The organism is Chryseobacterium sp. PET-29 (genome assembly GCF_025736815.1).
Classification (GTDB): Bacteria; Bacteroidota; Bacteroidia; order Flavobacteriales; family Weeksellaceae; genus Chryseobacterium; species Chryseobacterium nepalense.
In genome coordinates this window covers 2,537,545-2,652,887 of the sequence record NZ_CP107053.1, presented here as the reverse complement: position 1 = coordinate 2,652,887, position 115,343 = coordinate 2,537,545, and the positions used below count along the sequence as shown (strand labels likewise).

Below are 115,343 nucleotides of genomic sequence, written 5' to 3'. Positions count from 1 at the left end.
ACTCTTATGGTCTGAAATCTGATGTCTGAAATCATACAAATGAAAACCGAATTAAATCAAAAATATATATAGAATATGAACTTAAACCAATATACTGTAAAATCGCAGGAAGCCATCCAGGCTGCTCAACAGGTAGCCATGGAATTCGGCAACCAGAGTATTGAGCCTCAACATCTTCTTGAAGGTATTTTTCAGGTGGATGAAAATATTTCGTCTTTTTTATTAAAAAAATCAGAAGCTGATGCTGTTTTGGTAAGAGAGCGCAACCGTGAAAATTTAGAGAAACTTCCGAAAGTACAAGGTGGAAATATCTACCTTTCACAATCGGCGAATAAAGTTTTGCTTGATGCACCCAACATCGCAAAAAAAATGGGTGATGAATATGTGACGATAGAACATCTTTGGCTTTCGCTGTTAGAAACGAATTCAGAAGTTTCAAAAATGCTGAAAGATATGGGCGTTACAAAAAGCCTTCTGGAAGGCGGGATTAAAGAATTAAGGAAAGGAAGCAAGGCAACTTCTGCAAGTTCGGAAGAAACCTACCAATCTTTAAACAAATATGCTAAAAACTTCAACGAATTAGCGGCAGAAGGTAAACTGGATCCCGTAATCGGACGTGATGAAGAGATCAGAAGAGTCTTACAGATTCTTTCAAGAAGGACAAAAAACAACCCAATTCTTATCGGGGAACCCGGTGTAGGTAAAACAGCCATCGCTGAAGGAATTGCCCATAGAATTATCAGCGGCGACGTTCCTGAAAACCTAATGGACAAAACTTTGTATTCTTTGGATATGGGGGCCTTGATTGCCGGTGCAAAATATAAAGGTGAGTTTGAAGAGCGTTTAAAATCCGTTGTAAATGAAGTCATTAAATCAGACGGACAGATTATTCTTTTTATTGATGAGATCCATACTTTGGTGGGAGCCGGAGGCGGTGAAGGCGCAATGGATGCTGCCAATATTCTGAAACCGGCACTGGCAAGAGGAGAATTAAGAGCTATCGGCGCAACAACCCTCAATGAATATCAGAAATATTTTGAAAAAGATAAAGCGTTGGAAAGACGTTTCCAGAAAGTAATGGTGGAAGAACCTGATACGGAATCGGCTATTTCTATTCTTCGGGGAATTAAAGATAAATATGAAGCACACCATAAAGTAAGAATTAAAGATGAAGCGATTATCGCGGCGGTGGAAATGTCGCAGAGATATATTTCAGATCGTTTTTTACCGGATAAGGCGATTGACCTTATTGATGAAGCTTCTGCCAAATTGAGAATGGAGATCAATTCTAAGCCCGAAGAACTTGACGTTTTAGACAGAAAGCTGATGCAGCTGGAAATTGAATTGGCTGCGATCTCAAGAGAAGGAAACCAAACGAAAATCGATCACTTAAAAGAAGATATTTCAAAAATTTCCGAGCAGAGAAATGAAATTAATGCCAAATGGTTGAAAGAAAAACAAAAATCTGAGGATTTAACCCAGATTAAAAAAGATATAGAGTCTCTGAAACTGGAAGCCGAAAGAGCTTCAAGAGCCGGAGATTACGCAAAAGTAGCAGAGATCCAATATGGAAAACTCCGCGAAAAAGAGGAAGAGCTTTCCAAGCTTGAACTGGAGATGCAAAATCATCAGAATGAATTGATTAAGGAGGAAGTGACTGCTGAAAATATTTCTGAAGTCATCGCCAAATGGACAGGAATTCCTGTAACCAAGCTTCTCCAGTCTGAAAGAGAAAAATTATTGAGTCTGGAAACAGAACTTCATCACAGAGTTGTAGGACAAGACGAAGCGATTACCGCCGTTGCGGACGCCATCAGAAGAAACAGAGCGGGATTAAGCGATGATAAAAAACCGATCGGTTCGTTCTTATTCCTGGGAACAACCGGAGTCGGGAAAACCGAGCTGGCAAAAGCTTTGGCGGAGTTTTTATTTGATGATGAAAACAATATGACGAGAATTGATATGAGTGAATATCAGGAGCGTCATTCCGTTTCGAGATTGGTGGGTGCGCCTCCGGGATATGTAGGATATGATGAAGGCGGACAATTAACGGAAGCGGTTCGCAGAAGACCTTATTCTGTGGTTCTTTTAGACGAAATTGAAAAAGCGCATCCGGATGTTTTCAATACATTGTTACAGGTTTTAGATGATGGTCGTTTAACAGATAATAAAGGAAGAGTGGTGAATTTTAAAAATTCAATCATCATCATGACTTCGAATTTAGGTTCGCACTTAATTCAGGAACGCTTTGACTCCGCTCAGCGCGACAAAGATGATAACATCAGTCCTGAGACCTTGGAAGAAGCAAAAGATGAGGTTTTCGATTTGCTGAAACAAACCTTACGCCCGGAATTCCTGAACAGAATTGATGAGGTGGTGTTATTCCAGCCGTTAAGAAAAAAAGAGATTGGAAAAATTGTTACCTATCAGCTGAGAGGTTTCAATGATATGCTTTCAAAACGGAATATCATTATGACGGCCACTCAGGACGCTGTAGATTATCTGATGAACAAAGGCTATGATCCTGCATTTGGAGCAAGACCTTTAAAAAGAGTAATTCAGCAAGAAGTGCTTAACAAATTATCAAGGGAAATTCTCGCCGGAAATGTAAATGACGGAGACCGGATTACACTGGATTATTTCGAGGAAACGGGTCTTGTTTTCAGACCTGCGGAATTATAAGTAGTTTTTTTTCATATATATTATTTTGTAAGTAAGTGCTGTAGATTGTTTTCTGCAGCACTTATTTTATTATAGTACTTTTCATAAGATTTGGCCCTGAATATACAATCCGTAAAATCCCTGAAAATAAACAGGAAAAAAACCATGTCGCAGCAATGTGTTTTTTTGCGAACTTTGCATCATCAACTAACATTATAAAACTAGCTTATGAAAACACAACCTACCTCCGAAACTGAAACACTGGATCTTAACCTGCCGCCAAACACGATGGCTCAGAATTTTATCCAGATCCTGGTGAATAATTACAGAAATAATCAACTGAAATCTGTAAAGGATAAAATGGGCATTGATGATGCACATTCCATTCATTTTGACCTTAACACGCTGAAAAAATTTATTGCTGATATTGAAACATTAGCCTCCGCAAATAATCCGGAAACCAATCCGCAAGATTTAGGAATTCGTTTTTATTATGCTGCATATCCGAACCTTGAAAACTGGGATGTTATGAACAATACTCCAATAGGAAGAGAATATGCTGAAAAACATACATTGGTAATGATTCCTACCATAAAAAGACAGGATGAAAACGGAGAAATGCTGAGTTACGATTTCAATCCACTGGCATTGAGCGGGGACGGAAAAGTGCTTGCAATGGCTTCCGCAAAAAATGCAAATTCCGATTGTGAAGTAATTTGCCAGAATCATGGAGCTTTAATACCACCAGACAGTACAAAAACTGAATTATTTTAATATTCTTATCAAAAAAGAAATTTTAACAGTAAGCACGATGAGTGATTTCCAAAGAATAGCATTCGAATTTATGTATTGGGCAGAAGGGATTTCAGCTGCTGTCTCTCTTATATTTTATAGCAGAATAAAAGATAAATACTGGAAATACTTTGTGTTTTATCTCATTTTTATTTTCTTAAGTGAAAGCATCGGAAGATGGGGCGGACTTTTTTTTGAGTATAATAAACAGGCTTTTTACAATTATTTTGTAATTCCTGTACAGTTCATTTTTTTCTATTGGCTGTATGCTGCAAGGTCTTTCGGGAAAATGAATCTTTTTCTTATTCTCTCTTCCGTTTACCTTCTTTCATTTATCCCAAGTGAATTTTTATATTCCGAAAATAAAGTAATGTTTTCTCTTAACTATACACTTGGATGCCTGATTTTAATGATTCTTGTAGTTATGGAATATTATAAACAGATTAACGATTCTGATATTTTGAATTTTGATAAAAACAGAATGTTTTATATCAATCTCGGGGTAACCTTGTTTTATATTGGAACGTTGCCGTTCTGGACTTTCCTGGAACTTATTAAGCAGTATCGTGAAATATTCAACATTTATTTTGCGTATTTTCTTATTTCAGGAATTATTATGTACATGTTATTTTCAATTTCATTCATATGGGGAAAACAGAGCTCCTGATAACAATTATCTTATTCAACATGTTTTTTGTGTTGTTTGTTGCAGCAGTGATGATGTACATCCGCAAATACAGGCAGCGTAAAAAAGAATACCTGCATGAAATTGAAGTGAAAAATGAGATTCACAAGCGTGAACTTCTGGCTACACAACTCGAGATACAACAGGCTACCATGCAGCAGATCGGCCGTGAACTGCATGATAATATCGGGCAGAAACTTACCCTCGTAAGTCTTTACACCCAGCAGCTTCTGTATGAAAATAAAGTTCCTGAAGTCAGTGAAAGAATTGATCAGGTTTCGCAGATTATCAACCAGTCTTTGCAGGATCTCAGAAGCCTTTCAAAAACACTCACTGATGATAAAATCAATCAAAAGGAAATTGTAACTTTAATACAGGAAGAAGTAGACAATACCAATGCTTTTAAAAAATGCAAGGTGTCATTCAAATGCAATTTCAGGCAGCTTGATTTAGGATTTGCTCATAAGAATGTGCTGCTGAGAATTACTCAGGAATTTATTCAGAACAGTATAAAACATTCAAGTTGCAAAAATATACGGATTACCCTGAACACTTCTGAAGAAGCACTTTGGGAACTGAATATTCAGGACGATGGCATCGGTTTCGACCAGTCAAAAATCAAATCAAACGGCATCGGTCTCACCAATATGAAGAACAGAGCCGAAATTATTGGAGCTGATTTCTGCCTTGAAAGCCGCGAAAATTTTGGGACTACACTCAATATTATTTTAAAGAAACAGTCATGAAAAAGACAATAGTGATCGTTGATGATCACATACTTATCGCAAAAGCATTAGAAGGAATCATCGACAATTTTGCTGAATTTGAAGTAGTTTATGTGGCAGAGAATGGTAAAGATCTTATTCAGAAATTTGAAAACAACAGCAGAATTCCGGATATTATTTTGTTGGATATCAGCATGCCGATCATGGACGGATTTGAAACTGTATTATGGCTTAGGGAAAATCATCCGGGTGTTAAGGTAATGGCGCTGAGCATGCAGGGTGACGACAAAAGCGTCATTAAAATGATAAAAAACGGGGCAAAGGGCTACTTGCTGAAAAATACACATCCGAAAGAGCTTGAAAATGCACTCGTAAGATTGAACACAGACGGGTTCTTCTACCCCGACTGGGCTTCAAAAATTATTTTCTCCAATATGAATAACGACGAGTCGGCAAACAGTATTAAAATTTCCGAACGCGAAAAAGAGTTTCTTAAATACACAGTTACTGAGCTTAGCTATAAAGAAATTGCCGATAAGATGTGCTGCAGTCCGAGAACGGTTGAAAGCTACAGGGATCAGCTTTGTGATAAGCTTGATCTCAAAACCCGTGTTGGACTGGCTGTATTTGCTATTAAAAATGGATTCGCAGGCTAAAGTTAGGATGTATTAAAATTTTGATTAATGTGATATTTATGCAATAAATTATTGTATGAATTAATGTTTTCTCATAGTAATATTAAAAATGTTATTGATTGAATAATAAAATTAAGTAACATATTGGTGAAATAATTGTGTAGTAATTCTGAATTTTTTAATTTCATTTTCTGTAACAAAATATATTTATATGAAAAAACTACTATTCGGAGTTCTTATGCTGAGCTTCCTGTCGTGTAACAGTGACAACATTAACAACCAGACTGAAGAGTCCTCAAACAACACAGAAAATTTAGGTGGATCTGCCTTTAAAAGAGGATGTCCGTCTGAAGACATCAGGAAAACTGCCCTTCAGAGCAGTGCTGAACTCAGACAAAAATATTCTGAGCTTGAAGCCAATACAGAAAAATTTACCAATGATCTTAAATTGGGGAAAGTACTTTCCGATGGAACAGTTGAAATTCCTGTGGTGGTAAATGTCTTATACAGAACCTCAGCAGAAAATATTTCCGCTGCCCGTATTGCAGAGCAGATTGCTGTTCTGAATGCAGATTACGGAGGGACAAACACGGATGTCTCTAAAATCCCGACTGCTTTTCAGGGGGTAAAAGCCGGAGATGTTAAAGTAAGATTCAGGCTGGCAAATACCGTGAGAAAATCTACTACCAAAACGAGCTGGAGCACAAATGACGCCATGAAAAGATCTTCAAGCGGCGGAATTGATGCTACAAGTCCTGCCAATTATCTTAATATCTGGGTTGTAGGAAATATGGGACAGATCCTTGGATATGCTACATTTCCGGAATCTTCAGGGCTGTGGAATGACGGAGTGGTAATCGCTGCTTCTTATTTCGGGAAAACAGGGGCTTCAGCGCCATTTAACCAAGGAAGAACCGCTACGCATGAGGTAGGACATTATTTAAATCTCAGACATATCTGGGGAGATGCTAACTGCGGAAATGATCTTGTTACGGATACTCCTACCCAAACGGGTCCAAACTATGGAAAGCCAAGCTATCCGTTATATAATACCTGCGGAGGTGTACAAAGATCTGTAATGTTCATGAATTATATGGACTATGTGGATGATGCTGCCATGTTTATGTTCTCATCAGGACAGAAAACAAGAATGCAGTCTGTGGTAGCTTCATCAGGAGCAAGGTCAGGATTAAGACTGTATTAATTGCGTAATACCTTTTCATAAATACGAAAGTCCGGCTGTTTCAGAATGAAACAGCCGGACTTGTTCTATAGCTTTTTATAAAGTTTTCTTATTGTCATCTGGCGTATAATCCATGAAAATTCCGCCATTGAGATTTATCGATTGTACCTTTTTGGTAATTGGAATGGTCAGCATGGTCTGTCTTTGGTCTTTTTCCCAGACGGAAGGCGAGAAATGAAGCTTTTCCGCTGTTCCGTCTTCATAGGTGATTTCTGCTGAAAAAGGAATAACAAAACCGCCTACATTATCTATGTTTACCGTTAAAAGATCATTCATCTGGCTGGCTCCGGCTACTTTAAGATCAATATAATTATTGGTGTAGAACCAGTTGTTGAAAAACCAGTTGAGGTTTTTTCCGGAACCCGTGTTCATGGAATAGAAATAATCCCATGGAATAGGATGTTTGCCATTCCAGTTATTCATGTAGTGATGCAATGCTTTTTTAAAAAGGTCATCTCCAAGATAATCCTTTAAGGCAAGATAAGATAATGAAGCTTTTACATACGAATTGTTTCCGTATCCTGCACCGCTTACCTGTGTGCTCATGGTGATAATGGGCTGGTCCTGTTCTGCTGAAGGATCATCGATCCATCGTTTCACCCTGAAATTTTTATAAAATTCTTTGGCTTTAGCCTCACCATTTTCATCGATTCCGATCAGATATTCCAATGTGGTTGCCCAGCCTTCATCCATAAAAGCATATCTCGTTTCGTTGATTCCCATATAGAAGGGAAAATACGTATGCGCAATTTCATGATCGGCCGTTAATCTGGCATCCTGGAAATCATCAGGAATGCTGGTATCGTTGATCATCATTGGGTATTCCATATCGGCATATCCTTGTACGGCAGTCATAACATTGTAGGGATATTCTACGCCGGGCCAGTTTTTGGAAAACCAGTCCAGGTTGTAGCGCATCCATTCAACATAATGTTCAAAATCTTTAGCTTCAGGTCCATATGCAGCCTGAACACTGGCTCTTTTTGTTTTCAGCTGAACGCTTGATGCATCCCAGGCATAGTGGCTGCTTAGTGCAAAACAGAAATCTGTAATATGGCTGGCTTTAAATTTCCACACATTCCATTTATTCTGCCTCGTAACTTTTCCGGATTTCATTTCGTGTGGAGTAGCCACATGAATCACCTTGTCACTTTTTAAAGAGGTTTTATATCTTTTTAAATACTCAGACTGAAGAACGGCTTCGGGATTAAGAAAATCTCCCGTGGCCCAGACTACATAATTTTTTGGAGCGCTAATAGCAAAGCTGTAATCGTTAAAATCATTATAAAATTCCTGCCTGTCGGAATGTGGGAGCATATCCCATCCGTTATAATCATCATACACAGATATTCTCGGGAAAGAATAGGCAACATAAAAAGTTTCAGGATCGATCTGACCTTCTCTTCCGCTCTCTACAGATAGCGGGTATTCCCATTCAATCTTTATTTCAGCTTTGGACTTAGATTTTAAAGCGGAATTCAATTTTATCTTTTCAACGGTTCCCCAATTTTCACTGTTAACAGCATATTTTTCGCCATTTACAATAAATGATTTAATATGCAGTCCCGAGGTTAAAAAATCTTTGGAAACCATACCCGATCTTGGAGCCTGCGGTTTATGTAAATTATTTACGAACCGGATAGCAAGTTCCGTAAGGTTGTCCGGGCTGTTGTTGCTGTAAAGAATCGTTTCTTTTCCGGAAACGATTTTCGAATTAGCATCCACTTTTACCTCTACATTATAAACCCCTTTGTTTTGCCAGTAATTTTTTCCAGGTGCTCCGGATAAATCGCGCGTACCATTGGCGTATGCTTTCTTGATATTTCTTGGCATATACAACTCCTGAGCAGAAAATTGCCATGAAGCCAGAAGCAATAATCCCCAAACTAATCTTCTCATTAAAATTTTTTTATAATCAATTAATTTAACATAAAAGTAATGAAAAACAGTAATAAAAATATTACTCATCTTATTATTTATCAGCTGTTAACAAGTAAAATTCAAGACAGCCTCTTTCCAGTATTGTTTTTACTTTAAATAATATATTATACAGCTTTAATCGGACGTACAAAGATACATCAATTTAGCACGGATGTTATAAAAAGTATATTAAAAAGAAGTCATATTTATAGCGTATTTAAACCAATTATTTTATGAAATGTTGTATTATTTTAATTAGTGATATGATGAAAGAATAAATATTTGGCAGAAACAAAAAATCTTTTTACATTTACACCTAACAAGTGTTAGTTAGTTATATGGATTTTTCAGTTGAATATTTAAAGCTCAACCAGTTGAGACAGCTTCAGTCTGAGCGGTTGGCTAAATTGGTAGGCTATCTTGGAGAGAAGTCGGAGTTTTATAGAAGAAGGTTTAATGAAGAAGGAATAGTTCCACAAGATATCAGGTCTATTGAAGATATTACGAAACTTCCTATTACTTACAAGCAGGATTTGAGAGACAATTATCCGTTCGGATTGTTTACCGTTCCTAAAAATGAACTGCAGAGAATTCACTGTTCAAGCGGAACAACAGGTAAGCCGACGGTTGTTGGATACACCAAAGAAGATGTTGATTTATTCAGCGAAGTCGTAGCGAGATCTTTGAATGCGGCAGGGGCAAAACCCGGAATGCAGTTGCACAATGCCTATGGTTACGGGATTTTTACTGGTGGGTTGGGACTTCATTATGGCGCTGAAAAATTAGGAATGAGCGTTCTTCCTATTTCCGGAGGGATGACAGCGAGGCAGGTAGATTTAATTATAGATTTTAAGCCGGAAGTTCTTTGCTGTTCACCTTCTTACTCTTTAACGCTGGCGGATGAATTTGCAAAAAGAGGAATTTCTGCGGATGAAATCAGCTTGAAATATGCCGTTTTAGGTTCTGAACCCTGGACGGAATTGATCAGGCATCATATTGAAGAAAAACTGGGCGTTCATGCGACCAATATTTATGGTTTAAGTGAAATTATCGGTCCCGGCGTTTCTATGGAGGATTTTGAGGAAAAAGGAGGAGCTTACATTTGGGAAGATCACTTTTATCCTGAAATTTTAGATCCGATTACGAAAGAACCGGTACCATTTGGAGAAGAAGGCGTTTTGGTGATCACGACTTTAACGAAAAAAGCAATGCCGCTGTTACGTTACTGGACAAATGATATTACCAGTCTTTACTATGATGAAAATGGTAAAAGAACCATGGTAAAGATGAAACCAATTCTTGGAAGAGCAGATGATATGCTGATCGTAAGAGGAGTAAATGTTTATCCAAGCCAGATCGAGGAAGCGTTTTCTCATATAAAAGGGGTTGTTCCGAATTATTATTTAACACCGGTTGAAAAAGAACAAATGTGTGTGGCACTGGATATTGATGTGGAAGTAGATGATGAATTGGTAAAGGCGCAAAATTTAAGTTTAAATACCGACGATTATGCTATTTTTGTTGGAAATTTCGGAAAAAATATAGAAAACGAAATTAAAAAGCGGGTAGGAATCACCACGAAAGTAAAAATTCATGCTCAGGACAGTCTTCCGAAATGCGAAGGCGGAAAAATTAACAGAATACTTAAAAAATAAATGAATTCATTTTATAAACTAAAAACAGTTAAGGTTCAGAAAGATACCAACGATGCAGTAAATGTAGCCGTTGAAATTCCTGAGGAACTGAAGGATAAATTCAGATTCAAGCAGGGGCAGTATCTTAATTTCAGAATGATGATCAACGGAAATGAAGAGAGACGGTCTTATTCTATCTGTAACGCACCAAGTGAGAAAAGTAACACACTGGAAGTACTGGTAAAATTATTGGAAGGCGGAAAGGTTTCCGGATACTTCAACGAGCATCTTCACATGGATGAAATGCTTGAAGTGATGCCTCCAATGGGCGGTTTCAACACATCTTATCATCCAACGAACGTTAAAACGTATATCGGCCTTGCTGCAGGAAGCGGAATTTCCCCGGTATTGTCCAATATTAAAGAAAGTCTTTACCAGGAACCGAATTCAAACGCTTATCTGTTCTACAGCAACAGAAGTATGAATCATGTAATGAAAAAGGCTGAGATCGATAAATTGGTTGAGCACTTCAACGGAAGACTGAAAGTTATCTATTTGGTTAGCCGTGAAAAGCATGAAGACCAATTATTTGAAGGACGAATCTGTCCGGATAAACTGGAACAGCTTTTTGAAAGACATCCTCAAATTGATGTGAAAGAATCTACATATTTTATCTGTGGCCCTTCAGAGATGATTAAGAGTGTTGCCGATTATTTAAAGAAAGATAAAAAAGTACCGGCCATTCAGGTTTTATTTGAATATTTCACCGCTCCGGATGAAGAAAACACGGAGGAGATGAGTGATGAATTTAAAGCGATTGCCAATATCGAAAGTATGGTAACAGTAATCATTGATGATGATGAATATTCGTTCCACCTGAATTCTAAAAAAGAAAGTATCTTAGATAAAGCATTGAAAGACAATCTTCCTGTGCCTTTTGCGTGTAAAGGAGGAGTGTGCTGTACGTGTAAAGCCGAAGTTTTAGAAGGTGAAGTTTTCATGGAGAAAAACTACGCGCTTACCGAAGAAGAAGTAGCCAGAGGTTACGTTCTTACCTGCCAGTGTCATCCTACAACGAATGTGGTGATGCTTAATTATGACGTGTGATTAATATAACAATGTAAAAGTTTACCAATGTAACAATTATTGCTAGACTGTTAAATTGATACATTGTTACATTTTAAAATTTGAAAAATTTTAATTATGGATTTAGAAAAATTTGTACAATACGTACACGACGAAAATAAAGTAGAACCAAAAGATGTAATGCCTGACGATTACAGGAAATTATTGGTTCGTCAGATCTCCCAGCACGCCCATTCCGAAATTGTAGGAATGTTACCTGAAGCCAACTGGATTTCCAGAGCGCCTTCGTTGAGAAGAAAAATGGCGCTTTTGGCGAAAGTTCAGGATGAGGCAGGTCATGGTTTATACCTTTATTCTGCAACCGAAACTTTAGGTGACGGAACGGTGAGAGCCGACAGAGACGCCACTTATGATGATATGCTTTCAGGAAAAGCAAAATATTCCAGCATCTTCAATTATCCGACGTTAAGTTGGGCGGATATCGGCGCCATCGGCTGGCTGGTAGACGGAGCGGCAATTATGAATCAGGTAATGCTCATGGGAAATTCTTACGGGCCTTATTCCAGAGCGATGGTGAAAATCTGTAAGGAAGAATCTTTCCACCAAAGACAGGGTTATGAGATTTTGATGGCGCTTTGCCGTGGTACAAAACAGCAGAAAGAAATGGCTCAGGCTTCATTAAACCGTTTCTGGTGGCCGGCGTTAATGATGTTTGGTCCGAATGATGATAGTTCGCCAAATTCTAAGATCTCTATGAATTACAGGGTGAAAAGAGAAAGTAACGACAGCCTTCGTCAGAGATTTGTTGACGTTACTGTTGCTCAGGCTGAGTTTTTAGGATTAACCATTCCGGATAAAGATTTAAAATGGAATGAAGAAAGACAGCACTATGATTTCGGGGAACTTCCTTGGGATGAATTCATGGAAATCCTGAAAGGGAACGGACCGTGCAATAAAAAACGTATCGAAACCAAAAGAAAAGCTCAAAGAGAGAATTCTTGGGTAAAAGAAGCTGCAGCGGCTTTCGCAGAAAAACAACAAAAAGAAGTAATATAATTTGAAAATGTGCTAATTTGAAAATTTGGAAATGACCTTAACCAAGTTAATTATTCTCAAATTTTCAATTAAACTGATCAATCAATTTTCAAATTAACCAATTTTCAAATTTTCAAATTAATTATGGCAAATTTAGATATGTGGGAAGTGTTTATTCAGACTAAACCGGGATTATCTCACAAACACGTTGGGGTAGTACAGGCACCAACAGCAGAAATGGCTTTGCAGAACGCAAGAGACGTTTATACAAGAAGAAAAGAAGGAACTTCTGTTTGGGTTGTTCCAAGTAAATATATCGTGACTTCGGAAGGAATTGATAAAGAAGCATTCTTCGATCCGGCTGATGACAAGTTGTACCGTCACCCGACCTTCTACGAAATTCCGAATGATGTAAAAAATATGTAGATTAATAATTTGAAAATGTGCTAATTTGAAAATTTGGGAATGACCTTAATCATGTTAATTTTCTCAAACTTTCAATTAAAACAAACAATCAATTTTCAAATAACTAATTCTCAAATTTTCAAATTAAAAAATAATGAACCCATTATACAATTATTTATTAAAACTGGCAGACGACAGCTTCATCATGGGACAACGTTTGTCTGAATGGTGTGGTGAAGGTCCTTATCTGGAGGAAGATATTGCTTTGACGAATATCGCACTAGATGAACTTGGACAGGCCAACAACTTTTACGTGTACGCTTCAAGAGTTATTGATGACGGTAAAAGCGAAGATGATCTTGCCTTTTTAAGATACGAACATGAATACGTAAATGCCCATTGGACAGAGCTTCCCAACGAAGATTATGCACAGACGATTTTAAAAGTATACGTTTTTGCAGTCTATCAGAAATTAATGTACGAAGCATTGTCAAATTCTGCAAATGAAGAACTTTCTGCGATTGCTCAGAAATCTTTAAAAGAAGTAAGATATCACTATACACACGCCGCTTCCTGGATGAAGATTTTCGCTCAGGGAACGGAAGAAAGTAGAACCCGGCTGGTAAAGGCCGTTGAGAATATCTGGGAATATACAAAAGGTTTATTTGCAAAAACAGAAGGTGAAGATGATTTGATAGCTTTAAATATTGCTCCAAATACAGATGTTCTTTACGAAGAATTTTTAGCGATCACCCAGAAAGATTTTGCAGATTTCGGGTTGGAATATCCAACAAATCCTTTTATGCAGCCAAAATCAAGAACAGGTTATCACACGGAATATTTTGGATATATTCTTTGTGAATTACAATATATGCAGAGAGCGTATCCTGGTTGTACTTGGTAAAAAAATCAATGAGTTAATTTGAAAATGTGCTAATTTGAAAATTGAGGAGTGCCATAAATTTTCAAATTACCCAAATTTTCAAATTTTCAAATTAATTATGAAAAATCCTTTAGACATATTAGAACTCGTTCCTGATCCGGAAATTCCGGTAATCAATATCGTGGAATTGGGCATTGTAAGAGAAGTAAAAGTTACCGGCGAAAATTCTTGTGAAGTAACGATTACGCCTACTTATTCAGCCTGTCCCGCTATGTTTAACATTGAGGAAGATATCATCAAGATCATGAAACAAAACGGGTGGGAGGCAAAAGTAGTGACCAAGATGTTTCCGATTTGGACAACGGACTGGCTTACTGATGAAGCGAGAGAAAAACTTCGCGTTTATGGAATCACGCCTCCCGAAAAAGGAGCCGACGAACACCATATCGGAAAACCAAAAAAATGCCCTCGCTGCGGTTCTATGAACTCAAAACAGATCAGCAGATTTGGGTCTACTTTGTGTAAGGCTTCTTATCAATGCTTAGACTGTTTAGAGCCTTTTGATTATTTTAAATGCCATTAATCAACTTGAAAATGTGTAAATTTGAGAATGAGTTAATTAATAGAAATTGCTTAAAAAATATCTTCAAATTATATAATTTTCAAATTAAAAAATTAATACTATGTACACACAACTCGATATTGAGAGCCACTTCGAAGGAAAGCTTAAGATCGCTTACCTCAACCAGCCTGACACCATGAATGCGCTTACAAAGCCATCATTATCAGATCTGAAAGATTTTGTAAAAGAATGTAGTGAAGATCCTCAGGTACGATGTGTCGCTATTTCAGGAAGAGGAAGAGCTTTTTGTTCCGGTCAGAATTTGGATGATGCTTTTGTTCAGGGAAATGAGCATCATGATAATGATATTATCAGAAAAATTGTGGAAGATTACTACAATCCTCTGGTTATGGAAATTACGCGCTGCAGAAAGCCTGTAGTGGCTTTGGTAAATGGTCCCGCAGTAGGAGCAGGAGCAATGTTGGCGTTAATTTCTGATTTCGTTTTAGCGGTTGATAAATCGTACTTTGCACAGGCATTTTCTAATATAGGTCTTATACCGGATACGGGAGGAACTTATTTCTTACCAAAATTAATGGGTAGACAGCTTGCAAATTATTTAGCATTTACAGGAAAAAAATTATCGGCTGAAGAAGCAAAATCATACGGATTGGTGGCTGAAGTTTTTAATGAAGAAGAATTTCTATCAAGATCCATGGAAATTCTTGAAAAAATGGCAAATATGCCGACGGCAGCCATTAAACTTACCAAAAAAGCTTTCGCCAATTCTTATAACAATACACTGAAAGAACAGCTGGAACTGGAAGCAGATCTACAGCAGGAAGCAGCAGGTACAGAAGATTTCGTGGAGGGAGTAAGTGCCTTTTTACAAAAAAGAAAACCTGATTATAAAGGAAAATAAGAATTAATATAACAATGTAGTAATCTAGCAATGTAACAATGACCAAAATTTTTTACATTGGTAAACTGCTACATTGTTAAATTGTTACATTAAAAACATGAAAAATGTAGGAATTATCGGTGCCGGAACAATGGGAATCGGCATTGCACAAGTAGCCGCAACGAACGGATGCAAAGTCTGGATTTATGACGCGAATGCAAAACAAGTAGAAACGGCAACCGTAGGTTTGGAAAAAACATTGACTAAACTGGTCGACAAAGAAAAAATTTCAGCAGAGAAAATGACTGAAATTTTAAATAATATTTCCATCGCTACTGAACTGAAAGACTTCAAAGATTGCGAATTAATCATTGAAGCCATCATCGAAAACAAAGAAATCAAAACCAAAGTTTTCACAGAATTGGAGAAACACGTTTCAGAAAGCTGTGTTATTGGTTCCAATACTTCATCCATTTCCATCACCTCTCTCGGTGCGGAATTACAGAAACCGGAGCGTTTCATTGGGATTCATTTCTTCAACCCGGCTCCGTTGATGCCTTTGGTTGAGGTCATCCCATCTTTATTAACAGAAAAATCTTTAGCGGGAAAAATCTATAATCTTATGAAAGATTGGGGAAAGATACCGGTTATTGCTAAAGATATTCCAGGATTTATCGTAAACAGAATTGCCCGTCCTTATTATGGAGAAGCATTAAGAATTGTGGAAGAGAACATCGCAACGGTAGAACAGGTAGATGAAGCCATGAAAACATTAGGAAATTTCAGAATGGGACCTTTTGAATTAATGGATCTTATTGGTGTTGACGTCAATTTCTCCGTAACCAAAACCGTGTACAACGAATATTTTTACGATCCGAAATACAAACCGTCTCTCCTTCAGCAAAGAATGTCTGAAGCCAAACTTCACGGCAGAAAAACAGGAAAAGGATTCTATGATTATTCTGAAGGTGCACAAAATCCTGTTCCTCAAAAGGATGAAGTATTGTACGATGATATTTTTCACAGAATTCTTTCCATGCTTATCAATGAAGCTGTTGAAGCAAAAAGATTGGGAATTGCCAGTGATGAAGATCTTGAATTAGCCATGCAGAAAGGTGTAAATTATCCAAAAGGTCTTTTACAATGGGGAAAAGAAATTGGATACGATCTGGTAACTGAGGTCCTTGAAAATCTTTATGATGAGTATCAGGAAGACAGATACAGACAAAGTCCATTGTTGCGTAGAATGTAACCTGTTTATTTATAGATTGTTGCTGTAACAAATAATAAATTATGATTAAAAAGAAATTGATCTCATCTTTTATAGTTGCATTTTTTTCAACGATTTTTATCGGAGGTATATTTTACTTAACTGATACTCGTTTTAAACCGATTGACGGTGATAAAATGTTTAGTTGGGGATTCGTAATCATTTATTTTTTAGCAATGTTCATAAGTAATTTCTTTATGGATAAACTGATAATTTTTTTTAAAAGACTAATCCAAAAGATTTGATAAAATAAATGTTTTAATGGATATAAATGCATTCAGAGCCGAATTGGAAACAAGATTGAGCATTGAAAAACAATATATTGTTCAAGAGCTTTCTTCGATAAATGATTATCAGGAAAAACTTGAATCATTGGGAAAATTCAATGAAAAATATCGTGAAATAATTAAAAGGTTATCCAATGAATTTGGAATTGATTTAAATGAGCCTTTTCAAACAGAAAATCCATCAAAATCGGAAAGTCTTACTTATGAACAGATCATTTTAGGTAGAACTATGAGTATTTATGACAAATTGGTTGATGAATTATATGAAGAAATAACAAGTACAAATTAAAGATGAATCCGAGACAGGTTGCAGAATATATGTTCGATCAGGATTTTTTTTCCCAATGGATGAATATCAAACTGATTGATGTTAAAGAAAATTATTGTTTAATAGAAATGCCCATTAAAAAAGAAATGATTAACGGGCTAAAAACCGTTCACGGGGGTGTTACGTTTGCTTTTGCAGATTCGGCACTGGCGTTTTCATCCAACAACTCCGGAGATGCTGCCGTAGCCCTGAACTGTATCATCAATTTTACCAAGGCCGGAAAAGAAGGCGATGTTTTCAGAGCAGAAAGCATTTTGGTAAACGACACCAGAAAAACTGCTGTTTACGATATAAAAATTACAAATCAAAATAAAGAATTGATTGCAAAATTTGTCGGAACAGTATATAAAATTGGAAAGAAAGTAACGGAGCTGTAACTCAATGTAACAATTTATCAGTATAACAATTTAACAATGATGAAATAAAATTCAATGAACACAAATGATAAATTTCGAGAATAATCCATTAATTGAGAAAACAGTTCAATTTTCTTTAGATATTATTGAATTTTGTGAACTGTTAGATGAAAAAAGAAAATTTGTTATTGCTAAACAATTGTTACGCTCTGGGACAAGCATAGGAGCCAACTCATTTGAAGCACAAAACCCACATAGCAAGAGTGATTTTATCAATAAAATAAAAATCGCAGCAAAAGAATTAGAAGAAACAAAATATTGGCTCTATCTCTGTAAGCATTCAAAAACTTATCCTTTTAATGAAAAGTTAGAACTTCAGGTTGCCGAGATTGGGAAAATTATATATAAAATATTAAGTACAAGTTTAAAAAATTAATCTAGCAATGTACCAGTTTATCAATATATCAATAATTGTTACACTGTTACACTACTAGATTGTTATATTAAAAACATTATGAACAACGTATACATCATAGATTACATCAGAACACCCATTTCAAAATTAAGCGGTGGTCTTTCAGAAGTTAGAGCCGATGATTTGGCTGCCATTGTTATTAAAGAAATTATAGCAAGAAATCCTGAAGTTCCGGTTGAAGAAATTGAAGATGTTATTTTCGGATGTGCCAATCAGGCAGGTGAAGACAACAGAAATGTAGCCAGAATGGGACTTTTATTGGCGGGGCTTCCGTATAAAATCGGCGGGGAAACCGTAAACAGATTATGTGCTTCGGGAATGTCTGCGGTGGCCAATGCATTTCGTTCTATTGCAGCTGGAGAAGGTGAAATTTATATTGCCGGTGGAGTGGAGCATATGACACGTTCGCCTTACGTAATGTCAAAACCCAGCACAGCTTTCGGAAGAGACAGCCAGATGTTTGACACCACTTTCGGATGGAGATTCATCAACCCGAAAATGAAAGAAATGTACGGAGTAGACGGAATGGGCGAAACCGCAGAAAATTTAGCGGATATTCATAGCATCAGCCGTGAAGATCAGGATAAATTTGCCCTTTGGTCACAGCAAAAAGCAACCAAAGCTCAGCAAAACGGAAGACTGGCAGAAGAAATCGTAAAAGTTGAAATTCCTCAGAAAAAAGGCGAACCGAAGATCTTTGATAAAGACGAATTCATTAAGCCGGCTTCTTCAATGGAAGGTTTAGGGAAGCTTCGTCCTGCTTTCAGAAAAGAAGGAACGGTAACGGCTGGAAATGCTTCCGGCATGAATGACGGTGCAGCAGCATTGATCTTAGCCAGTGAAGAAGCCGTACAAAAATACGGACTTCATCCTATTGCAAAAATTTTAGGTTCAGCCGTTGCTGGTGTGGAACCAAGAATCATGGGAATCGGTCCTGTAGAAGCAACTCAGAAAGTATTAAAAAGAGTCAGTCTATCGTTAGACGATATGGATATTATCGAACTAAATGAAGCATTCGCAGCGCAGGCTTTGGCAGTAACCAGAACATTGGGATTAAAGGATGATGATTCAAGAGTGAATCCAAACGGAGGAGCGATTGCTATTGGTCATCCACTTGGTGTTTCGGGAGCAAGAATTGTTGGTTCTGCCGCAATGGAATTGCAAAAACAAAATAAAAAATATGCCTTGTGTACTCTTTGTATCGGTGTCGGACAAGGGTATGCGATGGTGATTGAACGGGTTTAATGTGAAAATGTGCTAATTTGAGAATTTGAAAATGATTATAACAATTTTAAGTTCTCAGATTGTAGTACTCAAAAATTTTCAAATTAACTCATTCTCAAATTTTCAAATTAAAATTATGAATATCTACTCATACCACGGGATCAAACCAATCATTAAGCCTTCCGCTTACGTTCATCCGCAGGCGGTAATTATCGGCAATGTGGAAATCGGCGAAGAAGTTTATGTCGGTCCCAACGCGGTGATCCGTGGGGACTGGGGTAAAATTATCGTCAAAGACGGCGCTAATGTTCAGGAAAACTGTACGCTTCACGTTTTTCCCGGGATTGAAACCATTTTGGAAGAATCTGCACATATCGGTCACGGCGCTATTATTCATTCCGGGCATATCGGAAAAAACTGCTTAGTCGGAATGAATGCTGTCGTGATGGATAAAGCTGTTATTGGTGACGAATGTATTATTGGCGCTTTGGCTTTTGTACCTGCCAATTTTACATGTGAACCAAGAAAACTGATCGTTGGAAGCCCAGCAAAAATTATCCGTGATGTTTCCGATGAAATGATTAAATGGAAAACAGAAGGGACAAAACTATATCAGGAATTGGCGAGAGAAGGAAAAGATGCTATTTTGCCCTGCGAACCATTTACAGAATACGTTCAGCAGATTCCTACAAAAGTTGTTGATTACAGCATTTGGGACGATATTAAATAACAAGAATCGCAAAGAAAAGAATTTTTAGTTTATAAAAAATGTTAAAAAAAATTCTCATTTTCTGTAGTATTTTGTTTGTATCTCACAATGTGATTTTAGCCCAAAACGGGAATATAAAACCACTTACTATCGGAGAAATCAGAACGATTAAGTCTAAGATTTTAAATGAAGATAGAACGTTAAACATCTATCTTCCGCAAAATTTTGATAGAGCAAAATCTTATCCGGTTATTTACCTTTTGGATGGAAGCATGAATGAAGATTTTATTCATGTTACAGGGTTGATCCAATTCTTTAATCAAATGTATTCCATGTCGGAGACAATTGTGGTGGGAATTGCTAATGTTGACAGAAAAAGAGACTTTACTTTTCATACAGATTTAAAGGATCTGCAAAAAGATTATCCCACAACTGGACATTCTGATAAGTTCATCAGTTTTCTTGAAAAAGAATTAAAACCTTATATCGAAAATCAATTTAAAACGACTGATAAGTATTTATTTGGTCAATCACTAGGTGGACTTTTAGCCACAGAAATTTTGTTGAAAAAACCTGAAATGTTTACTCATTATTTTATCATCAGTCCGAGTTTATGGTGGGATGATGAGAGTCTTTTAAAGCAAGCGGGTCAGCTATTAAACAAAATTCCTCATACGAAGAAATTTATTTATATTTCTGTGGGAAAAGGTGAACATCCCGTGATGGTAAAAGATGCTGAAGATTTATTTGATGTATTGAAAAAAGCCAACAAGAAAAACTGGACGGTAGAATATAAAATGATGGAAACGGACAATCACGCAACTATTCTTCACAGAAGTTTGTATGAAGGTTTGGTGAAATTGTTTCCGTATCAGGAACCGAAATAATTTTTTGTTTCATGAAAAATGATGAAATTAAAAATATCAAAAGTTTAGAAAATATTCAGGATCTTATTAGTGAGCTTCCTGAATTTAAATATCAAAAAGGATTAACAGAGAAACTAGATAATAAAAAAGACGATTTCACATATGAAACTATGTTAGAAATTGTCCTTTGGAAAACTAATCGATTTCCTGAAATTGATGATGATTTAATTATAAAAATTAATGAATTAAGAAAAGGATATGATGAGGATTTATCAGATAATATTTTAACTAAATTATTAGATTCGAAAGGCTTTGATTTGCCGATGGCTTCGACTTTTTTAAGATTTATTGATTCAGATTATTTTCAAATTATTGATCAAAGGGTTTACAGGATCTTATATGGAGAAAATTTAAAAATTCCATTTAGTAAACCCAAGAAAGCTGAATTATATAAACAATATCTTATTGATTTAAAAGAGGCTTGTATTGCTCATGATATTCCTTTTTCTAAATCTGACAGAATTTTTTATTTGTTGGATAAACATCCTCAAGTTAATAAAGATATAAAAATAAAGTATTAGTAAAAAGTAAAAAACTATATGGAAAAGTTAAAAAACTATATTCACGGCGAATGGGTCGAAGGAACCGGAAACGGGATTCCTTTGTACAATGCTGTGACAGGAGAACAGGTTGCTGTTTCTGATACGGAAGGATTGAATTTTGAACAGGCTCTGGACTATGGAAGAACAGTCGGCTACAAAAACCTCTCGTCCATGACATTTTATGACCGTGGAGAAATGCTGAAAAAAGTAGCGCTTTACCTTTTAGAAAGAAAGAAAAAATATTACGATTTATCTTATAAAACAGGAGCAACTCATGTAGATTCGTGGGTAGATATTGAAGGAGGGTTCGGTACTTTCTTTACCTACTCAGGTTTGGCAAAAAGAATGCTTCCGAACACACCGTTTTGGGTAGATGGGGAAACTCAGAAGATTTCTGCCAACGGAACTTTTCTGGGAACGCATATTTTAACACCAAGCGAAGGCGTTTCTATTCAGATCAATGCATATAATTTCCCGGTTTGGGGAATGTTGGAAAAACTATCTACCTCTTTATTGGCAGGTGTTCCGTCTATTGTAAAGCCTTCACCTTATGGTTCATATTTAACGAATGCCGTTTTCCACGATATGATCGAAAGCGGATTGCTTCCGGAAGGAGCCGTACAATTAGTTTGCGGTGAGCCTGGAAATATTCTGGATTACGTTCAGGATGGAGATTCTGTGTTGTTCACAGGTTCTGCCAATACAGGAAGAAAATTAAAATCGTTACCTTCGGTTGCCGGAAATGCGGTCCGTTTCAATATGGAAGCAGATTCTCTGAACTGTTCAATCCTTGGTTTGGATGCAAAGCCGGGAACTCCGGAATTTGATCTGTTCATCAAAGAAGTTCGTAACGAAATGACCACTAAAGCCGGGCAAAAATGTACGGCGATCCGAAGAATTGTTGTACCTGAGAATTTGATAGGCGATGTTCAGTATGCTTTATCTAAAGCTTTAGATCAAACCAAAATCGGAAATCCATTAAGTAGGGAAACAAGAATGGGATCTTTGGTAGGAAAGCAGCAGTATGATGAAGTCGTTAGAAAAATCAATTTGCTGAAAGCAGAAACCGAGCTTATTTATGACGGAAAACATGAACTGGTAGATGCCGATTACGAAAACGGAGCCTTCATGAGCCCGAAACTGTTTTTAAATGATAAACCGTTCGAGAAAAATATTTCTCACGATGTCGAAGCTTTTGGTCCTGTTTCTACGTTAATGCCTTACAAAGATGCCGAAGAAGCTGCGGCGTTGGCAAAAAGAGGAAAAGGAAGTCTGGTTGGTTCCATTGTTTCTTATGATAATAACTTCGTTGCAGAAACCTCATGGAAAATGGCATCTCAGCACGGAAGAATTTTTGTGTTGAACAGAGACAGTGCGAAAGAAAGTACAGGTCACGGTTCGCCGCTTCCGACTTTAATGCATGGCGGCCCGGGAAGAGCAGGCGGCGGTGAGGAAATGGGCGGACTGAACGGTCTTCATTTTTTCCTTCAGAAAACGGCAATTCAGGGTTCTCCGGATATTTTAACGGCAATTACGAAAATTTATCAGCAGGGTGCTGAGAAAAAATATTCAGACAAACATCCTTTCAGGAAATATTTTGAAGAAGTTGAAGTTGGAGATTCTTTAGAAACCGCAGGAAGAACCGTAACGGATGCGGATATCGTAAATTTCTCCAATGTTTCATGGGATCATTTTTATGCGCACACCGATGCTACAAGTTTAACGGGAACTATTTTCGATAAAACGGTTGCTCACGGATATTTTATCCTTTCTGCGGCGGCAGGATTGTTTGTTTCCGGGAAAAAAGGGCCGGTTATTGCGAATTACGGACTGGAAAACTGTTCTTTCTTCAAGCCTGTTTATGCCGGAGATACAATTACGGTGTATTTAACAGCGAAAGAAAAGATCAACCGGGGCGTAAAAGGAAGAAATATTCCATCTGGTGTTGTAAAATGGCTGGTTGAGGTTGTTAATCAAAGAGATGAAATTGTTTGTGTAGCTACAATTTTAACATTAGTAGCAAAACAATCTCCTTTTATTGAGTTAAACCTGAAAAATATTCAGAAAGCATTAAATGGTTTAACGGAATCTACTCAGCCGAAATGGGGGAAAATGTCGCCTCAGCAAATGATCGAACATTTGGAGCACGGTATTCTGGTAAGTTTAGGCGAGCCTGAAGCTGACAAATGCTTCACTCCGGAAGAGCAGTTGGAAAAATGGCAGGATTCTCTGTACAACCACAGAAAAATGCCAAAAGATTTCCCTGCACCATTTTTAGCAGAAGATGAAAAGCTTTTGGAACCAAGACATAAAAATCTAGAAGCCGCGAAGCAATCATTTATGGATAATCTGAAAAGGTTCATCATTTATTATAAAGAAAATCCACAGGCTGAGCATATGAATTTCGTGTTCGGAAAACTGAATAAAGAAATGTGGGAATTAATGCACAGAAAACATTTTACCCATCATTTTGAGCAGTTTGGATTGATTTAATTGAAAATAATTAATAAATTTATAATCCCTTTCAGTCATTGTTCTGGAAGGGATTTTTAGTATGAAACTTCTAAGACTTATTTTTTTAGCATTACTTGCTTGTATTGTTTTTAATTCTTGTTTAAAAGAAAAAAAATCTGATGTCTATTTTTCTTGCGAAAAATTTATTGATAGTTTGAACATAGGAGGGAAAAGAATAACTAAAATTGGTGTTGAAAACTTCCGGAATGATAAAAGAGAAGATAATTTTGTAATTGTTAGTTTTTATCAGCGAGACAGTATTTGGGACCATAAAAAACAGAAGAATGTAGGAGAGATTTGGAAATCTATGCAAAGGTTTTATTTCGATAAAGATGGTCTTACAGGAATAAATGCCGAAATTTCAGATTTCAACAATGATGGGTTTAAGGATTTTACTTTTCAAAGCGGAATAGCAGCCAGAGGCGGGAATGTTATCAGGACATTATTTATCTATAATCCCGAAAGTAAAAATTTTACTCTTATTAAAAACTCAGATTCTTTTCCAAATTTAAGCTACAATTCAACATTAAACTGCATTAATTCTCTTATTTTAACGGGATCTACAACTACCAGTTTTCTTAAAATTAAGGGAGATTCTTTAGATGAGTTTGCAAGAGTAGATGTGTCGGACAAAATTTTAGTTGAAGAAAAAGATTCTTCAGGGAAATTTAGAATTATCGAAGAAAAAATATTTACTGGTAATGACGAAGATTTTTACAGAACATATAAAAACTATAAACCTTTGGAATTTTGATATCTATGAAGAACTTCGGAGAAAAAGTCATAGAATTTAATAAAAAATTAAGCTATAACGGAAATCTTCCCGATGATTTTCATGTATTGAATCCCTATCTTGATAATCCCGAAACGTTACAGGTGATGGAACAGTTTTATCATAAATATTATAGTGACAATCATCAAAGGAAATTTTTAGTTGGAATCAATCCCAGTCGCCATGGAGCCGGAGTTACCGGTGTGCCCTTCACGGATACCAAACGTCTGGAAAGTGTTTGCGGCATAAAAATGATTTCTGCTTATACGCATGAAGTTTCATCCGTTTTTGTGTATGATATGATTTCTGAATATGGTGGTGCAGAAGAATTTTATAAAGAAATTTACATTAATTCACCATTTCCGTTAGCCATTGTCAGAAAATCGAAAGGTAGCTGGATTAATGCCAAGTACTACGATGATAAAGCTCTATTTAATGATATTAAAGATTTTATGATTGATTCTTTAAAAAAACACATCAGCCTTAACCTGGATACGTCCGAAGTTTTTATCATGGGTAAAAAAAATGCAGACTTTATTTCGAAACTTAATCAGGAAGCTCAACTTTTTGGAAAAATGACCGTGCTGGAACATCCCAGGTATATTCAGCAATATAAATCAAAAGAGAAACAACTGTATATTGATAAATATATTTTAGCTTTAAAATAATAAATCCCCTGAAAAATTCAGGGGATTAATCACACTTATGCATTAGAACCGTCACACAAACAATAAGTTATTTAACAGTTGGTTATGGTTATTAGTTTAGATAATAAATATCTTATTGTTTAATGATTTTGTAAGCTTCTAAAGCAGATTTTACCATATAAACTCCTCTTGGTAGTTCTGTGATATCTGCCTGGTTTGTGCCTTTTTTCGCTTCGATTGTTTTTACCAGTTGTCCGGCTTCGCTGTAAATATCAAACTTTGTATTCTCAGCAGCTTTAATTGTTAGGGGACCGCTTGTTGGATTTGGATAGATGTTTGTTTCTTTTTTAGAAGATTTTACTTCATTAGCAGCCAACACAATTCCGCTGTCTTTCACCCATGTAAAGGCATCAAATTTAAGATACTGGAAGTTTCCTCCGGCAGTAATTTGAAGTTGGTCAATTACAATATTGCTGTAATTTTGGCCGTTAAGGTTGGTCATGTCAATTAATGTGTAACCATTGGTAACAGCCGTTGTTCCGTTAAAACCAGTGGTTTTAGTCTGTGTAAATTTCGTTACTCCAGACAATTTTCCTGTAACGGTAATTGTACCGGCTACACCCAATGTGCCGTTTGCAGCTGCTGCAGAAACCCAGAATCTGTTTACCTTAAAAAGGTTTGAAGTTGTTTTGATACTGAATGCTGTTCCCGCCGACTGGTTTCCCGTTCCGGAATTATCAATAAACCTGTTGTCTATAGAAGTTCCGTTCCATCCTGCAGTAGGATTAGCGCCAGATACCTTATAGCTGTTTACAACAGACAGGATATTGAAGATTACTCCATTATCCGTGAAGCTTGAGCTCCCATTGGATTCTGTTTCAAATTGTTCTGTACTGGTTTGCCCAAATGTAAGCATTGAAACAAACAGACCGCAAAGGGTAGAAAGTAAAGTACTTTTCATAATTTTAAATTTAAGGTTGATATGTATTTTTTAGTTGGTAAATGATTATATTGATATATAATTGGAAAATAAGAGCATTATCAAAAAGCAAATTCGGTCGCTGGGCTTCCTAATGATACTAATTCCGGACAGGAATTGGTATGACTTCCTTGATTGATTAATGCACGATATTTCACATTATCGGGAAGTTGAAGTCGTGTGATTTCGAAATTCCCATGAATTTTCGTTTATGATTATTAATTTTTTTAATTAATTCCTACTCTATTCAGGCTTTTCGGTTTCCGCCTTTAATTTAAATATTATACTTTATTTAGAGTTCAAATTAACAACAATCGCATCTTTTCCTATAGAGTAAAAAATACCAAATTGTACATTACGTATTTCTACGGATAATAGAGAAGTGTTAAATTTTCGGCAAAAATAAATAATTTATTGATTGCTTTTCATAATATGGTACCTGTATTATCTCATCTTTATTTTGTCAATAAATATTATATGATTGATAATTAGCTATAATCAATTCGTTTATAAAAATGTCCTTAGAGTTTTATAAAAATTTATTTTCCCAAAACACTTTGTATTAGTATTTTTGCTTTTATCCAATTAAATTTAAAAATGAGCGAATTTGTAGTATCTGAACTTAAAAACCATATTGCTGAAATTACTTTCGGGACCCCGAAAAGCAACTCCCTTCCGGGGGCAATTCTTGAAAAACTGGCACAAACCATTCTTGAGGAAGGAAAAAAAGAGGAAGTAAAAGCCATCCTTATTAAAAGTGAAGGCAGCAAAGCATTCTGTGCAGGAGCAAGTTTTGATGAATTGCTGGAAATTGAAGAACTGGAAAAATCCACCAGGTTTTTCGGAGGTTTTGCAAAAGTTCTGAATGCAATGCGAAACTGCGGAAAAATCGTAGTAGTAAGAGTACAGGGTAAAACTACAGGAGGAGGAGTGGGTATTGCCTGCGGAGCCGATTATTGTTTTGCTGTAAAGGATGCTGCCTTGGCTCTAACGGAAATCAATTTAGGGATCGGACCTTTCGTAATCGGACCTTATGTAGAAAGAAAAATAGGAAAGTCGCAATTTTCGGCAATGGCTATTGATGCAGATTTCAGATCGGCAGAATGGGCAGTACAGCATAATATTTATCATTCCGTTTCAGAAACCATTGAAGAAATGGATGCTAAACTGGAGAGCTTCCTCCAGACTCTTGCTTCAAGAAGCAGTGATGCATTAGCTTTGATTAAAAAAGTTTCGTGGGAAGGAACCGATCATTTTAATGAGCTGATGCCGGCAAGAATTCACATGAGTGCTAGTTTGATCCTGGAAGATTCTGCAAAGAAAAATATTGAATCTATTAAGGAAAGGCTGAGAGCGAAATAGCTGTCCTTCTATACAACAATATATGCCGCCGGATTCCCCAGCGGTTTTTTTACGCCGTAATCTGTCTGCAAATAATTTCAAAAAATATTTTGCAGATTGAAAATAAATAATAACTTTGTAATTCAAAGTTCTTTTTATGGAATCAAAAAACTATCACGAAGACTTATCACACATTCGCACCATGATGGAGCGTTCTTCCCGCTTTATTTCTTTGAGCGGTTTGTCCGGAGTAGTTGCAGGATTGGCTGCAATTGCAGGAGCGGTATATGTTTATTTTGTATTTCAGAGAGAAGGGATTGATTATTTTGATGGCGAAAGGAATGTTTTTTCACCCTCTCTTGTTAAAGAACTGGTAACAATCGGAATTGCGATTCTGGTAGTTGCTATTCTCAGCGGATATATTTTTACGGCCAACAAAAGTAAAAGAAAAGGCTTGAAAATATGGGATGCTACCACAAGAAGACTTTTGGTTACCTTTGCAATTCCTTTGGTAACGGGAGGCTTCTTTTGTCTGGCGCTGCTTTATCATCATCTTTTTGTATTGATTGCTCCGGCAACATTGCTTTTCTACGGACTGGCTCTGGTAAGTGCAGAACGATATACGTTAACGGATATAAAATATTTAGGATATTGCCAGATTATTTTAGGATTGATTTCTTTGTTCTTTTTAGGTTGGGGACTGCTGTTCTGGACCGTTGGTTTTGGGGCTTTGCATATTGTGTACGGATTGATTATGCATAAGAAGTATAAATGATCGTATTGGTTATATACCTTTTCAGCTTTGATGAGAGAAATGTATACATAATCTGAGGAAAGCTGTATTTTAATGATAATTTAAAATGATAAAAATAAATCAACTCAATAAAGAATTTGAAAGCCGGGTAAGATTGGGCATAATGTCTGTTCTTATGGTTAATGACTGGGTTGATTTCTCTGAAATGAAAAGTCTTCTTGAAATAACGGATGGTAATTTGGCGAGCCATAGCAATGCGCTTGAAAAATCCGGTTATATAGAAGTGAAAAAAGAGTTTGTAGGAAAGAAACCGAAAACTTCATACCGCGTTACCCAGAGCGGAAGGGAAGCATTTACCCAACATATTAATGCTCTGGAGAAATTATTAGGAAAATAAGATAAAATTTTTTTGAATTTTTACTTTGAAATACAAAGTACTTTTAAATAATTAAAATAACGATCATGACATTAGAAAAACAAAAAACAACAATCATCTTTGCTGTGCCCACATTATTAATGATCACGGCTTTTTTCGGAAATCTATTTGTAGAAGGCTGGAGCTGGTCGCCTTCCGATTTTGTGGTTGCCGCAGTCTTACTGTTCGGAACCGCTTTCTTTGTTAATCTGGTTATCAGATCAAAAAAGCCATTGCTTACCAAGCTGATGATCTGCTTCATTATTTTACTGCTGATGGCATTGGTGTGGATTGAGCTGGCTGTAGGAATTTTCGGAACTCCATTCGCTGGAAGCTAAACTAAAATATTAATAGAACCTTAAGTATTATGAAAAACGAAAATATTATCAATACAGGTAAATTCTTCTTCTGGCTTTCATTCATCTTGAGAAATATTGATCTGTTCGGTTATATTTTTACCAGAAATACATTCTTTGTAAATGGTGGATTCTTAGTGCTTCAATGGGGACTCTTAATTAATCTTGGAGCGATATTTATTCTCATTACATACGGCATTTTTCGTAACAGTAAACTTGATTCCTGTCTTAAATCTTCTGCAATCATGTTAATGAATGTGCCGATCGCTATCATCTATATTTTTATTGGAATTCAACTGGTTTCAACAAATTTTTAAAAATGAATTATGAAAAAAATACGCGTACAATTTCTTCTGTTCGTTTACAACAAAACCCAGAAACTCTACAGGAAATATTTTAAGAAAAAGAAAAGGCAGTGGCAGTTTACCCAAAAGCAGCTGCTGGAATTTGAGGAAGATTCTTTAGGCAGGAAACTGGGTGAGTTTTATAAAAAGCACGGTTTCACAATGATCCCGAAAATGGAAAACCACGACGTTCATCACCTGATCACAGGCTGCGGAACCCATTTCGAGGATGAAATCGCCATGCAGTTCCTGCTGTTGGGAAACGGAAAACTGAATGCGCATCTCTTAGCAGCGATTATTCTCGGAAGCATTATTTTACCGGAATATTACAAAATCTATATTAAAGCGTACAAAAAAGGACAGAACATGCGGCCTTTCCATCAGTGGGATTTTGAAGAATTACTCTGGCAAAATTTTGAACACCTGAAAGATTTTATTCAGCAGAAAAACACAACAGTATTATACTAAAACTAAACTATGAAAACACATCATTATATATTTCTCACGACTTTACTTTTTGTCATTGTATTTTATGACCAGAATGTGGGCCTTAATCTTGGAATTATCGGAATTATTTATGCCGTCCTCACTTTTTTTAAGACACCGAAAACAAACAGAACCCCAACATTTATTTTCCTTTTTATAACAAGCGTTCTTTCAAGTATTGCTTTTGCCTGGTACGGAGATTTTCCTTCTTTTTTAGCGGTGGCAACTTCGCTTTTATTATTAGGTTACCGCTCAAGAAACCGCAGGATGAAAATTCTTTTGCTTGTTCCGGTATTTGTAACGAATTGTTTTACCGAATTTTTCAGGATTTTAAATTTTGATGGCTGGCTTCCGAAAAGAAATGTTTCCGGATTGTGGCAGAAAACACTGGCTTTTGTAATAATTCCTTTAATTCTGATCTCTGTTTTCTTTGGAATTTATTCCGCAGGAAGCGATCATTTTGCCGGCCTGTTTACAAATATTGAGCTTGATATCAATTTCTGGCAACTTTTGGCAATGATTGTTTTGGGATTTTTTATTGCCTTCAATTACTGGAATTTCGCTGTTGAACGATTTATCTACAAAAGCAACAGATTGCTGGATAATAATTTTGGAGAAAAAGATAAAATTCAGAAAGCGACTTATTCCTTTCTTGATCTGGATGCAGAGAGAATGAGCGGAGTTATTTCTTTATTCGCGCTGAATATTTTGCTGGTGTTTTTTATCGTTACTTACAATTATGAACAATTTTACGAATTCACAAAAACACCGGTTAAACTTTCCGAGGAAACGCATGAAAGAGTCAATGCCGTAATTATATCCATCATCATGTCGATTCTGGTTATTATGTTTTACTTCAAGTCCAGCTTCAATTTTGATCCGAAAGCCGGACTTATGAAAATTTTAGCCAAAATCTGGATTTTTCTGAATGCTGTTCTCGTCATATCTGCTATGCTGAAGAATTCTGAATATATTATGAATTATGGTTTTACCTATAAAAGGTTGGGCGTTTATGCATTTTTAATTTTAGCGTTGATCGGGTTATTTACCACATTTATCAAAATTCAGAAACAAAAAAGAAATATTTTCCTTTTCAACACCATGGCCTGGTATATTTACGGGGTGATCCTCGTTTGCAGTTACATTAATTGGGGCGGAATAATTACTTCCGAAAATATGAAACGTAAGGATTTCAATGCAGAATACCATTTGAGGGAAATAAACTTCAGCGAAAAACCTCTCTTGAAATATGCCGGAGAAAAAAGGAATTACCTTTTGAAATCTGAAATTTTGGAACTGGAAAGAGTAAAATTCCAGCAGAATGAAAAATTCCTTTCTAAAGTTCTGTATTACCAGAGTTTAAAATAAATTTTGAAACAATTCTAAATGACAGATGATGTATTACAAATTAAATCAAATTTAAAATGATCAGAAAATTAAAAGAAATCGAAAGATTTGAAATCACTTTTTTGTTGGCTTTAATGACATTGTTTTGTTTTAGTCTTTCAGTTTTCAGATATTATATCGGTGACACGAAAGTGTTTTTGTTTCTCAACTGGAATTTGTTTCTTGCGTGGATCCCGTTCGTTATCAGCAGTTTTCTAATGCTTTTTAAGATCAGAAGTAAGCTGTCTGTTTTTGCAGCAATAGCGGTGTGGATTCTTTTCTTTCCGAATTCACCATATATTCTGACAGACCTTTTTGATCTGAAAAGCAGAAATTCCATACCGATATGGTACGATTTGGTAGTTATTCTTTCTTATGCATGGACAGGATTGTTTTGTGGTTTTATAAGTCTTTTCGATATTGAAAAATTACTTTTAGCTTATTTTAAACAATCAACCATCAGGATCATCATCATTTCATTTTTATTCCTTACCGGGTTTGGTGTTTATCTGGGGAGATTTTTGCGATGGAACAGTTGGGATGTTATCAATAATCCTTTTGGTCTTTTTAACGACATTTTGGTTAGAATTGTTTATCCTATGAACCATGCACAAACCTGGGGCGTCACTGTATTCATGGGGGTAATGCTTAATTTTATGTATTTCATGATGAAATCTGTAAAAAGTATTGACAGGCAAACTGTTGCTGCCAAAAATCAATAAAGCATGATTTTTCTCTTTTAAAATAATGTATCAATGGAACAATTTTCGCTTCTCAATAAACTTTAAAAAGCCGCTGGCTTATTACATTCAAAAAAATAGTTGTTATGAAAAAATTATTTTTGCTTATTCCTCTTGTTATATTTTCATGTAAAAAAGAGTCATCCGTTACTGAAACACAGAATACAGATTCATTGGCTGCTGTTCAGCAACCGGTTACAACAGAAAAAACTGATTCTGCAGTATTGAAAATGAAAGATTCTGTGATCAACAATGCTCCGAAAACGAAAGAAGTTTTGCGTACCGGTGTTATGAGAGAAGTTAAGGACGGACAGATTATAAGAACAGTTGATGGAGAACGGTTTCCACTTACTTTGGGAGAAGAATTCACAAAAGACGGGCAGGAATTTGTTCTTAAAATCATCAACTTCAATCAGCCAAAAATAAAAGCGAAAATTTCTACAAAAGAAAAGGATTTTAATATCAGATTTAACCAGATAAAATTACCGAATGGCGATTATGACGGGCCTTTCGGGCGTGACCTTACGTACGATATTAAAGAAAAAGGTGAAGTCTGGCTCATTATCGGAAAAAGCAATATGGCTTCAGGAAATACAAAAGGAAGCTTTACAGTAAGCTTAGAATAATTTAAACAATTTGGTATAGTTTCTGCTTCAACTTTTAAAATTTATCATTATGAAAAATATCGTTTTGACAGCGGCAGTAGCCTCAATTGCTTTGGTAAGCTGCGGCACCGTGCAGTCGTTGGTTCAGAATACATTTCCTTATACAGCTAATGTTTTGATTTCAACTGGCGTTCCTGCAGATAAAGAAGTTTCTTCTACCGCCACGGCATCTAATGTTCAGACCTGGTTCGGGGGAAATAACAATGCCAAAATAAAAGACGTACGAATTTCTGATGCTAAGGTTTCTGTTGTGACACCTTCAGGAGGAAATCTAAGTGCCTTTAAATCAATTAAAGTATATATTTCATCCAGCGGAACGGGCGAGAGATTGGTTGCTTCAAGAACCAATATTTCCACGGATGCTTCAAACCTTACGCTTGATCTGGAAAATTCTGGTTTTCTGGATGAAGTGGTAAAAAGCACTGGCGTTACGGTAAGAACAGTGTATGAGCTAAAAAATCAGACAAGTTCAGACATGAATCTCAGAATCGCACTTAACTTCAGCAGTATTCCTGCGAATTAGTTTTTATAAAAGTTTATTTGAAAAACGTCTTTCAGTAATGAAAGACGTTTTTATTTTGTAAATGTTACTTAATAACTATTTGAAGTCAACCAGCTCGACATCAAAAATAAGCGTTGCACCCGGAGGGATCACACCACCGGCTCCGTTATCTCCGTAAGCAAGGTCAGACGGAATATAAAACCTGTATTTTGCTCCCTTTGACATCAGCTGAATTCCTTCTGTCCAACCTTTAATTACTCCGGAAAGATTCAGTTCGATGGGTTGTCCGCCGTTTTTATCCGTAGAATCGAATACGGTTCCGTCCATCAGCTTCCCGGTGTATGTTACTTTTGCTGTACTGGTAGCAGCGGGTTTTGTCTTTCCGTCGCCTTCTTTCAACACTTCATACTGCAAACCGCTTGCTGTGGTTTTGATATTCTTGTTCAGCTTGTTTTTTGCTAAAAAATCTGCGCCTTTCTTTTTATTTTCTTCTGCTTTTAATTTAGCTTCAGCCTGCTTTTTTTCATTCTGCTTCTGCATGAAATTCTGCATGAAAGTAGCCATTTCTTCCTTAGGAAATAAACTCGCTTTGTCTCCGAATGCATCTTTGAAGCCTTGAGCCAATAACTCAGGATCTGCCGGAAAGCCTTGTTTTTTCATGTTTTCAGCGATGTCAAGACCGATATAATAAGAAGCTTTTTGCTCATCTGTATAAGATTTCTGAGCAGATGCAAGATGTACTCCTGCTAAAAGAACTAACGTAAATAATGTTTTTTTCATTGTTTTAAATATATTTTTCTGCGAATTTAAGCTTTTATAATGGAATCCATCACAATTGTTACCGGCCCGTCATTGATTAATGAAACTTTCATATCGGCACCGAAGATTCCGCTCTCTGTTTTCAGTCCGGATTTTGAGAGCTCTTGTTTAAAATAATCGAAAAGCGGAATCGCTCTATCAGGCTTTGCAGCTTTAATGAAAGATGGGCGGTTTCCTTTCTTGTAATCGGCAATTAGGGTGAACTGGCTGATGCAGAGAATTTCACCTTTAATATCCTGTACTGAAAGATTGAGCTTCCCATCCTCATCCCCGAAAACCCGTAAATTAAGAATCTTCTGAACGAGCCAGTCTGCATCGGTTTTTGTATCATTTTCATCAATTCCGACAAGAAGCATAAGTCCTTTTCCGATTTCTCCCACAATATTCCCGTCAACTTTTACATGAGATTCCGAAACTCTTTGAATGACTGTTTTCATTAGTATGTAACACTTAAAATTTTCCCCGAAGGATCATAATTATAAAGATACGTTTTAGGCTGTACATTGGCTACTGCGGTAGGCTGTCCGGTTAATAAAATCCATTGGGCATTATCTTTCGGGCAAACGATTCTGATATTATCTTGTACTTCTAAGGTTGTATTGCTGTCGGGACAAATGTGCGGAGCATTACGGTCGTACACTTTAAATGTGGTATCGGAAGCTCTTACAATAATCAGTCCTCTTGTACCGGATTGTTGCTCGTTGATATATACCCATCCGCCAACCTGGTTCAGCGGGTAATAAGCAGGAAGATTAAGATTAAGCGTAACATTAATGGGGTTATTCGGGAAGCAACTTACGGTATCTTCTGTGCTTCCACAGGATTTTATTGCTAAATTGCTGAAAATCAACAACGTGATTATAGATAATATTGAAAAAGTTTTTTTCATTTCAATTTAAATTTTTATATATTTGTAGAAATTAAACGATTACAACTCGAAAACATTGTCCGGCAAATGTCGGATTATTTTTTTATACTAAAACTAAATTTTGAAAATTATGGCAAGCTATGTTACAAAGGAGGGATTAGACAAAATGAAAGCTGAGCTGGAACAGTTGGAAACTGTGGAAAGACCAAAAATCACCCAGCAGATTGCAGAGGCAAGAGATAAGGGAGATCTGTCTGAAAATGCAGAGTATGATGCCGCGAAAGAAGCCCAGGGAATGCTTGAAATGAGAATTTCTAAGCTCAAAGATATTATTGCTACTTCCAAGATCATAGATGAAAGTCAGCTGGATACTTCAAAAGTTTCTATTCTTACCACAGTAAGATTGATGAATAATGCCACTAAAAAAGAACAGGTATTTACTTTGGTTCCTGATAATGAAAGTGATCTTAAGGCCGGAAAAATTTCTGTGAATACCCCGATTGCAAAAGGGCTTTTAGGTAAGGCTGTTGGTGAAACCGCAGACATTACACTTCCTAACGGCAATAAACTTTCTTTTGAAGTATTAGAAATTACCCTTTAATTCAGTAAAAAAATCAATCTCAACACAAAGAAAATGAGTACAATATTCACAAAGATCATCAATGGCGAAATTCCCTCATATACAATTGCCGAGGATGAAAACTTTATCGCTTTTCTGGATGCAATGCCTTTGGTAAAAGGACATACTTTAGTAGTTCCCAAAAAAGAAGTGGACCTTATCTTTGATCTTGAAAGTGAAGAATATAAAAACCTTTGGGGTTTTACTCAAGAAGTTGCCAAAAAAATAAAAACGGCAATACCTTGTGTACGGGTAGGAGTGGCAGTAGTAGGGCTTGAAGTTCCCCATGCCCATATTCATTTGATTCCTCTAAATCAGGTGGAAGATATGAATTTCAAAAATGAAAGACTTAAATTAACAAACGAAGAATACGTTGAGATTCAGAACTCGATCATTAATTCCTAAAAAAAACAATAAACTCGTAACTTTTTACGGGTTTATTTAATCTATACATATATTTATATATACTAATGAATTCAAACCAGTGTTCTTTCTGCGGAAGAAAGAGAAATGAAGTGCAGATGCTGATTTCCGGTCAGAATGGTTTTATTTGTGAAAACTGTATCGAGCAGGCACATGCTATTGTGAAGGACAGTTCGGTAAAAACAGGATTTTCCCCGGCTGAAAATATAGAAGAATTAAAGAAACCTAAAGAAATCAAAGAATTTCTTGATCAATATGTGATCGGACAGGATCAGGCAAAAAAACAACTGTCAATCGCTGTTTATAATCATTATAAAAGATTGCTTCATGCTCAGGACGAAAACCGCGAAGTTGAGCTTGAAAAGTCCAACATCATCATGATTGGTGAAACCGGAACCGGAAAAACTTTATTGGCTAAAACCATAGCACGCGAACTGAATGTTCCTTTCTGTATTGTAGATGCTACTATTTTAACTGAAGCAGGATATGTAGGAGAAGATGTTGAAAGTATTCTGTCAAGATTACTGATGGTCGCAGATTATGATGTGGAAAAAGCAGAGAGAGGTATTGTTTTTATTGATGAAATAGATAAAATTGCAAGAAAATCTGACAATCCGAGCATTACAAGAGATGTTTCCGGAGAAGGGGTACAGCAGGGCTTGCTTAAACTTTTGGAGGGAAATATTGTAAACGTACCGCCGCAGGGAGGAAGAAAACATCCGGACCAGAAATATATTCAGGTAAATACACAAAATATTTTGTTCATTGCAGGAGGCGCGTTCGATGGGATTAAGGAAATTATTGAGCGCAGAATGAATAAACAGGCTATTGGTTTCAGTGCAGAGAAAATCAATAATACCAATGAAGATGAATACATTTTAACAAATATAAATGCTATTGATCTCCGTTCTTTCGGATTAATTCCTGAACTTCTGGGAAGATTCCCGATTATCACCTACCTTGATAAATTGACAAAAGAAACAATGGTAAGGATTATGAAAGAACCTAAAAACTCAATTGTTAACCAGTTTATAGAGCTTTTCAAAATGGATGGTACCAAGCTTGTTTTTACAGACGGTGCTATTGAAAAAATCGTAGAGGAAACTATTGAAAAAGGTTTAGGGGCAAGAGGATTGAGAGGAACTACTGAAAAAGTTCTTGAAGATTATATGTTTTCGATTGGTGAAGAAAAAGAAATAATCCTGTCTGAGGACAATATTTTTGTAAAAAATTAAAATATTTTTGTTTTTAATTAAAAAAAATATACCTTTGCAGGTATATTAACACACAAATAACTACATACAGTGAGAAAAAATTTATTTGCTATTGGTCTATTAGCAGCTACTTATTCTGTTCAGGCGCAGAATATTCTAGTACACATAGATGATACAGCTATTACCTATGTTAGTGACGGTACTTTATTATATTCCGGAGGCGGGTTCCAAACAAGAGGCTCCGGTATAATCGATGTTCACGGCAACATCATGATTGACGGCGTATCCGGTGATGGTTTCAAAACCATTACTACCGGAGGAGCCAATAAAACAAACGGCGGAAATATTGTATTACGTCTTAATGATCCTAATACATACGCATCTTCTACTTACGGCCAGCTTTACATCAACGGACTATCTCAATCCAATATTACGGGTGTTGTTACCAAAGAATTTCGCACAGGTAGACATGGAAACAGCAATAGTTATTTTCAGCAGATTGCTATGCCGTTTAACGGTAAAACAGTCAGCAGCTTATCTACGGAATTCGGAAAGACGTTTAATACAAGCAGGTACGATAACCCAGTTTTAAAGTGGGATAATACGAATGTGGTCTCTGTTCATTTTACAAGTTTAGCATCCGCAACAAGTGATCCTACAGGATATTACATGCTGAAATCCAAAAATAATGATTTGGATGCAAGTACTCCACCTGTTTCACTCACTACTATTGCACCAACTGCAACAGGATCCGTATTTACGCTCCATGGTCAGCCTTATACCAATCTTTCAGCTCCATTAACACTACAGAATGGAGGGAATGTGAACTTTGGCCCTAGCGGCAGTAATAAAAATGTGTACAATGAAAAGTATAATACTTATCTTGATGACAGCTTTGAATTTACAACCACACCTTGGTCCGGAACATTTGGGAAGAATTTCTACCAATTTGGTAATCCGTTTCTTACGAATATAGACTTATCCAGAATAGGCTATAATGAAAGTGCGGGTGTAACAGACGGAAACGCTGTGTCCAATATATGGGGTATTGAATATAATCCAGGCACAGTCATTACCCTTGCGAATGGCTCAACTTATGCAACAGGCTCTATAGTACAGACTTTTGATACAAACGGAATCCCGGTAGGGGATACTGGTCTTATTATAAAACCAATGCAAACTTTTAAAATTAAGCTGAGAGATAATTCACCTCAAACATTAAATTTTAACACCTTGAGAAGGTTTAGCGGAACTGTAAGAGCGGCGTCAACTGACTATAGCGTTGTTGCTGCAAAAACAACTTCTACAGGAACAGTGAAGCAGTTAGGTGTGATTGGTCTTGATGTCAACGGAAAAGAATTATCTAGGACTTATTATGTGGTTTCCCCGACTTTCACTACTGGACATCAAACTTCTGCGGCAACATCCGTTCAGGCTTCTGCCGGTAAAAATATGATCGGTACTTTTGAAGAAGCTTTAAATGGAGGGTATGATAATAATTATCTTAACTACTGGCTATACATTAATGAAGCCAACGAGCTTAATTTTAAAGGTAAAAATGTAAAACTTGTTAATTATTATACAGATCAGGTTACATCTTATAAGTTTGAAATTAAAGAAAATGCAGAACCTATTGCAAATGGGGCTCATGCACTTTCTTCCGGAATAGGATTTTATTATAAGGCGCCAAATGGAACAGTACAAGAAGCAAAACAAGGTCAGATAATACCTGTAACAGGTGCTGAATATGATCTGTATTACGGAGAACCTAGCAATATTGTTTTAGCGACTACTGAAACGGCAGGAGCTTCTCCAAGAACACTTGTAATATATGATCCGTCGATAGCAAACTATTTTGTAAGATTTGATCCCAACTGGAAAAAAGCTGATATTGAAGTTTATGATATGAGTGGAAAATTAGTTATCTCTAGAAAAGCTGTAGATACATCACGTGATTTTGTTATAGAATTAGATGGTAAGATTAAAAATGCTTATGTAGTGAAAGTAGTATCTGACAAAGGAGAGATTGTTAATGCAAAAATTTTAAAATAGAATATATGAAAACTATAAATAAACTAGTCATAGCTTTCTTTCTCTTACCTGTCTTATGGATTAGTGCGCAGCCGCCAATTCCCGGAGGTGGCGGTAATGGGGGGAACGGGACAGGATCAGAATCTGCTCCAGTGGCTATGTATGTATATTTACTTGCCATTATTGCGATCTTATTGATACTAATTTTCGGCAAAAAATATATGCTTAAGAAAATATAAATTTTATTAAAATAATATTAAACTCCCTGATTACTCAGGGAGTTTTTCTATTTTTACATTATGAAAAAGATTTTTACGTTATCGGCTATTACAGCCGCATTTTCATTGCAGGCTCAGTTTACAGTTACCATACAGGCTCCTTCAGATTTTACAGATCAAGACGCTATTTTATATACCTTAAACGGTTCCAAAGACATCATTTTTTCAAAAGAAAAAAGTAAAAATAATACATGGGTCTTTAAGTATCCTAAAAATTATATGGGGATGATGAAGGCTTATTTTCCGGGGTCTAACAATACATTTAATTTTATTTCGGAAAATAAAAATGTAAATATAAAACTCGAAACGCAGGCTAATAAAATTAAAGATATCGTATATCTTGATGAAGCAAATGACCTTATGAGTAAACAGCAGGAGGGTTCCCAGAAAAAAGAGCTTATACTTCCTGCATTGTCACAAATTAAAGAATACTATAAAGACAATACAGAATTTGGAAAGGCACTTAAAGCCGAAATCAGCAGACTTAGCGGAGGTTCTGAAGGTATTGATCAGGCTCAGCATCCTTTTATTTATTATTACAATACCAATTACAGCAAATTTCTTTCTAATGATGCTTCTAAAAAAGTGAGTCAGGATGATATCATTAATTTCATCGATAAATCAAACGACATGCTCGAAACCTCGTCTTTACTGAGACCGGTTTTGGTTTCGTATCTCAATACAGGTGGAAATACTAATGTGAGTACGTCTGTAGATAAGCTCCTTGACAGGTTAAAAGTAGAAACTCCCAGAGGGCAGACTGTTCTTTCTGAGCTGATTGATATTTTTGATGTTTACGACATGCAGGATTTTAAAACCAAATATCTTGGGCTGGCTAAAAATCTTAAATGTACAATCACGGACCGATTGGCGTCTACCATAAAATCTAATGCCAACGTCGAAATTGGAGCGGTTTTCCCTAATTACACTTTTCAGGCACCGGTTAATACTAATGCCAAAACACTTCATGATATAAAAGCGGATAAAAAGGTAGTGATATTCTGGTCATCAACATGTTCTCATTGTGAAAGTGAGCTACCGCAATTATTGGCAAAATATAATGATTTGAAAGCAAGAAATATTCAGATCGTCGGTTTATCATTGGATGTTGATAAAGATTCATATACTAAAAAAATCAGCGCATTTCCGTGGGTGAATGATTCAGAATTGAGAGGATGGAACAGCAGTTATGCAGATACCTATAATGTTCATGCTACACCAACGTATTTTATTTTGGATGCTAACAATAAGATAATCAATAAACCAGAGCATGTAGGCGATGTTTTGGAATATTTTAAATTAAAATAATTTTGGTTACTTGTAAATATTTTCTATATTTGCACCACCAAAACGGCGAGGTAGCTCAGTTGGTTAGAGCGCAGGATTCATAACCCTGAGGTCACGGGTTCAATTCCCGTCTTCGCTACAAAAAAACCGAAACAGTAATGTTTCGGTTTTTATTTTTTTATACTTTTTCAATTTACCTTTGATATCCCAATAATTTTCTGATTTGGTAGAAGAACCTTTCGATGAGCCTGAGGTCTTGTGTTACGATTTCGGCATTTCCTTTTAATTCTTTATCGAAGGGAAGCGTTTTATTGTAGGAAGTTTTCAGACCTTTAGGGAGTGCTACATCTACATAGTAGTTTCCTTCTTTGTCTGGAGAGAGGGAGATGTTCTGGACTTTTCCTTCCACGATGCCATATTCCTGGTATCGGTAATTATCGAGCTTGATGAGCACTTTCTCCCCGGTAATGATTTTCCCTGAATTCGTTGCAGGAACAGACATTCTTCCCACCAGTTTTTCTCTTTTGTCCGGGAGGATGGATAAAATTGCGTCTCCCGCCTTTACAAACTGGTTTTCCCCGAAGAACTGCTGAAAGCTGGCCTCACCATCGGTATTGGAGATGATCAGGTAATTTTGTTCCCACTGTTTGAGGGATTTCCTGAGTCGCTCAAAAAGCTGTAATGTCTGTGAAGAATAGGTAATTTTGTCTTTTTCGGTATTGATTACCGTTCCGCTTTTTGTTTTATTGACATTAGAGATTCCTTCTTCGATCTGGGACAAGGAAATATTGATGTTTTCCAGGTTCTGCTGCGCCTGGAGGAATTTAATTTTCTCATTTTCCAGTTCTACGGCGACAATAACCCCCTGGTTAAACAATTCCTGTGAGCGCTGGTAATTTTTTCTGGTGATTTCATACTTTGCCTGTTCGAGGCTTTTCTGTTGTTTAAGGGTTGCGATTCTTACTCTGTATTCGGATAGGCTCTGGTTGGCGGCAATATTTTCAGGGGCATAAGGCTGTAACCTTGTAAACAAAGCTTCATCCTGAAACGCCTTTGCAAAACTGTTGTAATCGCCCTGCAGTTCCCCGAGTTTAAAATGGGAAGTTTCGCTGAGTGGAAATCGGGCCAGCTGATCCGGTGTAATAGAGTCTACCAGCTTTTTCAGCTGTAGGATGTCTTTATAATTGGCCGTTGACTGCATCACCATCAGGACTTCATTTTTTTTAACATGCTGATGGTCTTTGATGAATATTTTTTCGATTTTCGAATTGGTACGTGCCTCGAGCTTTTCGGGCGGATTCTGTGAGGTAACCACGATAGGGGCGGGAATAAATTCCGGATAGCGTATGATATAGCTCATGATGAGAATCATCACCAGGATTAAAAAAATAATGGTGTTTCCCCAGCGGATCATCCAGTGAGGCGGCTGGGTAAGGATATCCTGAACGCTTTCAGAACGGAGTTCTATATTGTCTAAAATGTCTTTCTTCGTTTCCAAAATATGTTGTATTGTAAAACTTTGTCAAAGCTTGAGAACTTTAACAAAGTCCATTAATTTCCAAGTTCCAATTGATTTTTTACCAGACGGTAATATTCTCCTTTTAAAGCCACGAGCTGAGCATGGTTTCCTTCTTCCACCACTTTTCCTTTGTCTAAAACAATGATTTTATCGGCATGTTTTACAGTGGAAAGCCTGTGGGCAATTACCACGGCCGTTTTACCTTTAAAAAACTGCTCTAGGTTTTCCATAATTACCTTTTCATTATTGGCGTCCAGTGCGGAGGTGGCTTCATCGAAGAAAATATATTCCGGGGATTTGTATACGGCCCTTGCGATGAAAAGCCTTTGCTTTTGTCCGCCGCTTACTCCCAGGCCTTCATTTCCGATCTTGGTGTTGTAGCTTAAAGGAAGTTCTTCGATAAAATCTTTAATATGGGCTATTTCTACTGCTTTACGCAGTTTTTTCTTATCAGGATAATCTTCACCCACCGCAATATTGTTGGCAATGGTATCATTAAAAATATAGCCCTCCTGCATCACCACTCCGCAATGATCCCTCCAGAAACGGGGAGAAATATTCTTAAGCTTGGTGTTACCCAGCCTTATTTCCCCTTCATTGGGTTCATAAAACTTCATCAGGAGCTTGAGCAGGGTTGTTTTCCCGCTTCCGCTGGCCCCAACAATGGCGGTAGTTTTCTGATAAGGAATATTTAAATTTAAATTTTCAAAAACATGCACTTCTGAACCGATATAGCGGAAAGAGAGATTTTCAACTTCAATATCCTTTTGGGGAAGATCATGGGTATATTGCTCGTCCGGATTTTCCTCATCGTCTTTATCATGAATTTCGCCCAGTCTTTCGAGTGAAATTTTGGCATCCTGGGATTGTTTGATAAAATCGATAAGCTGCAGCAAAGGGCTGTTGAGCTGTCCGATGATGTACTGCACGGAGAGCATCATTCCCAGCGTTAAATTTCCGCTTAACACCAGTTTTGCAGAAAGAAAGCTTACCAGGATATCCTTCATCTGGTTGATGAAATTCCCTCCCACGGACTGCCACTGCTCCAGGGATAGAGATTTGATCCGGATTTTAAAAAGCTTTACCTGGAGAAACTCCCAGTCCCAGCGTTTTTGTTTTTCGGCATTGTGCATTTTAATTTCCTGCATGCCGTTGATAAGTTCAATCACCTTGCTCTGTTCCTGGGAAACCTGGGAAAATCTTTTATAATCGAGTTCTTTTCTTTTTTTCAGGAAAAAGCTGATCCACCCGATATAAGCTGCCGCACCCACCAGGTATACAACAAACAGTCTGTAATCATAAAACAGAAGGACGATGCTGAATATAATGAGGTTCACCAGGGAAAAGAGCGTGTTAAGCGAAGAGCTGGTTAAGAGCTGCTCGATCCTGTGATGATCATTAATCCTCTGCATGATATCTCCCGTCATTCGGGTATCAAAAAAGCTGATGGGCAGCTTCATGAGCTTGATAAAGAAATCGGAGATAATGGAAATATTGATCCTTGCGGAAAGGTGCAGTAAAATCCAGCTCCGGATCACCTCGATTCCCATTCTTCCGATGAAGAGCATGATTTGGGCGAGAAGGACCAGGTAAATGAAATTCAGGTCCTGGTTCTGGATGCCTACGTCTACGATGCTCTGGGTAAGGAAAGGGAAAATCAGGGACAATAAACTTCCTGCCAGAAGTCCTATGGCCAGCTGGATGACCAGGGATTTATATTTTAAGAGATATTTTGAAAGAAAGGAAAAGCTGGCTTTGCTTTCTTTATCGTCAAATTCGGTCTGGAAGAACGCAGGGGTTGTTTCTAAAATCAGGGCAATGCCTTCTTCTGTTTTTTCATTGGCGTTTTCACCAATCCAGAGCTTGATGAATTCCTGCGGAGCGTAGGTAATGAGCCCATAGCTTGGATCGGAAATATATACTTTTCTGTTTTTGTCAATTTTATAAATGACCACAAAATGGTTTTTGTTCCAGTGCACAATGCAGGGAAGGGGTACTTCTTCGGCCAGGGTATTGAAGTCGATCTGAACGCCCATGGAACGGAATCCCAAATCTTCGGCAGCATCACTCAGCCCCAGAAGGCTGCTTCCTTCGCGGGTGGTCTCCGAGAGGTTGCGGATCTGCTGCAGGGAAATGGTTTTACCATAGTATTTGCTGACGATACGAAGGCACGTAGGTCCGCAGTCTTTGGAATCAGGCTGAAGGTAAAAGGGAAAGGATTTCAAGGATGTATTTTTTATTTAGAAGTTGTCGCTTTACCAGCGACAACTATAATTTTTTAAAAGATTAACTTTTAATAGCAGTATCTGTTGCAATAATGCATGCAAAATGAAGTTCCGAAAGTAGGATCATAGGAATTCGGGTCAGCCTGGCAGGCTGCAAGGGTAGAATAGCATGCTACGGCCGCTTGTTGTGCAGCAACGCATTCCGGAGTTATTCCTCCTTTTACTGATTTTAAGTTTTCTCGTGAAAGTTTTTTTAGATTTTTCATAGTATTATAAATTAACTTGTTGTTTTATGTATTCTCTATTCCTGTTTAATTTTTTCCTAATTTAGTGAATTTTATAGTGTGAAAAGTATTTTTATTAGATATCATCATCTTCCATAAGTTCATCCATAAAATAATATATATCTTCACGGTCATACTTATCGGGAAACTGATATCCATTGATCAGAATAATCGGTGTGAAATTGAGTCCTGAATTTCTGTTTTCGGCCGACATGCTGATAAGCGGAGAAAGATCTTCATTGCCTGAAGTAATCCCTGCTTTCAGTCTTGTTTTGTTTTCATCCTTTGTTTCAAACCAATATTCAACAAGGTTTAAAAAATCTTCGGAAGTTTTATTTTTATAGGTATACATAAAATCAGAGATGAGATTGGTGAATTTTTCATTCTGCTTATCCGGGGAATAATTAAACCTCATCTGAACGGAGATGTCCGGATATTTTTGAAGAAGATTCCCCATGATTTTATGTGCATCTTTACAAAAGCCGCAGTAAGGATTTGAAATAACCGACAGATGAATTTTCGCATCTTTGTTTCCTAGAAGGAATGTTTCATTGTCAGTAAATATTACTTTTTGATTTTCGAGAAGTTCTCTTTTAAACAGATCATAATTTCTTTTGAATCTTAAATTTTTAGCATTTGACTTTTGAAGGTTTTCCTTTTCTCCGAGAATTGTATTAAGATATACGACAGAAAGAATCAGGACAGCCCATAAAATGATGCTCAGTATTACAGTCTTTACATCAAAATAAATATTTTCAAAAAGAAAAATACTAATAATAAGCTGAGCCACTAAAACAGAAATAATCAAAAGGCAAACCCGGCAGAATGTTTTCTCTACAAATCCCTGGATATATAGCGAATAACCGATAGCAAGCAATGATGTGACAGCAAAGCCTTTCAAGACCAAAGAAGTGACAGGTAAAAAAAGTCCTAAAACTGCAATTCCTATAAAATAAATCAATGAGAAATCCGAGAACTTTAGCCCCAAAATGCTGGTTTTATCCTGATTAATAATTTTATTACAGGCATTAACGGTTTGGTTTCCTGCCGTATCACCACAGATGCTTCCTATCACGGCAGATGTAGTTCCGAATTTCTGATTGAAGATTTCAAGAGAAATATAAACTCCGGCCAGTGAGAGAATATTAAATAAGGCTCCGTACCAGGTAAATGTTAAAACTGAATACAAGACAATGATAGCAAAAATCACATACAAAAATGGCTTGTAAGTAATAGCTGATTTATTTACTAGTGGATCTTTTTCAAAGAGCAGCACGAAATCAGTAGATTTCCTGTAAAGTTCATCCTTACTTAATGTAATCGTTTTATCAGAATAAATTGAATACTGGTTTCCTGATTTCTTAACGAGTGAAAAATTATTATCTACAATAGCAATAAATTCTTCAGGAAGCTCATCCCAGTATTCTTTGTCGAGTTCATATGCATCGTTTCTCACTCCCATAAAGTTCAGGGTGTCGCTGAATGCTAATGCTGAGGGATAATTGGGGTGAGAATTAAACTGAAACATAAACTCCTGTTTCTCAAGCTTAAGATAATTAATAAGTTTATTTAATGGCATATTAATATTTTTCACTAAAATAAGCAGATGTTTGAGAAAAACAAAAAATTTTCTCATATTAACGTGATTTATGTTTATTTTATTGCTACTAAGTAGTTTATATAAAAATAAATGTTTGGGAATTATTACTTATTATTAATAAATCAAATAATTGTACTCCCAGTAAATCCAGTACTATAATTTAAAATGTAATAATGTTTTTAATAAATAATTCCAAAAAAAAATATTTGATATAATCACCTTTTAATGAGTAATGATAGTAAGTTTGAAAGTGAAACTAAGATTATTAGAAATGTTAACAGAAATTATAATTTTTAAAATGTCCTAAATTTGTGAAAAAAAATATTAAAATATTTTTTTATTTATAAAATATATTGTAATTTTACAACGCCTTGAATGAGGGAACAAGTCAAGGTAATAAATTTTTTTTCATCATTTGTGTTTTTAGAATCGTATCGCCTGATACGATTCTTTTGTTTTTTTATGCTTTTTCGTAATTAAGAAGAAGGTTTATGAAATAAGAATAAGTAACAGATCCTTCCTGCTGATTGGATTTCAGAAACAGGTTGTTGGTAAATCCGAAAAAATCATCCAGTAAACCCTGATGTTTTAAGATGAATGCTTTCTCGTATGCTCTGTCTTTTTTCATTTCGGGAGAGTAATTTTTTAAAATAGATTTTACAAAAGCAGGATCCTTATCCAAGATATAATTTAATAAGCTTTTTAGTGTAAAATATTCCGTACTGTAGCGGAGTTCTACATTAGTAGAATTAATCCCGATCAGATAGCCTACAAAATTGGCTTCCTGCTCTCTTGCAAAACCGAGCTGATGGGAACTTTCATGCGCTGATGTAAAAGGTATTAATGTATTTGGAAGCTGAGAGTTGAATTGAGCTTCGGCAGTAAATGGATTATAGTATCCCAGAATTCCGGTATAGCTCATCACATTTTTAAAAATACTGGGCTTAAAAGAATTAATTTCAGGAGCCGTTTTTCCGGAAATATTTTCAGGAAGCATCGTCTGGCGTTTAAGGATTTCCTGCTGTACTGCATGGAGATCTTTAATGATGAAAATCCCATTTGCATCTTCCTGGGCCCGTTTTCTTGTTTCTTTACATTTCTGAAGATATTGTAAGGCTAAGATTTTAGCTTTCTCAACTGTTGGCTTCTCCTGTGAATTTAATTTTTTGATGATCGGGGTCTGGAAGTATAACATTCCCCAGAATATTTGGTAAAGAAAATAAAATATATTGATACAAATAAGAATTTGTACCAAAGCTCTTTTTCTTCTGGTTTTCCTGAAGCATGTGGTAATGCTATATATAAGAAAGATTCCCGTAAAAATATAAAGCACATCTCCGAAGGAGAAAGGAATCCATGAAAAAATGAACTGATGGAATTTCTTCTGAACTTCAAAGAAACTTTCAAAAAAAGAAACAATTACAGAAGATCTGGAGAATAAATAGAACAAAACAAATTGGGCAAGTAATAAACCTGCCCAAAATCTTTTCTTATATACTATTTTTGATGTATTAGTGGCCACTGCCTTTTGTGATTTTGTCAAGATCAATTCCCTGGGATTTCAGGATTCCGCTTACCCTTATCGCATAGAAAGCAAGATAAGCAAAACAGATTACCCCCACAATATAACTGAAATGGATGTTGGTCATGTCAGCAACATATCCCTGGATAAGACTTACAATTCCACCTCCCATAATCATCATGATCAGAAGTCCGGAACCTTCATTGGTGTGCTTTCCAAGACCGTTAATTGCCAGAGCAAAAATACAAGGCCAAAGCGTAGAGCAGAATAAGCCCACACTTGTGAAAGCATATACGGAAACCATTCCTTTGGTAAACATTCCTATTAATAAAGCTGCAATACCTGCTACGGAAAAAATCAGAAGCATTCTTGCCGGATTACCTTTACTCATAATATCGCAGATGATCATTGCAATAATAATCAATCCATATATATAGAAATGTGACAGGTCATGTTTTGCAATAGCATTCACCAGTAAGAAAACCCCGAATGCAAGGTAAGGCGCTAGGAATCGTAAGATCTTTTTAGCTCCTGCGCTTATGTCAAATGCTTCTACTGCGCCGGTCCAACGTCCGATCATTAGTGATGCCCAATACAAAGAGATGTACGGTGCTATATCTTTAGTTTCAAAACCTAAACTTTTTTCCATGTAGGCGGGAAGGTTACTTGCTGTAGAAACTTCCACCCCAACATATACAAATATGGCAATCATTCCCATGAAAAGCTGCGGATATTGGAAGGCCGACTTTCTGTGTTCTCCGGGAACAATATCTTCCGTATCTTCTGTAATGGTTGGAGTGATAGCCGGAAGAGAAGAAAATTTAAGCATGATGGCTACCAGAACAAAGGCTGCTCCTAAAATGAGATAAGGAACTTTTACACTTTCAACACTCACGTCCTGGGTTGCAGCTGCTGCGGAACCAAAAATCGCGAAAGATACAATAAGCGGACCTATCGTTGTTCCGAGGTTATTGATTCCTCCTGCCATTGTAAGCCTCTGAGAGCCTGTTTCTGCGGGGCCAACTTCAATAGCTAAAGGGTTTGCCACAATCTGCTGAAGTGAAAATCCAAGCCCTACAATAAAAAGCCCTGAAATCATTAGTGGGAAAGAATGCAGGTTGGCTGCAGGATAAAACAAAAGAGTTCCCGCTGCAGAAATAAGAAGACCTACAATAAGGCCGTTTTTATACCCGATTTTGTTGACCAAATCCTGTTTTATACCTTTGGAAACAGCCATATAAATCAATGAACCTACGGTGTATGCAACATAGAAGCATATTTGCACCAGCATACTTTCGGTTTGTGATAATTTAAAAGCTTTTTGGAAAACAGGGATCAAAATGTCATTACTTGCCGCCACAAATCCCCAGAAGAAAAATACAGTAACCAATGGGATGAATTGTCCCCAATTGGTTTGTTTAGAATAATTTGACATATTTGTTGAAAATTTCTGAAAACAAATATATATTATTTCTTTTAATTATAGTGTTTTAGCAATACTTTTTTTATTGTCTCAAAAGAAGACAATTTGAGCTCTTTAGGAGGTGCGGAAGGATATAAAATTCCGTTAAAATATACTTTTGCTTTACCCGGATAACCCTTTGAATTGTCAAACGGGAAAATTTCCTTTAATCCTACGAATGTATAGATTACGATTGGTGAATTGTGTTTTGATGAAAGGGTAAAAGCGCCGTCTTTAAATTCATCCAGAATGATGGTAGTGTCATCCGGAACACCGCCTTCGGGGAATATAACAATGCTGTTTCCTTCCTCCATTTTTTCGGCACATCTTCTGTAAACATCGGCACGGCTTCTTGCGCTTCCACGGTCTACCATCACGCATATTCTTTTATAAATTGTTCCGAAAATCGGGATTTTTACCAGTTCTTTTTTACCTACAAAACAGATGGGATGATCGGCACATAAAATACACATCAGCATAATGTCCATAATAGAAGTATGGTTGGAGATAAATACATACTGCTGGTTTTTGTCCAGCGTCTCTCCGGAAAGTCTGGTCAGCTCGTAACGAAGGCCCATACCGTAAAAGATACAGTAGCTCCAGTATCTTACAAACCGATATGCATATTTATAATGTTTTTTGTTGAATGATAACAAATACACCGGAAGTCCGAAAATCAGGGTGAAAACAAAGGCCAATATCAGAAGCCAGGCTCGCCAGAGATAATTTAAAATTTTTCCAGCCATCTTATCCGTTAAAAATTATTTTTTTCTTGATGGAATAATTAAGCACGGAAACCAGAAGGATTGCAGCAATCTTGCTGATAATCTCAGGACTTAAAGAATAGATAATAAGATTAAATGTATCCTTAAAAATATAGCTGTAAAAAATCTGGAAAAACCCGAGGCTCAAAAAAGTTGAGATGAAAGATACTGCCATAAAATAAGCAAATTCTTTTCTTTTGGAATGTTTTCCTCTTTCAAAGACAAACCATATGCTCAGGAAATAATTGGTAATAATCCCGCAGCTTGTGGAAAAAATATTACTCAGAGGATAATGTATTCCGTGAAAATCAGTTTCACGGGGAAAGAAATGGGGGATTGCCGTACTGAAAAGTTTAAAACTCCCGATTTCAACAACGGCGCTGAGCCCTCCTGCGATTATGAAGAATAAAACCTGTTTCTGCCGTAATAGTAAATCTCTCATCCCGATGATATAATGTGCAAATTTATAACTATATGTTAAACACTGAAAAAAGATGTTAAAAATTTTTTTAGATACAAAATAATTTCTAATTTTAATTTTCCGGAACGATATAGGCTTCACCTGATAATAAATTCATTTTCAACTATTTGTGTTGATGGTTTTTTCTATCTTGTAATATGATTCAATCATACTATCAAAAAAAATTTACGCTCACTTTTAATAATATTTGTATGAAAAGTCAAAACAAATACAGGAAATTCCAGCTTCAGCAAAAAAATATTGAAGCGCTAGAACGGGAAAATTCACGCTTCAAACGTGTATATTCTGAGTATGAAAATATGTCCGAAGAGCTCTGGAACCTTGAAAACTCCAATAATGAACCTCTTCCCGACGATTTTATCAACGCGATGATCCTTCAGACATCCTATCTTGAAGATGAGATCGAAGACTGGCTGGTTCGGTTTAATGATAAAAAAGCGGAAATAAATTAACAATGATGCAATACAGAAGACTTTGAAGGGAGCCGAACAGAATTTTGTCCGGCTCTCTTTATTATTTTAGTTATTATTAACAATGTCATGCGCAACATTTCAAAATATCACGCAAGCCTATTTGCTTTTCAATTCTTCGATCTCAGCTTTTAGTTCTTTAATTTGTTGCTCGTAAACTTCAATGAGTTTTTTCGAAACCTCAGAATACTCGTAATAAATATTTTCATTATCAACAGCTTGATATCCTGTTCCGTTTTGTTAAAGAAAAATTTTTTCTAAATTTACTTCGATAATCCAAAAAACACCTAGATGTTAAAAAATGAAACCGGGCATGCAAAAAACATTGCAAATGCCAACCTATTGTGCTCATACATTGCCAATTTAGGATCAAAATACAATCCTACTAACTCAAAATTATTACTCGCCAATCTTCAAAGCATTTACAATTCCGCATTTGCAAGTCAGCAAGCTGTAAACAACGCTGTGGCTCCCTATTCTTTGGCAGTAGACCAACGCGAAAAACTTTTTGCTCCCATCAGCAAAAAGATCACCAGGCTTCGCAAAATGTATAAAGTAACTGAAGATGTAACAGATGCTCAACTTGAAGATTTCATGACTATTGCAAGAAAGCTGAAAGGGGTGAGGAAAGTAAAACCCTCATCGACAACTGATCCGGAAGAAGTACAGAAACAAAACTCTGTTTCGCAGATGAGCTACGATCTTAGAACCGATAATTACGATCAGTTGATAGCGCTTCTTCAGAATACACCCAATTATAATCCCAATGAAACAGAATATCAAATAGCTACTTTACAGCAGGAAAAAAATAAAATGCTTCAGGCAACACAAGCAGTTACAAGTGCATTTATTCCTTTAAACGAAGCCAGAAGTTTAAGAAACCAAAAAGTTTACAATGCTGAAGATAACCTCGTGGATATCTTCAACAAAGCAAAAGACTATCTGTTCACAATTCTTGATAGCGATTCTCCGGAATATAAAGCAGTTTCGAAAATAAAATTCAAGAAACGTTAAAAACAAAAGAGCTTACATAATTGTGTAAGCTCTTTCATTTAAAATTTAGACCAGTTTTATGAGGTATTTAAATCTTTTCCAATTTTTAAACATGGTTTGTCATCCTGTAAGGATCTAAGCGCAGTATTAGAAACTTGCCACTTACAAATACCGTTGATATTTCTTAATAGTTAAAAAGCTATCCGGAGTATTAAGACTCTTTACAAAATAAATAAAGCTCTGTTCCAAATAGATAAGCCATTTTCTAAAATATTTATTGCCTTGTCCAAAGTATTTAAAGCTTTGTCTCAAACCAATACAGCATGGTCTGGAATGCTTATGGTATCTTCCGAAATAGATTATAGTTCCATCAGAATAAAATACATATCTTCCCAGTTACCTACTTTATGATCCAAAATACATCCTCATTGAGAAATCACAAATAACACATATGTCATGTTCATAATCTCTCATCTTACAAGATAAATTCATAATTTAGCATCCTTAAACTAAAATGGAAAATATGGTTGCTATTGTTGATAGTGGTTCTACAAAATCAGACTGGATCATTCTGGACGAATTTAAAAACGTCTTTCTGAAAGCAGAGACTATTGGCTTCAATCCGAATTTTATCAGCAAAGAACTTATCGTTCCTGAAATTGAAAAAAATACAAGCTTAAATTCCGTAAAAAATTCAATCACCAAAATATATTTTTACGGCTCAGGATGTGGGGTTCAGCAGAACTGTGATATCATTATAGAAGAAGTAGGAAAAGTCTTTACCAATGCCGAAATCATTGTGAAAGAAGATCTCACGGCAGCAGCCTATGCAGCCTACAGAGGAAAACCAGCCATTGTTTGTATTCTTGGTACAGGTTCAAACTCATGCTATTTTGACGGTCAAAATATAAAAATCCAGTTGCCTTCCTTAGGATTCCTGGTAGGAGATGAAGGAAGCGGAAGCGCAATTGGCAAACAGCTTGTCAGAAGATTCTTTATGCAGAAACTTCCCGAAGATCTTTCTGTAGAATTTGAACAAACGTATAAGCTGACAGTGGATGAAGTGCTGAAGAACATGTATCACAGCACACGGCCCAATGCATACCTTGCCGATTTCAATAAATTTGTAGTAGAAAGAAAAGAACATCCCTACTTACGGAAAATGGTGCACGATGAAATGCTCAATTTCTTCGATTATCAGGTGCTTCCATACAAAGAATCAAAAGACGCCGAGATCAATTTTATCGGTTCTATTGCCTATTACTATGAAGATGTTTTGCGCGCAGCGGCGGCAGAACTTAATTTAAATGTAGGACAGATCGTACAGAAACCTATCGAGAGTTTAGTCGATTACCACATTCATTATATATTATAACTAAAAACAAAATTCATCATATGTCAAGTAAAACCCACCGCGACGAAAAGAACTTTAATCAGGCCGCGTTAGATTATCATAAAGCCGAACCTAAAGGAAAAATCGAAGTGATTCCTTCAAAACCGCACTCCTCACAGAGAGATCTGTCACTGGCGTATTCGCCGGGGGTTGCAGTTCCCTGTATGGAAATCCACGATAAGCCGGAAACTGTTTACGACTACACTGGAAAAGGAAACCTCGTAGCGGTTATTTCCAATGGTACAGCGGTTCTCGGATTGGGCGATATCGGTGCGGAGGCTTCAAAGCCGGTAATGGAAGGAAAGGGACTTTTGTTCAAAATTTTTGCAGACATCAACGTCTTCGATATAGAAATCAATGAAAAAGATCCCGACAAGTTTATAGAAATCGTGAAAGGGATTGCTCCTACTTTCGGAGGCATTAACCTTGAAGATATCAAAGCTCCGGAAGCATTTTATATTGAACAGAAATTAAAAGAAGAACTGGATATTCCTTTGATGCACGACGATCAGCACGGGACAGCCATCATCTCTGCTGCAGCTTTGATAAACTCTTTAAAAATCGCCAATAAAAAAATCGAAGAAGTAAAAATGGTGGTAAACGGAGCCGGAGCGGCTGCCATTGCATGTACCAATCTTTATATTTCTTTAGGGTTAAAGAGAGAAAATGTTCTGATGTGCGACAGCAAAGGTGTGATCAACCATAAACGGGAAAACCTTACTCCTGAAAAATTGGACTTTGTCGCTCAGACAGATATCGATACGCTGGAAGATGCGGTGAAAGGCTCGGATGTTTTCGTAGGATTGTCTAAAGGAAATGTAATGACACCGGAAATGTTATTAAGCATGAATGAAAATCCTATCGTATTCGCATTAGCCAATCCAGATCCTGAAATTGCCTATAATCTTGCTATTGAAACCCGGAAAGATGTGATTATGGCAACCGGAAGAAGCGATTATCCTAACCAGGTAAACAATGTGCTGGGATTCCCTTATATTTTCCGTGGAGCACTGGATGTGCAGGCAAAAACAATCAATGAAGCCATGAAGCTGGCTGCTGTTCATGCCATCGCAGATCTTGCCAAAGAACCGGTGCCTGAAGCGGTAATTCTTGCTTATAACCTTCAGAATCTTCATTTCGGAAGAGAATATTTTATCCCGAAACCATTTGACAACAGATTAATTACCAAAGTTTCGAGTGCGGTAGCGAAAGCTGCTGTGGAAAGCGGGGTAGCCCGAAAAACCATTACGGATTTCGATGAGTATGAAAACAGCCTTCTCGACAGAATGGGAAGAGATGAAAAGCTGGTGAGAATGATGCAGAACAGGGCAAAAGCAAATCCTAAGAGAATCACTTTAGGCAATGCCGAAGAGTATAATGTGCTGAAAGCCGCACAGATTCTCTATGAAGAAGGAATTGCTTATCCTATCCTTTTAGGAAGCAAAAAATACATTAAAGAACAAATGGAGCGTTTCGGAATTGACCTTGATGTTCCGATTATTGATCCAAGTGACGACGACCAGAAGGAAAACAGAAAAAGATACAGGGAAACCCTTTGGAAGCTTCGCCAGAGAAAAGGGATGAATGAATATAAGGCTAAAAGATTCGTTCGTCAGAGAGATTATTTCGGACCTTTGATGCTAAAACACGGCGATACCGACGGACTGATTGTTGGATTCTCAAAAAATTATGCTTCGACCCTGAGACCGGTTCTGGAAGTTATTGAAAAAGATAAAGGCGTTGATAAAGTATCGGCCATGATGATGATCCTTTCGGAGAAAAAACCGATTTTCTTTGCAGATACTTCCATCAATCAGAATCCTACCGCTGAAGATCTGGTAAATATTGCCAAAATGGCGGAACTTACCGTAAAATCTTTTGCGATTGAACCAAGAATTGCCATGTTGGGATTTGAAAACTTCGCCGCGATTTCTGAAACTTCAAAAAAAGTGGCAAAAGCAGTAAGCATCCTTCACGAAAAATATCCGAAAATGGTTGTAGACGGTGAAATCCAGCCGGATTTTGCCATGAACTCTGATCATTTGAGTGATTACCCGTTCTCAAAATTAGGAACAACACCTGCCAATACATTCATTTTCCCAAATCTTGAGAGTGCCAATCTATCCTATAAAATTATCAGGGGGATGAAGGTTGCACAAGTGATAGGACCAATTTTGATGGGGTTAAAACAGCCGGTTCACGTACTTCAGATGCGCTCTAGTGTTGATGAAATCGTGAATCTTGCCACGATCGCTGTTTTGGATGCCCAGAGAAGAGAAAAAAAAGGATAAAATAATACGGATAATGTAAAAATTACCGATCTTTAAAAATTATGATAAAGACTTCATTCATGGAGTCTTTATTTTTTTATTTTGAAGGTAAAAAATTATCCATATAAATCTCCACGTTGATCTGCATAAATCTTTCAATTTATCTGGATGATTTTCTGAAGTTATCCGTATAATTTGAAAACTCACCCTTGTAAAACATACAATACATTACCGGAAAATAATTTTCAAGTCTTTCATTTTTGTCCCCGATCTTTAAAATTCAAATTAAAAATTAAGTTAAAAAGCATTCGTCTCTGAAATGAAAACATTAATTACTTTAATTTGCTATATTTGGGAGTTTTAAAAATTAATAATGATATTTTCACTACAAGGCATGGTTCAGGAACTTACGCCTACCTACGCAGTGATCAACGTCCAGGGCGTTGGTTACTATGTAGGGATAAGTTTAATGACCTCACAAACCCTTACCACAAATAAGGAAACCTTTCTTTATATCCAGCAGATTATCAGGGAAGACGCTCATTTGCTGTTCGGCTTCAAAACCAGATCAGAAAAAGAGATGTTTAACCTGTTAATAAGTGTTAACGGAGTGGGCGCCGTATCTGCCCTTATTTTACTGTCTACTTTAAGCCTTGATGAGATTGCTTCAGCCATCCTGTCAAGAAACAGCGCACTGATCCAGAAAGCGAAAGGAATTGGTGCTAAAACAGCCGAAAGAATTATTGTGGATCTTAAAGATAAAGTCCAGAAATTCAGCAATCCGGAGGAAAATATTTCTACTCTTGCAAATAATAAAGTGAAGGAAGAATCGTTATCTGCATTAGAAGTTTTGGGCATTCCTAAAAGGATGAGCGAAAAGCTTGCAGACAAAATTATCAAACAGAATCCGGAGATTTCAACCGAAGAACTGGTAAAACAAATTTTAAAAAACATTTAACATTTGGTGGCAAATATTAAGTATTTCAATATATTCCTTTTCCTGTCGTTCATGTGTATGTCAGTAATGACATTTGCACAGCAAAGACCGGCGGTAGGGGATACAGCTATAATAAAAAAAGACTATCAGCTAGCGGATCCTACGCAGTATGAAGCTTATTACGATATAAAAACCGGAATGTATTATGTATATCCGAAAATCGGAAATACCATTACAGGTCCTCCTACGGCAATGTCTCCCGAAGATTATAAAGAATTTATGATGGCGGAGCAGACAAGGGCTTACTATAAAGAAAAATCAGACCGCTACAGCCTGATGTTCCGAAAGGATAAAAGTGATGCTGCCAGAAAAGGATTGATTCCTTCTTTAACGATCAATAACCGTCTTTTTGAAACCCTTTTCGGAAGCAATAAAATAGAGATTATTCCCTCAGGATATGTTTCTTTTGACTTCGCAGGGCTTTATCAGAAGATTGATAATCCTTTGATTTTACCCCAGAACAGAACCAGTTTTACTTTCGATATTGATCAGAGAATCCAGCTTGGTTTACTAGGAAAAGTAGGAGAGAACCTTCAGTTGAAAGCCAATTATGACACCCAGAGCGGTTTCGCCTTTGAAAACAGAATGAATCTCGTGTGGCAGGCGAAAGGAAGCTGGAAAGATCTTCAGCAGAAAGGACTTCAGGATGTGGATAAACCAAGTTCGGGAGGTGAGGATAAAATTATTAAAAGAGTAGAATTCGGTAATGTAAATATGCCGTTGTCAACCAGTCTGATACGCGGTTCTCAATCGTTATTCGGGGTAAAGACAGAGTTTCAGCTGGGAAAAACGTATGGTACGGTAGTGCTTTCCCAGCAACAGGGAGAAGCGAGAAATATTACCGTTCAGGGTGGAGGTGTTATGAATACCTTTAAACTCAACGCCATTGATTATGAGGATAACCAGCACTACTTTATCGGGCATTATTTCCTGGATAATTATGACAATTCTTTATTAAACTACCCACAGATCAATTCTAAAATCAGCATTACAAGAATGGAAGTTTGGGTGCTTGATCAGGGAAACAGCAATCTGCAGTACCAGAAAAGTATCGTGGGAATCAGGGATCTGGGTGATGCTCCCGGCGTGCTTCCAAATAATGATCAGCCTGGGTTTAATTTGTATTCTACCGTAAATGCTTTACCGGGACTAAGGGATGCAAGTACCGCGTATAATGCCATAAAAGGAGCCAATCTTCCGGTTGCTACCGGTGGTACGGAACCTTACGTGGACGGAGAACACTTTATATTTAATAAAAAAGCAAGAAGATTAAATACCAATGAATATATACTTCAGCCGCAGCTGGGATACATTTCATTAAATCAAAAGTTAAATGATAATCAGCTTTTGGCGGTATCGTTCTCATATACGGTAAATGGAAGCAACCAAGTGTACAAAGTCGGAGAATTCTCCGAAGAAAGTACAGTGTTGATGGCGAAATTGTTGAAGCCTAACACCACAGTAAAAACTTCCTCTCCTATGTGGGACCTGATGATGAAAAACATCTATTCGCTGGATGCAGGACAGGTAAATCAGGACGGATTTATCCTGAATGTTTTATACAGAGATCCGCAGTCCGGAGGTAAATTAAACTATCTTCCGGTAGCCAATAACCCGCAGGTAAACAATGTTCCTTTAATCAAATTGCTAAACTGGGACCGACTCAATGCCAATGGCGACTTACAGACCAACGGAAATACAACCGGTGACGGTATTTTCGATTTTGTTAATGGCATTACCATCAGGCCGGAAACGGGAAGAGTAATCTTTACAAAAGTGCAGCCGTTCGGGAGTTATATTCAAAATGTAATCGGAAGTAATGATCCTCAGTATGTATTTGCAGACCTGTATGATCAGCAGAAACAGGTGGCAACTTCTAGCAACCTCGCGCTGAGGTATACTATTGAAGGTCGTTATAAAGGAACACAGGGGCAGGGAATTTCTCTTGGCGCCGTAAATGTTCCTCAGGGTTCCGTGAAAGTTTCTGCGAACGGAGTTCAGCTTACCGAGGGTATTGATTATACCGTAGATTATATGCTGGGTACGGTGACCATCATCAACGAACAGGTGAAACAATCCGGACAGGCTATCAACATTTCCTTAGAAAATCAGCTTACTTTTAATACTCAGCGAAAACGTTTCTTAGGATTAAACCTTGAAAGAAGATTTAATGAAAACTTTATCTTAGGGGGAACCGTTGTTAATTATTCCGAATCCCCGCTTACCCAAAAAGTAAATTACGGACAGGAAGCCGTCAACAACACAATGGCAGGAATCAATCTGATGTACAACAGCCAGCTTCCTTTCCTGACAAGATTAACAGATAAAATACCATTTGTAAACACAGAAGCACCTTCAAATCTGAATTTCAAAATGGAGACGGCGTATTTACTTCCTGGTTTAAATAAAGGAATTAATGACCAGTCTTACATTGACGATTTTGAACAGACGACTTCCAAAATTACGTTAAAAGAACCAACAGCTTGGAGCCTTGCTTCAAAACCTGAAAAGAACCAGTCTGACCCTCTTTTTGCAGGAGCCGGTAAAAATAATGACATTACAGAAGGGTACGGAAGAGGTTTGCTGTCATGGTATAATATTGACCCGCGATTCTGGGGTGTAGGAGGAAGAGCCCCGAACGGTATTACGCCGCAGTCGGTTTCCAACCACGCTTCAAGAAGGGTTCAGTTTTCAGAAATTTTTAACAACAGGGATTTTGTTGCAGGTGAGCAGACGTATACTAATACATTCGATATTTCGTATTATCCTGCTGAAAAAGGGCCTTACAATTCCAATCCTGCTGCAGAAAGTACGGCACAGCGATGGGCGGGTATTATGAGACCAATCTCAGTATCCAACTTTGTAAGCTCAAATATTGAATATGTGGAATTCTGGATGATGGATCCTTATGCAGATGGAAATCCCATAGGTACTAATCCAAAGCTTTTACTGCAGCTGGGTAATGTTTCAGAAGATATCCTGAAAGACGGACAAATGCAATATGAAAACGGATTGCCAACTCCTGCGGCGCCATCCACTACTACAAGCTCCAATTGGGGAATTCAACCTAAACAGCCGCCTATCTTATATGCTTTTTCAAGTGAAGGCGCAGACAGAACGGCTCAGGACTTGGGGTATGATGGTTTAAGTTCAGACCAGGAAGCTGCTATATTCGGAAATACATTTGTTAATCCGGTTACCAATATTTCAGACCCTGCTGTAGATGATTTCGTATTCTATATGTCAAACAGCTTCACCGGAAATCAGGCCTCATCATTGGTACAGCGCTACAAATACTTCAGAGGTCCTGAAGGGAATTCCCAGAGCAACTCGCTGGAAGTTGCCACACAGACTCCGGACTCTGAAGATATTAATAAAGATTACAATCTTGATCAGAGTGAAAGCTATAATCAGTATGAAGTAAGACTTGATCAGGGAAGTTTGGCTTTAGGACAAAACAACATTGTTGATGTTAAAACAGTTCAGGCACAGTTCCAAAACGGACAGACTTCTCAGGTAAAGTGGTATTTGTTCAGAATTCCGGTTTCACAATATGTAGCAACTGCCGGAGATGCGGATCCTTCAATCCTGAATAATGTAAGATTTGCGAGATTATTATTAACAGGCTTCGATCAGACTTCAACATTAAGATTCGGAACAATGGATCTTGTAAGATCAGACTGGAGAAAATATCCTAAAAATATTGCACAGTACGGTTCTACACTTCCTGATCCTGCAACCAATGAAGGAAGCCAGATCACAGATACCAGCAATCTTGATGTAGGAAGCGTGAACATTGAGGAAAATGCTTTAAATCAGCCGCCTTACGTACTTCCTCCGGGAATCGACAGACAAATCCTTAGCGGAAATGCAGGAGCACAGAGGCAAAATGAAGCTTCATTATACATGAACATTAAAAATCTTCCAAATGCACAGGCGAGAGGAGTATTTAAAAATACTTCACTGGATATGAGAAGATATAAGAAATTAAAACTTTTTGTTCATACACATGATCCTCTTAACAGGGATGCCAATATCGGACAGATTGACCCTAAAACCAAATTCTTCATCCGTTTTGGAAGTGATGCCACGGATAACTATTATGAATATGAGGCATCATTGAAAATAACTTCCAATTCATCTACAACACCAATGGAGATCTGGCCAATGGAGAATGATGTCGATCTGAATATACAGGATTTTGTGGATGCTAAATTAAGAAGAGATAAAAACAGCCCGAACAATATTTCCGAAAGAATAAAAGATAATGTGTTCGATGAAGGAATCAACAATAAAAGAATTTACATTAAAGGGCGTCCGAGTTTAGGAAATATTACGACCATTATGATCGGTGTGCGAAATGGTGTGGACAGAGCAGATCCTGGATTTAATCTTGAAAGAGTTCTTTGGGTTAATGAAATCCGACTTTCTGAGATTGAAAATGATGGCGGTTATGCGGGAAATGCAAGTCTTAATTTTAATCTTGGAGACTTTGCTACAGTAAATACAAGTGCATCTTATACATCGGTAGGATTTGGAAATATAGATTCTAAACCTGCGGAAAGAACACAGTCTACACAGTCTGCTTTCAGTATTAATACGGCTGTAAATGTTGATAAATTCCTTCCTGAGAAAACAGGAGTGAAAATCCCTTTAAATTATTCATATTCTCAGACTATCGAGGATCCTAAATATAATCCCCTGGATACTGATGTTGAATTTAAAAAAGCAGCCAATAGAGAAGAGCTTAAAAAAGTAGCAAGAACATATACCCAGCAAAGAAGTATCGGTGTTGTAAACATGCACAAAGAAAGAATGAACCAAAATAGAAAGCCAAAATTCTATGATGTGGAAAACCTTTCGGTAACTGCCGTTTATAATGATGATTTTTACAGGGATATTTATACCAAGAGAAATTACAGGCAATATCTGAGAGGATATATTGATTACAATTATACTTTTAAGCCATGGGTAATCCGTCCTTTCAATAAAATGATCAGTGACACGGCGAAATCTACAAAATACCTGAAGTGGGTGAAAGAATTTAATCTCAACCCAATACCAACCAGATTCTCTTTCAGAACGGAAGTAGACAGGAATTACAATGAATTGGAGTTCCGTAATATTGATGCCATTTTAAGCGGAAACTATGCAGATGATTTCGGAGCCATCAGAAACAGAAACTTCTATTTCGGTTGGCAGTATGGTTTAGGATTTAATTTTACAAAATCTTTAAAACTTGAAATTAATTCTGCTACCAGAACATTAAATGATAATGTGGATGTAAATACGATGGACAACAATTCCATTTTTGGAAATGTATTCAGAGCCGGAAGACCGGTGTTGTATAACCACAGAGTTCAGTTGACTTATAAGCTTCCGTTTCAATATCTGCCGTATCTCGACTTTATTGATGCGGAAATGCAATACGGATTCACTTATAACTGGAACGCGAGATCTACCGTGCTTCTGTCGAGTCCGGATGGAAGTCTTGGATCAATCGGGCAGAATACCAATGTAATTCAGGCTACCGCTTCCGCAGACTTCACGAAGTTCTTCGGGCAGTTTGGCTATTTTAAAAATATTTCTGCAAAACTTCAGAAACGCAAACAGGAAATTGATTCCTTAAATAATGCTTACACTCAGGCATGGGAGAAAAACAGATATGCGTATAAAAAATATAAGTTTAAAAACAGACTTACGCCGCTGCAGAGTATGGCCTATTTATTAACATCAATCAAACAGCTGGATGTTAATTACTCCGAAAATAATGGTACTGTTTTACCGGGATTATTGTCGGCTCCTAACTGGTACGGTTACGGACAGACCTTAGGTGGTCCTACCATTGGGTTCCTTTTCGGTTCTCAGGCGGATATCAGAAGAACTGTAATGGAAAACGGATGGGTAAGTGATTCCGAATTTATGACAGATCCATACGTCCGGATGTCCACAAGAGAACTTCGGGCCAATTTGCAGGTAATGCCGATGAATGATCTCAGAATTGATATCAGTGCACTGCACAATTACAACAGAAACTTTACACATACCGGATTTAATTACAGAGATCCGAATACAGGAATCGCCAATCCGAATTATACTTTCGCCAATGATATGGTAACCTATTCGAATTCTGTGATATTGCTAAAAACTGCTTTCAAAGATGGTACGGCAATTTATCAGGCAATCAGGGAAAATGCAAGAACGTTATCTCAGCAAATGCCGGGAGCATTAGAACCAAACGGATTTAAAGACGGATATGGAATATCAAATGCCTATATTCTTATTCCGGCATTCAGGGCAGCAGTAGAAGGTAAAAACCCGAAAATGATGACCAATCCTAAAAAAGCAGGACTTCCGATTCCGAACTGGAAGATTACCTATTCAGGATTAAGGAATATCCCGATCATCAACGGGCAGTTCTCCAAATTTGATGTTCTGCATGCTTACCAGGCAACGTACACGGCAACCGGAGTGCAGTCAAGTATAGATTATTTCAATACCCTCAATAATCTCGGTGCTACTCAGAGAGATATCAATGATGATTACATCAATCCATTTACATTCGCTCAGGTAGGCTACGTAGAAAACTTCTCGCCATTGATCGGTGTCGATATGACGATGAGAAATAACATACAGTTTGGTCTCCAGTACAACCGATTGAGAACACTTCTATTGGGATTGGTGAATCATACATTGACAGAGGATTCAAACAGTGAGTATGTAGTGAGAGTTGGATATATTATCAGGAACTTCAGGCTGGGAATGGCTAATACGGGCGGTAGAGGAAAAGCCAAGGGAAGCGACCTGAATATCAGAGGTGATTTCTCCCTGAGAGACAGCAGAACCAGCATCACCAATATTCTTTTGGATGATTCGCAGATTACCGGTGGACAGCGGTTAATGAACATTAAGATTTCTGCAGACTATAATGTTTCGGAAAATCTGAACCTGAGAGTATTCTACGAACAGATGACTTCTAAATATAAAATCTCAACAGCATTCCCGCTGTCAACCATAAGAGCCGGGATTTCTGCAACATTTACCTTCGGAGATTCAGGAGGTTTCTAATTAGAAAGAAAATAAATTTAAATGTCCTTCAATTTTGAAGGACATTTTTTATCTCCGATATTTGAAGCTTCTGGAATTTTGAATACATTTGTACAAAATAAAAAATTAAAAATGAACACACCATCAGAATTAAAGTACACTAAAGATCACGAATGGATTAAGATCGAAGGTAATGTTGCTACAATCGGTATTACAGACTTCGCGCAGGGAGAGCTTGGCGATATCGTTTATGTAGATGTAGATACGGTAGATGATGATCTTAACGGAGGAGACGTTTTCGGAAGTGTGGAAGCTGTAAAAACAGTTTCAGACTTATTCTTGCCGATTTCAGGAAAAGTGATTGAGTTCAATTCAGAACTTGAGGACCAACCTGAATTATTGAACTCAGACCCTTACGGAAACGGATGGATCATAAAATTAGAAGTAGCTGAAGGTGCAGATCACTCAGAATTACTTTCTGCTGAAGATTATCAGGCAATCATTGGATAAAATTTCAAAAATATTGAGTAAGATACTGCCCATTTATTGGGCATTTCTTACTTATATGCTCCTCAAGCCCGGCGAAGAAAATCACGAATACTGGTTTATGTTCCAAGGTATCGACAAACTTTTGCATCTTAGCATCTTCGCAGCATTGGGTTTCTTTTTCATGGCTGCATTTCCGAAGATCAAATTTTATTATTTCATTCAGATTATCCTTATTTACGCTTTTCTCACAGAAATCCTTCAGGAAGAAATGGGACTTGGCAGATCTATGGAAACCTTAGACGTTATTGCAGATACCATTGGCTGTCTCATCGGTTACTTTGCATATAAGCTTGTTGTCAAAAGATTTTTCTAATCTTATTCACGAACCTTCACTCGTTTCCACAGAGCTTACATACTCTCACACAAACACACTTTCACACGCTCCAACCTGCCTCTTATTTCAGGAGCTTAATCCGGCTCTCGCTACTCGCTTTTCCTGTTGTATTGGTAGCGGCGGCGGAGCCGCCGCTACCAATACAACAGGAAAGAGCTCAGACAGGCCGCTCGATCCGGGCTAGAGTGGGGTGAAAGTAAGAAGTGAGAAGTGAGAAGTTAGAGGAGAAAGTTTAGAAATGGAATATTCAAAGTTTTGGTTTAGGATTTATGATTTACGTTCATCCTTTCAAATTTCCAACCTTCATAATTCAAAACTGCGGTAGGTAACTTAGAGAACATCCCCTTATAGCCTGCCTATACTTCATCCATCACTCCCCACCTCTTACTTCTCACTTCTAACCTCTCACTTTTCACTTTTTACTTTTTCCAGCTTATAAGTTAGCTTATCTTCTCTTTGACCAACCCCTGCTCCTTTTACGGGCACCCAACACCCATATACATATATATAGACCCACCCACTCTCTGTCCTTCGCAGCCTCCCCGTCTCACTTCTCCCTTCTTACTTCTTACTTCTTACTTTCTCCCCTTATAGGCTTAAAATTATTCATGCATACAACCAAAGAGTTAAGGGCAAAAATTGCGTAAACTTAAATTTTATGTTAAATAGATTTGGAATATAGGATAAAGTGTTGTTATCTTTGCCCCACTGAAAACGGAAGGAAGTAGGTAGCGCAGGAGGGGCCTTTCGGGGTTTAAAAAATAGAAGCTCTGAAAAGGGGATACAAAAAAAACTTTTACAAAATTTAATTAAAAAAATCTTGTAGGAATAAAAAAGATTTGTATCTTTGCAATCCGGTAAAACGGGGAGCAGGAGTTGAGTTGAGGGATTGTTTAAGGAGGCTTAAGGTTACTAAAAAAACTTTAAAATTTTCTTCAAAAACATTTGGTCAATTCAGAAATATTTTTTACTTTTGCACTCGCAAATACGAAACGAAAACTGACAGAAGAAGTAGTTTGTAGGAAGCGAAAGAAATGAAGATCATTGACATACAATATAACAACCAAGTAAGGAAAAACTAAAGCGTTAAAAAACTTTGAGTGAGTCAAGACAAACATACAATGGAGAGTTTGATCCTGGCTCAGGATGAACGCTAGCGGGAGGCCTAACACATGCAAGCTGAGCGGTAGAGTTTCTTCGGAGACTTGAGAGCGGCTGTACGGGTGCGGAACACGTGTGCAACCTGCCTTTATCAGGGGGATAGCCTTTCGAAAGGAAGATTAATACCCCATAATATATAGAGTGGCATCACTTTATATTGAAAACTGAGGTGGATAAAGATGGGCACGCGCAAGATTAGATAGTTGGTGAGGTAACGGCTCACCAAGTCGATGATCTTTAGGGGGCCTGAGAGGGTGATCCCCCACACTGGTACTGAGACACGGACCAGACTCCTACGGGAGGCAGCAGTGAGGAATATTGGACAATGGGTTAGCGCCTGATCCAGCCATCCCGCGTGAAGGACGACGGCCCTATGGGTTGTAAACTTCTTTTGTACAGGGATAAACCTATTTACGTGTAAATAGCTGAAGGTACTGTACGAATAAGCACCGGCTAACTCCGTGCCAGCAGCCGCGGTAATACGGAGGGTGCAAGCGTTATCCGGATTTATTGGGTTTAAAGGGTCCGTAGGCGGATCTGTAAGTCAGTGGTGAAATCTCACAGCTTAACTGTGAAACTGCCATTGATACTGCAGGTCTTGAGTAAGGTAGAAGTGGCTGGAATAAGTAGTGTAGCGGTGAAATGCATAGATATTACTTAGAACACCAATTGCGAAGGCAGGTCACTATGTCTTAACTGACGCTGATGGACGAAAGCGTGGGGAGCGAACAGGATTAGATACCCTGGTAGTCCACGCTGTAAACGATGCTAACTCGTTTTTGGGTTTTCGGATTCAGAGACTAAGCGAAAGTGATAAGTTAGCCACCTGGGGAGTACGAACGCAAGTTTGAAACTCAAAGGAATTGACGGGGGCCCGCACAAGCGGTGGATTATGTGGTTTAATTCGATGATACGCGAGGAACCTTACCAAGGCTTAAATGGGAATTGATCGGTTTAGAAATAGACCTTCCTTCGGGCAATTTTCAAGGTGTCGCATGGTTGTCGTCAGCTCGTGCCGTGAGGTGTTAGGTTAAGTCCTGCAACGAGCGCAACCCCTGTTACTAGTTGCTACCATTAAGTTGAGGACTCTAGTAAGACTGCCTACGCAAGTAGAGAGGAAGGTGGGGATGACGTCAAATCATCACGGCCCTTACGCCTTGGGCCACACACGTAATACAATGGCCGGTACAGAGGGCAGCTACACAGCGATGTGATGCAAATCTCGAAAGCCGGTCTCAGTTCGGATTGGAGTCTGCAACTCGACTCTATGAAGCTGGAATCGCTAGTAATCGCGCATCAGCCATGGCGCGGTGAATACGTTCCCGGGCCTTGTACACACCGCCCGTCAAGCCATGGAAGTCTGGGGTACCTGAAGTCGGTGACCGTAAAAGGAGCTGCCTAGGGTAAAACAGGTAACTAGGGCTAAGTCGTAACAAGGTAGCCGTACCGGAAGGTGCGACTGGAACATCTCATTTTAGAGCGTCTTAAAGACGATAAACAAAATTAGTACCGTAAGGTACATGTACTTACTTCAAAGTAAAGCTTTAGTTTTTTTATTGGTTGATTTATAAGGAAGGTAAAAAGTTAAAAGTAAAAAGATCCAAGTGTAAAATCAGGGAATATAAAAATTACTCATTACCGATTACTTATTACTTATAAATATATTAAAAATACAAACCCACTAGAAATTAGTAACGGGAAAGAGATTGAGAAATGAATGAAGGTAATGCAGTATGAAAATATTACTTATTACTGATCACTTATTACTCATAACAGAGTCTCGTAGCTCAGCTGGTTAGAGCGCTACACTGATAATGTAGAGGTCGGCAGTTCGAGCCTGCCCGAGACTACTAATTAAAGTTTAAGGTTTAGAGTTTAAAGTTCAGGGTTTAAAACCCGGAACAAAAAACATAAAACCCGGAACACCTAGAGGGGAATTAGCTCAGCTGGCTAGAGCGCCTGCCTTGCACGCAGGAGGTCAAGGGTTCGACTCCCTTATTCTCCACAGTTTTGGAAGATTGATTTAAAAGTTACGGATGGAGCCAAAAACAACATCTGTTCATCAGTCGGAAAAGAAGACATTAAGATCATTGACATTAACGGTAAAGACATCACAAAGAGAAAACCGAGCACTTATAAGTGCTTGAGTAACCTAAAAATAGGAAAGAAATCGTTAAGGGCGTATGGCGGATGCCTAGGCTTTCAGAGGCGAAGAAGGACGTGGTAAGTCATGCGAAAAGCTCGGGGGATTGGCACACACGAATTGATCCCGAGATGTCCGAATGGGGCAACCCAATACATTGAAGATGTATTACTCTAAATTTATTTAGAGAGCAAACCCGGAGAACTGAAACATCTAAGTACCCGGAGGAAAAGAAATCGAAGAGATTCCGTAAGTAGTGGCGAGCGAAAGCGGATTAGCCCAAAAGTCTTTATATATTTAGAAGAACGTACTGGAAAGTGCGGCCATAGACGGTGATAGCCCGGTATTCGAAAGGTATATTAAGATGATAAATGAGTAGGGCGGGACACGTGAAATCCTGTCTGAATATGGGGGGACCATCCTCCAAGGCTAAATACTCCTGAAAGACCGATAGTGAACAAGTACTGTGAAGGAAAGGTGAAAAGCACTTCGAATAGAAGGGTGAAATAGAACCTGAAACCGTACGCCTACAAGCGGTCGGAGCAGATTAATTCTGTGACGGCGTGCCTTTTGCATAATGAGCCTACGAGTTAATTTTACTAGCGAGGTTAAGGACTTAAGGTCCGGAGCCGGAGCGAAAGCGAGTCTGAATAGGGCGCATAGTTAGTAGGATTAGACGCGAAACCTTGTGATCTACCCATGGGCAGGTTGAAGCTTTGGTAACACAAAGTGGAGGACCGAACCGGTTGACGTTGAAAAGTCTTCGGATGACCTGTGGGTAGGGGTGAAAGGCCAATCAAACTGGGAGATAGCTCGTACTCTCCGAAATGCATTTAGGTGCGACTGTCGTATATAAGTTTATTAGAGGTAGAGCTACTGATTGGATGCGGGGGTTTCATCGCCTACCAATTCCTGACAAACTCCGAATGCTAATAAATGTTCTACGGCAGTGAGGGCATGGGTGCTAAGGTCCATGTCCGAGAGGGAAAGAACCCAGACCAACAGCTAAGGTCCCCAAATATATGTTAAGTTGAAGCAACGCGGTTGGACTGCATTGACAGCTAGGATGTTGGCTTGGAAGCAGCCATTCATTTAAAGAGTGCGTAACAGCTCACTAGTCGAGCGGTCCGGCATGGATAATAATCGGGCATAAACATATTACCGAAGCTATGGATTTATAATTTATTATATCTGGTAGGAGAGCATTCTGTTTGCGCCGAAGCAGTATCGTGAGGTATTGTGGAGCGGACAGAAAAGAAAATGTAGGCATAAGTAACGATAAAGGGGGCGAGAAACCCCCTCACCGAAAGACTAAGGTTTCCTCAGCCATGCTAATCAGCTGAGGGTTAGTCGGGACCTAACGCGAACCCGAAAGGGGTAGTGGATGGACAATGGGTTAATATTCCCATACTTGCTCACACTAAAAAGGGGACGGTTCGATGTAGCTACTAAAGACGGACGGAAGTGTCAAGGCCTAGCCTTCGGGCGAAGTCGCTGTAGTGTAATCGGATCCAAGAAAAGCCGAAGTGAAGCAACCCGTACCAAAACCGACACAGGTGGTCGAGGAGAGAATCCTAAGGTGCTCGAGTGAGTCGTGGCTAAGGAACTAGGCAAAATAGTCTCGTAACTTCGGAAGAAGAGACGCCATCAGCAATGGTGGCCGCAGTGAAGAGGCCCAGGCGACTGTTTATCAAAAACACAGGACTCTGCTAAATCGAAAGATGCTGTATAGGGTCTGACACCTGCCCGGTGCTGGAAGGTTAAGGAAGGGCGTTAGCGTAAGCGAAGCGTTTGACTGAAGCCCCAGTAAACGGCGGCCGTAACTATAACGGTCCTAAGGTAGCGAAATTCCTTGTCGGGTAAGTTCCGACCTGCACGAATGGTGTAACGATCTGGGCACTGTCTCAGCCACGAGCTCGGTGAAATTGTAGTATCGGTGAAGATGCCGATTACCCGCAATGGGACGAAAAGACCCTGTGAACCTTTACTATAACTTCGTATTGACTTTGAGTAAGTAATGTGTAGGATAGGTGGGAGGCTTTGAAGCAGGCACGCTAGTGTTTGTGGAGCCAACGTTGAAATACCACCCTTTACTTACTTGGAGCCTAACTTCTTTAAAGAAGGACATTGCGTGGTGGGTAGTTTGACTGGGGTGGTCGCCTCCAAAAGAGTAACGGAGGCTTTCAAAGGTACCCTCAGCACGCTTGGTAACCGTGCGTAGAGTGTAATGGCATAAGGGTGCTTGACTGTGAGACCAACAAGTCGATCAGGTGCGAAAGCAGGACATAGTGATCCGGTGGTTCCGTATGGAAGGGCCATCGCTCATAGGATAAAAGGTACTCCGGGGATAACAGGCTAGTCTCCCCCAAGAGCTCACATCGACGGGGAGGTTCGGCACCTCGATGTCGGCTCGTCACATCCTGGGGCTGGAGAAGGTCCCAAGGGTTGGGCTGTTCGCCCATTAAAGTGGCACGCGAGCTGGGTTCAGAACGTCGTGAGACAGTTCGGTCTCTATCTATTGCGGGCGTTAGATGTTTGAGAGGGCTTGATTCTAGTACGAGAGGACCGAATTGAACAAACCTCTGGTGTATCAGTTGTACCGCCAGGTGCACCGCTGAGTAGCTATGTTTGGAAGAGATAAACACTGAAAGCATATAAGTGTGAAACTCGCCTCAAGATGAGACATCTTTTAAGGGTCGTGGGAGATGACCACGTTGATAGGCTACAGGTGTAAAGTTGGTAACAGCATAGCCGAGTAGTACTAATTACCCGTAGATTTATAGCCTATTCATAAGTAATGAGTAATAGGTAATGAGCAATCATGCTTATCATAACTTAGCTTAAGTATTTATAAGTGCAATACTGGTTTTGCCTTTGTGATGAAATTTACCGATAAAAACGGTTCAAGGTTCAATGTTTAAGATTCAAGGTTAAAAACTTTGAACATTAAACTAAAAAAACCTTACACCTATATACAACCTTTAGGGTGGTTTTAGCGGTGGGGCTCACCTGTTCCCATTCCGAACACAGAAGTTAAGCCCACCAGCGCCGATGGTACTGCGAAAGCGGGAGAGTAGGTCGCCGCCAGTTTTTTTACAAACCTCATACAGCAATGTGTGAGGTTTTTTTGTTTTTATATCATAAGGTGTTGATAATTATAAATTCTTTTTTGAATAATAATAATAATTATTATTATTATTCAAAAAACTTGTTTATTATCCTTATCTATACTCCTTATCCTTATTGTATTACTTAAATGAGCGTTTGAAAGCTATATAGTAAAATAAGGCTAATATATAGTGGTCCTATCATACTTTAAGGCCTTAATTGATTTCTACACAGCGACAATAGAAGATGTTTTAATAAAATTTTCTTTATCTTTTTCAAAATAAGCTATATAAAATCTACTTAAAAACTTTACATCAATGAGTTTCTCAACTTACTTTATTATTTTTGTCTGATACTGCTCATATCCTTCCGGAATAATAAACTTTTGAAAATCTGGAATAAGGAATTTGAAATTAATGATTGAAGATCCTATTGTTCTCGTTAGTACTCCAGAGATTGATTAATGGTCTGGAAGCCTACTTAATTGTCTGGTTACTTCCGGGGCTTCATTTCTCTATCTGTTTTTGTTTGTTTGACATCTTAAAAGGATTTAATTGGTAATCATAGAGTAATAATTATGACATACTATTTTCCAATCAATAATAGATATTACCATTATTTTACTTCTTATAACCATTAATTTAGAATAATATAATAAGATAATTCTAATTTTTTTTTAGCATTAAATATAATCTTATTTTTGCTAAATGCTAAATGCTAAATGCTAAATGCTAAATGCTAAATGCTAAATGCTAAATGCTAAATGCTAAATGCTTCCATCATTTTTTCACTTTAAAAAATGTATTAAAAATTGATTCCAGAATATTGATCAATGTGGATAAATGTAATTTTGGATCTAAGTAAAATAATATCAGTGTTTTAAATACCTAACTTTCCCACAATCAGTATTCAATGTAAATTTTATGTTAAATAGATTTGGAATATAGGATAAAGTGTTGTTATCTTTGCCCCACTGAAAACGGAAGGAAGTAGGTAGCGCAGGAGGGGCCTTTCGGGGTTTAAAAAATAGAAGCTCTGAAAAGGGGATACAAAAAAAACTTTTACAAAATTTAATTAAAAAAATCTTGTAGGAATAAAAAAGATTTGTATCTTTGCAATCCGGTAAAACGGGGAGCAGGAGTTGAGTTGAGGGATTGTTTAAGGAGGCTTAAGGTTACTAAAAAAACTTTAAAATTTTCTTCAAAAACATTTGGTCAATTCAGAAATATTTTTTACTTTTGCACTCGCAAATACGAAACGAAAACTGACAGAAGAAGTAGTTTGTAGGAAGCGAAAGAAATGAAGATCATTGACATACAATATAACAACCAAGTAAGGAAAAACTAAAGCGTTAAAAAACTTTGAGTGAGTCAAGACAAACATACAATGGAGAGTTTGATCCTGGCTCAGGATGAACGCTAGCGGGAGGCCTAACACATGCAAGCTGAGCGGTAGAGTTTCTTCGGAGACTTGAGAGCGGCGTACGGGTGCGGAACACGTGTGCAACCTGCCTTTATCAGGGGGATAGCCTTTCGAAAGGAAGATTAATACCCCATAATATATAGAGTGGCATCACTTTATATTGAAAACTGAGGTGGATAAAGATGGGCACGCGCAAGATTAGATAGTTGGTGAGGTAACGGCTCACCAAGTCGATGATCTTTAGGGGGCCTGAGAGGGTGATCCCCCACACTGGTACTGAGACACGGACCAGACTCCTACGGGAGGCGACGAGTGAGGAATATTGGACAATGGGTTAGCGCCTGATCCAGCCATCCCGCGTGAAGGACGACGGCCCTATGGGTTGTAAACTTCTTTTGTACAGGGATAAACCTATTTACGTGTAAATAGCTGAAGGTACTGTACGAATAAGCACCGGCTAACTCCGTGCCAGCGTACCGCGGTAATACGGAGGGTGCAAGCGTTATCCGGATTTATTGGGTTTAAAGGGTCCGTAGGCGGATCTGTAAGTCAGTGGTGAAATCTCACAGCTTAACTGTGAAACTGCCATTGATACTGCAGGTCTTGAGTAAGGTAGAAGTGGCTGGAATAAGTAGTGTAGCGGTGAAATGCATAGATATTACTTAGAACACCAATTGCGAAGGCAGGTCACTATGTCTTAACTGACGCTGATGGACGAAAGCGTGGGGAGCGAACAGGATTAGATACCCTGGTAGTCCACGCTGTAAACGATGCTAACTCGTTTTTGGGTTTTCGGATTCAGAGACTAAGCGAAAGTGATAAGTTAGCCACCTGGGGAGTACGAACGCAAGTTTGAAACTCAAAGGAATTGACGGGGGCCCGCACAAGCGGTGGATTATGTGGTTTAATTCGATGATACGCGAGGAACCTTACCAAGGCTTAAATGGGAATTGATCGGTTTAGAAATAGACCTTCCTTCGGGCAATTTTCAAGGTGCTGCATGGTTGTCGTCAGCTCGTGCCGTGAGGTGTTAGGTTAAGTCCTGCAACGAGCGCAACCCCTGTTACTAGTTGCTACCATTAAGTTGAGGACTCTAGTAAGACTGCCTACGCAAGTAGAGAGGAAGGTGGGGATGACGTCAAATCATCACGGCCCTTACGCCTTGGGCCACACACGTAATACAATGGCCGGTACAGAGGGCAGCTACACAGCGATGTGATGCAAATCTCGAAAGCCGGTCTCAGTTCGGATTGGAGTCTGCAACTCGACTCTATGAAGCTGGAATCGCTAGTAATCGCGCATCAGCCATGGCGCGGTGAATACGTTCCCGGGCCTTGTACACACCGCCCGTCAAGCCATGGAAGTCTGGGGTACCTGAAGTCGGTGACCGTAAAAGGAGCTGCCTAGGGTAAAACAGGTAACTAGGGCTAAGTCGTAACAAGGTAGCCGTACCGGAAGGTGCGACTGGAACATCTCATTTTAGAGCGTCTTAAAGACGATAAACAAAATTAGTACCGTAAGGTACATGTACTTACTTCAAAGTAAAGCTTTAGTTTTTTTATTGGTTGATTTATAAGGAAGGTAAAAAGTTAAAAGTAAAAAGATCCAAGTGTAAAATCAGGGAATATAAAAATTACTCATTACCGATTACTTATTACTTATAAATATATTAAAAATACAAACCCACTAGAAATTAGTAACGGGAAAGAGATTGAGAAATGAATGAAGGTAATGCAGTATGAAAATATTACTTATTACTGATCACTTATTACTCATAACAGAGTCTCGTAGCTCAGCTGGTTAGAGCGCTACACTGATAATGTAGAGGTCGGCAGTTCGAGCCTGCCCGAGACTACTAATTAAAGTTTAAGGTTTAGAGTTTAAAGTTCAGGGTTTAAAACCCGGAACAAAAAACATAAAACCCGGAACACCTAGAGGGGAATTAGCTCAGCTGGCTAGAGCGCCTGCCTTGCACGCAGGAGGTCAAGGGTTCGACTCCCTTATTCTCCACAGTTTTGGAAGATTGATTTAAAAGTTACGGATGGAGCCAAAAACAACATCTGTTCATCAGTCGGAAAAGAAGACATTAAGATCATTGACATTAACGGTAAAGACATCACAAAGAGAAAACCGAGCACTTATAAGTGCTTGAGTAACCTAAAAATAGGAAAGAAATCGTTAAGGGCGTATGGCGGATGCCTAGGCTTTCAGAGGCGAAGAAGGACGTGGTAAGCTGCGAAAAGCTCGGGGGATTGGCACACACGAATTGATCCCGAGATGTCCGAATGGGGCAACCCAATACATTGAAGATGTATTACTCTAAATTTATTTAGAGAGCAAACCCGGAGAACTGAAACATCTAAGTACCCGGAGGAAAAGAAATCGAAGAGATTCCGTAAGTAGTGGCGAGCGAAAGCGGATTAGCCCAAAAGTCTTTATATATTTAGAAGAACGTACTGGAAAGTGCGGCCATAGACGGTGATAGCCCGGTATTCGAAAGGTATATTAAGATGATAAATGAGTAGGGCGGGACACGTGAAATCCTGTCTGAATATGGGGGGACCATCCTCCAAGGCTAAATACTCCTGAAAGACCGATAGTGAACAAGTACTGTGAAGGAAAGGTGAAAAGCACTTCGAATAGAAGGGTGAAATAGAACCTGAAACCGTACGCCTACAAGCGGTCGGAGCAGATTAATTCTGTGACGGCGTGCCTTTTGCATAATGAGCCTACGAGTTAATTTTACTAGCGAGGTTAAGGACTTAAGGTCCGGAGCCGGAGCGAAAGCGAGTCTGAATAGGGCGCATAGTTAGTAGGATTAGACGCGAAACCTTGTGATCTACCCATGGGCAGGTTGAAGCTTTGGTAACACAAAGTGGAGGACCGAACCGGTTGACGTTGAAAAGTCTTCGGATGACCTGTGGGTAGGGGTGAAAGGCCAATCAAACTGGGAGATAGCTCGTACTCTCCGAAATGCATTTAGGTGCAGCGTCGTATATAAGTTTATTAGAGGTAGAGCTACTGATTGGATGCGGGGGTTTCATCGCCTACCAATTCCTGACAAACTCCGAATGCTAATAAATGTTCTACGGCAGTGAGGGCATGGGTGCTAAGGTCCATGTCCGAGAGGGAAAGAACCCAGACCAACAGCTAAGGTCCCCAAATATATGTTAAGTTGAAGCAACGCGGTTGGACTGCATTGACAGCTAGGATGTTGGCTTGGAAGCAGCCATTCATTTAAAGAGTGCGTAACAGCTCACTAGTCGAGCGGTCCGGCATGGATAATAATCGGGCATAAACATATTACCGAAGCTATGGATTTATAATTTATTATATCTGGTAGGAGAGCATTCTGTTTGCGCCGAAGCAGTATCGTGAGGTATTGTGGAGCGGACAGAAAAGAAAATGTAGGCATAAGTAACGATAAAGGGGGCGAGAAACCCCCTCACCGAAAGACTAAGGTTTCCTCAGCCATGCTAATCAGCTGAGGGTTAGTCGGGACCTAACGCGAACCCGAAAGGGGTAGTGGATGGACAATGGGTTAATATTCCCATACTTGCTCACACTAAAAAGGGGACGGTTCGATGTAGCTACTAAAGACGGACGGAAGTGTCAAGGCCTAGCCTTCGGGCGAAGCTGCTGTAGTGTAATCGGATCCAAGAAAAGCCGAAGTGAAGCAACCCGTACCAAAACCGACACAGGTGGTCGAGGAGAGAATCCTAAGGTGCTCGAGTGAGTCGTGGCTAAGGAACTAGGCAAAATAGTCTCGTAACTTCGGAAGAAGAGACGCCATCAGCAATGGTGGCCGCAGTGAAGAGGCCCAGGCGACTGTTTATCAAAAACACAGGACTCTGCTAAATCGAAAGATGCTGTATAGGGTCTGACACCTGCCCGGTGCTGGAAGGTTAAGGAAGGGCGTTAGCGTAAGCGAAGCGTTTGACTGAAGCCCCAGTAAACGGCGGCCGTAACTATAACGGTCCTAAGGTAGCGAAATTCCTTGTCGGGTAAGTTCCGACCTGCACGAATGGTGTAACGATCTGGGCACTGTCTCAGCCACGAGCTCGGTGAAATTGTAGTATCGGTGAAGATGCCGATTACCCGCAATGGGACGAAAAGACCCTGTGAACCTTTACTATAACTTCGTATTGACTTTGAGTAAGTAATGTGTAGGATAGGTGGGAGGCTTTGAAGCAGGCACGCTAGTGTTTGTGGAGCCAACGTTGAAATACCACCCTTTACTTACTTGGAGCCTAACTTCTTTAAAGAAGGACATTGCGTGGTGGGTAGTTTGACTGGGGTGGTCGCCTCCAAAAGAGTAACGGAGGCTTTCAAAGGTACCCTCAGCACGCTTGGTAACCGTGCGTAGAGTGTAATGGCATAAGGGTGCTTGACTGTGAGACCAACAAGTCGATCAGGTGCGAAAGCAGGACATAGTGATCCGGTGGTTCCGTATGGAAGGGCCATCGCTCATAGGATAAAAGGTACTCCGGGGATAACAGGCTAGTCTCCCCCAAGAGCTCACATCGACGGGGAGGTTCGGCACCTCGATGTCGGCTCGTCACATCCTGGGGCTGGAGAAGGTCCCAAGGGTTGGGCTGTTCGCCCATTAAAGTGGCACGCGAGCTGGGTTCAGAACGTCGTGAGACAGTTCGGTCTCTATCTATTGCGGGCGTTAGATGTTTGAGAGGGCTTGATTCTAGTACGAGAGGACCGAATTGAACAAACCTCTGGTGTATCAGTTGTACCGCCAGGTGCACCGCTGAGTAGCTATGTTTGGAAGAGATAAACACTGAAAGCATATAAGTGTGAAACTCGCCTCAAGATGAGACATCTTTTAAGGGTCGTGGGAGATGACCACGTTGATAGGCTACAGGTGTAAAGTTGGTAACAGCATAGCCGAGTAGTACTAATTACCCGTAGATTTATAGCCTATTCATAAGTAATGAGTAATAGGTAATGAGCAATCATGCTTATCATAACTTAGCTTAAGTATTTATAAGTGCAATACTGGTTTTGCCTTTGTGATGAAATTTACCGATAAAAACGGTTCAAGGTTCAATGTTTAAGATTCAAGGTTAAAAACTTTGAACATTAAACTAAAAAAACCTTACACCTATATACAACCTTTAGGGTGGTTTTAGCGGTGGGGCTCACCTGTTCCCATTCCGAACACAGAAGTTAAGCCCACCAGCGCCGATGGTACTGCGAAAGCGGGAGAGTAGGTCGCCGCCAGTTTTTTTACAAACCTCATACAGCAATGTGTGAGGTTTTTTTGTTTTTATATCATAAGGAATGAGTGAGAAGTGGACAGTAAGAAGTAAGATGTAAGAAGTGAGATGTAAGATGTGTTCAGGGTTTAATGTTCAGCGTTTAGAATTTAAAGTTTAAAGTTTAGGATTTGTTAAGGTTTAAGTTAAGATTCAGGTATCAAGCTTAAGCCGTACTTAAAATACCAATCATGAATTTTATCCATGCTCTTATTACTCATTACTCATTACTCATTACTCATATAAAGACAGGCAACTGCCCTAGCCTCGATAGCAGCGGCTACCCCACAGCCGGGATGGAAGGAAGGGCTTTAAGCCCCGGAAAGCTCAGGTGCGAGGAGTAAGAGCGGAGAGCGAGAGAAAGCTCCTGAAAAAGATATTATTTTTAAACATGAAAATTAAAATAGATTAAATCTTTTACGGGTCGGTAATTTATGTTGTAACTTTATAATATGAAAGAGCATATTGTAAGAGGTTTTAGATTTGGCAATTACCAGCCACCGGAAATGCCGGTATTTGATAGATTGCTTGAGATTTTCACGGATCTGCTAACCCATACTTCGGGAGATTTTGATGAAGCCATCGACTGGCTGCGTATGCTGGACGAAGAGTATGAGTTAACAACTCCGGATTACACGATAGATGATTTTATAGAAGATTTGAAGAAAAAAGGATATATCCGCGAACAAGTGGATCCTAATGGAAATGGAAGCGGAATTCGTCTAAGTGCAAAAATGGAACAGAACATTCGCAAACAGGCACTCAATCAGATTTTTGGAAATCTACAAAAAAGTGGTAACGGAAATCATAAAACCAGTAAAAGTGGAACGGGAGAAGATGCTACAGGGGAGTTTCGAAACTATAATTTTGGGGATTCTGTAGAACAGATTTCTATTACTGAAAGTATCAGGAATGCCCAGATCAATAATGGAATTGGGGAGTTTCAAATTACAGAAAATGACCTGATTGTTGAAGATAGTATTCACCAATCTCAAATGAGTACGGTTCTGATGATTGATATAAGCCACAGTATGATTTTATATGGTGAAGATCGTATCACTCCTGCAAAAAAAGTTGCGATGGCGCTTGCCGAATTAATTACTACAAGATATCCGAAGGATACGTTGGATATTATTGTTTTCGGAGACGACGCGTGGCCGGTTAAAATTCAGGAACTGCCTTATCTGCAGGTCGGTCCCTATCATACCAATACCGTAGCAGGACTTCAGCTCGCTATGGACATTCTAAGACGTAAACGAAATACCAATAAACAGATTTTTATGATTACTGACGGCAAACCCAGCTGTGTGCGGGAGCCAGATGGTACTTATTATATGAATTCTTACGGCCTGGATGAATATGTTGTTCAGAAATGTTATAATATGGCTGCTCAGGCGCGCCGGCTTCATATTCCCATTACTACTTTTATGATCGCGCAAGACTCTTATCTACAGCAATTTGTGCGGGAATTCACTGAGGCCAACCAAGGCAAAGCCTTTTATACCGGACTTAACGGTCTTGGACAAATGATCTTTGAAGATTATGAAGCAAACCGTAAAAAAAGAATACGTTAAATAATATATTGTTTCAAAAAAGCAATACTACAATTAATATTGAATACAATGACTGTAAAGCCAAATATAACCACATTAGGTTCATTAAAAGAATCAGGATATACAATTAAAAGCATAAAAGACGAATTAAGGGATAATCTAATCATTAAGATTCGAAATAAAGAGAATGTATTTGAAGGAATTTTCGGTTACGAAACCACTGTCATTCCACAATTTGAACACGCTATTCTCAGTCGCCACAATATCAACTTATTAGGTTTGCGCGGGCAGGCAAAAACAAGGCTGGCAAGAATGATGACAACGTTGCTTGATGAATGGATTCCCTATGTAAGCGGAAGTGAAATTAATGACGATCCTTTCAATCCAATTTCAAGATACGCCAAAGAACTTATTGAAAAAGAAGGCGATCATACGCCTATCGAATGGCTTCACCGGGACGAAAGATTTTTTGAAAAACTGGCAACACCAGATGTAACGGTTGCTGATCTCATTGGTGACGTAGATCCCATCAAGGCAGCCAATCTCAAACTCTCTTATGCGGACGACAGGGTTATACACTTTGGAATGATTCCCCGGGCCAACAGAAGTATTTTTGTAATTAACGAATTACCAGATCTTCAGGCAAGAATTCAGGTTTCCTTATTTAATATTTTGCAGGAAGGGGATGTTCAGATCCGTGGATTTAAAGTAAGGATGCCACTGGATATACAATTTGTTTTCACAGCCAATCCGGAAGATTATACCAACAGAGGAAGCATTGTTACGCCTTTAAAAGACAGAATAGGATCACAAATCCTTACCCACTATCCAGAAAATATACATGTTGCGAAAGAAATTACAAAATATGAATCCAGCTTAGACAGCCGACAGAATAGCGGAATATATGTTCCGGAACTGGCAAAAGATCTTTTGGAGCAGATTGGATTTGAAGCCCGCGACAGTGAGTTTGTCGATTACAAAAGTGGCGTAAGTGCGCGTATGAGTATTACAGCGTTTGAAAATCTATTGAGTACGGCAGAAAGGAGATCTCTTTTAAGGGGAGATGAAAAAACTTCTGTAAGGCTAAGTGATTTCATGGGGGTTATTCCAGCTATTACCGGAAAGGTGGAACTTGTTTACGAAGGCGAGCAGGAAGGTGCGGAAGCAGTAGCACAGATGCTTATTGACAATGCCATTAAAACCTTGTTCACTTTGTATTTTCCAAAAGTTGAGAAACTGGAAAAGAAAGATGTGGCGGGACCTTTTCAGCAGATCACAGACTGGTTCTTAGAGGATGATGGTTTTATAGAAATTACTGATGAATCATCGGATGAAATTTATGCCAAAACACTTAGCCGCATCAGTGCACTCGACAAGATTATTGAAAAATATCAGCCGGATACCCGTAAAGAAGATCTTCTATTCATGAAAGAATTTATTCTTTGGGGATTGTCTGCGAACAAAAAACTGAATAAAGAAAGATTCCGAAGCGGAGTGTTCTTTTCCTGATAAAAAGAATTCATTCAATGATGTTGACTTTGTAAATTTATTGTTTAGAGCTTTTTATCTCCGTCGAATTGTATTTATTAACTTTTAAAGAGCAATTTGATTACATGGAAAGCAGTGTCGGTTTTTTTTGGGGAGCTTTTTCCCGCTTTCCGCACTCGCTATTTTCTGGTTTCGGGGTGCATAGCAAAGCCGCACTCCCGAAACCAGAAAATGAGCTCAAACAATCGCTTCAATCGGGGCTAGGCCGAGGACACAAATAGTAATTAAAAAAAATATGCGGAATTTTTCCGCATATTTTTTTATTATCGATCATCAATCATCAATCATCAATTAAACCTGTATCACTCCCAAATTAAACTTCTCAGTAATGGGAGAATGATTGGCTGCTTCAATTCCCATGGAAATCCATTTTCTTGTATCTGCCGGATTAATGATAGCATCCGTCCAGAGTCTGGCTGCTGCATAAGTGGCTTCTGTTTGTTTTTGATATTTTTTTGAAATGCTGTTTAGAATTTCATTATGTTCTTCCTCTGTAATTTCTTTCCCCTGCTTTTTCAAAGTAGATTCCTGAATCTGGGCCAGCACTTTTGCCGCCTGGGCTCCACCCATAACTGCAAGATCTGCCCATGGCCAGGCTACAATAAGCCTTGGATCATACGCTTTACCGCACATCGCGTAATTTCCGGCACCATAAGAATTTCCTGTAATAATGGTAAATTTAGGTACTACAGAATTGGAAACGGCATTCACCATTTTAGCGCCATCTTTGATGATTCCCCCATGTTCGGACTTTGAACCAACCATAAAACCTGTTACATCCTGTAAAAATACCAACGGAATCTTTCTTTGATTACAGTTGGCAATAAACCTTGTTGCTTTATCTGCAGAATCAGAATAAATCACACCACCAAACTGCATTTCGCCCTTTCCGCTTTTTACAAGTTTTCTCTGGTTGGCAACAATTCCCACCGACCATCCATCTATTCTGGCGGTAGCACAGATAATGCTTTTACCATAGTCAGGTTTATACTCTTCATATTCAGAATTATCCACTAAACATTTAATAATTTCATACGTATCATATTGTTCTGCCCTTGAAACCGGCATGATTCCGAAAATATTTTCCGGTTTTTCTTTCGGTTGGGCACTTTCAATCCTGTCAAAACCTGCTTTGTCCGTACTTCCCAGAGACTTCATGATATTTTTGATCCTGTTCAGGGCATCTTTATCATCTTTTGCTTTATAGTCGGTAACTCCGGAGATTGAGCAGTGTGTTGTTGCGCCTCCCAATGTTTCATTGTCAATACTTTCACCAATCGCTGCCTTTACCAAATAACTTCCTGCAAGGAAAATAGAACCTGTTTTATCAACTATCATCGCTTCATCACTCATAATCGGAAGATAAGCTCCACCCGCAACACAACTTCCCATCACCGCAGAAATCTGGATAATCCCTGCAGCACTCATTTTCGCATTATTTCTGAAAATTCTCCCGAACATTTCCTTATCAGGAAAAATTTCGTCTTGCATCGGAAGATATACACCCGCTGAATCTACGAGGTAAATAATAGGGAGTCTGTTTTCCATTGCAATTTCCTGTGCTCTCAGGTTTTTTTTACCTGTAATCGGGAACCAGGCACCTGCTTTTACGGAAGCATCATTGGCAACAATGATACATTGTCTTCCGGATACATACCCCATAACCACCACAACACCGCCGCTTGGACAGCCACCGTGCTCTTCATACATTTCATACCCGGCAAAAGCACCGATTTCTATGGAATCAGAATCTTTATCAAGAAGATATTCAATTCGTTCTCTTGCTGTCATTTTACCTTCATCACGAAGTTTCTGAAGCCTTTTTTCTCCGCCTCCTTTTTTGATTTCAGCGAGCAGACGATTTATTTCTGATAACTTTAATCTGTTTTGATCTTCTCTTTTATTGAATTCAATGTCCATAAAATCACAATTTTTTCGTTTTAAAGATACTATTTTTTGAATGGAATAAAAATTGATGTAAACATTTGTTTAATAAATTGGTTTTCAGAAATTTATGAAATTTTTAACAAAAAAAGTATTTTTTCTGGTGCGTAATTTGCTAACTTTACAATAGAGAAAGTGAGAGTGAAATCTTACACTTTTCTCTAGTTCCTAGTTTATTTTTTTAATAGTTTATTATTTGAAGGCCCTGAAAGTTGAATAAATTTTCAGGGTTTTTTGTTTGTCCTATCAATTCTCATTTTACCATTAGTTATTTCTGTAATTTTCTGCAAAAGAGACTTTATACTTTTTCAATTTTAAAAAACTAATTATATGAAAGTTCAAAACATTCATTTTATAGAAATAAAAACTTTAGAAACAATATAATTTAGTTGTAAATATGTTACAGCAATGTAAATCCGATTTGTAAATTTGCAAAAAATAAAAAAGAAGTAGAATATGCATAGACTGGCTCTTTTCAGATTGCATTTGATTGTGTTTTTATGGGGATTTACAGCAATTCTGGGAAAATTGATTCATGCCAATGCGGAGATTCTCGTATTCTACAGAATGTTGTTTGCTGCTGTCTTCTTATATCTTTACATCAGAATTTTTAAAAAAGAAAGCATTAAAGTTTCAAAAAAGATCTTTTTCCAGCTTGCGGCAATAGGTTTTTCCATGGCTTTGCACTGGTACTGTTTTTTTTATTCTATTAAAATTTCCAATGTTTCCATTGCTTTAAGCTGTCTTTCATTATCAACCTTATTTGCTTCCATTATGGAACCTATTATTTTTAAACGTAAGATTGATATCTCGGAAGTCATTATGGGTGTTGTGATTGTCGCCTGTATTCTTTTGATATTCAAAACGGAATTCAGATTCAAGGAGGGTATTTTTTACGGAGTATTATGTGCCATTTTCGGAACTGTTTTTTCAGTGTTCAACGGTAAAATGTTTGGAAAGACAAGCTCAGGAAACATTATTTTTTACGAAATATTCTGCGGATGGTCTATTTTAATGATTATTTATCTGTTTACAGGACAAATTTTTCACATGAATGAAATAAGTTACCGTGATATTGCGTTAATATGCTTGTTAGCAAGTGTTTTCACTGCCTTTCCGATGCTGGAATCAGTGAACCTGATGAAATATATTTCGCCTTTTACATTAATTTTAACAGTTAATTTAGAACCGGTTTACGGAATTATACTAGCTTTTTTTATCTTTGGAGAATCAGAACATATGAGTCCTATTTTTTATGTGGCTTCAGGAGTTATGATACTGGCAATCATTGCCAACGGATTAATAAAAGCTAAGAAACAAAAAACTTTAAATTAAGCATCAAATTATATGATGAAAAAATATCTTTTACTTGTATTATCCCTGATGTATGGCATCTCGCAATCGCAGATCATCAGAAAGTATTCCAATGAGTTCCTGAATATCGGAGCTGGAGCCAGAGGTCTGGCCATGGGAGGAGCCGTAGTTTCCAATCAGGATGATGTATATTCTCCGATGTGGAATCCTGCAGGACTTATGGCAATAGAAAGAGACTGGCAGGGCGCAGCAATGCACGCAGAATATTTTGAATCTATTGCCAAATATGATTATCTCGCGTATGCTAAAGTTCTGGAAACAGGGGTTTTCGGAGTTTCTGTAGTGAGACTGGGTGTTGATAACATCCTCAATACTACACAGCTTATCGACACTGAAGGAAATATTGATTACGATAAAATTACAAAATTTTCACAGTCAGATTATGCAGCCATACTTTCCTATGCATTCAATCCGGGAGGGAATACCAAATTGGATGTAGGTGTTAATGCTAAAATCGTATACCGAAATGTGGGCAAATTTGCCAACGGCTACGGATTTGGATTCGATGTGGGGGCTATCTATAAAATGGATAATGGCTGGAAGCTGGGAGGTATGCTGAGAGATGCAACAACTACGGTCAACTTCTGGAGTGTTAATCAGAAAGAACTTTCCACGGTGGTTAATGGGGAAGAATTCAACCCGGCGCCAAAAGATAAAATGGAACTTACCATGCCGAAACTCAATGTGGGAGCAAGTAAAATCTTCGAGATTAACAGCAGTGTATATATTTTACCGGAAGCCGGGTTAAATATCGATTTTGCTAAAACAGCCGCTCTTATTTCCTCAGACATTGCAAGTATCACTCCTTATGCAGGAGCAGAACTTGGGTATCAGAAAATGATTTTTGTGAGACTTGGGGTCAACAGATTTCAGTCGATCACAGATATTGAAGATCTCAGAAGAAAAGTTTCCTTCCAGCCGAGTGCGGGAATCGGGATCAGATACAGAGGCCTTACGTTAGATTATGCCATTACCAATTCCGGGATCGGAGGATCCAATTTTTATTCCAACTTCTTTTCCCTGAAACTGGATATGGGACAATTCAGAAATGATTAATTTATTTAAAATGAAAAAAATTTCACTGGTTATATTTACAGCATATTCGATGTTTGCTTTCGGACAGAAGGTTTCCGATTACAAATACATCTCACTTCCGCTACATTTCGAAACCTTTAAGGAAGATTTCGGTCTGGCAGATATGTTGACAAAAACGCTAAAAAGTAAAAATTACACTATAGTACCATACGACAAATTGCAGTGGCCGTCTGAAGCACAGGCTAATCCATGCAGTGTACTGATGGCAGATGTGGTAAATGACAGCGGTCTCCTTCGAAATAAAGTATTGCTCCAGTTCCGCGACTGTAATAATAAAGTAATATCCTCAACCAAAGGCAGTTCTAATATTAAAGAATTTAAAGAAGGTTTTCAGGATGCACTTAAGCAGACTTTTGTGTCAGTTTCTCCTTCAAGTCCTGTAGTTCAGACTACGGCTGACGCTTCAACTATTAACAACACAACATCTTCTGTTACAGAGACAAGAGAAACTGAGATTTCAGGCTCGGCTTCATCTGATAATAATGCCGTAAAATTCAGTAACGGCAAAGTTGATGTCATGAAAGTACAGCTTGATAACAATCAGTTTATTCTGGTAAACTCTAACAGCGCTTCGCCGTATGCAACTTTTAAGACAACAACCAAGGCAGATGTTTTCAGAGTGAAATTACAGAACGGAGAGGCGACTTTAGGATATTATGAAAACGGAAATATTGTTATTGAAATGCCTAAAGCGAATGGCGAGTATGGCAAAGAAATCTTTGTAAAGAAATATTTCAAATAATAAAAGGTTGGAAAATTTTCCAACCTTTTTTATTCATTATTAAAAAAATCATACACAATTTTAGCCTTACTTTTCCCAAGAATCTCTTCCAGAGTTTCCAGGCTTGATTCTTTAATTCTTTTCACAGATTTTAACCGCGACAAGAGTAGTTCAATTGTTTTTCCGCCCACGCCGGGAATTTCTTCCAGTTCAGATTTTATCGTTGAATTCTTTCTTCTGGTTCTGTGGTGCTTTACGCCAAAACGGTGCGCTTCGTCCCGTACTCTCTGTAAAATTTTAAGGGTCTCAGATTTTTTATCAAGGTACAATGGGATGGAGTCTTCCGGAAAGAAAAGCTCTTCCAGTCTTTTGGCGATGCCGATGATGGTAATTTTACCGTATAATCCCAACAAACGTAAGCTTTTCACTGCAGAAGAGAGCTGGCCTTTGCCTCCGTCGATCAGGATCAGCTGTGGTAAGTCTTCACCTTCATCCAGCATTCTTTTATAACGCCGGTAAATGACCTCTTCCATCGTTGCAAAATCGTTCGGACCTTCTACAGTTTTAGGATGAAAAATTCTATAGTCTGCTTTGCTGGGTTTTCCGTCTTTGAAAACAACACAGGCGGAAACAGGATTGGTCCCCTGAATATTGGAATTATCAAAACCTTCGATGTGGCGGGGTTCCACAGGCATCCTGAGGAGCTTCTGCATTTCTGCCATAATGCGGTTGGTGTGTCTTTCCGGATCTACAATCTGTACCTGCTTCAGTTTTTCAAGACGATATTCTTTTGCGTTTTTTTCAGAAAGTTCTACAATACGTTTTTTATCGCCTACTTTCGGGACGATCAGTTTTACGTTCGGAATTTCAATAGCCAGATGAAAAGGCAGCAGCACTTCCTTAGAATCAGAATCAAATTTCTGACGGATTTCAACTAAAGCCTGCTCCATAATTTCTTCATCGGTTTCCTCAAGAATTTTCTTAATTTCGGTCGTGAAACTCTGAATAATATTTCCGTTTCTGATCTTAAAAAAGTTCACATAAGCGGCCGTTTCATCGCTGGTCATACCAAAAACATCCACATCATCGATGCTCGGATTTACGACTGTATTTTTAGCCTGGTAATCTTCAAGAGCATCCAGTCTTTCCTTTACGATTTGTGCGCTTTCAAACTGAAGGTTCGTGGCATATTTCATCATCTGGTTTACCAGATATTCTTTTGCTTTGCGGAAATCTCCTTTGATGATACCACGGATGGCGTCGATCTTTTCATCATAATCTTGTTTGCTTTCCAGGCCTTCACAGGGTCCTTCGCAGTTTTTAATATGATATTCCAGGCAGACTTTGTATTTACCTTCCTCAATCTTTGCAGGAGCCAGATTAAGATTACAGGTTCTCAGCTTGTAAATATGTTTGATGGTATCCAGTAAAATTTTTGCCGGTCGCACTTTCGCATAAGGTCCGTAATATTCAGATCCGTCTTTTATTTTGGTTCTTGTTAAAAATATTCTCGGAAAATCTTCATTTTTGATACAAATCCAGGGATAGGTTTTGTCATCCTTCAGCATGACGTTATAAAACGGCTGATGTTCTTTGATGAGATTATTTTCTAATAAAAGTGCATCGTATTCACTATTAACAATAGTAGTTTCCAGGCGGTTTATCTTCCCGACCATTATTCTTGTACGGTAGCCGGAAAGGGTTTTATTGAAATAGGATAGTACTCTTTTCTTCAGATTTTTGGCCTTACCCACGTACAGCAGCTGATCGTTTTTATCATAATAACGATAAACGCCGGGTTCAGATGGTAAAGTTTTCAGCTGTAATTCTAAGGAAGGATTCATATAACAAATTTAAGGAATTTAAAGGCATAAAAAAAGCCGAATAGCTACCTGGGTTTCAGATTCATTTCCTATATCTATTAAATTGTAATAGGCTTGTGCTAATTTTGTTTAAACAGCGTCGTAATAGGATCAGGTTAAAATGTTATTATTTATAAAGCCATGTTAATCGGTTATACTTAAAATACAGGTGGTATAATGTGTTGATTTTCAGTGCTGATTATCATTGTTTGGAAACGTGCTGATGTTTCGGTCAAAACCTGCTCAGGTTTTTGATAAAAGGTGCTTAGGTTTCAGGTGAAAGGTGCTTAGATTTTATAAGAAACCTGCGTGGCTTTTAGAATGCATAAAAAATGCTGCCTCTGATAAAGGCAGCATACTTTAATATAGATTTAAAATTATCCGTTGCTCATTGACGTATACTCATTCACCAAAAAGCTGAAGTAATCCCATTCCACAGAATTTTTAGGATATTTTTTCATGAATTCTACATTATCCCCGAAAAGAAAATCATAATTGTCCTCAAAATCATCCTTATGAAGCCACATCACTTTATCACCTTTTTTAACATAATAAGACTTAATAACACCGCCGCCCAGCTGAGGTCCGTACCCGAATGAAACACCTCCTGTTTCTTTTGCTCTCGGGTCATGGTAAACAGAAATAATATCATCAAATCCCGGATTGATCACCTGCATCAGGAATTCTTTATCGTCTTTTTTGTTTTTTAGAGAAACCGTTTGGTTTACAAAATATATTCTGTCGCTGTTGGTAGTCTTGATAAGTTTTCGGGTACTGTAATTTCTGATATTCCCCATGTATTTGGCCACTTTTGCAATTTTCTCAGCATTACTTGGGTAGATATACATTTCAGCAATATGATCAGCACCAAAAGTCTCGGTTTTTTTCGTAATGCTGTCTTTTAAGGATACTTCAAAGATCTGTCCTTTTTTGGAGTCTGTTTTGCTGCAGAAACCTTTGTGAACGCTTCCGTCTTTTAAAATAACAGTTGAGGTTTTCTTTGGTGACGGCATATTGAACCCTTCATTGAAAAGGTATTGTTCCATCTTTTTAATTTCTTCTTTGGAGTATTTCACTTTTTGCGCGAAAGATGCAGTGCTGGCCAGAACCAGTGCAAGCAGTAATGTTTTAAGTTTCATAAGGATATTAATTTTATTCAGCAGCAAAAATAGGAAATTAATCTGCTCATCCTCAGAAAATTTTCATCATATAAAATAAGCTTTCCCAATTATCGCTAAATGTGTAATTTTAGGACAAAATTTAGAGAATGATATACGGTGTAGATGTTTTCAGTTTCCATGATGTCCTGGAGATCTGTAAAACTCCCAATAAAGCTAAACTTAATAAAGCAGCCAGAGAGCAGATTTTAAAATCGCAGAAAAATGTTCAGAAAATTGTAGAGTCAGACCGTTGTGTTTATGGGATCAACACAGGTTTCGGACCTCTTTGCGATACGAAAATTTCAGCTGATGAAACGGCGCTTTTACAATACAATCTGATCATTTCCCATGCAGTAGGTGTGGGGAAGCCTATTGATAAAGAACTTTCAAAAATCATGATGATTGCCAAAGTTCATGCGTTGTCAAAAGGATTTTCGGGAGTTTCCCTGGAGGTCATCGAAAGAATGGTTCTCATGCTGGAAAAAGATATCATCCCAGTTGTTCCGGAGCAGGGATCTGTTGGCGCTTCCGGTGATCTTGCTCCACTGGCGCATTTGGTATTGCCGCTTTTAGGCCTAGGAAAAGTATGGGTTGGAAACGAGATGTTTCCTACGGCAGAAATTTTAGAGAAAAACGATCTTCTTCCGTTGTCATTAGGTCCGAAAGAAGGACTGGGACTGATTAACGGAACACAGTTTATCTTAGCCCACGCGATCAAAGGACTGGAAAAGTTTGAATATTTACTGGATCTTGCTGATATGACGGCAGCCATGAGCCTTGAAGCGTACAGAGGTTCTGCAAGTCCCTTCAAAAAAGAACTTCATGAGATCAGACCTTTTGAAGGCAGTAAAAAAGTGGCCGCAAGAATGCTGAAGTTTCTGAAAGGCTCGGAAAATCTGCAGGCTCATGAAGACTGTGAGCGTGTTCAGGATCCGTATTCCATGCGATGCGTTCCACAGGTTCACGGGGCAAGCAGAAATGCATTTGAACATCTTAAAATGATGGCAGAAACAGAATTGAATTCCGTGACAGATAATCCGATTGTTTTAAGTGCTGAAGAGTCGATCTCAGGCGGTAATTTCCACGGTCAGCTCATGGCTTTACCACTGGATTACGCTACTTTGGCGGCGGCCGAACTGGGAAATATTTCTGACAGAAGAAGTTATTTATTGCTGGAAGGAAAATACGGTTTACCAAGATTATTAACGGAAAGTTCAGGGCTAAACTCCGGATTTATGATCCCTCAGTATACCTCAGCAGCGTTGGTTACAGAGAATAAAACATTATGTTTCCCGGCTTCTGCGGATTCCATCCCTACAAGTCTTGGGCAGGAAGATCACGTTTCCATGGGAAGCATTTCAGGAAGGAAGTTTAATCAGGTTCTGGGAAATCTTGTAAATATTTTAGCTGTCGAACTGATGTTTGCAGCACAGGGCTTAGAATTCAGGAGACCGGCAAAATGCTCTAAAATCATTGAAGAAAACTTCGCAATCTTGCGATCAAAAGTTACTAAACTTGAAGACGACCGATTGATTGGTGAAGATATGCTGGCTATCGCAGAATTGATTAATGAAAGGAAATTCGTGGTAAATTAATAGTATGATAAAAAATATAATTTTTCTCTTCACGCTGTTTTGCTTTACATTTTCATATGCCCAAACAAAGCACGAGAAAATCAAAGAATTAATTTCTCTGAGCGGAGCTTTTACCATTTCCAGAGGAATTCCGAAAGAAGTGATTGCAAATTATAAGAAGAAATATAATAATGTCCCTGAATCTGAATGGGCCGGCCTTGAACAGAAAATCAGTGTTGAAGAACTTATAAACAATGTGATTGAAATGTATTCAAGCAGATTTACAGAACCAGAGATTAATGAGTTGCTTGTTTTCTACAAATCAGATCTGGGAAGAAAAATGATTCGTCATTCACAGGATATGATACAAGAAATTCAGACGGCAACGAGTAATTGGGCAATGAAAGTAACTGAAATAATTAATAACGATCTCACGAAGAAGGGATATTTGACTTCTCCGCCGCCGCCCGTATCGGATGGTCCGCCACCTCCAATGATGCCTAAAAAATGATATTCCTAAAGCTCCTTCGTCCGGAGCTTTTGGTTTTTAATCCAATAAAAATTTAGTTATGAAAATTCAGAGAACAGATTCTTCCGGCAGAGATTTTCGGGATTTGGTACAGCTTTTAGATGCTGACCTGGCAGTTCGGAATGGTGAAGATCAGGCGTTTTATAATCAGTTTAATAATATTGATGTGATTAAAAACTGTATCGTAGTTTACGTTGATGAAACTCCTGCGGCGTGTGGCGCATTTAAAATGTTTGCGGATGATACGGTTGAAATTAAAAGAATGTACACCCATCCGGATTTCAGAAAAAGAGGTTTGGCAACAGCTATTGTGAAAGAGCTTGAAAAGTGGGCAAAAGAATTAAACTATAAAAAAGCGGTTCTGGAAACCTCACTGGAACAGAACGAGGCGCTCTCGGTTTATGAAAAAAGCGGCTATATAAGAATTCCCAATTATGGTCAGTACATTGGTGTTGAGAAGAGTGTATGTTACGAAAAAATCCTGTAAACTTTCAGTAAATATTATTTTCAGCATAATAAAAATATAATAAAATTTTATCTTTAAGGTTCTGTAATTCAATGTAAAGTGATATCTTGGTTTACCAATCAAATATTATTTTATATGAAGAAACATGTATTTTTAGTACTTATGCTGTTTTTCGTTTTTACAGCATGTAACAGAGATGATCTGCAGAATACAACGGCAGATATGGAAATCACCCAGAAAGATCCGCTTTCTGCAAAACAGATCAATGAAAAGATTAACGAGACCATCAGAACTAAGGGCAGATTTTCCTGGAAAGAATCATCCGATCATTTTGTATGGAGTGCTATTTTTCAGGGAAATAAAATTGCTTCGATAGGCTTCGGATCTTCTTTCGACAGAAGCCAGACTCCAGACAGTAAATCTATTGAAACAGCTATTTTACAAGTCATTGAAAAATATGAAGGAAAAAGCGACAGGATGGTATTATCATCGGATCCTTACCTTAATCAGATGGATGTTGTTGTAGAAAAACAGGAAACGGTTATTGCTCTGCGAAAAATGAAGGATATCCGGTATGTAGAGCCAGCGGATTACCGCTATTTTGAAAATGAAAGAAAACTGAACGGCACTGCCAAGTCCAGCAGCTCGTCATCAGGATGCGGATTTGAATCAACTGCCTTGAGCACATCAGATTATACAACCGTAACCCCTAATGCAAAGGCTCCCTGGTCTTTTTCAAAACATAATATTATCAATGCCTGGAGTTACAGTACCGGAGCAGGAGTTACCATTGGCGTGATTGACAGCGGCGTTTCTTCTGAACAGTCATTGTTAGGTTCAAGTTTTAACAACGGATTGTCTTTGGGCAGAAGCATCAGTAAAAACGGAGTCTATGTAGATTCCATATGGCCGTGGAGCAGTGGCTATGATGGTTCGGCGGATCAATGCGGACACGGAACAAGCATGGCTTCTGCAATGGCAGCACCGCGAAATAATATGGGACAGCCGGTGGGAGTTGCCTATAATGCCAATCTGGTAACGTATAGAGCTGCATCCAATGTTGTTCTGGATGGATATCATGAACAGAACGGAGTGAAAATCGCATTTACAGAACTGGGAAATAATAACAGTGTAAAAATTATATCGATGTCGATGGGACATATTTTCTCGGTCGGTAAAATAGAAGACGGGGTGAAATATGCCTATTCAAAAGGGAAATTAATCTTCTGTGCGGGTGGAACTTCTACCAGTTTTACCAATTTCGTAGGCGTTATCTTTCCGGCGTGGATGTCTGAAACACAAGCGGTGACGGGAGTGAAAGAAAATACATCTAATCAGAAATGCGATGTGTGTCACTCCGGTGCCGAGATTGATTTTACTTACCAGATGGAAAGAGCTTCGGGAAACAGTATTCCGGTGCTGAGTTACTATAACGGACAAACCGACTACGTGGGCGGATCTTCCGTAGCGACTGCTTCCACTGCAGGAATTGCCGCCTTGGTATGGTCTAAAAATCCTTCCTGGACAAGAGATCAGGTGCTGAACAAAATGCGGCAGTCGGCCACCTATTATCCTAATCCGAACTCTGATTATGGATATGGTAATATCAATGTTCTGCAGGCAGTACAGTAATTCATGATTGATAATTAATAATTCATAATTAATATAGAGACAGCGATAATAATTGCTGTCTTTTTTAATTTTTATAATTGATAACTAGGTACTTTTACGTAATCTAAAATTGAGTATATCTACTCTATCATTTATCTGTTTTCTGAAGTAGCTTTGTCATGTGATCACAACAAAACATTTCGACTTTTACAATTGATAATTTTACCATTATTGATGTATTTGGAGAATTTAAAAACTAAAACTATGGAGCCAGAAACCATTCAAACGGGGCGTATCCGAAAGGCCATAAGAGTAGGAAAACAAAAATATTAATCATGACAGAACAACAAGAAACATTAGTAGGAGGCTGGACAGCATTTCACCCTCTTACTCCGGAAGATCAAAAAGTATTTGACGAAGCAATGAAAGGATTTGTGGGAGTAAAATATTCACCTTACGAAGTATCAACACAAGTGGTAAATGGCACCAATTACCGTTTCAAATGCGACGCTTCAATGCCACCAGCAGATGTTGTTTGGCAGGCAATCGTGGAAATCTATCAGCCGATTAATGGTCAGCCACACGTTGTTGGTATCACAAGAATCTAAAAAGCTTTATGCATATTCTAAGGTCGGGGAATTTTATTCCTCGATTTTTTATTGTTTAAATATCAGCCAATTCTTACACTCGTCATACTAAGCGAACCGCCGATCAGTTCATCATTGAACAAAGACAGCTCATCTGAAGAAATTTTCAATCCCAGTGTATAAATTAGGGGAAGATAATGATCAGGAGTCGGAACGGCATACTGCAGGGAAATTCCCTGGTTTTGATATTCAATAATATTTTTAAAATTTCCGTCCAATAGCCAGTTGTTGGTTTTTTCGTGTGCTTCAATGGCCCAGTCCCATCCAGCTCCCACAGTATTGATATTTCTCCAGTCAATAAGCCTTAAATTGTGAATGATATTTCCGCTCCCGATAATCAGAATTCCTTTTTCGCGAAGTTTGTTCAGTTTTTGGGCTAAATCAAAATGATATTGCGGAGGTTTTGAATAATCAATGCTCATCTGAATTACCGGAATATCCGCTTCGGGATACATATGTTTAATAACAGACCATGCACCATGGTCCAGCCCCCAGCTGTGGTCTTCTTCTACAAAAACGGGCTCCAATAATTTAGCGGTCTCTTTAGCCAGTTCCGGAGATCCCGGAGCAGGATATTGTACATCAAAAAGCGCCTGTGGAAAACCACCGAAATCATGAATGGTTCTCGGCATCGACATGGCGGTCACTTTAGTTCCGGCTGTGAACCAGTGTGCCGAAATACATAAAATGGCATTCGGTTTCGGAATCTCAGAAGCGGCCTTGCGGAATCCCTGTACAAACTGGTTTTCTTCAATGGCATTCATTGGAGAGCCGTGCCCCAGAAACAAAACCGGCATTTTTGCGGTATTGCTGAAAAGATCACTTATGTTTTGAAGATCGTTGAGGTTCATTTTATCTCATATTTCATTAAAAAGGTTCAAGGCTTTTAATCCCTGAACCTTTTATGTTTAATTGTATTTTGTTATGGAACAGGATTGACATCCTGTTCTGAAATAAGTCCCTTCGGGACTTCTGTATTTTTGTTTTTTTAATAAACCGGATTAACATCCGATTCTGTTATAGATCGTCCCTTCGGGACTCCTCAAATTCTGTTGAATGAATTATGCCTGTTTTACAAACTGTAATTCCCCGGCGATTTTCACTTCTTCACTTACCATTACACCTCCTGCTTCAAGAGCTGCATTCCAGTTCAGTCCGAAATCTTTTCTGTTAATTTTCCCTTCAAAAGAAAAACCAGCTTTTGTATTTCCCCACGGATCTACATTGATTCCGTTAAAATCAACGTCTAATGTTACAGGCTTTGTAATTCCGTTGATGGTAAGATTTCCTGTTACTTCGTTGTTTAGGGCTGAAGATTCAAAAGTGATCGTAGGATTTGCTTCTGCGTTAAAGAACTCAGCAGATCTTAAGTGGTTATCTCTGTCTATATTGTGTGTAGAGATAGAAGCCGTCTGAATGGTAGCTGTTGTTTTAGCGTTGGAGAAACTATCGTCATCAGCATCGATCTCTGCTGTAAAATCGGTAAAGTTTCCTTTGATGTTAGAGATCATCATGTGTTTTACTTTAAAAGTAAGTTCACTATGTGCCGGGTCTAATGTCCATTTTGTTGCCATTGTTTTGTAATTTTGATTGTTATTAATGATGCAAATTTATATCAGAATACAGGTTCATTTCATTGACGTAGGATAAGAAATGATTTTTGTTTGATTTAAATATGGAAATTGAATTATGTTCTTATTATTTTAATTAACAAGAAGGTACGCAATATTTAGCCATAAATGCCACAATTCCAATCCTGGTGTTTTATTTTAACATTTTCTTAACGGCTCGTATTTATTTCTTATTTTTGGAGGATTCAATTTTTACCAAATGAAATTATATAAATTTTCTTTACTGATGCTGTTTCTGGGGAATTGTGCATTCGCCCAGACTCAGAAATTTACGATGGCAGAGGCTGTTAATGGGTTGAGAAGTAATCTTGCAGTGAAAAATATTTCCCAGTTTTCATGGTCCGGTGACGGAAAATCCTATATTCAGGCAGTGAAAGGCGGTTATCTCATTACCGATCTGAAAACAACTAAACAGGACACTCTCTTATCTTTAACACAGTTAAACAGAAATCTTGCCGATAATAAATTAAAAGCTGTTCCGCAGATCAAGTTCATCAGCAATTCCAAAGGCTATTTTAATGCTGAAGGGAAAATAACTTGGATTGAAAAATCCGGGAGCGACTGGAAAATAAAAAATCAGTTCGCGATGGATCAGAATGCCTCAGATCTGAAACTTTTCGGGGACAACCAGACTTTTGCCTTTACGGTAAAGAATAATTTATTTATCAATAAAAATGGTAAAACCATCGCCGTAACAAATGATACGGATGAAAATATCCTGAACGGGGCATCTAATGTTCACCGTAATGAATTCGGGATTGATACCGGAATTTTTCCGGCACCGAATTCTGAAAGTGTAGCTTTCTACAGAATGGATCAGACCATGGTTGCAGATTACCCCATCATCGACTGGTCTGTAACACCTGCTGTCAATCACAATATCAAATATCCGATGGCAGGACAGACTTCCCATCAGGTGACTTTGGGAGTATTTAATATCAAAAATCAGTCAACCACATTTTTGAAAATTGAAGGTGAAAAAGATCAATATCTAACGGCGATTACCTGGAGCCCGGATTCTAAATATATTTTTGTAGGCGTGCTAAACAGAGGGCAGAATCACCTTACAATGAATCAGTATGATGCGGCAACAGGAAATTTTGTGAAAACATTATTTGAAGAAACCAGCGATAAATACGTAGAACCTCAGCATCCGCTTATCTTCTTCCCGAATTCCAACACGGATTTTATCTGGCAGAGCCAGAGAACAGGCTACAACCATTTGTTTCATTACAGCCTGGAAAAAGGTCTTGTTGCTCAGATTACCAAAGGAGACTGGCTGGTTACGGATATTTTAGGTTTTAATGAAAAGAAAAAAGAAATTTATTTTGCTTCTACAAAAGAAACTCCATTGGAGAAACATTTGTACAGAATCAACTGGATCAATTTCAAAATGCAGCGACTGGATAATGCAGATGGTATTCATACAGGAATTTTAAGCAGTGACGGAAACCATTTGTATGATATTTACAGCAATGCGAATACGCCGAGGGTAGCAAATATCATCAATACAAATAACCTGAAATCAAATACTATTTTAACAGCTGAAAATCCGCTGAAAAATTACCAGCGACCGGAAATTAAGAATGTAACGTTAAAAGCTGACGACGGGACTCTGTTATATGGCAAAATCATCCTTCCGACCAATTTTGATGCATCTAAAAAATATCCGGTTATCGTTTATTTATACAATGGCCCGCATTTACAGTTAATTACCAATTCATTTCCGGCATCCGGGAATCTTTGGTACGAATATATGGCGCAGAACGGATATATCATCTTCACGATGGATGGAAGGGGTTCCGCAAACAGAGGCTTAAAGTTTGAGCAGGCTGTTTTCAGAAACCTGGGAACTACCGAGATGAATGACCAGATGAAAGGAGTGGATTACCTTAAATCATTGCCTTACGTAGATTCTGAAAGAATGGGAATTCACGGATGGAGTTTCGGAGGATTTATGACGACCAGCTTTATGCTTCGCCATCCTGAAGTCTTTAAAGTAGGCGTTGCGGGCGGACCGGTAATCGACTGGAGCATGTACGAGATTATGTACGGAGAACGATATATGGATACGCCGCAGGAAAATCCGCAGGGCTATGCAAAAGCCAATCTTCTGGATAAAGTACAAAACCTGAAAGGAAAGCTTCTGATGATCCACGGAGCGCAGGATGATGTGGTGGTATGGCAGCATTCGGTTAAATTTATCAAATATGCTGTTGATAATGGGGTACAGGTAGACTATTTTGTATATCCGGGACATCCGCACAATGTGATTGGAAAAGACAGGGTACATCTTATGCAGAAAGTAACAGATTATTTTGATTTATATCTGAAAAAATAATTCCTGCTTCATAATGAATTTTATAAAAAAAGACAGAGTACACTTTCATACGTTTGATTCGTTGAGGTTTCTGTCTTTTTTGTTGGTTTTTTTGCACCATTCGCCGGTTCCGAAAGATAGTGTTCTTCACTATTTTGCTAAAGAAGGCGGGATTGGTGTTTCTTTTTTCTTTGTGCTGAGCGGTTTTTTAATTACCTATATTCTGGTTATTGAGAAAATAAACGCACCGGGAAAAATTAGCCTGAAGAAGTTCTTTATACGAAGAATCTTAAGAATCTGGCCTTTGTATTACGCCATGGTTGTATTGGCTTTCTGTACGCCTTTTATACTCGATTTTTTTCACATTTCCTATTCCAATGAAGGATATGAACCCAACTGGTTTTTCACCCTTACCTTCTTAGAAAATTATATGCAGATGTGGACGGGTACATTTCCCAATGTTTCGCCGTTAAACGTTATCTGGTCGCTTTGTATTGAAGAACATTTTTATATCTTTTGGGGACTGGCTTTTTACTGGATTTCGTTAAAGAATATTCCGAAACTCCTCTTAGGATGTATCGTCTTTTCATTCGTAATGCAGGCGGTATATCAACAATATAGGATCATTACACTGGATCTTTTTACCAATATCCATTATTTTGCATTCGGCGGAATTCCGGCTTATATTTTTGTTTTCCGAAAAGAGATGATCAGAAAACTGGAAGATATCCCTGCAATTTATAAATACTTCTATGCGTTATTCGTTCTGATAATAATTGTTCTGATAGCGAATACACACCTTATATCTGATCCTAAAGTAATCTCATTTTTGCTGAGTATCTTGTTTTCAGGACTGATCCTTTCGACACTGGGAACGAAGAATGTTTTTAAAATCTCCGATACAAGTATTCTTGCTAAATTAGGAAAATACACCTACGGACTCTATTTACTTCATCCTATTTTCATCATGCTTTTTGTGAAAATAGGAAGCCGGTTTGAATGGAATTGGATCGTAATTGTTCTCTTCTCATTTATTTCTTCGGTCATCTTTGCTATATTATCTTATCATCTTTTCGAAAAACAGTTTCTTAAACTTAAAAGCAGGCTGTAGATCAGCAATTCGTTTCTTATCAAAGATCAATGTGCCTGGTTTTTAGATCAAGTACCTTTGTATTTATAAAATCAACAATATGGAATTAGGTATCGGAATGTTTGGCGATCTGGCAGTAGATCAGTCAACCGGAAAATATAAAGATGCAGGAATTAAAATCCGTGAAATCATTGATCAGGTAAAACTGATGGACGAAGTGGGAATTGATGTTTTTGCTATGGGCGAACATCACCGCCCTGACTATGCAGTTTCATCGCCGGAAATTGTGCTGGCTGCGGCGGCAAGTGTTACCAAAAATATAAAGCTTGCAAGCGGAGTAACGGTTTTAAGCTCCTCCGAACCCGTAAAAGTATATGAAGATTTTGCAACAGTCGATTTGATTTCAGACGGGCGTGCAGAAATTTTCGTAGGTCGTGGAAGTTTCATTGAATCTTTTCCGCTGTACGGATATTCTTTGGATGATTACGAAGAACTTTTTGATGAAAAACTGGAACTGCTTTTAAAGATCAATTCTGAAGAAAACATTTCCTGGTCTGGAAAACTTCGTGCACCAATGCAGAATCAGACTGTTTACCCAAGAGCTAAAAATGAAGGACGGATTCCAATCTGGAGAGCCGTTGGCGGCACACCGAAGTCTGTTTTAAGCGCTGCAAAATTGGGAATGCCTCTGGTTGTTGCGATCATTGGAGGAATGCCGATACAGTTTAAAAATCTGATCGATTTTTATAAGCAGGAATATTTGAAAGCCGGCCATCCGGAATCTGAAATGCAGATTGCCATTCACTCGCATACTTTTGTAAGTGAAGATCAGGCAGTAATAGACGGATATTTCCACAACTATAAGTCGCAGATGGACAGAATTGGTTCTGCAAGAGGCTGGGCGCCGTACACCAAAATGCAGTATGAAGGCGGAAGAAGCAAAGACGGTGCATTATTCATTGGGAATACTAATGAAGTTGCTGATAAAATTGCTTACATGAAAGAGATTTTCGGGATTACGAGATTCATCGGGCATATGGACGTAGGTGCTCCGGAAAACGAAGTCATGAGGAAATCCATCGAATTATTCGGAGAGAAAGTCGGTCCACAGGTAAGATAATAAGAATTCCGCTGAAATAACTTCAGCGGAATTTATTTTAAGCGGAAAGATCAAACTTTGCTTTATATTCATTCAGAAGTTCGGCAAGCTTGTCTGCAGACATTCCGTAGGTGTCTGGAAAGCCTCCCTGTCGGCGCTTCAGCTTTTCTCCGGCGAGATTTTTATTCAGGTTAAAAATCACAAGCTTATTAAAGGCCACCCATTTTGTTTCAAAAGAACTCACCGCCTGCCATGGAATAAATGTCATCCTGAAAAGGTTTTTCATCTCAATTCCTTTTTCATCAATTTTAAGATAAGAGGAACCGGGAATAAGATTAAGAAGAAAAACGATAAAACAGATCCCGAAAAACACAATATTCAGAATTGCAATGAGCATATTTCTATCCAGAAGAGAGATTCCTAAAACAACAAATCCGATGCTGATGACCAGTAAAATACTGCTTTTTACTTTTCCGGGTTTTAAAATAAGAGGTATATTTTGCATGTTATATTAATTTAACAATAATTAATTAGTTTATACAATTTCAATCTGACTGCCTTTTTCTTCATCCTTAATGATGTTCAGCGATACGGGGATTTTTTCTTTCAGCTCTTCCACATGGGAAATGATGCCCACAATTCTGTTTTCTTTCTGAAGATTCACAAGGGTTTCAAAAACAATATTCACTGATTCCAGATCCTGAGTTCCGAAGCCTTCATCGATAAAAAAGAAATTTTTTTCCGCTTTTGCATTGCTCTGAACACTCTCTGCCAATGCCAGAGCCAGACTCAGCGAGACCTGAAAGGCCTGTCCGCCGGATAGGGTTTTCACGCTTCTGCTGCGGCCTTCGTTGAGGTAATCGATGATTTCAAATTCATTGTTATCATTGAGCTGCAGGCTCAGCTGATTTCGTGTCATCCTGTGAAAGCGTACATTCGCATGGTCACAAAGCTGCCGCAGGTAAATGGATGAAACATACTGCACAAATCCCGCACCTTTAAAGAGATTTGTCATGATTTTAAGATTTTCCGCCCGTTTCTGAAGCTGTGATAAAAGCTTTAGAAGATCTTCTTTTTTCTTAAATTCTTTCTCCAGCCTTTCAATTTCGGATTTAATTTTTACAATAGTGTCGTTAGCAGTTTTTACTTCTGCTTCAAGGGAGGCAAACCGGCTTTCAACCGCTGAAAACTCTTCCTGGTCAAAAGCGAAATTTTTTAATTTTTGTTCAAGCTCAGTGATGCTGTTTTTTAAGGTTTGAAACTTAATTTTAAATTCCTCAATAAGACCTTTTGCCTCCTGAACATCAATTTTCTCTGCCAGAATTTCCAGCACTTTATGCTGGTCAAATTGCTGTTCGGCTAATGCTGTTTCAATTAAAAGCATATTGCCTGCCATTTCCTGTTCCAATTCGGAGATCCGTTTTTCCAACTGACTCACAATGGTTTTCTGCTCTGCCAGTTTGGGCGAAATTTCTTTTTCTTCTTTAATTAACTGATTATAATTCTGCTCCGTCCCGCGATTGGATTCGGAGAGCTTGTGAAAAATTTCTTCCACTTCCTGAGCTTTTTTACCAGTATAATTTTTCCATTCCAGAATTTTCAGGTTGGCTTCATTGGTTTTGATCTGTTCTTCTTTTTTCGCTTCGTCCAGCCGGAATTTTTCCAGTGCCTTATTATAGTTGTCGAGATTGTTTCTTTCTTTGTCCAGGTTTTTCTGTTCCGTACTGATTTGCTCATTCAGTTCTTCCAGAAGCCTTTCGATAGTGAAAGAACGTTGTCTCTGTTCTTCAAAATCAGCTTCATGGTCTGCATTAAATTCTTTCCAGGTAAAATTTTTAAGATGATTTTCGATCTCAATCTGAATCTGTTTTGCCTGATCTTCCTCATATTTCAGCTGTTCTTCAAAGATTTTCCTACGGTCAAGAACTTTCTCCGCTGCTGATAATTTTTTCTGAATGTCTTCTTTCTGATGATCCAGCTGATCCATTTGCTGCTGAATGTCATGTAATTCTGACGTTACGTCATGATATTGCACCATATTCGGATGTTCCAGGGAGCCGCAAAGCGGACAGGCTTCTCCGTCATGCAGTTCGCTGGCAAAATGAGAAAGTTTCTGCTGAACTTCCAGCTGATTCCGTTTTTCATACAGTTTTCTTTTCTGATTTTCCAGATTTTCAGCCTGAATCCTGAAATCATCTTTAAAGTTTTCAGGATTAATTTTTAAAAATGTGAGCTCTTCGGAAATAGAAATAATTTCATTTTTTTTAGCATCAGCTTTTTTGATCTGGATGTTCAGGTTTTCTTTTAATTTTTTCTGTTCCAGAAACCAGTTTCCTACGCTCAAAAGTAATCCGGGATCAATTTTTCCGGGCTTTAAAGCTTCAGATTTTTTAGAAAGCTCTTCTATTTTCTCCTGAATCTGTTTCTGAACGGCTTGCACTTCTGTTACCTTTTGGGAACCGTTTTCAGTTCTTTCCTTCAGGATTTTAATTTCATCGGAAACTTTTATCATTTGCAGAATCAGGCCCAAATCATTTTCCTGGAGTTTAGATTGATGCAGGACTTCGTACTGAGGCTGTATTGCAGCAAGTTTATTTTTCAACTTTTCAAATTGAAGCTCCGTGTTTTTTACAATGGCCAGCTGGTGTTCTTTGAGCCGGGCTTGTTCTTCAATCTCTTTTACCAGCTTGTTTTTTTCAGAAAACAAAGGGATAAATATCCGGGATATCCGGTCATAGAGTTCCGTTTTTGTTTCCAGAAGATCAACATTTTCTTTTTGCTCGGAAAGCTTTTGAAAATGGGCTTTCTTCTCTTCCAGTACTTCAAAGTCTTCTTTTAAACTCTTCAGCCTGGAATAGGTGTTTTCTGTCTCCCGGAATTGTTTCAATACTGCTTGGTATTTTTCCTGTTCCTGGTTGAGATTTTCTTTAATTGATGAAATCTTTTCTTCATTTACCTCTTCAAAACCTTTCAGTTGTCCTTCCAGCTGATCAAGTTCTGAGCGGTTTTTAGCATTAATAAGCGAAACATTGTTTTGAAGATCAAAGCGCTGGAGCCCGAAGATCTCTTTCATCATATTTGTCCTGTCGGCAGCTCCCAGTTCCAGAAATTCTTTAAATTGTCCCTGAGGAATAATAATCGTCCTTTTAAAATTAGCATAGCTTAATCCTACAATCTGTTCTGCATTTGAATGATCAAGCGGGATCCAATTATTGTTTTTCCACTCATAAAATGTGACCGACGGTGTTTTTACATCTTCAAAATTTTTAGAATTCCTTTTAAATTCACGTGTCGCGCGGTATTTTTTATTTTCAGAGCTTATAAAATCAAATTCGATATAAGATCGGTTTGATTTCAGGTTCATCATATTGTAAGTACGTCGGTCGCGGGCATTAAGTCGCTCGGTTTCACCGTAGAGTGCAAATGAAATAGCCTCCAGGATTGAAGATTTTCCTGAACCTACGGCTCCGAAAATACCGAATAGTCCTGCTGCCGTAAGATTTTCAAAATCTATTTTCTGACGTTCCTGGTAAGAATAAATACCTTCTAAAGTTAGCTGAATTGGAATCATAAGCTCTAAGGGTTAAGAATTTCGTTAAACAGATTGATGAGCTCTTCATTGGCATCCTGGCCAGCGTTTTTAGATTTAAAATAATCTCTGAACAAAGACTGGATATCCTGATTGAGATTAATATCACGAAGCTTGGTTTCATTCAATTCCTGATTTTTAACTTTCGGGATGAGGTGTACAATTCCGTTGTGCGATTGGTATAGCCGTTTTCTTTCATCGGCTGTTAGAAAGGTCTCACTTTCAAGAGTAAGTTCTACAAAAGTTTCCTGGTTTGTGGTGAGCCACTCCACTGTTTTCTCGATAGAGTCAAAGCTTTTTCTTTCCAGGCATTTACCGTTTTTAATCGGGATTCTTTCAAACCGGACGGCTTTGCCCGGCTCGGCTTCAACAATGGAGATATATTTGGTCTGTCCTGCCTCACTGAAGCTATAGCAAAGGGGAGAAGATGAGTACACCACCGGCTTTTCATCGGTTCCGATATTTTGAAAACGGTGCAGGTGACCAAGTGCTGTGTATTGAATCTGTGGAGGAATAATGTCAGAATAGATCAGGTCGGCATTCCCTATTTTAAGGGGTTTTTCACCTTCCGGTTCGTCCAGCAGAGGAGTTCCTTTTTTATTCATGTACAAATGGGTCATGAGCAGATTCACTCCTTTTTCATCACAGAACTCATTGGCATTTTTCTGCCAGTGTTCTGCAAGAACGTTGTTCAGTTCTGCTTCTTTTTGTTCACCGAAATATTGTTTCAGCCTCATTTCGTTAGCATACGGTGTATGAAGAATTCTTACAGGAAAGTCATGATTTTTGAAGGTAAGTTCAATGAATCCTTCCGCAGCTTTTGAAATGTTAAAATGCTCCAGTTCAAAAGGAGTGATTATGGCTTTGGGATGGCCAATAAGGATAATTCCGCATTCACGGGCCAAAGGATCCGGCGCGTCAATAAGGTTGGGAGAATCATGGTTTCCTGAAATAGCAATCACAGGCCGTTTTCCGTTTAACGACAATCTTTTTAAGGTTTTATAAAATAACTCTACGGCTTCAACACCGGGATTGAAGTTATCAAACAAATCTCCGGCAATCAGAACAAGATCAATATTTTTTTCATCGGCAGTCTGTATAAGCTCTTCCATTACCAAAACCTGCTCTTCCAGCCTTGAAAAGCGGTCGAGACGTTTACCCAAATGCCAGTCGGCAGTATGCAGAATTTTCATAATGTAAATGTAAAGAAGATAAATGAAAAGTAAGAATTGTGGTATACAACATTATTATCACTACTTTTGAAAAAACTAACAACATGAATCAAATTCTGACAGTACTTGCTGTATTGTTCACTTTTCCTGTGGCAGCACAAAATCCTGAAAAATTCTTAAAAGAAATTAATGAGGAAGGAGTTGCCTTGTATCATAGCGAAATGACCAGCTGGAACGGCACTGATATTTTCATTGAAAACTATAAGAACCGTGAAAATATAGGCGGTTACTTTTCTTATCTGGACGCAGGAATTCCCAAATGTGTTTTTTTCTCTAAAAACCAGAAAGTAATCGGCACTATTTCATTTCCGGCGAATTACAATCCGAAAGATGCAAAGATTGACCTTGAGGAAAGAGATTTTACCCAAAAGGAAACCGAATATTTTACCATAAGGCAAAATGCTTTGAAAAGAATAAAGAATGATACAATTTTCAAAGTATATAAAGATACAAACCTTAATATTGTTCCGCTAATCAGAAATAAAGTTAAGAAAGTGTATATTTTGACAGCAACTTCTGCAGGAAATACGGTTATATTCGGGAATGATTACCTCATCACTTTCGATAATAAAGATCAGGTAAAAAATGTTGAAAAACTACACAATAGTATGATCGTCCAAAAAATTCACGATGAGAAAACAGGACATACGATAAGCGGAATGCACAGTCATGTTATTGAAAACTGGCAGATGATTACACCAACGGATATCTGTACGCTGATGTTATATCAGAAATTTACAGAATGGAAAAGTTATATGACGATTTCTAAGAAATTTGTCAGTATCTGGAACTCCAATAATAATCTGGTGATTATGAAGACTGAAAATTTTAAAGGTATGGCAGAAAACATTCTTAAAAATAAAAAGGATAAACCGGAACCAGAAAAGCCAGATAAATAGAGAGTAATCTATATTTAAATTTAATTTCAGATTAAAAAACGGAATCTTTATTTCAGAATTGCTTGTGATCCAATACCAATTTATTTCTACTTTTACAACATGGAACAGCAATCTAAAGATCCTCTTCACGGAAAAAGACTTGATGCCATTCTTGAAGAACTGGTAGAATATTACAACGGCTTTGAAAGACTTGGCGAGCAAATCAATATCAAATGTTTTACGGATAACCCAAGCATCAGCTCATCACTGAAGTTTTTAAGGAAAACTCCATGGGCAAGGACAAAAGTAGAAAGCCTGTATCTCTTTGTGCTGAGAGAGAAAAAAAGAAAAGAAACAAGAGGGCAGAAGTAGAATGCCGTGGATGCTTCTTTACCTGTTATTCTTCGCGCAATGAATCCAAAAACAGTATATTTGTAACGTTAATCGTGAAATTCACGAAAAAAAGAAAAAAATATGACAATCGAAAACAATCATGTTGTAGCTGTAAGTTACATCCTTCACACCATCGAAGAAGACGGGAGTAAAACTCTTGTAGAAGAGACCACAGCAGAAAATCCACTAACGTTCTTATACGGTGTTGGAATGATGATTCCAAAATTTGAGCAGAATATTTTGGGATTACAGGCTGGAGATAAAGCATCATTTGTAATTCAGCCGGAAGAAGCTTACGGAGAAAGACAGCCGGATGCCATTGCACAGTTGCCGATCGATATGTTCCAGGAATCCGGAGTTCCTCCTGTTGGAGCAATTTTACCATTATCCGATAACCAGGGAAATAATTTCCAGGCATTTGTGGTAGAAGTAACGCCGGAAGCAGTGGTGGCAGATCTTAATCATCCGATGGCAGGAAAAGTTTTAGATTTCCAGGTAGAAGTTTTAAACACACGTCCAGCAACGCAGGAAGAGCTTGCACACGGTCATGCTCATGGAGTTGACGGAAACGAAGCTCACTAAAATATAAAATGTCCGATTTATTCGGACATTTTTTTATAATCTATAGTTTTACAGTTGTATGCTCTCTTTATTATAAAAATTCGCCGCTTACATAATACCAGCGGTTCTGAATTATTTTAAAAGTTGATAATTCATGATGAACCTGCGGTTGATTATTTTCATCAGTATAGAAGGCTTTAAATTCTACTTTATATAAAGACGGCTTGTTTATAATTTCCAGCTTTGTCCAGGTATTGCATTCTCCCCATTCCTGTAAATCCTTTTTACTGTGATATTTTCTTTTGCTGGGAAGGGTAGTTTCCATTAAATAATCACCATTCGGAATCGCAAATGCAGAAAAACGCGACCGCATTAATACTTCTGCCGTTGGAGCAAATTTTTCTTTTGTATGATACGGCTTACAGCATTCTTCGTAGGTTTTTCCGGAACAGCAGGGACAATTCATTGCTTTTTTGATACAAATGTAAAGGATTATTTTTTTAATTATCAACAGAGTAAATAGAAGCGGGCTTAGCTCGGCTTGAAAATAAATAATTCAATAGGCTTTAGGCAACGTATAGTTGCACAGAACATAAATTTTACAGACAATTTCATTAATTTTCACCTTAATCAAAAAATCTGCGCGAAGAATAATCATTAATGAAAATATTTTTGCAATTAGTGTTCAGAACCCAAAAAAAAGCATTCAAAAATGAATGCTTTAAAAAATTATTTAATAAATCCTCTGCTTCTCAATAGAGGCTTGATATCCGGATCATGTCCAGTAAAATCTCTGAATGCCTGATTCAGATCAACAGAATTTCCTACAGACAGTATATACTTTCTGAAACGATCACCATTTTCTCTGGTAAGCCCTCCATTATTTTTAATCCATTCCCAAGCGTCATTATCCAATGTTTCAGACCACAGATAAGCATAATATCCTGCGGAATAACCGCCACCCCAGATATGGGCAAAATAGGGAGTATGGTATCTTGGAGGAACTGTTGATAAAGTAAAACCATGCTTCGCTAATGATTGTTTTTCAAAATCTAAAACTGGAATTAGCTGGCTTTCGCTGGTTACCGTATGCCAGTCCATATCCAATTCGGCAGCGGATACCAGTTCCGTTGTCATATAACCCTGATTGAATGTAGAAGCCTTTTTTATTTTATCTACCAGGGTTTGGGGAATCGGCTGTTTTGTTTCATAATGTAAAGCATAATTTTTCAAAACTACAGGATCCAGCGCCCAGTGTTCATTGATCTGTGAAGGAAATTCCACAAAATCTCTTGGCACATTGGTTCCCGATAGAGAAGGATATTTCTGGCTGGCAAACATACCATGAATAGAGTGTCCGAATTCATGGAAAATAGTTGAAACATCATCAAAGCTGATTAATGAAGGTTTTCCCGGAGCCGGTTTCTGATAATTGTAGCAGTTTACAATAACAGGTTTTGTGCCCAGTAAATAAGACTGCTCGACAAAGTTGCTCATCCATGCGCCTCCGTTTTTAGAATCTCTCGTGTAGAAATCAAGATAATAGATCGCAATAGATTTGCCGTCATGATCAAAAACTTCGTACGTTACCACATCAGGATGATAAACCGGCAGATCTGTTCTTTTCTTAAAAGTAAGTCCGTAGAATTTTTCAGCAGCGAAGAAAACACCTTTTTCAAGAACGGTTGTAATTTCAAAATACGGTTTAATTTCACTTTCATCAAGATCAAACCTGGCTTTTCGTACCTGTTCTGCATAAAAATTCCAGTCCCACGGTTCTACTTCAAATCCACCGTTTTGCTGTTTGATAAGATCCTGAATATCTTTTGCTTCACGTTTTGCGGTTTCCACGGCAGGAGTGGCAATCTGGTTCATTAATTTTGTAGCCGCTTCGGGAGTTTTTGCCATCTGATCCTGCAATTTCCATTCTGCGAAATTCTTTTTGCCTAAAATCTGTGCTTTTTTCAGCCTTAATTTAGCGAGTTTTTCAATCGTTTCACGGGTATCATTGGCGTCTCCTTTTTCAGCTCTGGTCCATGATGCTTTAAATAGCTTTTCTCTAGTGGCCCTGTTCTTCAGGTTTTGCAGCAGAGGCTGCTGTGTGGTATTCTGTAATGGCAAAAGATACTGGCCTTCTTTACCTGCATTTTTCGCGTCGGTAGCGGCAGCCGCAATCTCATCGGCAGAAAGTCCGTCAAGTTCCTTTGCATCCGTAAAGAAAACGCCGCCCTGTTTTCTTGCCTCAAGCAATTTATTGGAATACTGTGTAGATAAAGAAGCCAGTTCCTGGTTGATCTGTTTTAATTTTTCCTTATCCGCTGCGGAAAGATTGGCTCCGGCAATTTCAAAGTTCTGCTTGTAATATTGTAATAATCTTTTGCTTTCAGAGTCCAGGCCATTTTCCGAGATGGCTTTTATTCTTTTATAAAGATTTTCATTCAGATACATTTTATCGGAATGTGCAGCAAAGATCGGCGCATATTCTTCATCAAGAGCCTGTAATGTGGGATTTGTGTTGGCACTGGTAAGATTAGAAAAAACAATCACGGCTCTTTTCAGTACCTCACCGCTTTTTTCCAGAGCTACCAATGTATTCTCAAAAGTAGGCGCTTCAGGATTATTGGCGATTTTTAGAATTTCAGCATCATGTTGCTTTAGTCCGAAATCAAATGCGGGTTTAAAATGTTCATCTTTAATTTTGTCAAATTCCGGTGCCTCATACTGAAGTTTGCTTTTCTTCATAAAAGGGTTAGACGACAGGGAAGCGTCCGGAGTGGGAACTTCCGTTTGAATTTCAGTGCTTTTCATTGTAGTACAGGATTGATTAAATGCTAACGCAGAAATTAATAATACTGATGAAATCTTCTTCATAATGATTTATTAATAATGTCTAAAGATATTAAATATTAGCTAAAGATTTAGGGTTTACATTTATCAGAAAGAAATAAAGCTCCTCCGGATTCGGAAAAGCTCTATCATATTGCATTGAAAAAATTATAGGAGTTTTAAATCTGTTTTGGCGCATAAACTGTTGACGTTGCTTTGCGGGAAAGCAGTACCGCAACAATTTCAAAAGCTCCCAGAATAACATGTGGAAGATAAATCCTGTCACTGAATCCGAACAACCATGGGGAAGCCAGCAGAAGAAAGCCAGCTGCGAAATCTATCGTCAGGTGAATTTTGTATGGAATGACTCTTGCCATGGCATATTCATAGTTTGTTAAAAGGCTGTACAATAATGTCGATACCCCTAATAGTACAGGTATTACAGTGGCTGCACTGTCATCAGCAAATCCTAACAGCCATGGTGAGGCAATTAATAATATACCAACCACGTAATCCAGAATAGCGTGTGTTTTCGATGAAATCATAATATTATATTTTGTAATGTGTATAAACTGTAGTTCAATAGATGTACCATTAGACAAATAAATGTGGTATAAATTATTGATTTTTAGAGTGTTTTAATTTTGATTTAATAGAAAAAGAATATTTAAAAATCAAGTATTATGACTCTGGTCTTATAATATATAAAAAGAGATGTAATATTTTTTATAAATTAGGTGTCTATAAATAAGATAATCATAAAAACCATTGAATATGAAATCAACAAGACTTATTATTTTTTCAGCTTTTGTAGTATTGGCATCTTGTGATGGGAATAAAGAAAAGAAGCAGAATGACAGCGAAGGGGACTGGGTGAAAAAAGTAGTGAATACCGATCACGGACCTGTAAGAGAAAAACAGGTAACGGGTGATTTTGATGAGATTGAAGTTTCACAGGCAATAGAAGCTGAAATTATAAAATCCGATATGGAAAAGGTAGTAATTTCCGCCCCCGAAAATATCATTGACGATGTGTTGGTTGATATCAGCGGTGGTGAGCTTCATATCCATTATAAAAAGGGAATCAGAGTAATGAATAACCATAATGTTACCGCAAAAATTTATGCTAAAGATTTTACGAAGATAGAAGCCAATTCTGCGGCAGGTATAGTGGTAAAGGATAAATTCGTTCAGGAAAAAACAAGTATTGAAGTATCTAGCGCAGGATCGGTGAGTGGAAATCTTGAAGCCAATGATTTTGAGATTTCTGCCGGAAGCAGTAGCAGTTTTTCAGGTAAAATATGGGCGGTGGATCTTGATATTGATGCATCTTCAGGAGCAAGCATGAATCTTTCGGGAAAAGCTAAAAATGCAGAAGTGTCCTCATCATCAGGAAGCAGCATTTCTGCAAAGAATCTTGTTGCAGATAACCTGAAAGCGGAGGCCTCAAGCGGAGCGAGTATTGATATCAGCGCTGCATCATCCATTAATGCGGAAGCTTCTTCGGGGGGAAGTATAGATGTTTCTAAAAAAGGAAATGTAACTTCTGTAACGAAACAGGAAAACAGCGGTGGAAGCGTAAGTATTCATTAATTATTTTCATTATCGTCTTCATCATTTGACGAATCTTCCCATTGATTATTTTCAAAATTAAGATTGTCATAAGCCAATAATTCCTCCTCTCTCTGGAGGATTTCTCTTGTCGTAAAAAGATGGATTTCATCATCTTCTTCAGCCTTGGCGAGTTTCCTGATCGACTCTTTGTCAATGGCCATAAATCTTTGCCCAAGACGTCTTGCGGCATATTTCCGCATTCCGGTTTCGTGGAGTACGTCAACCGCCATATCAACGGCTGTACCCAACGTTTCACGATAAATATTATTGATGCCGTTATTTAAAAAATCATACGCATCAATTCTGTTTTTAGCCCTTACAAATATTTTTACGTGAGGATAATTTTCGCTGACTATTTCGGCAACAAATTTATTGTCATCCGGGTCGTCCAGGCAGAGAACAAGTATTTCTGCATCTTCAATTCCTGCAGCACGTAAAGTGGGAATTTTAGTAGCATCGCCGTAATATACTTTAAAACCGTAGCTTCTTAATAATTTAACACGATCAGAATCTCTGTCTAAAACCGTTGCGGAAATTTTATTAGCTTTCAAAAGCCTTCCCACTGTACTTCCAAAATGACCGAAACCTACAATGATAATTTTCTTTTGACGGGGGTTGTTTTCCAGAATATTAAAATCATTATCAGCATCAGGAGTCTCTCTGACAAAATGTGGCGTAATCAGTTTATCATTGATAATTAAAAGGAATGGCGTGATACACATGGTAATCGCTGTAACAGCCATCATTTGTGCATTAAGCTCAGGAGACAGCAGATAGAGATTGGAGGCGTAGTTGATCAGTACAAATGCAAATTCTCCTACCTGAGAAAGCGCAAATGCGTAAAAGAGACTTTGAGGAGTATCGATTTTAAAAAATCTGCCGATAAAAAAAAGAACGATAAATTTAATGATCAACACCGCAAAAACCGTACTGAAAATAAAAACAGGATCCTCCTGAATGATATTAAAGTTCATTGTTGAGCCTACACTCACAAAAAAAACGGCAAGCAGCAATCCTTTAAACGGATCGATATGTGCTTCCAGCTCATGGCGGAACTCACTGTTGGCCAGCATTACACCCGCAAGAAAAGCTCCCAGGGCGGGCGATAGACCAATGGCAACCATTAATTCCGAAACCCCTATGACCAGAAAAAGGGAAGAAGCCGTTAAAAGTTCCGTCATTCCGGATTTTGAAACATATCTTAAAAAAGGAACAAAAACATATCTTCCGAGTAAGATTAATATAACCACTCCTAAAATTACGGTTGCAAACTGCATCCATTCCGGAAGGGTCTGAATGAGTACCTGAATTTCGTTATCCTGATGTCTTGCCTTGTAATGTGCGATCAGCGGCAATATTGCCAGAATAGGAATTACCGCAATATCCTGGAATAAAAGGGTGGAAAATGAAGCCTCACCCGCAAGTGTTTTTAAATTATTTTTTTCCTGTAAAGTCTGTAAAACAATCGCTGTGGAAGAAAGAGCAAAACACATGGCGATAGCAATCGATTTGTCCAACGGCCATCCAACCATTATAAAAACAAGGAAAAGCAGGGAAATGGTAAGAAGCATTTGTGTGAGTCCCAGTCCGATAATTTTTTTCCGCATTTCCCAGAATTTTCTCGGCTCAAGCTCTAATCCTACTAAAAAAAGCAACATGATTACCCCGAATTCACTGGCATGCATAATATCATTAACATCTTTTCCGGTAAGTTTCAGTACATAAGGGCCGATGATAATTCCCCCCGCAATATACCCGATTACAGAGCTTAATCCGAATTTCCTTGCCAGCGGAACCATAATAATGGCAACGCCCAGGAATAAAAGGGTATTCATGGCTAAGCTTGTTTCCATAGTTTATTGATTAAGAAGTTCTGAAAACTCTTTTTTATGGGTAATGATTTCTTTTTTTGAAAGCTTATTGGCTTCGTAAACGATTTTAATATTTTTGATATCTGCCTTGAAGACATTCAGTGAAACAATGAGTCCGCTGATGAGTTCTTCAACAGTGAATTTGTAGGTTCCTTCTCTGTGAAAAGATCTTTCCTTTCCACCGGTAGTTACCAGAATGTAGACTTCCTTTCCCTGAAGAGGGTTATAATTTTCCTCTTTGAGCCAGTCGCGGTCAAATACCTCATCGATCCACAGTTTCAGCAGAGGTGGCATTCCGAACCAGATCAGTGGAAACTGGAAGATAAAACGTTCATAGTTCTTTATTCTTTTTCTTTCCCTGAATGCGGCAATATGAAAATCCGGGTATTCTTCGTAAAGGTCTCTTAAGGTAAAATGCTGGTGGCGAACATAGAAATTGATGAGCTCTGCATTCGAGTTGGAGTGCTCTAAATAAGGATGCGCAAAAACTACCAACGTCTTCTTCATAAACCTGTTTTACGTAAATATAATGAAAAAAATCTGTTTTAAAAACAGATTTAGAGCATATTTATTAATTTTTAATACATTTTTTCATTATTTCATTAAGAAATAACTAAATAATAATTAATTCAATATTAAATTCTCCCATATGATTAAGGGTATAGAAATTATTAATATGATTTTAATAAAAATTAAAGAAAATAATCGAATTTACCATCCTCCGGAAGCGCCGCCGCCGCCGAAGCTGCCGCCGCCGCCAAATCCGCCGAAGCCTCCACCGCCTCCGGAACTTCCACCGCCAAAACCTCCTCCGAAGCTGCCGGGGAAAGGGAAAAACCCGCCGGAATAATTTCTTCGGCCTCTTCTCGAAAGGATAACATCGTCGTCATCGTCATTTCCGCCTCCTCTGTTTCCGAAAAGGATAGCAAAGATGATAAAGATGACAAAAGCAATAATGATAATTTTGATCAGGCCTCCGCTTTCGTTCTTCTGATTCTTTTTTAAAGGCTTGAATTTCCCCTGCACGGCTTCCATAATTGCAGAAGTTCCGCGGTCAATTCCTTCAAACCATTCACCCTGCTTAAAATGCGGGGTTACAATATAATCAAGAATCTGTCCTGCAACTGAAGCTGTTAAATATTGTTCAACTGCCCGTCCCTGTTGGATAGACATGGTATGATCTTCGGTCGCAATTAAAAAAACAACCCCATTATCAACGTCCTTCTGGCCGATTCCCCATTTCTCGCCGAACATGGTCGCCAAAAAATTGACATCTTCTCCATTTGTTGATTTGATGATGACCACCTCAATTTCCGTGGAAGTGGAATCTGAAAAAGCAATAAGCTTTTTATTAAGGTCATTTTTTTCCTGTTCGGAAAGAAGATTGGCTTCATCAAAAACAGGATATAAAACTGCCGGCTTGTCCGGAATAGAATATTGTGCTGATACAAATGTGTAAAAGCATAGAAGTAAAAATGAAAATACTATTTTAAGAGAAGGTAATTTCATTAGACAGCTCGTTGGGGTTTTCTCCTGTTACAGGAAAATGTTTTTTAAGTTCAAGACCTGTTTCGAGGATAGCACTTTTCAGCGCTTTATAATAATTTCCTTTGGCAAATTCAGAAGTTATGAAATCATGAAGGTGATCCCAGTAAGATTGATGCACTTTTTCATGAATACCGGTATCTCCGATGATGGTGAGGTATTTTTGTTCAAAATTAACATGAAAAAGTACGGCATTTCTTTCGGCAGTTTTTCCCATGCACAATTCTTCAAAGACCTTGAATGCCGTTTTAGCGTTGTCATTGTCCGTATTGGAATCAATATGCACACGGATTTCGCCGGTAGAATACTCTTCTGCTGACTGAATAGCTTCCACAAGGGAAGCTATCTGCTGATTTGTAAGGAAATTCCTGGCCATTATTCAGTGAATACTTCAGGTGCTTTTTCTGCGCCCGCTTCAGCTTTGAAATAAGGTTTTTCTTTAAAGTTGGTAAAGTTTGCCAGAATATTATTCGGGAACTTTTTAATAGTCGTGTTGTAATCCTGAGCGGCCTGGTTGTAGTATACCGTTTCTGTACGGATGCTGTTTTCAATGGCAGTATATTCTCTCTGGAAATTAATGTATTGCTGGTCTGCTTTTAGATTCGGATACGATTCTACAACAGCCATCAACCTGCTTAATGCTCCGGACAATTCGCCCTGTGCAGCCTGGAATCTTGCCATATCCTGCTCGGTCATATTGGTAGGATCAACATTGATAGACGTTGCTTTTGAACGTGCTTCAACAACTTTTGTCAATGTTTCCTGCTCAAATTTAGAGTAAGATTTTACGGTTCTTTCAAGATTAGGAATCAGGTTGGCTCTTTTCTGATAAACCGTTTCTATATTAGACCATTTGGTATTTACGTTCTGTTCTT

At 38.1% G+C, this 115,343-nt stretch carries 94 protein-coding genes, 5 tRNA genes and 6 rRNA genes (1 of these 105 running past the window's edge); 76 read left to right on the top strand and 29 right to left on the bottom strand.

Features of this window, described 5'->3' with window-relative positions; genetic code table 11:
- The first annotated feature begins 75 nt into the window (after positions 1 to 75).
- From clpB to ODE14_RS11790, 6 genes are all read left to right on the top strand, one after another.
- Entirely contained in the window at positions 76 to 2,682 is a 2,607-nt protein-coding gene (gene clpB, locus ODE14_RS11815) for an ATP-dependent chaperone ClpB (protein WP_263601580.1), read from the top strand.
- Positions 2,683 to 2,889: 207 nt separating this feature from the next.
- Positions 2,890 to 3,435, top strand: a complete 546-nt coding sequence (locus ODE14_RS11810; protein ID WP_263601579.1) for a hypothetical protein — start codon at positions 2,890 to 2,892, stop codon at positions 3,433 to 3,435.
- Between the two features lie 37 nt (positions 3,436 to 3,472).
- Positions 3,473 to 4,120 (top strand): hypothetical protein, encoded by a 648-nt coding sequence (locus tag ODE14_RS11805; RefSeq protein ID WP_248390505.1) that lies wholly within the window; start codon positions 3,473 to 3,475, stop codon positions 4,118 to 4,120.
- Positions 4,099 to 4,884, top strand: coding sequence for a sensor histidine kinase (locus tag ODE14_RS11800; protein ID WP_263601578.1), 786 nt, complete (start codon positions 4,099 to 4,101; stop codon positions 4,882 to 4,884). Before ODE14_RS11805 ends, ODE14_RS11800 begins: the two co-directional genes overlap by 22 nt.
- Positions 4,881 to 5,519 carry a response regulator transcription factor gene (locus tag ODE14_RS11795; protein WP_263601577.1) on the top strand — a complete coding sequence of 213 codons (639 nt, stop codon included), beginning with the start codon at positions 4,881 to 4,883 and terminating at the stop codon, positions 5,517 to 5,519. The genes ODE14_RS11800 and ODE14_RS11795 overlap by 4 nt, the downstream gene beginning before the upstream one ends.
- A gap of 190 nt (positions 5,520 to 5,709) precedes the next feature.
- Entirely contained in the window at positions 5,710 to 6,702 is a 993-nt protein-coding gene (locus ODE14_RS11790; protein ID WP_248390529.1) for a zinc metalloprotease, read from the top strand.
- Positions 6,703 to 6,777: 75 nt separating this feature from the next.
- Here the strand turns inward: ODE14_RS11790 and ODE14_RS11785 are convergent, their stop codons facing one another.
- Positions 6,778 to 8,640, bottom strand: coding sequence for a M1 family metallopeptidase (locus tag ODE14_RS11785; RefSeq protein ID WP_263601576.1), 1,863 nt, complete (start codon positions 8,638 to 8,640; stop codon positions 6,778 to 6,780).
- 359 nt (positions 8,641 to 8,999) lie between these two features.
- Here ODE14_RS11785 and ODE14_RS11780 point away from each other — a divergent pair, with 359 nt between their 5' ends.
- The 18 genes from ODE14_RS11780 to ODE14_RS11695 all read left to right on the top strand — a co-directional run bounded on the left by ODE14_RS11780 (position 9,000) and on the right by ODE14_RS11695 (position 25,238).
- Positions 9,000 to 10,316, top strand: a complete 1,317-nt coding sequence (locus ODE14_RS11780; RefSeq protein ID WP_263601575.1) for a phenylacetate--CoA ligase family protein — start codon at positions 9,000 to 9,002, stop codon at positions 10,314 to 10,316.
- Complete coding sequence (locus tag ODE14_RS11775; protein ID WP_263601574.1) at positions 10,317 to 11,402, top strand: 2Fe-2S iron-sulfur cluster-binding protein; 1,086 nt, start codon at positions 10,317 to 10,319, stop codon at positions 11,400 to 11,402.
- 96 nt (positions 11,403 to 11,498) lie between these two features.
- Entirely contained in the window at positions 11,499 to 12,437 is a 939-nt protein-coding gene (paaA, locus tag ODE14_RS11770; RefSeq protein WP_248390541.1) for a 1,2-phenylacetyl-CoA epoxidase subunit PaaA, read from the top strand.
- A gap of 123 nt (positions 12,438 to 12,560) precedes the next feature.
- Positions 12,561 to 12,842, top strand: coding sequence for a 1,2-phenylacetyl-CoA epoxidase subunit PaaB (gene paaB / locus ODE14_RS11765; RefSeq protein ID WP_263601573.1), 282 nt, complete (start codon positions 12,561 to 12,563; stop codon positions 12,840 to 12,842).
- A 133-nt stretch (positions 12,843 to 12,975) separates the two neighbouring features.
- Positions 12,976 to 13,725 carry a 1,2-phenylacetyl-CoA epoxidase subunit PaaC gene (gene paaC / locus ODE14_RS11760; RefSeq protein ID WP_263601572.1) on the top strand — a complete coding sequence of 250 codons (750 nt, stop codon included), beginning with the start codon at positions 12,976 to 12,978 and terminating at the stop codon, positions 13,723 to 13,725.
- 97 nt (positions 13,726 to 13,822) lie between these two features.
- Positions 13,823 to 14,287: a 1,2-phenylacetyl-CoA epoxidase subunit PaaD gene (paaD, locus tag ODE14_RS11755; protein ID WP_263601571.1), complete on the top strand. Its 465-nt coding sequence runs from the start codon at positions 13,823 to 13,825 to the stop codon at positions 14,285 to 14,287.
- A 100-nt stretch (positions 14,288 to 14,387) separates the two neighbouring features.
- A complete protein-coding gene (locus ODE14_RS11750; protein WP_248390550.1) occupies positions 14,388 to 15,188 on the top strand; it encodes an enoyl-CoA hydratase/isomerase family protein in 801 nt (266 codons plus the stop codon).
- Positions 15,189 to 15,285: 97 nt separating this feature from the next.
- On the top strand, positions 15,286 to 16,419 hold the full coding sequence (locus ODE14_RS11745; RefSeq protein ID WP_263601570.1) for a 3-hydroxyacyl-CoA dehydrogenase NAD-binding domain-containing protein: 1,134 nt from the start codon (positions 15,286 to 15,288) through the stop codon (positions 16,417 to 16,419).
- 279 nt (positions 16,420 to 16,698) lie between these two features.
- Positions 16,699 to 17,013: a hypothetical protein gene (locus tag ODE14_RS11740; RefSeq protein ID WP_263601569.1), complete on the top strand. Its 315-nt coding sequence runs from the start codon at positions 16,699 to 16,701 to the stop codon at positions 17,011 to 17,013.
- 2 nt (positions 17,014 to 17,015) lie between these two features.
- On the top strand, positions 17,016 to 17,429 hold the full coding sequence (locus ODE14_RS11735; protein WP_248390560.1) for a PaaI family thioesterase: 414 nt from the start codon (positions 17,016 to 17,018) through the stop codon (positions 17,427 to 17,429).
- Positions 17,430 to 17,493: 64 nt separating this feature from the next.
- The gene (locus tag ODE14_RS11730; protein WP_263601568.1) at positions 17,494 to 17,844 is read left to right on the top strand and encodes a four helix bundle protein; all 351 of its coding nucleotides are present in this window, start codon (positions 17,494 to 17,496) and stop codon (positions 17,842 to 17,844) included.
- A gap of 78 nt (positions 17,845 to 17,922) precedes the next feature.
- Positions 17,923 to 19,128 (top strand): 3-oxoadipyl-CoA thiolase, encoded by a 1,206-nt coding sequence (gene pcaF, locus ODE14_RS11725; protein WP_263601567.1) that lies wholly within the window; start codon positions 17,923 to 17,925, stop codon positions 19,126 to 19,128.
- A gap of 115 nt (positions 19,129 to 19,243) precedes the next feature.
- Positions 19,244 to 19,837 carry a transferase hexapeptide repeat family protein gene (locus ODE14_RS11720; protein WP_263601566.1) on the top strand — a complete coding sequence of 198 codons (594 nt, stop codon included), beginning with the start codon at positions 19,244 to 19,246 and terminating at the stop codon, positions 19,835 to 19,837.
- 38 nt (positions 19,838 to 19,875) lie between these two features.
- Positions 19,876 to 20,703, top strand: coding sequence for an alpha/beta hydrolase (locus tag ODE14_RS11715; RefSeq protein WP_263601565.1), 828 nt, complete (start codon positions 19,876 to 19,878; stop codon positions 20,701 to 20,703).
- Positions 20,704 to 20,714: 11 nt separating this feature from the next.
- Positions 20,715 to 21,263, top strand: coding sequence for a hypothetical protein (locus ODE14_RS11710; protein WP_263601564.1), 549 nt, complete (start codon positions 20,715 to 20,717; stop codon positions 21,261 to 21,263).
- Positions 21,264 to 21,281: 18 nt separating this feature from the next.
- The gene (paaZ, locus tag ODE14_RS11705; protein ID WP_263601563.1) at positions 21,282 to 23,777 is read left to right on the top strand and encodes a phenylacetic acid degradation bifunctional protein PaaZ; all 2,496 of its coding nucleotides are present in this window, start codon (positions 21,282 to 21,284) and stop codon (positions 23,775 to 23,777) included.
- A 175-nt stretch (positions 23,778 to 23,952) separates the two neighbouring features.
- Entirely contained in the window at positions 23,953 to 24,552 is a 600-nt protein-coding gene (locus ODE14_RS11700; RefSeq protein ID WP_263601562.1) for an XAC2610-related protein, read from the top strand.
- A 5-nt stretch (positions 24,553 to 24,557) separates the two neighbouring features.
- Complete coding sequence (locus ODE14_RS11695; RefSeq protein ID WP_263601561.1) at positions 24,558 to 25,238, top strand: SMUG2 DNA glycosylase family protein; 681 nt, start codon at positions 24,558 to 24,560, stop codon at positions 25,236 to 25,238.
- 112 nt (positions 25,239 to 25,350) lie between these two features.
- Here the strand turns inward: ODE14_RS11695 and ODE14_RS11690 are convergent, their stop codons facing one another.
- Entirely contained in the window at positions 25,351 to 26,178 is an 828-nt protein-coding gene (locus tag ODE14_RS11690) for a T9SS type A sorting domain-containing protein (RefSeq protein WP_263601560.1), read from the bottom strand.
- Positions 26,179 to 26,793: 615 nt separating this feature from the next.
- Between ODE14_RS11690 and ODE14_RS11685 the strand changes: the two genes are divergently transcribed.
- The 10 genes from ODE14_RS11685 to ODE14_RS11640 all read left to right on the top strand — a co-directional run bounded on the left by ODE14_RS11685 (position 26,794) and on the right by ODE14_RS11640 (position 33,206).
- On the top strand, positions 26,794 to 27,558 hold the full coding sequence (locus ODE14_RS11685) for an enoyl-CoA hydratase/isomerase family protein (RefSeq protein WP_263601559.1): 765 nt from the start codon (positions 26,794 to 26,796) through the stop codon (positions 27,556 to 27,558).
- Positions 27,559 to 27,694: 136 nt separating this feature from the next.
- Positions 27,695 to 28,312, top strand: a complete 618-nt coding sequence (locus ODE14_RS11680) for a hypothetical protein (RefSeq protein ID WP_263601558.1) — start codon at positions 27,695 to 27,697, stop codon at positions 28,310 to 28,312.
- Between the two features lie 85 nt (positions 28,313 to 28,397).
- Positions 28,398 to 28,688: a winged helix-turn-helix domain-containing protein gene (locus ODE14_RS11675; RefSeq protein ID WP_263601557.1), complete on the top strand. Its 291-nt coding sequence runs from the start codon at positions 28,398 to 28,400 to the stop codon at positions 28,686 to 28,688.
- A 65-nt stretch (positions 28,689 to 28,753) separates the two neighbouring features.
- A complete protein-coding gene (locus ODE14_RS11670) occupies positions 28,754 to 29,044 on the top strand; it encodes a hypothetical protein (RefSeq protein ID WP_263601556.1) in 291 nt (96 codons plus the stop codon).
- Between the two features lie 29 nt (positions 29,045 to 29,073).
- Positions 29,074 to 29,379, top strand: coding sequence for a hypothetical protein (locus ODE14_RS11665; RefSeq protein ID WP_263601555.1), 306 nt, complete (start codon positions 29,074 to 29,076; stop codon positions 29,377 to 29,379).
- Between the two features lie 9 nt (positions 29,380 to 29,388).
- Complete coding sequence (locus tag ODE14_RS11660) at positions 29,389 to 29,874, top strand: ubiquinone biosynthesis protein COQ4 (protein WP_263601554.1); 486 nt, start codon at positions 29,389 to 29,391, stop codon at positions 29,872 to 29,874.
- 9 nt (positions 29,875 to 29,883) lie between these two features.
- On the top strand, positions 29,884 to 31,260 hold the full coding sequence (locus tag ODE14_RS11655) for a DUF4153 domain-containing protein (protein ID WP_263601553.1): 1,377 nt from the start codon (positions 29,884 to 29,886) through the stop codon (positions 31,258 to 31,260).
- Between the two features lie 56 nt (positions 31,261 to 31,316).
- Positions 31,317 to 32,000 carry a DUF1361 domain-containing protein gene (locus tag ODE14_RS11650; RefSeq protein ID WP_263601552.1) on the top strand — a complete coding sequence of 228 codons (684 nt, stop codon included), beginning with the start codon at positions 31,317 to 31,319 and terminating at the stop codon, positions 31,998 to 32,000.
- 104 nt (positions 32,001 to 32,104) lie between these two features.
- A complete protein-coding gene (locus tag ODE14_RS11645; protein WP_263601551.1) occupies positions 32,105 to 32,644 on the top strand; it encodes a hypothetical protein in 540 nt (179 codons plus the stop codon).
- A gap of 49 nt (positions 32,645 to 32,693) precedes the next feature.
- On the top strand, positions 32,694 to 33,206 hold the full coding sequence (locus ODE14_RS11640; RefSeq protein ID WP_263601550.1) for a hypothetical protein: 513 nt from the start codon (positions 32,694 to 32,696) through the stop codon (positions 33,204 to 33,206).
- 75 nt (positions 33,207 to 33,281) lie between these two features.
- On the opposite strand, the gene ODE14_RS11635 is transcribed toward ODE14_RS11640, so the two are convergent.
- From ODE14_RS11635 to ODE14_RS11625, 3 genes are read right to left on the bottom strand one after another with little or no spacing between them, the layout of a single operon-like run.
- Positions 33,282 to 33,965, bottom strand: a complete 684-nt coding sequence (locus ODE14_RS11635; protein ID WP_263601549.1) for an FKBP-type peptidyl-prolyl cis-trans isomerase — start codon at positions 33,963 to 33,965, stop codon at positions 33,282 to 33,284.
- A gap of 26 nt (positions 33,966 to 33,991) precedes the next feature.
- Entirely contained in the window at positions 33,992 to 34,441 is a 450-nt protein-coding gene (dtd, locus tag ODE14_RS11630; protein WP_263601548.1) for a D-aminoacyl-tRNA deacylase, read from the bottom strand.
- Positions 34,441 to 34,893 carry a hypothetical protein gene (locus tag ODE14_RS11625; protein WP_263601547.1) on the bottom strand — a complete coding sequence of 151 codons (453 nt, stop codon included), beginning with the start codon at positions 34,891 to 34,893 and terminating at the stop codon, positions 34,441 to 34,443. Before ODE14_RS11625 ends, dtd begins: the two co-directional genes overlap by 1 nt.
- Positions 34,894 to 35,002: 109 nt before the next feature.
- On the opposite strand from ODE14_RS11625, the gene greA reads away from it, so the two are divergent.
- From greA to ODE14_RS11590, 7 genes are all read left to right on the top strand, one after another.
- Entirely contained in the window at positions 35,003 to 35,473 is a 471-nt protein-coding gene (gene greA / locus ODE14_RS11620; RefSeq protein WP_066434321.1) for a transcription elongation factor GreA, read from the top strand.
- Positions 35,474 to 35,506: 33 nt separating this feature from the next.
- Positions 35,507 to 35,896, top strand: coding sequence for an HIT family protein (locus ODE14_RS11615; RefSeq protein WP_248390627.1), 390 nt, complete (start codon positions 35,507 to 35,509; stop codon positions 35,894 to 35,896).
- 65 nt (positions 35,897 to 35,961) lie between these two features.
- On the top strand, positions 35,962 to 37,149 hold the full coding sequence (gene clpX, locus ODE14_RS11610; RefSeq protein ID WP_263601546.1) for an ATP-dependent Clp protease ATP-binding subunit ClpX: 1,188 nt from the start codon (positions 35,962 to 35,964) through the stop codon (positions 37,147 to 37,149).
- 69 nt (positions 37,150 to 37,218) lie between these two features.
- Positions 37,219 to 39,180, top strand: coding sequence for a T9SS type A sorting domain-containing protein (locus tag ODE14_RS11605; protein WP_263601545.1), 1,962 nt, complete (start codon positions 37,219 to 37,221; stop codon positions 39,178 to 39,180).
- Positions 39,181 to 39,185: 5 nt separating this feature from the next.
- Positions 39,186 to 39,398, top strand: coding sequence for a signal peptidase (locus ODE14_RS11600; protein ID WP_248390636.1), 213 nt, complete (start codon positions 39,186 to 39,188; stop codon positions 39,396 to 39,398).
- Positions 39,399 to 39,458: 60 nt separating this feature from the next.
- Positions 39,459 to 40,745 (top strand): peroxiredoxin family protein, encoded by a 1,287-nt coding sequence (locus tag ODE14_RS11595; RefSeq protein WP_263601544.1) that lies wholly within the window; start codon positions 39,459 to 39,461, stop codon positions 40,743 to 40,745.
- A gap of 44 nt (positions 40,746 to 40,789) precedes the next feature.
- A tRNA-Met gene (locus ODE14_RS11590) sits at positions 40,790 to 40,863 on the top strand.
- A 54-nt stretch (positions 40,864 to 40,917) separates the two neighbouring features.
- Here ODE14_RS11590 and ODE14_RS11585 read toward each other — a convergent pair.
- From ODE14_RS11585 to ODE14_RS11550, 8 genes are all read right to left on the bottom strand, one after another.
- A complete protein-coding gene (locus ODE14_RS11585; protein WP_263601543.1) occupies positions 40,918 to 42,222 on the bottom strand; it encodes an HlyD family secretion protein in 1,305 nt (434 codons plus the stop codon).
- Positions 42,223 to 42,275: 53 nt separating this feature from the next.
- On the bottom strand, positions 42,276 to 44,468 hold the full coding sequence (locus tag ODE14_RS11580) for a peptidase domain-containing ABC transporter (RefSeq protein WP_263601542.1): 2,193 nt from the start codon (positions 44,466 to 44,468) through the stop codon (positions 42,276 to 42,278).
- 68 nt (positions 44,469 to 44,536) lie between these two features.
- Positions 44,537 to 44,734, bottom strand: a complete 198-nt coding sequence (locus ODE14_RS11575; RefSeq protein ID WP_248390662.1) for a bacteriocin-like protein — start codon at positions 44,732 to 44,734, stop codon at positions 44,537 to 44,539.
- Between the two features lie 94 nt (positions 44,735 to 44,828).
- Entirely contained in the window at positions 44,829 to 46,331 is a 1,503-nt protein-coding gene (locus tag ODE14_RS11570; RefSeq protein ID WP_263601541.1) for a vitamin K epoxide reductase family protein, read from the bottom strand.
- A gap of 481 nt (positions 46,332 to 46,812) precedes the next feature.
- Positions 46,813 to 47,874 (bottom strand): DUF3810 domain-containing protein, encoded by a 1,062-nt coding sequence (locus ODE14_RS11565; RefSeq protein ID WP_263601540.1) that lies wholly within the window; start codon positions 47,872 to 47,874, stop codon positions 46,813 to 46,815.
- The gene (locus ODE14_RS11560; RefSeq protein ID WP_263601539.1) at positions 47,864 to 49,309 is read right to left on the bottom strand and encodes a sugar MFS transporter; all 1,446 of its coding nucleotides are present in this window, start codon (positions 49,307 to 49,309) and stop codon (positions 47,864 to 47,866) included. Before ODE14_RS11560 ends, ODE14_RS11565 begins: the two co-directional genes overlap by 11 nt.
- 41 nt (positions 49,310 to 49,350) lie before the next feature.
- Positions 49,351 to 50,082: a lysophospholipid acyltransferase family protein gene (locus ODE14_RS11555; RefSeq protein WP_248390675.1), complete on the bottom strand. Its 732-nt coding sequence runs from the start codon at positions 50,080 to 50,082 to the stop codon at positions 49,351 to 49,353.
- Between the two features lies 1 nt (position 50,083).
- A complete protein-coding gene (locus ODE14_RS11550; RefSeq protein WP_263601538.1) occupies positions 50,084 to 50,542 on the bottom strand; it encodes a GtrA family protein in 459 nt (152 codons plus the stop codon).
- 230 nt (positions 50,543 to 50,772) lie between these two features.
- On the opposite strand from ODE14_RS11550, the gene ODE14_RS11545 reads away from it, so the two are divergent.
- The 20 genes from ODE14_RS11545 (at position 50,773) to ODE14_RS11450 (ending at position 80,797) form a co-directional block, all read left to right on the top strand.
- Complete coding sequence (locus ODE14_RS11545) at positions 50,773 to 51,033, top strand: hypothetical protein (protein ID WP_248390681.1); 261 nt, start codon at positions 50,773 to 50,775, stop codon at positions 51,031 to 51,033.
- A gap of 309 nt (positions 51,034 to 51,342) precedes the next feature.
- Positions 51,343 to 52,065 carry a hypothetical protein gene (locus ODE14_RS11540; protein WP_263601537.1) on the top strand — a complete coding sequence of 241 codons (723 nt, stop codon included), beginning with the start codon at positions 51,343 to 51,345 and terminating at the stop codon, positions 52,063 to 52,065.
- Positions 52,066 to 52,567: 502 nt separating this feature from the next.
- Positions 52,568 to 53,419 (top strand): BadF/BadG/BcrA/BcrD ATPase family protein, encoded by an 852-nt coding sequence (locus tag ODE14_RS11535; RefSeq protein WP_263603840.1) that lies wholly within the window; start codon positions 52,568 to 52,570, stop codon positions 53,417 to 53,419.
- A 20-nt stretch (positions 53,420 to 53,439) separates the two neighbouring features.
- Complete coding sequence (locus ODE14_RS11530) at positions 53,440 to 55,728, top strand: NADP-dependent malic enzyme (protein ID WP_248390684.1); 2,289 nt, start codon at positions 53,440 to 53,442, stop codon at positions 55,726 to 55,728.
- Positions 55,729 to 56,080: 352 nt separating this feature from the next.
- Positions 56,081 to 56,665: a Holliday junction branch migration protein RuvA gene (ruvA, locus tag ODE14_RS11525; RefSeq protein WP_248390695.1), complete on the top strand. Its 585-nt coding sequence runs from the start codon at positions 56,081 to 56,083 to the stop codon at positions 56,663 to 56,665.
- Between the two features lie 57 nt (positions 56,666 to 56,722).
- Complete coding sequence (sprA, locus tag ODE14_RS11520; RefSeq protein ID WP_263601536.1) at positions 56,723 to 63,772, top strand: cell surface protein SprA; 7,050 nt, start codon at positions 56,723 to 56,725, stop codon at positions 63,770 to 63,772.
- A gap of 111 nt (positions 63,773 to 63,883) precedes the next feature.
- Positions 63,884 to 64,261, top strand: coding sequence for a glycine cleavage system protein GcvH (gene gcvH, locus ODE14_RS11515; protein WP_263601535.1), 378 nt, complete (start codon positions 63,884 to 63,886; stop codon positions 64,259 to 64,261).
- Positions 64,262 to 64,274: 13 nt separating this feature from the next.
- Positions 64,275 to 64,613 (top strand): VanZ family protein, encoded by a 339-nt coding sequence (locus ODE14_RS11510; RefSeq protein ID WP_322927939.1) that lies wholly within the window; start codon positions 64,275 to 64,277, stop codon positions 64,611 to 64,613.
- Between the two features lie 1,139 nt (positions 64,614 to 65,752).
- Positions 65,753 to 67,270, top strand: a 16S ribosomal RNA gene (locus ODE14_RS11505).
- A gap of 301 nt (positions 67,271 to 67,571) precedes the next feature.
- Positions 67,572 to 67,645 (top strand) — tRNA-Ile (locus ODE14_RS11500).
- Between the two features lie 81 nt (positions 67,646 to 67,726).
- A tRNA-Ala gene (locus ODE14_RS11495) sits at positions 67,727 to 67,800 on the top strand.
- A gap of 158 nt (positions 67,801 to 67,958) precedes the next feature.
- A 23S ribosomal RNA gene (locus ODE14_RS11490) occupies positions 67,959 to 70,723 on the top strand.
- Positions 70,724 to 70,920: 197 nt separating this feature from the next.
- Positions 70,921 to 71,028, top strand: a 5S ribosomal RNA gene (gene rrf / locus ODE14_RS11485).
- A 1,401-nt stretch (positions 71,029 to 72,429) separates the two neighbouring features.
- Positions 72,430 to 73,948: ribosomal RNA gene (locus tag ODE14_RS11480) — 16S ribosomal RNA — on the top strand.
- 301 nt (positions 73,949 to 74,249) lie between these two features.
- Positions 74,250 to 74,323, top strand: a tRNA-Ile gene (locus ODE14_RS11475).
- Positions 74,324 to 74,404: 81 nt separating this feature from the next.
- A tRNA-Ala gene (locus ODE14_RS11470) sits at positions 74,405 to 74,478 on the top strand.
- A 158-nt stretch (positions 74,479 to 74,636) separates the two neighbouring features.
- A 23S ribosomal RNA gene (locus ODE14_RS11465) occupies positions 74,637 to 77,398 on the top strand.
- A gap of 197 nt (positions 77,399 to 77,595) precedes the next feature.
- Positions 77,596 to 77,703 (top strand): 5S ribosomal RNA (gene rrf, locus ODE14_RS11460).
- The 16S, 23S and 5S rRNA genes sit together here with 4 tRNA genes alongside, the layout of an rRNA operon.
- Positions 77,704 to 78,187: 484 nt before the next feature.
- Positions 78,188 to 79,309 carry a vWA domain-containing protein gene (locus ODE14_RS11455; RefSeq protein ID WP_263601534.1) on the top strand — a complete coding sequence of 374 codons (1,122 nt, stop codon included), beginning with the start codon at positions 78,188 to 78,190 and terminating at the stop codon, positions 79,307 to 79,309.
- Positions 79,310 to 79,357: 48 nt separating this feature from the next.
- Positions 79,358 to 80,797, top strand: coding sequence for a sigma 54-interacting transcriptional regulator (locus ODE14_RS11450; protein ID WP_263601533.1), 1,440 nt, complete (start codon positions 79,358 to 79,360; stop codon positions 80,795 to 80,797).
- 330 nt (positions 80,798 to 81,127) lie between these two features.
- Here the strand turns inward: ODE14_RS11450 and ODE14_RS11445 are convergent, their stop codons facing one another.
- Positions 81,128 to 82,756 carry an acyl-CoA carboxylase subunit beta gene (locus ODE14_RS11445; protein WP_263601532.1) on the bottom strand — a complete coding sequence of 543 codons (1,629 nt, stop codon included), beginning with the start codon at positions 82,754 to 82,756 and terminating at the stop codon, positions 81,128 to 81,130.
- A 480-nt stretch (positions 82,757 to 83,236) separates the two neighbouring features.
- Here ODE14_RS11445 and ODE14_RS11440 point away from each other — a divergent pair, with 480 nt between their 5' ends.
- The 3 genes from ODE14_RS11440 to ODE14_RS11430 are packed head-to-tail and all read left to right on the top strand — an operon-like array spanning position 83,237 to position 85,991.
- Positions 83,237 to 84,115, top strand: coding sequence for a DMT family transporter (locus tag ODE14_RS11440; RefSeq protein ID WP_263601531.1), 879 nt, complete (start codon positions 83,237 to 83,239; stop codon positions 84,113 to 84,115).
- 12 nt (positions 84,116 to 84,127) lie between these two features.
- Positions 84,128 to 85,210, top strand: coding sequence for a PorV/PorQ family protein (locus ODE14_RS11435; RefSeq protein WP_409515150.1), 1,083 nt, complete (start codon positions 84,128 to 84,130; stop codon positions 85,208 to 85,210).
- Between the two features lie 10 nt (positions 85,211 to 85,220).
- Positions 85,221 to 85,991 (top strand): hypothetical protein, encoded by a 771-nt coding sequence (locus tag ODE14_RS11430; RefSeq protein WP_263601530.1) that lies wholly within the window; start codon positions 85,221 to 85,223, stop codon positions 85,989 to 85,991.
- Between the two features lie 29 nt (positions 85,992 to 86,020).
- Here ODE14_RS11430 and uvrC read toward each other — a convergent pair whose 3' ends face one another.
- A complete protein-coding gene (uvrC, locus tag ODE14_RS11425) occupies positions 86,021 to 87,814 on the bottom strand; it encodes an excinuclease ABC subunit UvrC (RefSeq protein WP_263601529.1) in 1,794 nt (597 codons plus the stop codon).
- 395 nt (positions 87,815 to 88,209) lie between these two features.
- Positions 88,210 to 88,971 (bottom strand): hypothetical protein, encoded by a 762-nt coding sequence (locus tag ODE14_RS11420; RefSeq protein WP_263601528.1) that lies wholly within the window; start codon positions 88,969 to 88,971, stop codon positions 88,210 to 88,212.
- Positions 88,972 to 89,099: 128 nt separating this feature from the next.
- On the opposite strand from ODE14_RS11420, the gene hutH reads away from it, so the two are divergent.
- The 5 genes from hutH (at position 89,100) to ODE14_RS11395 (ending at position 93,780) form a co-directional block, all read left to right on the top strand.
- Complete coding sequence (gene hutH, locus ODE14_RS11415) at positions 89,100 to 90,587, top strand: histidine ammonia-lyase (RefSeq protein WP_248390732.1); 1,488 nt, start codon at positions 89,100 to 89,102, stop codon at positions 90,585 to 90,587.
- Positions 90,588 to 90,591: 4 nt separating this feature from the next.
- Complete coding sequence (locus ODE14_RS11410) at positions 90,592 to 91,077, top strand: DUF2059 domain-containing protein (RefSeq protein WP_263601527.1); 486 nt, start codon at positions 90,592 to 90,594, stop codon at positions 91,075 to 91,077.
- A gap of 58 nt (positions 91,078 to 91,135) precedes the next feature.
- Positions 91,136 to 91,582 (top strand): GNAT family N-acetyltransferase, encoded by a 447-nt coding sequence (locus tag ODE14_RS11405; RefSeq protein WP_263601526.1) that lies wholly within the window; start codon positions 91,136 to 91,138, stop codon positions 91,580 to 91,582.
- 114 nt (positions 91,583 to 91,696) lie between these two features.
- On the top strand, positions 91,697 to 93,193 hold the full coding sequence (locus ODE14_RS11400; protein ID WP_263601525.1) for a S8 family peptidase: 1,497 nt from the start codon (positions 91,697 to 91,699) through the stop codon (positions 93,191 to 93,193).
- Between the two features lie 314 nt (positions 93,194 to 93,507).
- Entirely contained in the window at positions 93,508 to 93,780 is a 273-nt protein-coding gene (locus ODE14_RS11395) for a hypothetical protein (protein ID WP_248390756.1), read from the top strand.
- A gap of 62 nt (positions 93,781 to 93,842) precedes the next feature.
- Here ODE14_RS11395 and ygiD read toward each other — a convergent pair whose 3' ends face one another.
- A complete protein-coding gene (ygiD, locus tag ODE14_RS11390; RefSeq protein WP_263601524.1) occupies positions 93,843 to 94,670 on the bottom strand; it encodes a 4,5-DOPA dioxygenase extradiol in 828 nt (275 codons plus the stop codon).
- Between the two features lie 210 nt (positions 94,671 to 94,880).
- The gene (locus tag ODE14_RS11385; protein WP_263601523.1) at positions 94,881 to 95,393 is read right to left on the bottom strand and encodes a YceI family protein; all 513 of its coding nucleotides are present in this window, start codon (positions 95,391 to 95,393) and stop codon (positions 94,881 to 94,883) included.
- Between the two features lie 256 nt (positions 95,394 to 95,649).
- Between ODE14_RS11385 and ODE14_RS11380 the strand changes: the two genes are divergently transcribed.
- From ODE14_RS11380 to ODE14_RS11370, 3 genes are all read left to right on the top strand, one after another.
- On the top strand, positions 95,650 to 97,791 hold the full coding sequence (locus tag ODE14_RS11380; protein ID WP_263601522.1) for a S9 family peptidase: 2,142 nt from the start codon (positions 95,650 to 95,652) through the stop codon (positions 97,789 to 97,791).
- Between the two features lie 13 nt (positions 97,792 to 97,804).
- Positions 97,805 to 98,881, top strand: a complete 1,077-nt coding sequence (locus ODE14_RS11375; RefSeq protein ID WP_263601521.1) for an acyltransferase family protein — start codon at positions 97,805 to 97,807, stop codon at positions 98,879 to 98,881.
- Between the two features lie 79 nt (positions 98,882 to 98,960).
- Positions 98,961 to 99,980 (top strand): LLM class flavin-dependent oxidoreductase, encoded by a 1,020-nt coding sequence (locus tag ODE14_RS11370; RefSeq protein ID WP_263601520.1) that lies wholly within the window; start codon positions 98,961 to 98,963, stop codon positions 99,978 to 99,980.
- A 37-nt stretch (positions 99,981 to 100,017) separates the two neighbouring features.
- On the opposite strand, the gene ODE14_RS11365 is transcribed toward ODE14_RS11370, so the two are convergent.
- The 3 genes from ODE14_RS11365 to ODE14_RS11355 are packed head-to-tail and all read right to left on the bottom strand — an operon-like array spanning position 100,018 to position 104,741.
- Positions 100,018 to 100,464, bottom strand: coding sequence for an STM3941 family protein (locus tag ODE14_RS11365; protein ID WP_263601519.1), 447 nt, complete (start codon positions 100,462 to 100,464; stop codon positions 100,018 to 100,020).
- 30 nt (positions 100,465 to 100,494) lie between these two features.
- Complete coding sequence (locus tag ODE14_RS11360) at positions 100,495 to 103,530, bottom strand: AAA family ATPase (RefSeq protein WP_263601518.1); 3,036 nt, start codon at positions 103,528 to 103,530, stop codon at positions 100,495 to 100,497.
- A 5-nt stretch (positions 103,531 to 103,535) separates the two neighbouring features.
- Complete coding sequence (locus tag ODE14_RS11355; RefSeq protein WP_263601517.1) at positions 103,536 to 104,741, bottom strand: metallophosphoesterase family protein; 1,206 nt, start codon at positions 104,739 to 104,741, stop codon at positions 103,536 to 103,538.
- Positions 104,742 to 104,824: 83 nt separating this feature from the next.
- On the opposite strand from ODE14_RS11355, the gene ODE14_RS11350 reads away from it, so the two are divergent.
- The 3 genes from ODE14_RS11350 to ODE14_RS11340 all read left to right on the top strand — a co-directional run bounded on the left by ODE14_RS11350 (position 104,825) and on the right by ODE14_RS11340 (position 106,633).
- Positions 104,825 to 105,679 (top strand): hypothetical protein, encoded by an 855-nt coding sequence (locus tag ODE14_RS11350; protein ID WP_263601516.1) that lies wholly within the window; start codon positions 104,825 to 104,827, stop codon positions 105,677 to 105,679.
- Between the two features lie 99 nt (positions 105,680 to 105,778).
- On the top strand, positions 105,779 to 106,030 hold the full coding sequence (locus tag ODE14_RS11345; protein ID WP_029298665.1) for a VF530 family DNA-binding protein: 252 nt from the start codon (positions 105,779 to 105,781) through the stop codon (positions 106,028 to 106,030).
- 102 nt (positions 106,031 to 106,132) lie between these two features.
- Positions 106,133 to 106,633, top strand: a complete 501-nt coding sequence (locus ODE14_RS11340) for an FKBP-type peptidyl-prolyl cis-trans isomerase (protein ID WP_263601515.1) — start codon at positions 106,133 to 106,135, stop codon at positions 106,631 to 106,633.
- A gap of 70 nt (positions 106,634 to 106,703) precedes the next feature.
- Here ODE14_RS11340 and ODE14_RS11335 read toward each other — a convergent pair whose 3' ends face one another.
- The 3 genes from ODE14_RS11335 to ODE14_RS11325 all read right to left on the bottom strand — a co-directional run bounded on the left by ODE14_RS11335 (position 106,704) and on the right by ODE14_RS11325 (position 109,983).
- Entirely contained in the window at positions 106,704 to 107,078 is a 375-nt protein-coding gene (locus ODE14_RS11335) for a YchJ family protein (RefSeq protein ID WP_263601514.1), read from the bottom strand.
- Positions 107,079 to 107,341: 263 nt separating this feature from the next.
- Positions 107,342 to 109,483, bottom strand: coding sequence for a M3 family metallopeptidase (locus tag ODE14_RS11330; RefSeq protein WP_263601513.1), 2,142 nt, complete (start codon positions 109,481 to 109,483; stop codon positions 107,342 to 107,344).
- Between the two features lie 134 nt (positions 109,484 to 109,617).
- Positions 109,618 to 109,983, bottom strand: a complete 366-nt coding sequence (locus ODE14_RS11325) for an SPW repeat protein (protein ID WP_263601512.1) — start codon at positions 109,981 to 109,983, stop codon at positions 109,618 to 109,620.
- A 229-nt stretch (positions 109,984 to 110,212) separates the two neighbouring features.
- Here ODE14_RS11325 and ODE14_RS11320 point away from each other — a divergent pair, with 229 nt between their 5' ends.
- Positions 110,213 to 111,031 carry a head GIN domain-containing protein gene (locus ODE14_RS11320; RefSeq protein WP_263601511.1) on the top strand — a complete coding sequence of 273 codons (819 nt, stop codon included), beginning with the start codon at positions 110,213 to 110,215 and terminating at the stop codon, positions 111,029 to 111,031.
- On the opposite strand, the gene ODE14_RS11315 is transcribed toward ODE14_RS11320, so the two are convergent.
- The 5 genes from ODE14_RS11315 to ODE14_RS11295 all read right to left on the bottom strand — a co-directional run.
- Positions 111,028 to 112,905, bottom strand: coding sequence for a monovalent cation:proton antiporter-2 (CPA2) family protein (locus ODE14_RS11315; protein ID WP_263601510.1), 1,878 nt, complete (start codon positions 112,903 to 112,905; stop codon positions 111,028 to 111,030). The genes ODE14_RS11320 and ODE14_RS11315 overlap by 4 nt on opposite strands.
- A 3-nt stretch (positions 112,906 to 112,908) precedes the next feature.
- Complete coding sequence (locus ODE14_RS11310; protein WP_248390795.1) at positions 112,909 to 113,430, bottom strand: NAD(P)H-dependent oxidoreductase; 522 nt, start codon at positions 113,428 to 113,430, stop codon at positions 112,909 to 112,911.
- 204 nt (positions 113,431 to 113,634) lie between these two features.
- Positions 113,635 to 114,432 (bottom strand): TPM domain-containing protein, encoded by a 798-nt coding sequence (locus ODE14_RS11305; RefSeq protein ID WP_263601509.1) that lies wholly within the window; start codon positions 114,430 to 114,432, stop codon positions 113,635 to 113,637.
- Positions 114,413 to 114,844, bottom strand: a complete 432-nt coding sequence (locus ODE14_RS11300) for a TPM domain-containing protein (RefSeq protein WP_263601508.1) — start codon at positions 114,842 to 114,844, stop codon at positions 114,413 to 114,415. Before ODE14_RS11300 ends, ODE14_RS11305 begins: the two co-directional genes overlap by 20 nt.
- On the bottom strand, positions 114,844 to 115,343 hold the 3' portion of the coding sequence (locus ODE14_RS11295) for a LemA family protein (protein WP_248390808.1). Its footprint extends 109 nt past the window's final position; the window shows 500 of its 609 coding nt (coding positions 110-609); its start codon lies beyond the right edge, outside the window; its stop codon occupies positions 114,844 to 114,846. The genes ODE14_RS11300 and ODE14_RS11295 overlap by 1 nt, the downstream gene beginning before the upstream one ends.

Bases quoted from the DNA above. Each gene is read 5' to 3' on its own strand.
- clpB (WP_263601580.1), top strand. From the start codon at position 76: ATGAACTTAAACCAATATACTGTAAAATCGCAGGAAGCCATCCAGGCT.
- ODE14_RS11810 (WP_263601579.1), top strand. From the start codon at position 2,890: ATGAAAACACAACCTACCTCCGAAACTGAAACACTGGATCTTAACCTG.
- ODE14_RS11805 (WP_248390505.1), top strand. From the start codon at position 3,473: ATGAGTGATTTCCAAAGAATAGCATTCGAATTTATGTATTGGGCAGAA.
- ODE14_RS11800 (WP_263601578.1), top strand. From the start codon at position 4,099: ATGGGGAAAACAGAGCTCCTGATAACAATTATCTTATTCAACATGTTT.
- ODE14_RS11795 (WP_263601577.1), top strand. From the start codon at position 4,881: ATGAAAAAGACAATAGTGATCGTTGATGATCACATACTTATCGCAAAA.
- ODE14_RS11790 (WP_248390529.1), top strand. From the start codon at position 5,710: ATGAAAAAACTACTATTCGGAGTTCTTATGCTGAGCTTCCTGTCGTGT.
- ODE14_RS11785 (WP_263601576.1), bottom strand. From the start codon at position 8,640: ATGAGAAGATTAGTTTGGGGATTATTGCTTCTGGCTTCATGGCAATTT.
- ODE14_RS11780 (WP_263601575.1), top strand. From the start codon at position 9,000: ATGGATTTTTCAGTTGAATATTTAAAGCTCAACCAGTTGAGACAGCTT.
- ODE14_RS11775 (WP_263601574.1), top strand. From the start codon at position 10,317: ATGAATTCATTTTATAAACTAAAAACAGTTAAGGTTCAGAAAGATACC.
- paaA (WP_248390541.1), top strand. From the start codon at position 11,499: ATGGATTTAGAAAAATTTGTACAATACGTACACGACGAAAATAAAGTA.
- paaB (WP_263601573.1), top strand. From the start codon at position 12,561: ATGGCAAATTTAGATATGTGGGAAGTGTTTATTCAGACTAAACCGGGA.
- paaC (WP_263601572.1), top strand. From the start codon at position 12,976: ATGAACCCATTATACAATTATTTATTAAAACTGGCAGACGACAGCTTC.
- paaD (WP_263601571.1), top strand. From the start codon at position 13,823: ATGAAAAATCCTTTAGACATATTAGAACTCGTTCCTGATCCGGAAATT.
- ODE14_RS11750 (WP_248390550.1), top strand. From the start codon at position 14,388: ATGTACACACAACTCGATATTGAGAGCCACTTCGAAGGAAAGCTTAAG.
- ODE14_RS11745 (WP_263601570.1), top strand. From the start codon at position 15,286: ATGAAAAATGTAGGAATTATCGGTGCCGGAACAATGGGAATCGGCATT.
- ODE14_RS11740 (WP_263601569.1), top strand. From the start codon at position 16,699: ATGGATATAAATGCATTCAGAGCCGAATTGGAAACAAGATTGAGCATT.
- ODE14_RS11735 (WP_248390560.1), top strand. From the start codon at position 17,016: ATGAATCCGAGACAGGTTGCAGAATATATGTTCGATCAGGATTTTTTT.
- ODE14_RS11730 (WP_263601568.1), top strand. From the start codon at position 17,494: ATGATAAATTTCGAGAATAATCCATTAATTGAGAAAACAGTTCAATTT.
- pcaF (WP_263601567.1), top strand. From the start codon at position 17,923: ATGAACAACGTATACATCATAGATTACATCAGAACACCCATTTCAAAA.
- ODE14_RS11720 (WP_263601566.1), top strand. From the start codon at position 19,244: ATGAATATCTACTCATACCACGGGATCAAACCAATCATTAAGCCTTCC.
- ODE14_RS11715 (WP_263601565.1), top strand. From the start codon at position 19,876: ATGTTAAAAAAAATTCTCATTTTCTGTAGTATTTTGTTTGTATCTCAC.
- ODE14_RS11710 (WP_263601564.1), top strand. From the start codon at position 20,715: ATGAAAAATGATGAAATTAAAAATATCAAAAGTTTAGAAAATATTCAG.
- paaZ (WP_263601563.1), top strand. From the start codon at position 21,282: ATGGAAAAGTTAAAAAACTATATTCACGGCGAATGGGTCGAAGGAACC.
- ODE14_RS11695 (WP_263601561.1), top strand. From the start codon at position 24,558: ATGAAGAACTTCGGAGAAAAAGTCATAGAATTTAATAAAAAATTAAGC.
- ODE14_RS11690 (WP_263601560.1), bottom strand. From the start codon at position 26,178: ATGAAAAGTACTTTACTTTCTACCCTTTGCGGTCTGTTTGTTTCAATG.
- ODE14_RS11685 (WP_263601559.1), top strand. From the start codon at position 26,794: ATGAGCGAATTTGTAGTATCTGAACTTAAAAACCATATTGCTGAAATT.
- ODE14_RS11680 (WP_263601558.1), top strand. From the start codon at position 27,695: ATGGAATCAAAAAACTATCACGAAGACTTATCACACATTCGCACCATG.
- ODE14_RS11675 (WP_263601557.1), top strand. From the start codon at position 28,398: ATGATAAAAATAAATCAACTCAATAAAGAATTTGAAAGCCGGGTAAGA.
- ODE14_RS11670 (WP_263601556.1), top strand. From the start codon at position 28,754: ATGACATTAGAAAAACAAAAAACAACAATCATCTTTGCTGTGCCCACA.
- ODE14_RS11665 (WP_263601555.1), top strand. From the start codon at position 29,074: ATGAAAAACGAAAATATTATCAATACAGGTAAATTCTTCTTCTGGCTT.
- ODE14_RS11660 (WP_263601554.1), top strand. From the start codon at position 29,389: ATGAAAAAAATACGCGTACAATTTCTTCTGTTCGTTTACAACAAAACC.
- ODE14_RS11655 (WP_263601553.1), top strand. From the start codon at position 29,884: ATGAAAACACATCATTATATATTTCTCACGACTTTACTTTTTGTCATT.
- ODE14_RS11650 (WP_263601552.1), top strand. From the start codon at position 31,317: ATGATCAGAAAATTAAAAGAAATCGAAAGATTTGAAATCACTTTTTTG.
- ODE14_RS11645 (WP_263601551.1), top strand. From the start codon at position 32,105: ATGAAAAAATTATTTTTGCTTATTCCTCTTGTTATATTTTCATGTAAA.
- ODE14_RS11640 (WP_263601550.1), top strand. From the start codon at position 32,694: ATGAAAAATATCGTTTTGACAGCGGCAGTAGCCTCAATTGCTTTGGTA.
- ODE14_RS11635 (WP_263601549.1), bottom strand. From the start codon at position 33,965: ATGAAAAAAACATTATTTACGTTAGTTCTTTTAGCAGGAGTACATCTT.
- dtd (WP_263601548.1), bottom strand. From the start codon at position 34,441: ATGAAAACAGTCATTCAAAGAGTTTCGGAATCTCATGTAAAAGTTGAC.
- ODE14_RS11625 (WP_263601547.1), bottom strand. From the start codon at position 34,893: ATGAAAAAAACTTTTTCAATATTATCTATAATCACGTTGTTGATTTTC.
- greA (WP_066434321.1), top strand. From the start codon at position 35,003: ATGGCAAGCTATGTTACAAAGGAGGGATTAGACAAAATGAAAGCTGAG.
- ODE14_RS11615 (WP_248390627.1), top strand. From the start codon at position 35,507: ATGAGTACAATATTCACAAAGATCATCAATGGCGAAATTCCCTCATAT.
- clpX (WP_263601546.1), top strand. From the start codon at position 35,962: ATGAATTCAAACCAGTGTTCTTTCTGCGGAAGAAAGAGAAATGAAGTG.
- ODE14_RS11600 (WP_248390636.1), top strand. From the start codon at position 39,186: ATGAAAACTATAAATAAACTAGTCATAGCTTTCTTTCTCTTACCTGTC.
- ODE14_RS11595 (WP_263601544.1), top strand. From the start codon at position 39,459: ATGAAAAAGATTTTTACGTTATCGGCTATTACAGCCGCATTTTCATTG.
- ODE14_RS11575 (WP_248390662.1), bottom strand. From the start codon at position 44,734: ATGAAAAATCTAAAAAAACTTTCACGAGAAAACTTAAAATCAGTAAAA.
- ODE14_RS11570 (WP_263601541.1), bottom strand. From the start codon at position 46,331: ATGCCATTAAATAAACTTATTAATTATCTTAAGCTTGAGAAACAGGAG.
- ODE14_RS11560 (WP_263601539.1), bottom strand. From the start codon at position 49,309: ATGTCAAATTATTCTAAACAAACCAATTGGGGACAATTCATCCCATTG.
- ODE14_RS11555 (WP_248390675.1), bottom strand. From the start codon at position 50,082: ATGGCTGGAAAAATTTTAAATTATCTCTGGCGAGCCTGGCTTCTGATA.
- ODE14_RS11550 (WP_263601538.1), bottom strand. From the start codon at position 50,542: ATGAGAGATTTACTATTACGGCAGAAACAGGTTTTATTCTTCATAATC.
- ODE14_RS11545 (WP_248390681.1), top strand. From the start codon at position 50,773: ATGAAAAGTCAAAACAAATACAGGAAATTCCAGCTTCAGCAAAAAAAT.
- ODE14_RS11540 (WP_263601537.1), top strand. From the start codon at position 51,343: ATGTTAAAAAATGAAACCGGGCATGCAAAAAACATTGCAAATGCCAAC.
- ODE14_RS11535 (WP_263603840.1), top strand. From the start codon at position 52,568: ATGGTTGCTATTGTTGATAGTGGTTCTACAAAATCAGACTGGATCATT.
- ODE14_RS11530 (WP_248390684.1), top strand. From the start codon at position 53,440: ATGTCAAGTAAAACCCACCGCGACGAAAAGAACTTTAATCAGGCCGCG.
- ruvA (WP_248390695.1), top strand. From the start codon at position 56,081: ATGATATTTTCACTACAAGGCATGGTTCAGGAACTTACGCCTACCTAC.
- sprA (WP_263601536.1), top strand. From the start codon at position 56,723: ATGTCAGTAATGACATTTGCACAGCAAAGACCGGCGGTAGGGGATACA.
- gcvH (WP_263601535.1), top strand. From the start codon at position 63,884: ATGAACACACCATCAGAATTAAAGTACACTAAAGATCACGAATGGATT.
- ODE14_RS11455 (WP_263601534.1), top strand. From the start codon at position 78,188: ATGAAAGAGCATATTGTAAGAGGTTTTAGATTTGGCAATTACCAGCCA.
- ODE14_RS11450 (WP_263601533.1), top strand. From the start codon at position 79,358: ATGACTGTAAAGCCAAATATAACCACATTAGGTTCATTAAAAGAATCA.
- ODE14_RS11445 (WP_263601532.1), bottom strand. From the start codon at position 82,756: ATGGACATTGAATTCAATAAAAGAGAAGATCAAAACAGATTAAAGTTA.
- ODE14_RS11440 (WP_263601531.1), top strand. From the start codon at position 83,237: ATGCATAGACTGGCTCTTTTCAGATTGCATTTGATTGTGTTTTTATGG.
- ODE14_RS11435 (WP_409515150.1), top strand. From the start codon at position 84,128: ATGATGAAAAAATATCTTTTACTTGTATTATCCCTGATGTATGGCATC.
- ODE14_RS11430 (WP_263601530.1), top strand. From the start codon at position 85,221: ATGAAAAAAATTTCACTGGTTATATTTACAGCATATTCGATGTTTGCT.
- uvrC (WP_263601529.1), bottom strand. From the start codon at position 87,814: ATGAATCCTTCCTTAGAATTACAGCTGAAAACTTTACCATCTGAACCC.
- ODE14_RS11420 (WP_263601528.1), bottom strand. From the start codon at position 88,971: ATGAAACTTAAAACATTACTGCTTGCACTGGTTCTGGCCAGCACTGCA.
- hutH (WP_248390732.1), top strand. From the start codon at position 89,100: ATGATATACGGTGTAGATGTTTTCAGTTTCCATGATGTCCTGGAGATC.
- ODE14_RS11410 (WP_263601527.1), top strand. From the start codon at position 90,592: ATGATAAAAAATATAATTTTTCTCTTCACGCTGTTTTGCTTTACATTT.
- ODE14_RS11405 (WP_263601526.1), top strand. From the start codon at position 91,136: ATGAAAATTCAGAGAACAGATTCTTCCGGCAGAGATTTTCGGGATTTG.
- ODE14_RS11400 (WP_263601525.1), top strand. From the start codon at position 91,697: ATGAAGAAACATGTATTTTTAGTACTTATGCTGTTTTTCGTTTTTACA.
- ODE14_RS11395 (WP_248390756.1), top strand. From the start codon at position 93,508: ATGACAGAACAACAAGAAACATTAGTAGGAGGCTGGACAGCATTTCAC.
- ygiD (WP_263601524.1), bottom strand. From the start codon at position 94,670: ATGAACCTCAACGATCTTCAAAACATAAGTGATCTTTTCAGCAATACC.
- ODE14_RS11385 (WP_263601523.1), bottom strand. From the start codon at position 95,393: ATGGCAACAAAATGGACATTAGACCCGGCACATAGTGAACTTACTTTT.
- ODE14_RS11380 (WP_263601522.1), top strand. From the start codon at position 95,650: ATGAAATTATATAAATTTTCTTTACTGATGCTGTTTCTGGGGAATTGT.
- ODE14_RS11375 (WP_263601521.1), top strand. From the start codon at position 97,805: ATGAATTTTATAAAAAAAGACAGAGTACACTTTCATACGTTTGATTCG.
- ODE14_RS11370 (WP_263601520.1), top strand. From the start codon at position 98,961: ATGGAATTAGGTATCGGAATGTTTGGCGATCTGGCAGTAGATCAGTCA.
- ODE14_RS11365 (WP_263601519.1), bottom strand. From the start codon at position 100,464: ATGCAAAATATACCTCTTATTTTAAAACCCGGAAAAGTAAAAAGCAGT.
- ODE14_RS11360 (WP_263601518.1), bottom strand. From the start codon at position 103,530: ATGATTCCAATTCAGCTAACTTTAGAAGGTATTTATTCTTACCAGGAA.
- ODE14_RS11355 (WP_263601517.1), bottom strand. From the start codon at position 104,741: ATGAAAATTCTGCATACTGCCGACTGGCATTTGGGTAAACGTCTCGAC.
- ODE14_RS11350 (WP_263601516.1), top strand. From the start codon at position 104,825: ATGAATCAAATTCTGACAGTACTTGCTGTATTGTTCACTTTTCCTGTG.
- ODE14_RS11345 (WP_029298665.1), top strand. From the start codon at position 105,779: ATGGAACAGCAATCTAAAGATCCTCTTCACGGAAAAAGACTTGATGCC.
- ODE14_RS11340 (WP_263601515.1), top strand. From the start codon at position 106,133: ATGACAATCGAAAACAATCATGTTGTAGCTGTAAGTTACATCCTTCAC.
- ODE14_RS11335 (WP_263601514.1), bottom strand. From the start codon at position 107,078: ATGAATTGTCCCTGCTGTTCCGGAAAAACCTACGAAGAATGCTGTAAG.
- ODE14_RS11330 (WP_263601513.1), bottom strand. From the start codon at position 109,483: ATGAAGAAGATTTCATCAGTATTATTAATTTCTGCGTTAGCATTTAAT.
- ODE14_RS11325 (WP_263601512.1), bottom strand. From the start codon at position 109,983: ATGATTTCATCGAAAACACACGCTATTCTGGATTACGTGGTTGGTATA.
- ODE14_RS11320 (WP_263601511.1), top strand. From the start codon at position 110,213: ATGAAATCAACAAGACTTATTATTTTTTCAGCTTTTGTAGTATTGGCA.
- ODE14_RS11315 (WP_263601510.1), bottom strand. From the start codon at position 112,905: ATGGAAACAAGCTTAGCCATGAATACCCTTTTATTCCTGGGCGTTGCC.
- ODE14_RS11310 (WP_248390795.1), bottom strand. From the start codon at position 113,430: ATGAAGAAGACGTTGGTAGTTTTTGCGCATCCTTATTTAGAGCACTCC.
- ODE14_RS11305 (WP_263601509.1), bottom strand. From the start codon at position 114,432: ATGAAATTACCTTCTCTTAAAATAGTATTTTCATTTTTACTTCTATGC.
- ODE14_RS11300 (WP_263601508.1), bottom strand. From the start codon at position 114,844: ATGGCCAGGAATTTCCTTACAAATCAGCAGATAGCTTCCCTTGTGGAA.